This is a genomic window from Novosphingobium resinovorum (assembly GCF_036352595.1).
GTDB classification, from domain to species: domain Bacteria; phylum Pseudomonadota; class Alphaproteobacteria; order Sphingomonadales; family Sphingomonadaceae; genus Novosphingobium; species Novosphingobium resinovorum_B.
On record NZ_JAZFAX010000021.1, the window covers coordinates 1 to 98,149 of the forward strand.

Sequence of the window (98,149 nt, forward strand, 5' to 3'; positions counted from 1 at the left end):
ATCGCTCCGTCACCGGAACCGCCCGTCTCAGCGGCAAATCGGCCCTCGTAGCTATCCGCGAACTCGTCGACGGCAGGTTCGTGGTCGCCTGATCAGAGCCCAATTGCTGACCCCGTGAGCAATTACCTTTCCGGCTGGGTGGATAGAAGAGCACCCTCGCTATTCTTTGCGAAATGGATGTGAGGTACGTCCTGATGCTTTTACGCCATCGCGATACTCGGGTATAAGCCGTGCTTAGTCTGCGCTACAAGGATTAAATTTACTATTGTGCCAGACGCGTTGTTTTAAACTTGCAATGCAGGTGACGCAGGATAGTCGTAGAGTATTGAACCACGAAGGTCTTCGAAGATCGACAACCTTCATGGGGCAGCAAACGCTGACACGGAGATTTGTGCGATTAACACATGAATATTGACAAACTGCCTGAGCGCCAATTCGAAATGTTGCTCCTCAAATATCGAAATTTAATTGGCGTTTTCCACTAATAACGTGCCCTGATTACCACCGCAGAATAGATCAACGAAGGCAGACGGCAATCGCGAAAATCCTTCTCGCCGGTCGACTCTTGCGATCAAACGCCCGGCATCGGACCACTTTCGTAAAGCCTGCCATATTGTGGGGTAGTCCGAGGCATGATCTCCGACGAGGAATCCCTGGATCTTCAGCCGACCATATACGATTTTCATCATATCCGGGCCTCGAGCGAATTCACCCCCGTCGTAAGCCGAAATTTGTCCGGAAACTACGATCCGCCCGAATGGTGCCATGGCATCGACGGCAGCATCAAGTACTGCTCCTCCGACATTATCGAAAAACAGATCCACGCCGCCGGGGCATAGTTCGGCGATCTGCCCGGCAAGATCGCCGGATTTGTAATCGACCGCTTCGATGCCGCATGTTTCTTGCAGCCATCCGCACTTTTCAGATCCGCCCGCAATGCCGATGACCCGGCAATCGAGATTGCGGGCGATCTGGCAAGCCATCGCGCCGACCGATCCCGCAGCGCCGGAAACAAGAACGGTATCGCCAGCCTTGGCCTGCCCCACCTTCACGAGGCCGGCATAGGCCGTCAGGCTGTTCGAGGAAAACAGGCTCATGGCATCAATAAGTCCGATACCCGGCTCCATGCGCGTCACCGGCACGGCCGCGCGGTCGGGGGCGAGCACGGCAAAATCCTGCCACGGCGCGATCGCGGTGACCAGATCGCCGGCTGCGTATGCCGGGTGGCGAGATTCGATAACCTCCGCCCCCACGAGCCCCCGGATCGGTTCGCCGATGTCGATCGAGCCTCGATAGCTTTGCCCCGGAGGGTTGAGCCAGTTGCGGATAGTCGGCGCGCACGAGAATATGCGGTTACGGACGAACACTTCGTTATGCGCAAGCGCGCCGGGTAAACCGATGTCGGCGCGATAGGCGAAATCCTCAACCGCGACTTGCTGCTGCGGACGGCGTCCAAGAACCCATGCGCGGTTTGGGCTGGAAATCAGAATGTGCTGCTCTCCGCTGCTAGCCGGAGCAACAGGCGGGACGGTCGAAATGCCGCGCCGTGAAGGCTTTCCAACCGCTCCAGACCGGCAACGACCCTGTCGAGCCCGATTGTATTGGCCCAAAACATCGGTCCGCCGGTGTATACCGGCCAGTTGTAACCGAGGATGGCTGCGATATCGATGTCGGCGGCGCGGAGAGCGACCTGCTCTTCCAGAATTTTGGCACCTTCATTGACGACCGGGAATAGCAGGGCTTCGAGCAGGGTGTCCGGATCCGTGGTCGGGCTTTGCACAATGCCCTTCGCCGAAGCGACATTGACAACAACGTCAGTCGCGACCTGGGACATGCGAGGCTTGCGCTGCTCGTCGTAGTCGTAGTACCCGCCATTCTGCTTCTGTCCGAGCCGCCCCATGGCAACGAGGTCGCCCATTACCGTGCGTTCCGCAGCATCGCGGCCAATGACGTCCAGGCCGACCAGATCCATCATCTGGAAATGACCCATTGCAAAGCCGTAGTCGCGCAGCACCTTGTCGATGTCCGCTATCGGCGTTCCCTCAAGCGCAAGCAGTTCCGCCTGTTCTCCGCGCGGCGCGAGGAGCCGGTTGGCGATGAAGCCGGGGCATACGCGGCTGAGCACGGGCACCTTGCCGATCCTTTTCGCCAGCTTCATCGCAGTAGCGACCAACGGCTTGGATGTCGCTTCGCCTCGCACCACTTCCAGGAGGCGCATCACGTTCGCGGGCGAAAAGAAGTGCAGCCCGATGACGCGTTCCGGGCGAGTTGTGGCCTGCGCGATTTCATCGAGATCGAGAAACGAGGTGTTCGACGCCAAAATGGCCTCGGGCTTCGTTGCCCCGTCGAGGCGGGCGAAGACGTCCTTCTTCACAGCCATGCTCTCGAACACCGCCTCGATGACGAGGTCGGCGCCGCGAAGCGACTCGTAATCCAGCGACGGCGACAGCAGCGCCATGTGGTCTTCCACCTGCTCGGCAGTCATCCGCCCCTTTCGGACGCTTGCCTTGTAATTGCGACGGATCGCGGCCACGCCCCGGTCGAGTGCTTCCTGCTTCATTTCCACGAGCGTCACGGGAATTCCCGCAGAGAGGAAGTTCATGGCTATGCCGCCGCCCATCGTCCCTGCCCCGACGATACCTACCGATGCGACGTCGATCGTCCCTGTATCGCGAGGGATGTCGGGAACCTGCGCGGTTCCGCGTTCCGCGAAAAAGGCATGGCGCTGGGCTGCGGACTCGGTCGTTGCGACGAGATGTTCGAACAGCGCCTGTTCGCGCGCCAGCCCTTCCTCGAAAGGTAGTGTCACCGCTGCTTCGACCGCTTCCACGATTGCATCGGGCGCTTTGAATCCGTGGAAGCGCCGGGCGTTCGTCTGCCGAAACGCCGCAAACAGACCTTCCTTTGCGCGAGCTTCCGCAATCCTGTCTTCGCGATCGCGGATGCGCGGGCGCTGTGCACCATCGGCGACCACCTGCCGTGCAAACGAAAGTGCCCGGTCCAGCAGTTCCGCATCCGGCACCACCTGATCCACAAGTCCCAGCGCCTGCGCTTCCGCCGAACCGATCAAGCGGCCCGACGCGATAATATCCATCGCAGCCTCGGCGCCCGTTACGCGCGGCAGACGCTGCGTTCCGCCGGCGCCGGGCAGGATGCCGAGGTGGACCTCGGGCAGGCCCACACGCGCTGTCTGGGCCGCAATCCGATAATGGCACACGAGGGCCAGTTCGAAACCGCCTCCCAGCGCCTGCCCGTGGATGGCGGCGACAACCGGTTTCGCTGCGTTTTCGATGGCATCGAAAACTTCCGCGAAGCCCGGACTTTGCGGTGGTTTGCCGAACTCGGTGATGTCGGCCCCGGCAATGAAGGTACGACCAGCGCAGATCAGCACGACTGCCTGAACCGTCTCATCGGCCATGCCGCCTTCCAGCGCTGCCAGCAGATTCCGCCGCAGCGGCGCCGACAAGGCATTGACCGGAGGGTTGTCCAAGGTAATGACGGCCACCCCGCCTTGCACCAGGGTGGTAGTTAGATGGTCCAAGACCTTCTCCATGATTGTGTGCCGATCCGTCAGGCGACGCGCGCGCAGACTTCGGCGATGGCCTTTGCGGCCATGGCTTTCTTGTCGAGCTTGCCGGTGGCGGTGGTTTCCATCGCCTCCACTACTAGCATGTGTTCCGGCCACTTCTTCCGCGACACCCCCTCGGAGGCCATGTGATCCAGCAGGGCGGCAAGATCGACATCTCCTTCACCCGGCCGCAGGCGGCACACCGCGCAGGCTTGCTCACCAAGTTTGCGGTGGGGGATCGCCACGACGGCGACTTCCGCGATGCGTGGATGCCGCAGCAGGGCACTTTCGACTTCTGCCGGGTCGATATTGAATCCACCGCGGATGATCTGGTCCTTGATCCGTCCGACGACGCGAATAAAGCCCTCATCGTCGCGAATGATCTCGTCACCGGTTAGATAATATCCGTCCGGCGTCATGCGTTCCTGTCCGGCGCCAAGTCCCTCGGCATAACCGAGAAACAGCGATGGTCCCTTGACGCCCGCCTGTCCGCGCTCTCCGCGCGGCAACGGCACGAGATCGGCGTCGAAAGCCTCCTCCTGCGTGCCCGTGAAAGGGAGACCGTCAAACATCTGCCGACGCTCGAGCGAATGGTCGGGCCGCGTCGAGGCATGCCCCATGCATTCGGACATCCCGAACATGCGAAGCGCCTTCAGGCCAAGCAGCGATTGAGCGTCCGCAATGAGCTCCGATGTCATCGCGCTGCCCCCGACCGCCATGGCGCGCAGAGGCAGAGTACCGCTCCACTCGCCCTGACGTGCCGCCTCGACCATGGTGAAAAGGTGCGTGGGCACAGCGATCGCCCAGCCACATCCGTACAGTTCCGCCCGGCGCAGTGCCTCGGCCGGCACCCACGGGTCCACGAACACCAGCGGATGGCCCAGGGAAAGCGCGAAGTGCGCGGTGAACGTGAAGCCTGGCGCGCTGTCGAGGGGGACTATGCCCAGGACCGCGTCGCCAGACTGCAGGCCGGCAATCGCAGCGCAGGCGCGGGTGGCGTAATTGAGCGCCCGCGCGCCGTGCATCACCCCCTTGGGAACGCCGGTCGAGCCCGAAGTGAATCCAATCAGCGCCGCTGCGCCGTTGCGCTGATCCTGCGAATGCGCATCGCTGGCGATATGTACGACGACCTCGCCGACATCGGTGCCGCCGATGCGGGCGAAATGCCCGAGGTGGGTTTCGAGCACCTCCAGGTCGGCAACGCCCAGCTTCGGGGAGTAAGGACAGAACACACCTTCCATCGCCGAGACCGCCAGCGCCACTGCAATCGTCCAGGGGGTCTTGTAGGCCGGCACCAAAATCCGGTGCCCACGGATCATGCCCGCGCCGCGAAGCCGCTCTGCCGCATCGAGCGCCATTGCACGCAGTTCTCCCCGGCTCCACAAGCGGTCCTGGCAATCGACCAGGGCGAGCGCCTCGGGATCTTCGGCGGCGAGGGCGTCGAACTGCGGCCAAAGGCGTTGCTCGTCCCATGTAAAGGGCGGATGTTCGAGGGCGTCAGGCAAGCGACTGTCCTCCGTCGACCAGAAAAGTCTGTCCGGTGATGAAGCTGCCCGCTTCCGAGGCCAGCAGCGCCAGAGTGCCTGCGACCTCATCCGGTCTGCCGAAACGACCGAGCAGGATGGACGCACGGGTGCGCTCCTGCGTGGCAGCGTCCAGCGTCTGCGTCATGCCGGTCTCGATCGAGCCGGGCGCTATCGCGTTGACGCGAATACCGTGTTCCGCCCACTGCGCGGCGAGGTCGGAAGTCAAGTGGACGATCGCCGCTTTGCTCGTGGTATAGGGTACGACCTGCCCGGCATCGGGTCGATAGGAGAGGAACGCTCCGACCGAGGCGATGTTGACGATCGCACCTCCCCCAGCGGCAATCATATGGCGAGCGGCATGGCGACAGGCCAGGAACGTGCCGGTGACGTTGACGTCCATCACCTTCTGCCATCCCTTGAGCGGGATCTCCTGCGGGAGCCCCCACCACGAAGCGCCCGCATTGTTGATGAGGATGTCCAGCCCACCCAACCGCTCGACCGTGGCGGCGATCGTGGCTTCCACCGACGCTTCGTCGGAGATGTCGCAACTCAAACCGATGGCCGGAACGCCAAAGCTTCCGGCAAGAACGGCGGCGGCTGCAATACACTCGTCCTCGTGGCGCGAGGCGAGCGCGACGGCGCAGCCGAGGTCCGCCAGCGTCGCCGCCATCGCCTCGGCCAGCGCACCACGCCCGCCCGTTATCAGCGCCCGCTTGCCGTCGAGACGGAACCGGTGGGCCGTAAAGCCCGGCACGAATTCAAGTACGGGTTCAGACATCGGCACCTTCCATCAGGAGATCGACTTCCTCGGTTATAAGGATGATGCGCCGGCCACCCATTCCTTTGGTCTGCCGCGTCGCCGCCGCCCATTCGGGCGAGGCGAACGCGGCATCCAAGCCTGCCTGGTCGGCGAAGGTCAGCACGGCGTGGCCGTCCCAGCCGGGCTCGGCAGGATTGTCGTAGTCCTTCGTCACCACACCATGCCGATAGGCGGCAAGGCCCGGCAATACCCTGGCGGCGGCGGCATGAGGCCCGCGCCACCAGGTGGTGAACTGTTCCTGGGTCCAATCCGCCGGCCGACTGGCCAGCACGACCATGCTGACCGCCATGGCTTAGTTCCCCGTCCAGACCGGCTGGCGCTTTTCGAGGAACGCCGCAACGCCTTCCTTCGCATCCGCCGAGTGATGAACGACGTTGCAGGTCATCGTTTCCAGCGTGATGAGCGAGTTGGTATCGGCATCCATGCCGCGGTTGACGGCCATCTTGGTCATCCACATGCAGAAGGGGCTCTTGTCGATCAGCGGCGCACAGAAATCCTGGATCAGCTGCTCAAGCGCCTCGCCGCTGGGTGCGGAAGCATTGCACAGGCCCCATTCGACGCACTCGGTCCCGGAGAGCAGCTTGCCGGTCAGCATCAGCTCCTTGGACTTGCGCATGCCGATGTAGCGCGGCAGGCGATAGATTGGGCCGGCACCGCCGAAGAGTGCACGGCGGATGTGGAAGTCGCCGATCTTTGCGTCGTCGGCGGCAATACCGAAATCGCACGAGATGAAGAGTTCGAAACCACCGGCGACGGCATACCCTTCGACGCAGGCGATCGTCGGCTTCTTCATGTTGTAGATCTTGTCGTATGTGCGCGCCGAATCGATAGCGAGCTGCAGCGAGGTGCTGGTTTCATGAAGTACCGGCCCGACCAGCTGGCCAAGGTCCGCGCCTGCGCAGAACGTATTGCCACGACCGCGGAACACGACGGCCAGAACCGACTTGTCTTCAGCCGCGCGATCCACGGCCACTTCGAGGTCGCGCAGAAGCTGAGGGCTCACGCAGTTCTTCACGCGCGGGCGATTCAGCCAGATCGTGCAGATGCCGTTTTCGGCGACTTCGTACTGAATGACGTCTTTTTCGAGTTCCACCGGTAATCTCCTTGGTAAAAAGCGTTGTGAGTGTGGTCGGGTCGAGTCAGCGGGCGATGCCGCCTTCTTCAGGGGGCGCCAGCATCGCACCGACGGCCATCCAGGCCGCCACCCCTGCCGCCGGGACGGCGCACAGCACGGCCTCGGCGATTTCTTCGTCGGTTGCGCCCGCATTTCGGGCACCTCGGACATGGGTTGCCGCCATCGGGCTGTAGCTGGCGGCGAGAATGGTCAGAAGCAGCAGCTCGCCGTACTTGGGCGACAGCGGATTGGCATCGATACTGCCGCGCCGCATCAGATAGTAGGCGTCCGCGGCCTTGGGGCTCAGGCGCAGAAGCTGGGCCAACGGAGACGGGATCGTCCCGAAATAGGCAGTGAAATTGGCCTTCGCTTCGCCCTCCCCCGCGACCGGCAGGGCCTGCGCTTCGGGAACTGCGAGATCGTCGAAACATTCCTCCACGATCGAGGCGAAATCCGCTGCCGCAGCTTCGCCGCGAAGGCTGGTGAGGACGATGAGGCCAGCTGTCGCTTCGGTAGGCGTCAGGCCAAGACCCACTCCGCGTGCAAGTTCCCGGCGGGCCAGCACAAGATGTCGACGGTCGATCGCCGCGACGCTGGCAAACAACGCCTTCATGTGCGCCGGCACGGCCCCATCGGCGTCTATGACCGAACGGAAGGCGGCATAGCCGGCTAGGGTGTAGGGCGCGTGACCATTGAGCAGTGCGTTGGCCATCAGCGGGCTCTTCGTCATATCTCTCTCCTGTCGTTTAGATGCTCGACCGACTGGTCGGGCGTCAACTAAAAAATTTTATCCTATCCAGTTTGACAGCCGACCGGTCGGTCGAGTAACGAATTCCCGACCGATCGGACGATCGAGTCCCGCCGACCGAGCAGGGGCTGATTTATCCGGCAATCTAGGAGGGATAGCTTGAACTTTGCGCAGTCTGCCAAATCCGTCGCGTGGATGGAGCGGGTCCGGGCCTTCATCGAAGAGCACGTGGTTCCCGCAGTGCCGGTCTATCACGAGCAGGCAGCACAGATCGACCGCTGGGCCGAAATCCCGCCCATCTTCGACGAGCTCAAGGCCAAGGCCAAAACGGAAGGACTGTGGAACATCTTCATGCCTCCGTCCGATCACGACGACGAATTCTTCACCAGTGTCGGCCTGACGAACGTCGAATACGCCCCGATCGCCGAACTGATGGGTCGGATTTCTTTCGCCAGCGAGATCTTCAATTGCATGGCGCCCGACACCGGAAACTTCGAAGTCCTGCATCGATACGGGACTCCCGAACAGAAGCAGGAATTCATGGTCCCGCTGCGTGATGGCGAGACGCGGTCCGCGTTCCTGATGACCGAACCCGAGGTTGCGTCTTCCGATGCCCGCAACATCCGCACGGAAATCCGGCGCGATGGCGGCGACTATGTCATCAACGGACGCAAATGGTGGTCTTCGGGCGCCGGGCATCCGTGCTGCGCCTTCTTCATCCTCATGGGAAAGACCGATCCCGACGCCGCGCCCTATCGCCAGCAGTCGATGATACTGATCCCTCGCGATACCCCCGGCGTCACCCTGGTGCGTCATTTGCCGGTGTTCGGATACGACCATGCGCCTCATGGACACTTCGAGGTCCTGCTGGAGAACGTGCGCGTCCCCGCCGAATACATGCTCATGGGCGAAGGCTGCGGGTTCGAGATCGCCCAGGGCCGCCTGGGGCCGGGCCGCATCCACCATACGATGCGCAATATCGCAACGATGGAAGTGGCGCTCGAAAAGATGTGCCGGCGCCTCGTGTCGAGAAGCACCTTTGGCAAGACCATCGCCGAACACTCGGTCTGGGAAGAGCGGATCGCCCGTGCGCGCTGCGAGATCGAAATGTCCCGCCTGCTGTGCCTGAAGGCGGCGCACATGATGGACACCGTCGGCAACAAGGAAGCACGCGCGGAAATCGCCATGATCAAGATCGCGGCGCCGCGAATGGCGCAGCGGATCGTCGACGAAGCCATCCAGGCTCACGGCGGCGGCGGTGTCAGCGATGACTTCGGCCTGGCCGAACTTTGGGCCAATACCCGCATCGTGCGATTGACCGATGGTCCGGACGAAGTGCACGAACGCCAGCTTGCGCGGATGGAACTGGGCAAATACCGCGAAACGCCCGCTCGTGGAGCGAGCTCATGAGCGGTTCCCAGCCAGCCGCAATGATCGGCGGCACCGTCGATGTCGCCCGGAACGGTGCCTTCGATGAGACCGTACTGTCGAAGTATCTGGAAGCCCGCGTTTCCGGGTTTCGTGGCCCGATGAAGGTCCAGCAGTTCGAGGGCGGTCAGTCGAACCCGACTTTCCTGCTTGCGACCCCGGACGCAAGCTTTGTCCTGCGCCGCAAACCGCCAGGCGTGCTGCTCAAGTCCGCGCACGCAGTAGACCGCGAATACCGGATCACCCGCGCCCTGTTCGAATCGGGTCTTCCCGTCCCCGAACCGCTGGTGCTGTGTGAGGACGACGAGGTCATCGGCACGATGTTTTACGTCATGCGCCACGTGCCCGGCCGCAGTTTCTGGGATCCGCGTATGCCCGGGCTTACGCCATCGGAGCGCGCCGCGATCTACGATTCGGCAAACGAGACGCTCGCCCGGCTCCACCTCGTCGATTACGAGGCAATCGGCCTGGGCGATTACGGGCGCGTGGGAAATTATTTTTCACGCCAGATATCGCGCTGGTCGCGCCAGTACGACGCCTCGCGCACGCAAGACATACCCGAGATGGACAAGCTGATCGCGTGGCTGCCGGATGCAGTGCCCGACAACGGCGAACGCACGACGATCATCCATGGCGACTATTCGTTCCATAACCTACTGGTTCATCCTACCGAGCCGCGGATTTCAGCCGTCATCGATTGGGAACTGTCCACGCTGGGCGACCCGCTGGGCGATCTGACCTATCACATGATGGAATGGTTCCGGCCTGAAGGCGTGGATGTGCGCGGGACGCTGAACGGCGCTGACCTCGCTGCTCTCGGCATCCCCACCGCCGCCGAATACTCGGCACGCTACTGCGAACGCACCGGGATCGACTGCGATCCCAACCATCCGTTCTACCGCGCCTTCAACCTGTTTCGCATCGCCGCGATCTTGCAGGGCATCGCTGGCCGGGCGCGCGACGGCGTCCAGACGTCCGCCAACGCAGGCGAAATCATCACGCGGATCCAGCCTCTGGCCAAGGCCGCCTGGTTCGCCGCACGGGAGGCAGGCGCCTCGTGAAGCCTCACCGAACATAAGAACGTGTCATGCGGGTAATCAAATAACGGCACCCCGCGAATACTTGGGAGAGAAAAATGACCGACAAGGTTCTTAGAGTGAAACGTGCCGCGCTGCTCGCCGGTACGATTGCCCTCGTCTGGGGCGCACCGGCGCAGGCACAGGACGCCGCCCAGCAGGTGCCGCCCGCGCAGCAATCCGCCGAACCGCCCGTGAGGGCGGACGTGAATGACATCATCGTCACCGCGACCCGCAGGGCCGAGCGTATGCAGGATGTACCCATAGCCGTAAGCGCTCTGGGCGAACAGCAGATCCAGCAGCGTAAGATCGACAGCTTCGCCGAGATCGTCAAGATAGCCCCCGGGCCTACCTTCGTGCCGGTCAAGGGCACCTCGGTCATCACCGTGCAGATTCGGGGTCAGGGCACGATCAACGATTCGCCCGGTCTCGAAAATCCGGTGGGCGTCTATATCGACGATGTCTACTACGGGACGCTCGCCTCGTTCGACGCGAACATGTTCGATGTCGCGCAGGTTTCTGTCCTACGCGGACCTCAAGGCACGACGTTCGGCCGCAACGCCGTGGGCGGTGCGCTGCAGATCACCAACAACACCGCCAAAATCGGGGCCTTCGAAGGGCGCGCGACCTTGACCGGCCTGATCTATGACGGGGGTAGCGCCGGCATCGAGACGGATGGCTTCATCAACGCACCGATCGCCGACAATCTCGCCGGGAGACTGGCGTACAGCGTGAAGGAGGTCGACGGGTACCAGCACAACCTCGTCACCGGGAACGACTTGGCGGACAACAAGGTCGCCTCCGTACGCGGATCGCTGCGGTGGCAGCCGGGCGATGCCTGGGACGTGGTACTAAGCGGCTCCTTCCTCAATCGCCGCGGCTACGGCGATGGGCCGACGATCGTCGGCGACGGTGCGCTCGCGGCCGAGGTCGCGCAGCAAACCGGCGGTGACCTGCATAAGGTCATGCTCGACGACGACGGCTATACGCGCCGCCGAATGTGGGCTGGTGTTCTCAACGTCAGTTACGACACGGGCGTCGGCACGATCAGTTCGATTACCGGTTATCGCTCGCTGCGCGCGCGGCTTGGCGAGGATGCTGATGGCGGACCGAATCCTGTCAACGCCCCCTCGTACAACACCAACGATGAATGGCAGGTAAGCCAGGAATTTCGTTTCTCATCGCAATTCGGGGGCAAGTTCAGCCTCGTGGCTGGCCTCTATTTCGGATACGAGGATCTCAACCACAAGATTGCCTTCGGCTTCAACGGCACCGATCCTTCTCTTTACTTCTCCGTCCTCAATGGCGGCCTCTACACCCCTGGCCAGGTTTTCGAAGGACAGATAGAAAACCGCAGCTTCGGTCCTTACGCAGAAGGCAAATATGCCTTCTCCGATAAGTTGTCGTTCACCGCAGGCATCCGCTATTCCTACGAGCGCAAGACCGGCTTCACGCGGCATACCGGATCGTCCCCGTTCCAGGGCGGCCCTTACTATCAGGAACTGCCCGCCAATGGTGACGCGACCGATTCCTGGCAGGCCTTCACTCCGCGCTTTATCCTTGAGTATCGCCCGGTTCAGAACAGCCTGATCTATGCATCGGCATCCAAAGGATTCCAGGGCGGTGGGTGGAGCTTCAACGTGCGTACGCCGCAAGCAGCCGCGACCCCGTTGAAGGCGCAGACGACCTGGAGCTATGAAATCGGCACCAAGACCGACTTCTTCGACCGGCTGGCCACCCTCAACGTCGCCGCCTTCCTCGCCGATACCAGCAATCTGCAGGTACGCTCGCAGGTGAACGGCGTCTTCCAGGATTCCAACGCCGGCGCCCTGCGCGCCAAGGGCGTGGAAGTCGAGGGCACGATCCGGCCAGCGAACGGCCTCTCGTTCGGTGTCAACTATGCCTATACCGATGCGTACTACAAACGCTTCGTCGGCTGCACGGCCACCGGACTGGACTGCACTGGCAACCAGGCGCCGTTCACGCCCAAACACGACTTCACCGCGCTGGCCGACTACGACGTCGACCTCGCGAACGGCGGGCGACTAACGCTGCATGCCGACACGAAGTTCGCGAGCGCCTTCCAACTGACCCCCCAGGGCGGGGGACAGAAGGCCGTTCCGCTGACCAAGCGAAACAACATCGCGAGCGCATCGATCACCTACACCGCGCCGAACGGGGCATGGGACGTGCGGCTGTGGGGCCGCAACCTCTTCAACAAGGATTACGCGACCAACGGCCTGGCCTATAATTTCTACCACGTCACCAGCGCTGAAGTCGCAGCCGCAGGCGGGCTGGGCAACCTAGACGTCGAGCGTATCACCGTGGCACCGCCGCGCGTGATCGGCCTGACCTTCACAGGCAGGTTTGGCGGCTAAAATGAAGGAGGCAGCCATCAAGGCCGGGAATACACATAGCGGCGCGCTGGCACTCTTCGTGCTGATGCTGGTGTCCATCTTCAACTATCTGGACCGGACGATCATCTCGATCCTGCAGGTTCCGATCAAGCGCGAGCTATTGCTCAGCGATGCACAACTCGGTCTCATGACCGGCCTCGCGTTCGCACTGTTCTATTCGACGCTGGGCGTGCCGGTCGCGCGCCTGGCGGACCGGTTCAGCCGCAAATACGTCATCGCCGCCTCTTTGTTTCTGTGGAGCGCGATGACGGCCCTGAGCGGGTTCAGCACGGGATTCGCAACGCTGGTATTCTTTCGCATCGGCGTGGCGCTGGGCGAGGCCGGAAGCATCCCGGCGAGCCACTCGGTCATAGCCGACTGCTATCCCCCCGATCGCCGCGCGACCGCGATCGGAATCTGGGGGCTGGCGCTGCCGATCGGCGTGATGCTCGGCTACCTTTCGGGTGGCTGGCTGGCGCAGGCGATCGACTGGCGGGCCGCCTTGTGGATCATCGGCGGCATCGGGGTGCTGCTCGTGCCGATCGTTCTTTACTTCCTCCACGAACCGCCCCGTGGCCGCTTCGAAACCACTGCGGTCCCAGAGGCTCCGCCATGGCGCGACGCCCTGGCCGTCATGCTGCGGCAGAAGAGCCTCCTGATGCTGTTCGCAGGCGGCGCCCTTAACAACTTCGTCCTCAGCATGGCGCTTAACTGGAATGCACCCTTCTACGCCCGTGTGCACGCCATGGCGCTGGGCGACGTGGCAACTGCATTGGCACTGATGACGGGAATAGGCGGCGGCGTAGGCATCTTCCTGGGCGGCTGGCTTACCGACAGGATCGGCGTGACTGACGCTCGCCGACGCCCCCAACTGACCGGGTGGGCGATGATCGCCGTTGTACCGGCCGCACTGATTCAGTTCCTCACCGATTCAGCACAGGTATCGCTGGTTGCCGGCGGCGTCGCGGTCATGCTGCTGTTCTTCTACTACTCCCCCATCATCGCAATGACACAGTCTCTCGTCCCCGCCTCGATGCGGGCCTTCACTTCCTCGATCCTGCTGCTGACGGTCAATATCGTGGGCTTGGGACTTGGCCCCTGGCTGACCGGCATCCTGAGCGACATGCTGGGTGGTGACGCGCAGGGACTGCGTTACGCGATGACCTCGTTATCCCTCCTGGGGATTGCTGCGGGAGGCTGCTTCCTCCTGGCGTCAAGGTGGTACCGCGAGGACATCCTCAAGTGACCAAGCACACCCGCGCAGGCCTGATAAGACCTACCCGTGGGACGAGCCTCGAACACGGCACCATAAGCAAAAAGAGCGTGATCCCCGAAGTGGATCACGCTCTTTTTCTTGCCCTCGAACTCGGCCCCCGATGCGGGAGGTCAGGCCGCCAACTTCGCCCGTGCGTCCGCAGCGCCGCCAAAAAGCCTGGTGAGAAGAAGAACCCGCCGAAGGCCGCGCCCGACGGCGAGTTCCTCCGTCACGCCCATGCCCCCATGCAGTTGCACCGCGTCTTCGGCCAGACGCAAAGCCGCATCGGCAACGTAGGCCCGTGCCGCCAGTAGCGCGTCCGCTCGCTGGGCCGGTTCGGCAAGCGAAGCCTTGATCATCATCGAACGGGCCTGCTCGACCAGAATGTACAACCGAGCACAGCGATGCTGGATCGCCTGGAAGCTGCCCAAGATAGCCCCAAACTGCTTGCGCTGCTTAACGTAATCGAGCGTCAGATCGAACAGCGTGCCCATCGCACCGACCGTCTCGGCCACCACGGCCAACTCGGCCAAGCCGGTGCTTTCCGCCAGAGCCCCTGCCGGTATCTCCACGACTTCGCAAGGTGCGCCCTCGAAACTAAGCGCGGCCGCAATGCTGCCGTCGACGAGCCTCACTTGCGTACGGCCGACGCCCTCGGCATCGGCTGCGACCAGCACGGCTCCGCCGCCTTCGGTCGCCACGACGAACCCCGTCGCTGCCATGCCTTCTCGCACCAGCCCGCAATCGCCCGTGAGCCGCTCGCCGTTAGTCGACCCGCCCGAAGCGAAGGCCAGCATGGACAACCCGTTGATTACCGGCTCCACCCATCGATCGATCTGCGCCTGTGTTCCATATTGGCCCAATAACCTTGCGCACAGCAACACGCTCTCGGCCAGCGGCGTGATGGCGAGACTGCGTCCCATCTCTTCGGCAACAAGCATGACGTCTTCGGGGCCCGCATCCATTCCGCCTGCCCGTTCCGGCAACAGGAACGCCAAAAGCCCCAGTTCCCCCAATGCACGCCAGTCCGCAGAGGAAATCGGTCCCTTCGCCATCGTCGTCGCATCATAGCGATCGCCCAGGAAGCGGCGCAGCATTTCGCGCATCATCCCCTGTTCCTCGTTCGGGGCCAGATTCATGTCAGAGCACCTCGAAGATCGAGGCGTTCGAGATGCCGCCGCCCTCGCACATCGTCTGCAGGCCATAGCGGGCGCCGCGTGCCTTCAGGGCGTGGATCAGCGTCGCCGTCAATTTGGTACCCGTCGCCCCAAGCGGATGACCAAGGGCAATGGCCCCGCCATTGACGTTGAGCCGCGTCGGATCGGCATCCAGAGCCTTGGCCCAGGCCATCGGGATCGATGCGAAGGCCTCGTTCACCTCGAACAGGTCGATGTCCGCCATCGAGAGTCCCGCGCGGGCAAGAACGCGCCGGGTAGCGGGGATAGGCTCCTCCAGCATTATCACCGGATCGCCGGCGGTTACCGCAAGATTGACCACCCGCGCGATCGGCGTCAGGCCGTGCGCCTTGACCGCAGCTTCCGAGGCGATCAGCACCCCACTGGCGCCATCGCAGATCTGGCTGGCGGACGCAGCGGTGAGCGTACCGTTCTCGCCCAGCAGCTTGACCGAGCTGATCGATTCCATCGTGGAATTCGGCCGAATGCCCTCGTCTTTGTCGTGCACGCCCGGATTGCCCTCGGCATCGGTATAAGCAAGCGGCACGATTTCGGCGGCGAATGCGCCTGCGCTGGTGGCCTTCGCCGCCTTCTGGTGGCTTTCAAGTGCGAAGCGGTCCATCTGTTCTCGCGTGAAGCCGTAGTTGTCGGCGATCATCTGCGCGCCGATGAACTGGTTGAAGGTCTTCACGCCGTAACGATCCTGGATCGACGCGGGGAACGGGTTGGCACCGATACCGCCAGCGTGCGCCAGGGTGATGGCGGAACCCATCGGCACGCGGGTCATGCTTTCCACGCCGCCGGCGATCACGATGTCCTGCATTCCCGACATCACCGCCTGCGCCGCGAAGTGCAGTGCCTGCTGTGATGAACCGCACTGGCGGTCGATGGTCACGCCGGGCACACTGTCCGGCAAGCTCGATGCGAGAACGACGTTGCGGCCGAATGCGAATGTCTGCTCGCCAACCTGGCTGACGCAGCCGATGATGACATCATCGACAGCGGCGGGGTCCAGCCCGCTTTCCGCAATCAGCGCGTCAAGCACTGCGGCGCCAAGGTCGGCGGGATGCCAACCGGCGAGCCGTCCGTTGCGGCGACCACCGGCGGTGCGCCGGGCGGAAACGATATAGGCTTCAGGCATGGTGCATCCTTCGTTCTGTCAGAGGCCAAGAGCGGCCTTGGCGATTATGGTGAGCTGAATTTCACTTGTGCCGCCGAAGATCGACCAGCTGCGGCTATTGAGATAGCGGGCGGCAGCGATCTGCGCCTGCGGCGAACCGAACGCAGATGGCGCCTGCGTTTCGTAAAAAGGGCGCTCGGTCGGCAATTGGAGACCGGCCATTCCAAACGCATCCACTGCGAGGAGGTCTATGCCCTGCCGGATTTCCGATGCGACCAGCTTGGTTGTCAAACTGCGCAGCGAGGTGGCCCCCCCTGCTTCGATCTCTATCAGCGTGCGCAGTTCGGTCATCTCAAGCGCCTCGGCCTCAAGCCGCAGGCGCTTGCCCCGCTCGGCGATTTCGCCCGTCCAAGGCCCCGAAGCATCGCGCAGGCGCGCAAGATCGGCCATAAGCTGCGGGCCGAACGAAGACCCGCCGCGTTCGTTCTCGAGCAGGAATTTGGCGATCGGCCAGCCCTGGCCTTCTTCTCCCACACGGTTGGCGACCGGCACGCGGACCTCGTCGAAGAAAACCTCGTTGAGTTCATGATCCCCCGACGCACTCAGGATAGGCTGTACGGAAATGCCCGGACTGGCCATGTCGATCAGCAGAAAGCTGATGCCCTTCTGGGGTTTGACCGTCGGATCGGTGCGGACCAGCGCGAAAATTTGATTGGCGAACTGCGCCTGCGTGGTCCAGATCTTGTGACCCGAAACGATGTATTCGTCTCCCTCGCGAGACGCCCGGGTCCGCAGGCTGGCGAGATCGGAGCCAGATCCCGGCTCTGAAAATCCCTGCGCCCAGACATGTTCGGCGCTCCGCAGACGCGGCAGATAGTGCGCCTTCTGATCCTCGCTCGCGAAGGTGTACAATACCGGGCCGACCAGCTTCAGGCCCATCCCCGGCAGCGCAGGCGCACCAGCCAGGGCGCATTCCTTTTCGAATATCCAGCGTTGCAACGGCGACCATCCCGGCCCGCCAGCCGCCTGCGGCCAGTGGTAGACCAGCCAGCCGCGCGCATCGAGAATGGCCTGCCATTCGCGGGCGATGTCGGGCTCGGCGAAAACGCCGGACGTGAGTGCAGCGCCTTGCCGCAGTCGCTCCGTCAGCGACGAGGCCAGAAAGGCGCGGACTTCGTCGCGGAAGGCAAGCTGGGCGTCCGTGAAACCAAGGTCCATGTCAGCGTTCCACGATCGCGACTGCCGAAACGCCGGGGGCGCCATAGACGTGGCTGTAGCCTAGGCGAAGGTCCCCGGGCGCCTGTCGCAGGCCGGCCTGGCCCGTGAGCTGCATGTAATTTTCGTAGACCTGCCGCAGGCCCGACGCGCCGATCGGCTCGCCGCAGGCAAGGCAGCCACCGTCGGTATTGACCGGCAACACACCGCCAATCCGGGTGCGCCCTTCGGCGATCCACTGGCTCTGCTCGCCGTCGGCGCAGAAGCCGTTCTCGGCCATGTGCATGATTTCGGCTCCCGCTTCGGTATCCTGGATCTGGGCGATATCGATGTCTTCGGGCCCCACGCCCGCCATCTCGTAAGCGGCGCGCGATGCGACCATCGTCGGCGATTCTCCGCGCTGTAGGTCGATTGCCGGCGAAAAGACCTCAAACGAGCCGGGCGGGCGTGTCCGGACCGCTGCTGCCCGCAGGCGAACGGCGGGTAGGCCAAGTTCCTTCGCGCGCTTCCCGCTGGCAAGGATCAGGGCAACGGCACCTTCACCTGGCGCACAGAACATGAATTTCGTAAGCGGATCGCTGACCATCGTGGATTCCAGGATAGTCTGTGCATCCACTGCCTCGCGCCGCCACGCATGGTCGGTCAGCACGCCATTGGCGAAGGCCTTTTCCGCCACCGCACCCAGCGTTTGCGGGGTAATTCCGTACATCGCCATGTAGCGCTGGATCTTCATTGCGAAGAACTGCGTCGTCAGCATCAAACCTGTCTCACCGTACCAGTCGGGCAAGCCCCAGTCGGCCGGAAGCGGGGAGAACGCACCGCGCGGATGCTTGTCGAAGCCGACCGCGATGCCAAGATCGAACTCCCCCGACTTGATCGTGTTGTAGCCGCCGAACATGGCCGACCCACCCGTCGCGCAGCCGTTTGAGACGTTGATGAACGGAAGCGCGGACAAGCCAAGCTCGGCAACCATCGTATCGGCGTTCCCGGCGGCATCCGACCCGCCGAAGGCGAAGCGGACGTCGGACCACTCCAGACCGGCACCGGCCAGCGCCTGCCGCACGGCGTATACGCCCTGCTGCAGACCGGTACGCCCCGGCGTGCGACCGAAAGGATGAATGCCCGCGCCCACGATATAAACGTCGCTCATGGCTGTTCTCCATCGATCGGCGAAAACGCGAACGTCGTGCGCAGATCGCCGCTCGCCAGGAGGAACGACTGCGGAACGAGCCGCATGGGCATGCCGATGCGCAGGGCATCGAAGGCGACGCCGCTCAGACGAGCCTCGACGATCAGAGCATCGTCCAGCGCGACATAGCCTACCGCATACGGCTCGAAGGTTTCCGCCCCGGCGTAGGGCGGGCTCTTCGGGCGAAACCTCTGGATGGTCCAGGACCAGAGCCGACCCTGCGCAGGCAGCAGGATACGCTCGAACCTGTCGTCCTGTTCCGAACGGGGTGGGAAAACAACGTGCCCGGTGGTCTTCTCGCGCGAAGCGACAAGCCGGAGCTGTCCGGCGTCCCAGGCGATCAGATCGTCGGCGATCGGGGGCGGCAGGTGATCGGGCCGCGTTTCCGGCTTCATTTCGGGCATCATCGTTCTCCTGCCCGATGATGTAGATTGCCAGCCTTGCCGCTGGCTTCTGACCAAAACGTCAGCGCTTCAGCGGATCATCCCCAGATAGCCGAGCTGCGCCGCCTTGAAGAGGGTTTGGTCGCGATTGACTGCGTCCAGTTTGCGCGAAGCGGCGCGTATATGGAAACGTACCGTGGTGCGTTGAAGGCCCAAGATCAGGCCGATTTCTTCGTTGGTCTTTCCCGCTGCTGCCCAGCGCAGGCATTCCACCTCTCGCTTGGTCAGCGCGGCCCCGGCGATATCGCGGCGGGGCTGCGCGGTAACGGCGAAATAGCTATGCACGAAAACGCGCGCGATGATGGCGAGCGCATCGGAAAAGTTCGCGAAGGCGTGGGAAAGGTCGTCCTGCGCGGGATCGGCGGACAGGAAACTGGCCGCGCCGATCTGGCCGAAGGGCAAGTGAATAGGGACGACCAGCGCTGCCGCCGTGAGAGCGCGGGTGCGGAACTCCGAAAGATCGAGCGAATCGAGCAGCGGGTTGGGAATGCGCGTGTGATAGCCTTGCGCGTTGCACCAGAACGGCTCCACCTCGACCCGGCATGCACCTGTCAGAGGAGAGGAGAGGGCAAGCTGCGGCGACTGCCACCAGCGCGCGTCCTCATCCTCCTGAAACCCGAAAACCTCGCTCGCCAACACCGCACCGGAGGAATCGCGCATCGGATCGCGACTGGAAATATTGTGCGAGACCGCCGTGCGAAGGCCGCTCAATTCCCGCACGAAATTTCTGAATGCTTCAGCCGCAGGGCGGATTCCCTCGGCGTCGAAGAAACGCACCGACGTTATTGTTTCGGCGAGGGAAGGATCAAAATGTTTGCTCATTTCCGATCAGTCGGCGCTTCGGCTGAGCCCTTCGAAAAACGGGCGACACAAGGCATCCGCAACGTCCTCCGGCGACCGTTTCTTCGCAAGCGGTGGATACCATTTGTACGCCCAGTTGCACATGCCCAGGAAACCGTATGTCGTGAGAGTGGGATCGCACTCACGGAACTGGCCGTCGGCTATGCCTTCCTCGATGATGCTCTGGAGCCGGGCGAAATATTCGTTCCGACGCTCCCGGATCTGGCTGCGCAGCTTGCCTTCCAGATCGCCGTAGTGATCCATGAACGCACGCACGTAACCGGGATGTTCCGCGATCTGTCGCAGGATGTCGATGCAGGCGCCGCGCAGAAGTTCGAGCGGATTTGCGTCCGTCTTGCCGCCATCCAGCCCTTCCATCAGTGTGCTCATATGGGCATCATGAATGGCGTACAGAATGTCGTGCTTGCTGGGAAAGTAATGATAAAGGGTCGGTTTCCCGAGACCAACCTCGTCGGCCAACATCTGCATCGATGCCTTGTGATAGCCGACCCGGTCGAAAAGAACGGCGCAATGCCGCAGAATTTCGTTGCGCTTCTCTCCATGGGCCTCGGTCGTTGGCCGCTTTTTTGTCGTCTCTCGTGCCATACTCGGCGTAAACCCTTGTATTTGTGAGGCCGTCCGGCCGCGCCCCACCCTATTGCACCAGCGCGCCGCCGTCCACGGGTAGCCCTGCGCCGGTGATGTACGACGAATCGTCGCTTGCAAGGTACAGGACGGCATTCACCACTTCGAACACCTGCGCCAGCCGTCCGGCCGGCACACGCGAGATACGTTTGTCGAACGCGCTCGGCTGGGCATAGGCAGATCGGGCAAGTTTGCTGTCGACAGGCCCCGGGTGCACCGAATTGCACCGCACACCCTCCGCCGCATGCTGCGCTGCCGTGATGTGGGTGAGCATCGTCAATGCCGCCTTGCTGCAGGCATAAGCGGGATCCATGATCTGCGACTGGCCCAGCCCGGCCACCGATGACACGTTGACGATCGTGCCGCCGCCGTTCGCCCGAAAGACCGGCAGGACAGCGCGCGTGCCCAGGAACGGGCCCTTGGCATTGATCGCCATGCTGCGGTCCCAATCCTGCGGGGTGCGGTCCTCGATCCTTACGAGCCCTGATGCGATCGCGGCATTGTTGACCAGAATGTCGATGCCGCCGCAATTCTTCGACAAGCTCCGCACCAGATCGTCCCAGCCTTGAGGATCCGTCACGTCGAGCCGGTACGCCGTGGCCCTGCCCCCGACCTCGACAATCGCCGCCGCCGTCGCTGCGGCGCCTTTTTCGTCAATATCGGCAATGGCGACGATGCTGCCTTCCGCCGCGAACTGCCGCGCGATAGCCGCGCCCAGTCCATTGGCCGCCCCGGTGACAATGACACGTTTGTCCGAAAAGCGCACGACCTGTCCTTTTGTGAACTCGACCGCCCGGTCGGGTGCATGTAGCTTTGGGGCCAAACTTATTGACGCGCAAGACAATAACGGACCAGAAGGAGAGTATCGATGGGCCTAAACGGGCGTACAGCTTTGGTGACCGGCGCCAGCTCGGGCCTTGGCCGCCACTTTGCGAAAATCCTGGCCGAGCGCGGAGCGACCGTCTTTGCGGCAGGTCGCCGGGCATCCGCATTGGAATCTCTGGTGGAAGAAACAGCGGGGCTGGCAGGTACCTGCCGCAGCGTTGTGATGGACGTGACCGACCCCGTCTCCGTAAGCCAGGGCTTCGCGCAGATGGCCGAGGCCGGAGGTTCTACGCTCTCGATCGTGGTCAACAATGCCGGGGTCGCGCAGACGCGCGCGGCCATCGATGTGCAGCCCGAGGAATGGCAATCCGTGCTGGCTCCCAACCTGACCGGCGCTTTCCTCGTCGCACAGGAGGCCGCACGCGCGATGACGAGCGGCGGCTCGATTGTCAACGTCGCCTCTATCCTGGGCCAACGCGTATCCAAGGGCCTTGCTGCTTACGCTGCAAGCAAGGCAGGCCTGATCCAGCTTACCAAGGCGCTCGCGCTCGAATGGGCTCCGCTCGGAATCCGCGTGAATGCACTGGCACCGGGCTACATCGAAACCGACCTCAATCGCGAGTTCTTTCAGTCGGAAGCGGGCAAGCGCCTTATCGCGCGTATCCCGCAGCGCCGGCTGGGTCGCATGGATGACCTGGACGGCCCCTTGCTAATGCTGTGTTCGGACCAGTCAGCCTACATAACCGGCGCGGTGATCGCGATCGACGGAGGCCACCTGGTCAGCGGGCTCTAGCGCCGATCGCGGGGCGCCTTCAGCGGGACTGTTTTCGCTCAGGCATCCATCGCTCCGGCCCCGATAACCCAGGCGGACAATCCGCCGGTCGGGACCGCGCAGATCACCGCTTCGGCCACCGCCTTCTCGCTGGCACCGGCCTTGCGCGCCCCGTTCATATGCACGGAAGCCCAGGAGCTGTAATCAGCGGCCAGCACGGTCACCAGCAGCAGTTCGGCATTCATCGAGCCCAGCACCGTTCCCGACAGCGTGCCTTCACGCATCAGATAATACGCATCGGCAGCCGTCGGCTCCAGCTCGAGCAGCTTGCCGAGTGAGGGAGGCATCTCTCCGAAGTACTGCAGGAAATTGGCCTCGGCCGCGCCCGGCTCGACGACCATATCCTCATCATGGGCCTGCGGATCGATCGCCTCGGGAAAGACCTGCTCGAAAAAGCCGTGAAACCGCAGGGCTGCGCCTTCTCCTCGCACACTGGACAGGATCGTCACCGCTGCCGCCGCCTCTTCGACGGTCAGCCCTGCGGCGCGCGCGGCTGCCAGTTCGCGCAGCGCCATTTCCCGGTAACCCTTGACCGTCGCCGCGCAGGCCACGAACAAGCGCTTCATCCGAGCCGGGACTGCGCCGTCGGTATCGACGACCGCGCGGAAGCGGCGGTAGCCTGCAACTGTCTTGGGGGCGTTGCTGCGTAGTAACCCAAGCGAAACGAGTTCATTGCGGGGTTCGGCGGAGGTGGTCGGGTCGAGCACAATCTCTCCTGTATTTTCTAGACCGTCCGGTCGGTTTGGCAAATGGCTATACAGCCCTTTGCTGTCGGTCAATGCCTTCAACGGAATTGACGCCCGACCGGACGGTCGGCTAACGTGCCTTCACCGTTCGAGTCCCCACAAGATGGCTCCGGACGAAAAGAGAGGCACTGCAATGAAAGACTTCTCCGGAAGGACGGCCGTCATCACCGGCGCCGGCAGCGGCATCGGCGCAGCCCTGGCGCGGCGAGCAGCTAGCGAGGGAATGAACCTCGTGCTGGCGGACATCAATCTGTCCGATCTGCAGGATGTGGCCACGACGCTGCCCGGTCATCCCGCCGTTCTCCAGCGCACCGACGTGGCGGATCCCGGGGCTGTCCAGGCGCTCGCTGACCTCGCCTGGGACCACTTCGGTTCCGTGGACCTGCTGTGCAACAATGCCGGTGTCGTTCCGGGCGGCCGGCACCGAATGGTCTGGGATTATGCGCCGGAAGACTGGCGCTGGGCTTTCGGAGTCAACGTGGATGGCGTGGTCAACGGCATCCGCAGCTTCGTGCCGCGCATGATCGCGCAGAAACGGTCCGGTCATGTGCTCAACACCGCATCGGTGGCAGGCTTCGTCAGCGGAGCGGGCTCGGCTGTCTACGGTGCATCCAAGCATGCGGTGGTGCGGGTGACCGAAGCGCTTTACGCGGGCCTGCGCGACGTGGGTGCGCCGATCGGCGTAACCATGCTGTGCCCCGGCCTGGTCGCCACGCGCATCTACGATGCCGAGCGTTCACGCCCGGATGCCCTGCGCGCCGTATCGGGACCCGCAGAGGAATCGCAGGAACTTCAGGCAATCGCGGACAATCTTTACCGAAGTGCCCCCTCTCCCGAAACTGTTGCCGATCTCGCGTTCGACGGTATTCGCGAGGACCGGCTTTACGTGTTCACGTCGGAGAGCTTCGACGAGCCGATCGCGGCCCGCACGAAGTCCATCCTGGCGAGGACAAACCCCGAATTCGCCAGTCTGCTGGCCCTCAGTAAAGGCGATTCGGACATGCAGGACCAACCGGCATGACCGTGTTGGCGGGGCGCATCGCGCTGGTCACCGGCGCAGCATCCGGCATCGGCCTGGCAACCGCGATGCGCTTTGCACAGGAAGGCGCGACCGTCCTGCTGGCCGACCGCAATGCGGCAGGGCTGAACGATGCGCTCGCCCGCATTGCGCCCGGAGAACACGAGGCGGCCGTGCTCGATGTTACCGACGAAGCCGCATGGACCGCACTCGCAGCGAAGATCATGGAGCGGTTCGGCCGGCTCGACATCCTTTTCAATAATGCGGGCTTCGGAAAGTTCGCATCGATCGCCGACACTTCGCTGGACCAATGGCGTACGGTGCTCGCGGTCAATCTCGACAGCGTCTTCCTTGGTACTAAATCCATGCTGCCCCTGCTGGCCGGGTCACGCGCAGGTTCGATCATCAACATGTCGTCGATCAGGGGCATTGCCGCCGCGCCGAATGCCGGATCCTACTGCGCGGCCAAGGGCGGCGTTCGGATGTTCACGAAGGCCACCGCACTCGAATGCGCGGCGCTGGGCAACAAGGTGCGCGCCAACTCGATCCACCCCGGCCATATTGACACTCCGCTGACCGCCGGAGCCCATGCCGACCCGCAAGTCGCTCGCCAACTGCTGGCCGACGTGCCGATCGGCCGCATCGGCCACCCGAACGAGATCGCGGATGCCGTCGTGTTCTTGGCGAGCGACGCCTCGCGCTACATGACGGGCTCCGAACTGATCGTCGACGGCGGCTCGACCGCACAATGACCACGCGGTCGCCAAAATACAGGAACCCAGGATGAGTTTGACCACTACCGACCGAGCCATGGCCATAGCCGCCGACGTGGAAGCATTCGTGCGTGGCGTCGTCGTCCCATATGAGCGGGATGACCGCCTCGGCGGGCACGGGCCTTCCGACGATCTCGTGACCGAACTGCGCGACAAGGCCCGCAGCGCAGGCGTCTTGACGCCGCACATACTACCGGACGGTTCGCACCTCACCCAACGCGAAACGGCCGCCGTGCTGCGCCGAAGCGGGCTGTCGCCGCTTGGTCCGCTGGCCTGCAACACCGCCGCGCCGGACGAAGGCAACATGTACTTGCTGGGCAAGGTCGCCACGGCAGAGCAGAAAGCCCGCTTCCTCGCACCGCTCGTAACAGGCGGGGCGCGCTCGGCTTTCTTCATGACGGAACCGGCCGAGGAAGGCGGCGCCGGCTCCGACCCGTCGATGATGCGCACGACCTGCCGACGGGATGGGGAGGAGTGGATCATCTCCGGCCGAAAGCGCTTCATCACCGGAGCGGAAGGAGCGAAGGTCGGCATCGTCATGGCCAAATCCGATGATGGCGCCTGCATGTTCCTCGTCGACTTGCCGGACCCGGCGATCCGCACGACGCGGGTGCTCGACACTATCGACAGTTCCATGCCTGGCGGCCACGCGGAAATCGACATCGTCGACCTGCGAGTGCCGACATCACAGATGCTCGGGGCATCTGGCGAAGGGTTCAAGTACGCCCAGATCCGGCTCTCGCCCGCGCGCCTGTCGCACTGCATGCGCTGGCTCGGTCTCGCCACGCGCGCAAACGAGATCGCCGCCGACTACGCCTGCCGCCGCACCGCCTTCGGCAAGCCGCTGGTCGACCACGAAGGCGTCGGCTTCATGCTGGCCGACAATCTGATCGACCTGAAACAGTGCGAACTGACTATCGACTGGTGCGCGGGAGTGCTTGATTCCGGGTCACTGGGCACGAGCGAGAGTTCGATGGCCAAGGTCGCCGTATCCGACGCCTTGTTCCGCGTCGCCGACCGCTGTGTGCAGATCATGGGCGGGACCGGCGTCTCGGGCGACACCATCGTGGAACAGGCGTTCCGCGAAATCCGCGCCTTCCGCATCTACGACGGGCCGACCGAAGTCCACAAATGGTCGCTGGCCAAGAAGATCAAGCGCGACTGGAAAGCGGCGAACGCATGAGCACCGCTATCAGGGACGCCAACAGCGGAACCACCAACGTTCGCACCGGCTACGAGATCGACGCGCCTGCGCTCGATGCGTGGATGCGCGGGAACGTGGAAGGGTATGCCGGCCCGCTCGTGATCGAGCAATTCAAGGGCGGGCAGTCGAACCCGACCTACAAGCTGGTGACACCTGGCAATTCATACGTGCTGCGCCGCAAGCCCCCCGGGCCGTTGCTTAAAGGCGCTCACGCGGTGGAGCGCGAGGCCAAGGTGCTTACCGCGCTCGGCGGCCAGGGCTTCCCGGTCGCGCGAGTCTACGCCCTGTGCACCGACGATGCGGTGATCGGTTCGTGGTTCTACGTCATGGCGATGGTAGAAGGGAGAATCTTCTGGGACGCGACTTTCCCGGAGGTGTCCCGATCCGAGCGCGCCGCCTACTTCGACGTCATGAACGCGGCCATCGCCCAGTTGCACGAGATCGACCCTTGCGCAGCCGGCCTCGGCGATTACGGCCGTCCGGGGAACTACTTCGAACGCCAGATCACGCGCTGGTCGCGGCAGTATTTCGACGATGCCGATGCTGGCCGCGACCCAAACATGGACCGACTGGCGGAATGGCTGCCCCTGCATATTCCACCCGGGGACAAGACCAGCGTGGTGCACGGCGACTTCCGCTGCGACAACATGATCTTTCACCCGACCGAGCCTCGCATCCTCGCCGTGCTCGACTGGGAATTGTCCACGCTGGGCCATCCCGGCGCGGACTTCGCCTATCACGCGATGATGTATCGCATGCCGCCCCACATCGTGGCAGGCCTCGGCGGTGCGGACATAGCCGAATTGGGCATCCCGGACGAAGCAGCCTACCTGGAAACCTATTGCCGCCGCCGGGGAATGCCCGAAATGCCGGGATACGACTTCTACGTGGCGTTCAACTTCTTCCGGTTGGCCGCGATCTTCCACGGTATCAAGGGCCGGGTGATCCGGGGCAACGCCGCCTCGGCCCAGGCGCGCGAGCGGGTCGCGGTCCTCCCCGAACTGATGGCCCTGGCCTGGCGGCAAACCGAACAGGTCCGGGGATGACCATCGACGATCCCGTCACCTTCGCGGTCGAGAACGGCATTGGCACGCTCACGCTGGCAAGCTCCGCGACCCGCAACGGCATTTCGCCGGCAATCGCCCGCTCGCTCCGTGAAAAAGCGAGCCTGTGCGCCGCCTCGGACGAAGTGCGATGCGTGGTACTGACCGGCAGCGGTCCCTTTTTCTCGGTCGGCGGAGACATCGCTTTGTTCGCCAGCGTGGGCACGGACGCGCAGGCGCAGGTATTGCAACTGGCGAGCGTCTTCCATGAAGCGGTCCACAAGCTCGCGACCATGCCCAAGCCGCTCGTCACCGCGATCAACGGCCCGGCGGCGGGAGCGGGCTTCAGTCTCGCAATTCTGGGCGACATCACCATAGCCGCGGTATCGGCGCACTTCACCGCCGCATACAGTGCCGTAGGCCTGACGCCGGATGGTGGAATGTCCTGGACGCTGCCACGGCTGATCGGCCTGCGGCGCGCGCAGGATCTGATCCTGACAAACCGCCGGGTCACTGCGCAAGAGGCCGTGGAGATCGGCCTGGTGACGCAAGTGGTCCCCGATGGAGACCTGGCGGCCGCCGCGATACGTTATGCCGAACGCCTCGCCGCCGGACCGACCGGAGCGCTGGCGCAATGCCGGGCCCTGTTGTTCGCGGGCCATAATGCGACGCTGGCCGAACAACTGGACGCCGAGGCGAAGTCGATAGCCGACGCCTGCGCGGGGCCCGAGGGCCGCGAGGGCGTAGCCGCCTTCATCGAGAAGCGCGCGGCGGATTTCACGGGGCAGCGGGCGGCGGCGGGGGCCACCATCAACAACCATACCGGATGACCTGAATGACGAATACCACTTCCAACATTTGGAGCATCTCTCAGCGATCCGCACTGTTATGTGCCTGCGCCGCTGTATTATGCGGCTTGCCCGCATTTGCGCAGGAAGATCAAGGCCAATCCGCCGGCGATCCGCCGGTCGAAAAACCGGCGACGACGTCGGCGCTTCCGGACGACGATAGCCCCCCGGCTCCCGCAGTTGCACCTGACGCCGATCGCTTCAAGCGCTTCGACGACCTCAGCCTCAAAGGTTGGGCGATTTCCTATCCGAAGGTGGCTGACACCATCCTGGCCGATCACGGCGGCGTACGCGATGCGTTGGCCGACGTCGGAATTGGCATCTCGCCGATCAATACGGCCAACTTCCAGTACGACTTCCTGCAGAACGACCGCGGCTATGACGGGCCGCAGCTCTATAACGGCCAGGACGTCACGCGCACCAACACCACGATCAGCTTTACCGCGACGTATGATCTGGGCCAGATCGGAATCAAGGGCGGCCAGATCGCGACGACGCTGGCCATCGTCGACAACAGCTTTCCGGAGGTCAATGGGCCCAAGAAAATCCGCATCGGCCGGCTCCACTACTATCAGTCGCTGTTCGACGGAAAAGTGGATTTCAAGCTGGGCTATATCGACAACACGCAGGAGTTTCTCGGTATCAACGTCGGCGGCAATCTCGCCACGGGCAACCTTGGCCCGCAAGCGACGATCCCGTTCCAGTTGGGGCTGAGCTATGGCGGCTTTGCCGCCCCGGGCTTCAACACCCGCGTCAAGTTCGGAGAGCATTTCTACAACAAGATCGGCTTCCAGCGCAGCCTGCCGCCCGGAGGCGCCACTGCCGAAAACCGCGTCAATTCCGGCGGGTTCCGGTTCCGGCCTCCCGGCACCGGCCTGCTCGTTATCGACGAGGTCGGCTTCAACCGTCCGGCCGCACCCGGACAGAAGTCGATGTGGGTGCGGGGCGGCGGCATATACAACACCACCAAGTACCCGGTGTTCGGCGGCGGCCAAGCAGAGAACTGGGCCGCCTTCCTTGCGGTCGACCGCCAGTTGACTCAGCCCGATTCAGAAAAGCCATTCCGAGGAATCTATGCCGGCGCCACGGTAAACTATGCTCCCCCGCGCCAGAACCTTTACACCCAATACTACGAGGCGCGGCTCTATGCCGTCGGGATGCTCAAGGGACGCCCCTTCGACCTCGCTTCGCTGGTCACAACCTACAACAAATACAGCCCCGCTGGCCTGCGCGCACGCACGGCGCCCGACCAGAGGAACTACGCCGGCACCTTGGCGCTGATCGCGAGCTATGCCTACCGCGTGAGGGCCGGCATCTATCTGCAGCCGGGTTTGGGCGTGACAATGCACCCGATCTACAGTTCACGCTTCGGTACGGCGCTCAACGGCTACCTGAGCTTAGTGACTCTGTTCTGATGAGCGGAATAGACGCAACATCACGCGGCCCCGCCCTTGAGCCGAAACCTTTTCCGGTACGTTGCCGAAATGTCATTCATGCGCCCCACTGATCTGCCATTCCCGCGAAACCCAGCCTACGGTTCTGGTAGCTGCCGCCGGCTTATTCGAATTACCGGTCACCCAGGCGCCGTAGATGCCCACCTTTCCGACAACTTCCATGAGTTTCGTTGCCGGATCGAGCACGACGGAGGCACCGTCGTAAAGGTTGAAGGGGCGGCAATCCGGATTCCAACCACCGGCTGCCCTCAGGCCGTGACGATATTACGTGAGCTCGAGGGCCGGCCGATCGATGTCGACGGGCAGACGCTTTACAGCGGCAGGCAGGCGTTTCGCCACTGTACGCATCTTTACGACCTTGCGGTCATCGCGATCCGCCATGCCACCCTGCCCCAGCGCAGCGTCGTCTACGACGCCATTGTACCGGACGAGACTGACGGACCGGTATCTATCTCAATACGCCACGATGATCGTGTGGTTCATCGTTGGCTGGTGCGGGAAGGAATCATCCTGGAACCTTACGCGCTTCTTGGGCGCACGCTCGATAAAGGTTTTGCAGCGTGGGCAAGAGATGCGTTCTGCCAGGGCGATGACCTGGAGACTGCTATGGTACTTGCGCGAACATGGCTGATCGCAATCGGTCGGCGCTACCTTAAGGAAGGCTCTGCAGGCCGCCTGATCACCGGAAATGATGCGCTGCATGGCCGATGCTTTGCCTACCGACTGCCGGAAACCGCAAAGGCAACCTATACGGCCGGGCTTTCGCGTTCGTCGTCCGACCTTGAAATCTAAAGTGTCATAGCGGACAGACCCGCTAGTTTGCGCGACCCGAATGGCGGGTTTCAGCAAAGAGCCGTCGCTCACATCAACGACGCTGAACGCCTTGAGTTGGTCGCAACCCGACGGTTTAAGACGATGTCGTTGATGATACATGCATGATCGAGAGCTTCGCCCGAATCACTGCGTTTCCCTGTCCGTGGCAATCCAACTACATCCAAAGATTCCCGGGCATTGCTTGGGGGCCACGATGGGGAGACTATAAGGTAACCGACTGTTTTTGTGAATTAAAATTCTGAGAGTTAAATTCCCGCTACCTCCAGAATCGATGCGACGGGGTGCAAGTTGCGCCAAGAACCGCGATAGTGCCGTGCCTGCCACGGGATATGGCGGCATCCTGTTTCGACACTGCTGGCAGAACGTTCGCATCGGGGATATCATCGCACCCAGGGAGCCGGGTGATGATGCGTTATTCCGAAAAGCCGTTTCTCCAGTACCTCGATTACTTCGTGCTACGCGCGATAGGCGAACTGACGCCGCAGCAGGAGCGCAGCATCGCGCAGATGGCGCCGACACTGTCGCAAGCCTACGACGACCGCCCCTGGTTCGAGATCGTCGCGGCGCAGATGAACTTCGGCGAGGATTATCCTGCGCAGATCGCCCTGGTCTGGCAGACCAGCCGGGAGTCGGCGATCGCGCAGGGCATCGACATCGATCCCACCGATTTCACACGTTTGTTCGTCGACGCGAACTTTCCGAGCTGATTGGGCCCCGGTCCCGGTCAGTCCTGCGTCTTGTCGTGCTGGTCGCCCGCAGCCAGCGTCCTGAGGGCCGAGACGATCGAGTCCGTCGCGATCGCCACCGGACTGCGAGCGCCCAGATGCATGAGCGCGAGCCATGAAGCGACGGCCTTGCCACCTTTTTCGGTCAGGCGCAGGCGCCGTCCGGTGGTGGCCGCGTTCGGAACTGTCTTGTCGCAATCGACGAAGCCGCCTTTCAGCAGCGCGGTCACTTGCGCGACGGCCTTGCCGGACGGGCATGGCGCCGCCGAGCAGGCCTGCGAAACCGTCATCGCCTGCCCCCTCGACCGGTCGGCGCGGTAGAGGCCCAGCAGGATGAGCCAGCCGGTCTCGTCGATCTCCGGTGCTACCCGGCGGCGCGCGGTGACGCCGTCGAGGTAGGCCTGGACGTTGTCGATCTCGCATTCGATTTCCGCATGGTCACCGAGGATGCGGCCGAGTTCGTCACCCAGCCTGTCGATGTTCAGCATCGGCCGCCTCCCGCGATGCGTGGCGCAAGTCGAGGATCGGCCCCGCGCACAGCACGACCAGTTGCGGAATGCTCCAGAACGCCGAGATCGCCTTGAACAGGCGCGGCGAATTGGGAACGATCTGCCAGGCCAGGAATGCGATGACGCTGAGCGCGTGGAACGCGCATATCCACAAGGGCCAGTAGCGATCCGTCCGCAGGGCGACCTGGGTGAGGCCGCAGAGCAGCGCCAGATCGACCAGGAAAGTGGCGTTCGCCAGGCTTACGTGGTGCTTGAGAACCGTGGTGCCCAGGTATGTCGCCAAGGCGGCGGCAACGAACATCACGCATATCCTGCGTCCTTCCCACCCGCCCCATATCAGCGCCGGAACGCAGGTGACGAGCATCAAGAAGCCAAAGGCAAGGTTCAGGAGCATGGCCTTGATTTCAATCTGTCAGGATCATCGTCAAGGCCATGGCCCTTTCGCCCAGGCGGAATGGGTCAGGCGACGACCGGCCTTGCGGCGGTTTCGGGCGTCTTCAGCAGCCCGCTGGGCGCATCGTCGCCGAAGCAGCCCCAGTCGGTCTCGCGGTGCTGGGATTCGCCTTTGATGAAGGCCAGCTTGCGATGCATCTGCACCATGTCCTTGCGGCCTTCCACCAGCTTGGCGAAGCCCGCCGCGGCCGAATCGAGCGCGCCCTGAAGGTGTGCCGGCGGCACCGAGGAGGCGGCGTTGGTTTCCATGATCGTAGCGGCAAGGCGCGCCGCATCGAACAGCGCCGTATCGACGCTCTTGAACATGCCCGAAATTTCCGTGGCGACTGCCCGTCCGCCCGCTTCCGAAAGACGCATAAGTTTCTCCGCTGCGTGAATCACGCTCAGGTTGGCTTCAAGAGGAATTACCTGCCCAGCAGGTTGAGAATGCCCACCATGACGGTGACGATGGCGCCCAGGCCGGCCACGGAGACGAGGGCGATCTGCCCCATCGCCACCAGCCTTTGTGCGTGCGTCATGTCATGACGGGTACCCCCGACCGGAGGAAGCCTCAGCAGCGATGTGCGTCGTGGGGCCCGCTCCGGTCGATCGGTACTTGCATCGGAAAGAGCGGGGCTGTCGAGCGGTTGCGACGTACTAGGTAGTCGCTCCCTAGTCTTTGAGGAATCGAGGAAAATTCGCGCGGCATCGGCGCGGCTGGTAACCCCGAGCCTGACCATCAGGTCGGCGACGTGATTGTCGATGGTCTTGTAGGACAGGCCCAGCCGGGCACCGATCTCCTTGGACGACAGATGGCGCGCGACGAGCGAGAGCACCTCGTACTGCCGGGCAGACAGCTTTTGCCGAAGCTCCGCTTCAGACCATTCCTGCATTGCGCCGCCCTCGTATCCCTCTTGCCGATCCGGATGCCCTGACGGCTGAAAGACATCCTAGCACTGTTTGCAATGGGTAACGTGGGTTGTTTTGATGCGGTGCCCGCTTGCCGTTCGGGCAAGCGGGCCGATGCCGCTAGGAAAATGGCCCGATGGGGGCCAGACAGCCTCTCAGAAGATGCGCCGCAGCGATACCATGATGGTGCGGCCCATCGGGTCGAGGTAGTCGCCCTGATAGGCATAAGGCGTCGCGCCGGTTTCGTCGGTGACTTTCTGGCGCTGGTTGAACAGGTTCTCGACCGAGAGGCTGACGCGGGTGCCGCGCGCCCATTCGACGCCGCGCAGGCGGTTCTGGAGATTGGCGAACACGCGCAGGTCGAGCGTCGCCAGCGAGCCGAAGTGCAGGTCGCCGGAACTGGCTCCGGTCACCCGCGAGGCGCTTTGCCAGTTGCCTTCCAGCCGGACGCCCAGCCCGTTGTCGATCACGCCCAGGCTGCCCTGGACCTTGTGCCGGGGCGTGGCGCTGCCGGTGATCGTGCCGCCGTCGAGGAGGTCGATCGTGGCACTGTCCTGCGTGAGCTGCACGTCCTGGCGAAGGATCCAGGTGTGGTAGACCGAGGCGAGCAGGCGCATGCCGTTGTCGCTGCCGCCACCGAAGCCGCGTCCACCGGAGCCGCGGGGGCCGCCGGGGCCGCCCGGTCCGCCGGGACCGCCACCCGGAGGCGGCATCCCGTCCGGCGGTCCCATGCCGTCAGGCGGACCCATGCCATCGGGCGGACCCATGCCGTCACGGGGCGGGCCGAAGCCGGGGCCGCCGGTGTCGTGCTCGCGATCGCCGGTGACGGTGATCTCGTCGCCGTTCGCGTCCGGTGCCGGGGCATGCTCCTCGGCGGAATCCTGGCGGTTGTCCTGTCGGTTGTCCGAACCCTGCCGGTTTTCGCCTGTCCGTGCGCCTTCCGCGCCGCGCTGCCATTGTCCGCGCGTGAAGCCGCCGGCCGGCATTGGCGGGCGGGGCGGACGGGTCGGCTTGCGCAGCTGCGCCGAGAGGTTGAAGCCCCAGCGGACCTGCTCGCTGCGCTGGCGGTAGACGTTGACCGGCCGGGCATCGACCGACAGCAGGTTGCCGTCCTCGTCGCGCACGAAGCGCTGGGGGTAGGCATCCTCGACCGCCTCGGTGACGCCGCCGAGCGACATGATGGCGTTGCGCGTGCGGCTGTTGACGTACGTGGCGCTGAAATTGAGCTTGGGCGCGCTGAGCAGCTGGGCGGTCAGCCCCAGCTTGAAGCTGCGGCGATCATCGGCCTTGAGGTTCGGGTTGCCGCCGGTGATCGCGGTCACCAGCACGGTCTGGCCGGTGACGTAGTCGTAGACGCGCTGGTTGCTGGTGGTCACCGTGGGATCGCCCAGGTTCGCGACCGTCGGCGCGCTGCGGTCCTGGTTCATCGCCGCGATCACGGTGACGCCGTCGCGCGGGCGCCAGTTGAGCCCGTAGCCGAAAGTGGCGAGGCTGCCGTAGTCCGACACTTGCGTCACCCCGGCGTTAAGGTTGACGCTGAGATTGCCGATCGCGCCCAGAACGCCCTTGCTGCGGCTGGTCAGCGGGATATCGACGCTGAGCCGCGCGCTGCCGTTGGTACGATCGGCATCGCCGCTGCTCGCGGTGCCGTCGCGCACGCTGGTGGAGGATTGCGCGGTGTAGTCTCCTCCCAGCTTCAGGCTGACGGCAAGGTCGCCGGCGGGCAGTGGCAATACCTTGCCCGAGACCAGCAGGCTGGCGCTGCCGGTGTCGGAACTCGACTTGGCGCGGTTGACGATCATGTCGCCCAGCAGCGAGGGCGAGAGGGGGCCGTAGGGATCGACCCCGGCGGTCCCGGCATCGAGAGCGTCCTGCAGCGCCGTCACGTCATAGCCGTTGTCGGCGCGGGTCTCGCTTTCCGAATGGGCGTAGCTGCCGATGACCGAGAGCTTCCAGCGGGTCGAGAGATCGACGTTGACGGTGCCGCCGGCCGATACGCCGCCGGTATTCACCGCCTTGCGCAGGGGATCGGTGGACAAGTAGCGGGTGAGGGTGCTCTCGGTGCCGTCGGAATAGGGATTGTCGGCAGGGACGGTGAGCGCATCGGTCGCCAGCCCGTCGAGCGAGCGGCTGGTGGTGTAGGTGCCCTTGACGTTGAACGAGGCGGTGGCGCTGGAACTCAGCTGGTGGGCCAGGCTGGCGGCCAGGGCATAGCTGCGCGTCGATGCCTGGACGGTGCGGTAGTCGCTTTCGCCCGGGATCGCATCGACCGGCGTGACGGTGCTGTCGGGATCGGCGTCGATGTCGCGGTCGCTTTCGCGGATTGCCGCCTGGCTGGTCGCCTTGCCGGTGATGTTGACGCGGTCGTTGTCGTGGATGCGGGTGTAGGTGAGCGCCCCGGTGCCTTGGCCGCCGCCGCCCTCGCCCGACATGCCGCCGCCCAGGTTCACCACCTTGGACTGGAAGCGGCGCTTCAGGATGATGTTGACCACTTTCGACTGCGCATCGTAGCCGTACTTGATCGCGACTTCCTCGGGCAGGATGTCCACGCGCAGCACGGACTCTACCGGCAGGTCGCCGACTTCGTTGACGCCCGACACGCGCTTGCCGTTGACCAGAACCACCGGGCCGCTGGAACTGTCGCGGCCGGCGATGCTGGCGGTCTGGTCCGCCAGTTCGTCGAGCAGGTCGGCGATCGAATCGACGCCGTAGGAGGCGATCTCGGCCTGTCCCAGCTTATTCTCGGGCGGAATGTCGCCGATCACCGCGCCCGGCAGCGCTTGCCCGGTGACGATGATCTCGTCCATGTCGCCGGAATTGCTCGAGGTTTGTTGGGCCGTCTGCTGCGTCGTCTGCTCCTGGGCCTGCGCGACGGTGGGCGCGGCGAAGGCGGCGGAGGTCAGCAGCGCGGTGAACGCGCGGCGCCGGAAGGGCGTGTGACGGAAGCGAGTGTGATGGGCTGGCGACATGCCATCCGGCTACAGCCGAGGGGCACGCGCGCACTATCCGCAAATAGTGAGAAATTGTAACGAGCAGTCGCAGTGGGCCGGCCGCTCTGATACCGGCTGTCCGTTCCGGTCTTCATCGACCTGCCAGGGATTTGACTTTGCAGCATTCCATCGCGTTGAAAAACGGCATCCGCTTCGCCAACCATGCGCCCTTCGTCCTGATCGGCGGCATGAACGTGATCGAGAGCCGCGAGACGGTCCTGTCGGTCGCCGCGAGGTTCGCCGAAGTGACCGGCCGGCTGGGCATTCCCTATGTCTTCAAGGCAAGCTTCGACAAGGCCAACCGCTCCTCGATCGCCGCGTTCCGGGGGCCGGGGCTGGAAGAGGGCCTTGCCGTGCTGGCGGAAGTCAAGGCGCGCTTCGGCCTCGCCATCCTGACCGACGTGCATGAGCCGTATCAGGCCGGACCGGCGGCCGAAGTGGCGGACATCATCCAGTTGCCCGCCTTTCTCGCGCGGCAGACCGACCTCGTCACCGCCATGGCCAAAACCGGGGCGGTCATCAACGTCAAGAAGCCGCAGTTCCTGGCCCCGCAGGAGATGGTCCATATCCTGCGCAAGTGCGCGGAAGCGGGCAACGACAGGGTGCTGCTGTGCGAGCGCGGTTCGAGCTTCGGCTACAACAACCTCGTCGTCGACATGCTGGGGATGGACCTGATGAAGGACATGGCGCCGGTGGTGTTCGACGCCACCCATGCTCTGCAGCGTCCCGGTGGCCGGGCCGACAGCGCCGATGGCCGCCGCGCCCAGGCGGCGGCGCTGGCCCGTTCGGGCATGGCGCTGGGGATCGCCGGGCTGTTCCTGGAAGCGCACCCCGATCCCGACGCGGCGCTGTGCGACGGCCCCTGCGCCCTGCCGCTCGACCATCTCGAACCCTATCTCGCGCAGATGCTGGCGATCGACCGTCTGGTGAAGAGCTTCGCGCCGATCGTCTCGGGCTGAGCGGCCGTCTGGAAGTTCGCGAAAAGCGAATTTCGCGGCACTGGCCCCTCCGATACCGACCTGCCGGTTTTTCCGCTCCGGTTTTGTGCGATCCAGCCGCGTCCGGTGACAGGCTACACAGGCTCCGTCGCCTTGGGTGGCGGTGTCTGGAGCGAATAGTCCCATGCGTGTGATCGTGACCGGCGGGGCCGGCTTCATCGGCTCGGCTCTAGTGCGCCATCTGGTGCTCGACAGGGGCCATGACGTCCTCACCATCGATGCGCTGACTTATGCGGGGTGCGAGGCTTCGCTGCGCCCGGTCGCGGGGCGGGATGAGCACAGCCTGCTGCACGCCGACATCTGCGACAAAGCGGCGATGGACGCGGCGTTCGCCCGGTTCCGGCCCGACCGGGTCATGCATCTTGCCGCCGAAAGCCATGTCGACCGCTCCATCACCGGCGCCGGCGCCTTCATCCGCAGCAACCTCGTCGGCACCTTCATCCTGCTGGAGGCGGCGCGCGAATACTGGAGCGGGCTGGACCGCGCCGGGCGGGAGGCGTTCCGCTTCCTGCATGTCTCGACCGACGAGGTCTACGGCTCGCTCGGGCCCGAGGGGCTATTCACCGAGAGCACGCCCTACGATCCCAGTTCGCCCTACTCGGCGTCCAAGGCCGGGTCCGATCACCTCGCCAAGGCTTGGCAGCGCACGTACGGGCTGCCGGTGGTGGTCTCCAACTGCTCGAACAACTACGGGCCTTATCATTTCCCGGAAAAGCTCATCCCGCTTACCATCCTCAACGCGCTCGCCGGGCGGGCGCTGCCGGTCTACGGCAAGGGAGAGAACGTGCGCGACTGGCTCTACGTCGAGGATCACGCCCGCGCGCTCGACCTCATCGCCGAGCGGGGGCGCCCCGGTGAAACCTACAATGTCGGCGGCCGCAACGAGCGGCGCAACATCGACGTAGTGCGGCGGATCTGCAGCGCGCTTGACGCCCGTGTTCCGACTGCGATCCCGCGCGAGAGCCTGATCGAATTCGTCGCCGACCGCCCGGGGCACGATGCGCGCTACGCCATCGACGCGACGCGGCTGGAGCGCGAACTGGGCTGGCGCGCGAGGGAAACCTTCGAGACCGGGATCGACAAGACCGTCGACTGGTATCTCGGCAACGCCTGGTGGTGGGAGCCCTTGCGTGAAAGCTACGCAGGCGGCCGGCTGGGCCTGCCTGCCGCCGGGGTCGCTGACGGAGCCGCTGCCGGGCCTACTGCGGCGATGGTGGCGGCATGAAGGGCATCATCCTGGCCGGCGGCAGCGGCACGCGGCTCTATCCCATGACGCTGCCGACTTCGAAGCAGCTCATGCCGGTCTACGACAAGCCGATGATCTACTACCCGCTCACCACCTTGATGCTGGCAGGAATCCGCGAGGTTCTGGTCATCTCCACCCCGCGCGACCTGCCCGCGTTCCGTGCGCTGCTGGGCGACGGCGCGCAGTGGGGCATGGCGATCACCTATGCCGAGCAGCCGAGCCCCGACGGTCTCGCGCAGGCCTACGTCATCGGCGCGGACTTCGTCGGCACCCAGCCCTCGGCGCTGATCCTGGGCGACAATATCTATCACGGCCACGGCCTGCCCGAACTGCTGGCGAGCGCCGCCACGCGCACCCATGGCGCCAGCGTCTTCGCCTATCACGTCCAGGATCCCGAGCGGTACGGCGTCGTCAGCTTCGACACGGGGATGAAGGCGATCTCGGTCGAGGAGAAGCCGGCGCACCCGCAGTCGAACTGGGCGGTGACCGGGCTCTACTTCTACGACGGGCAAGTGGTGGACATCGCTGCTGACCTTCGGCCTTCGCCGCGCGGCGAACTGGAGATCACCGACGTCAACCGCGTCTATCTGGAGCGCGGCCAGCTGTCGGTCGAGATCATGGGGCGCGGATACGCCTGGCTGGATACTGGCACGCCCGACAGCCTGCTCGACGCGGCCGAATTCGTCCGCGTCCTCGAAAGGCGGCAGGGCTTCAAGATCGCCAGCCCGGAGGAGATCGCCTTCCGCCAGGATTTCATCGGCGCAGCGCAAATGGAGCGGGCGATCGACCGCCTCGGCAAGTCCGACTACGGGCGCTATCTGCGCGGGATTCTCTCGGCGGCCCGTCCACCTTGCGCGCATCCCCGGGAAATGCCCGAGAAGGCATTCTCCTAGCAGCACCGGACGGCCAAAGGGTACGCACGGCCAGCCCGCAGTTGTCCGTCAGCGCGATCGATACAACCGTAAGGGGCCTTTTCGAACCGACGTCGATAGCGGCCCTGCGTCGTTCGGCCGCTTGCGATGCGACTCCCAAAAGCCCTGGAAATGCAGGTGCTTTTCCGGAACCGACGGCCGCTGCAGGTATTTCGGCGACGGAAAGCGGCAGTTCCTCGCATTCGGAGAGGCAGGCGGGTTGACCCAAGCTAGAGGGAATCCGGATCATTTCCGGGGAGCCAGTCCCCGAGATCGGGGTCTTTTGCGGGAGCGGGGTGTTAAATTCCTGAAATCGGCTGGGAAGCTGGCCGGATCAGGCTATCGAATGAGCAATCTCGCAGTGCACATTGCTTGGTGGCCGGTTCATGCACAGGCAATTCGCACAATGCTCAAATATCGGTCACAAACCGATATCTGTTTATAAATATTTGAATGCCAAGGACTCTGTGTTTGTATGAATAGCGCGCTGTTTCCGAAGCGGCATTCCGCATCTGCGCTGAAGACGCTGGAGATCGAGCTGGAAGCCTTGCAGTCGCTCAAGACCGCGATGCAGTCTCCGCAAATGCGCAGCGCCGTGGACCGCGCGATCCAGGCCCTCGCCAATACGCCGGGGCGGGTGATCGTCACCGGCATGGGCAAGAGCGGCCACATTGCGCGCAAGATCGCGGCGACCATGCGCTCCACCGGAACGTCGGCGCTCTATCTCCACCCCGGTGAGGCGAGCCACGGCGATCTCGGCGTGATTACCGAGCAGGACGTGGTGCTTGCGATAACCTGGTCCGGCGAGACGGCCGAACTGGGGGACATCCTCCATTACTGCAAGATCTACGGGGTTACGCTCATCGTCGCCACCTCGCATGAGGACAGCACCGCAGGGCGCGCCGCCGACATCTGCCTTGCCATGCCCCCCGTGCGCGAGGCATGTCCGAACGAGCTGGCGCCTACCTCCTCGACGACGCTGCAACTGGTGCTGGGCGATGCCCTTGCGGTGGCGCTGATCGAGGCGCGCGGGTTCACCTCGTCCGATTTTCGCGTGTTCCATCCCGGCGGCAGCCTCGGCGCGCAGTTGTGCACCGTGGGCGAGATCATGGGGACGGGCGATGCGATCCCGCGCGTGGGCGGCGATGCCTCGCTGACCAGCGCGACGATCGAGATGAGCCGCAAGCGCTATGGCTGCACCGCCGTCGTCGACAGGGAAGACCGGCTGCTCGGCGCCTTCACCGACGGCGACCTGCGGCGCTGTATCGCGGTTCACGACCTCAACGACAACATCGGGCTGCACATGTCGCCCAACCCGCTGTCGGTCTCGCCCGATACGCTGGCTTCCGAGGCCCTGCGCATCCTCAACGAGAACGCCGTCTCGGTGCTGTTCGTGGAGGAGGAGGGCAAGCTGGCCGGGATCGTCCACATGCATGACATCGTCAGGGCGGGCGTGGCCTGACCGGACCGGCCGGATGCAGCCGCAAGGGGTGACCGAGGCCGCTTCGTCGGCGCTGATCGTGGTGCCGGCGCGGCATGGATCGACGCGGCTTCCCGGCAAGCCGTTGCTGCCGATCGCCGGGCGCACGCTGTTGCAGCGCGTGGTCGCGGTGGCCCAGGCCGCCGCGCGTCTCGCCGAGGACTGCGCGGTGGTGGTGGCGACCGATCATGACGGCATCGCCGACCATGCCCGCGCCATCGGCGCCGAAGTGGCGATGACGGCGGCGGACCTCGATTCCGGATCGTCGCGCGCCCGTGCGGCGGCGCACGCGCGGGCGGTGCTGCCGCAGTTCGTCGTCAACCTGCAGGGCGATGCGCCTTTCGTGCCGCCCGAAGTGGTCGCGGGGCTGCTGGCGATGCTGCGACAGGGCGATGCCGACGTCGCCACGCCGGTCTATCGCCTCGACTGGACGCGGCTCGATCGCCTGCGCGCGCACAAGCAGGCGGCGCCCTTCAGCGGCACCACCTGCATTCGCGGGGATGACGGGCGCGCCTTGTGGTTTTCCAAGGCGATCGTCCCCGCCATCCGCGAAGAAAAGGCGCTGCGGGCCGCGCAGGCATGCTCGCCGGTATGGCAGCACCTGGGCCTCTACGGCTATCGCATGGCCGCGCTCGACTGGTTCGCCGGGGCGCCACCGGGCGTCTACGAGCGGCTGGAAGGGCTGGAGCAGCTGCGCTTCCTCGAAGGCGGCCGCACCATCGCCACGGTGGAGGTCGATCCCCCCGCGCATGCGATGTCCGGCATCGACACGCCCGCCGATCTGGCGCTGGCGGAAGAGGCGATCAAGCGGCTGGGCGATCCTTTCCCTGCCTGATAGTACCCCCCGCATGTCGCCACCGCTGTTCGTCATCGTCCGCCACGGCAATACGTTCGAGGCCGGGGAGCCCCCCCGCCGCATCGGCGCGCGTACCGACCTGCCGCTGACCGGGGCGGGCATCGCGCAGGCGCGGGCGCTCGGCGTCCATTTCGCCGCGCTCGGCTGGCATTTCGTGCGGGTGCTGGTCTCGCCGCTGGCCCGCACGCGCGCGACGGCGCAGGCGATCCTGGAGCACCAGGACGATCCGCCCGCGGCCGAGACATGCGAGTGGCTGCGCGAGATCGACCACGGACCCGACGAGGACATGCCGGAACCCGTCGTCCTCGCCCGCATCGGTGCGCAGGCCCTGGCGGCCTGGGACACGCAGGCGCAGCCGCCGCCGGGCTGGACCGTCGATGCCGAGGCGCGCCGCGCCGCCTGGCGTGACCTGTTCGCCGGAGCGGGGGAACCGGCCGGGCCGACGCTGCTGGTCACCAGCAACGGTGCCGCGCGTTTCGCGCTGGCCGCCGATCCTTCCCTGTCCGCGCCGCAGGGCCTGAAGCTGCCGACGGGCGGCTACGGCGTGATCGTGCGGCGCGGCGACGGCGGCCTGCAGGTCGCGGCATGGGGGCAGCGCCCTTGAGCCCCGGTCCCGTACTGCGCGCGCCCCCGTTTCCCTGGGCGGATGCCACGGTCTCGCAGCCTAGCGCCGATGCGGCGGCGCCTGCCGACCCGGCGGCGCTTTTCGCGCTGGTCCGCGAAGCGCGCGTCGGTGGCCGGTTCTGGGCCGCTCCGGCGGCCCTGGAAGGTCCGGCGGGAACCGTGGTGCGGCCTGCCGCTGCCGCGGAGATCGCGGCGCTGGTGGGCGAAGGAGCGGGCGAAGCGCGGTGGATCGCGCCGCCCTTGCGCTGCCACTGGCGCCGCGACGTGGACCCCTGGAGCGTCCTGCCCGGCGCGCGCGAACTGGTGGCGCATGGCGATGACGAGTGGGTGGTGCTGGCACGCGTCGCCGGGGTGCCGGTGCGGGTGCTTTCGCCCGGCCGCTTCGGCGTGCCCGGCGATGACGGCGCGGCGCTCGATCGCCGGGCGGCTCAGGCGCTGGCCGCCGCCAACTGGCGCGATCCGTTTACCGGCGAGCCCTCCACCCTGGAGGCGGTGGTGGAACTGCTCGGCCTGTGGCGCACGACCCTCGATGCCAACCGGCCGATCGCTGCGGCTTGCGGCATGGCCTGGTGGAAACGCAAGGAAATCCGCCGCTTCCTGTGGCATCCGGAGCGCCGGCTGGCGATCGTGCCATGGCCGCAGCGGGCCTTGCGCATCGCCGGCAAGGCGGGCGGCGGCGTGGCCATCTGGCCTTCGCGCGTGTCGCCCGCGCTCATCGCCGGGGCGGCGGCGAAAGGCGTGCCGCTGGTTCGGGTGGAGGACGGATTCGTGCGCTCGGTGGGGCTGGGCGTAGACCTCGTGCCGCCGTCCTCGGTGGTGGTGGACGCCTCGGGCATCCATTTCGACCCCTCCGGCCCGAGCGATCTCGAGACGGCACTCAACGGCACCCAGACGGCACCCAGGCTGCTCGAACGCGCGCGTATCCTGCGCCAGCGGATCGTCGCGGCGGGCATCAGCAAGTATGCGGCCGGTACCGCCCATCCGGCCCCCGAACGCATGCCCGGACGCCGCCTGGTGCTCGTCCCCGGACAAGTCGAGGACGACATGTCGGTGCTGGCCGGAGGCGGCGGCCTGACCTCCAACCTCGAACTGCTGCGCCGGGCGCGCCAGTTGGAACCCGAGGCGGAGATCTGGTTTCGTCCGCACCCCGATGTCGATGCCGGCCACCGCAAGGGCGCGGTGCCCGATGCGCAAGTCCTGGGCCATGCCGACCGTATCGTGCGCGGCGGCGGCATGGCGGCGCTGCTCGATGTGGTGGACGCGGTCCATGTGCTGACTTCGCTGACCGGGTTCGAGGCGCTGATGCGCGGGCGGGAGGTGACCTGCCATGGCACGCCGTTCTACGCCGGCTGGGGGCTGACGCGCGATCTTGGCGCGGTGCCGACGCGGCGAACCCGGCGGCTGACGCTGGATGCGCTGGTGGCCGGGGTGCTGATCCTCTACCCGCGCTATCTCGATCCGGTCACCGGACTGCCGTGCCCGCCCGAAGTGCTGGTCGGGCGGATGGCCGAGGCTGGTTCCGGGGCGACCAACCGCCTGCGGTGGATCGCGCCCTTGCGCCGCTGGCAGGGGCGGCTCATGGCGATGCTGCGATGACCCCAGAAGCCGGCAATGTGATCCTCGACATCTCGCGGCTGATCTCGCGCCTGCGCTATTCCACGCCTTCGGGGGTGGACCGGGTGGAGATGGCCTACGCGCGCGGGCTGCTGGCGCATTACGGCGAGGGCCTGGCCTTCGCCGCCGTCCATCCTTGCGGGCTCTACGGGCGGCTGGAGCGCCGCGCGGCAATGGCCTATCTCGACGAACTGGAGCGCCGCTGGGCGAGCGAGCAGGACAGTCCCCGCCAGCGCTCGCTGGCCTCGGTCATGCCGCAGCTGGCGGCGCTGATGCCGACGCGCAAGGGTGTCGGCTCCGGCCCTGCGGTCTATGTCCAGGCCTCGCCGCATCACCTGACCAACGCGGCCAAGGTGCATCGCATCCTCGCGCGGGAGCGGGCGAAGTTCCTGTGCCTCGTCCACGACCTGATCCCGATCGAGTTTCCCGAATATGCCCGTCCTTCGGGCGCGGCGCTGCATCGCCGGCGGATCGAGACCATCGCCTCGGCCATCGCCGCGACCGGGGGCGCCGCGATCGTCAATTCCGCCGCGACCGGGCGCTCGCTGGAGCCCTGGCTGCGGCCCGGCACGCCGATCCATGTCGCGCTGCTGGGCACCGAGGCGCTGCCGCCGGGACCGCCCCGATCGGCGCCCCTCCCGTCTCTGGGGCCGAACCACGATCGCCCGTACTTCGTGTGCCTGGGCACGATCGAGCCGCGCAAGAACCACCTGCTGCTGCTCCACTTGTGGCGCCACCTGGCCGAGACGCTGCCCGCCGCCGAGGTGCCGCGGCTGGTGATCGTCGGCCGGCGCGGCTGGGAGAACGAGCAGATCGTCGACATGCTGGAACGCTGCCCGGCCCTCGTCGGCCATGTCGAGGAACTCGGCGGCTGCCCCGATGCGCGTCTGTCGGCCCTGCTGCGCGGGGCGCGGGCGCTGCTGATGCCCTCGTTCGCGGAAGGCTACGGCATGCCGGTGGCCGAGGCGCTGTCGGTGGGAACCCCGGTGCTGTGCAGCGACCTTGCGGCCTTGCGCGAGGTGGGGGGTGATGTGCCGGACTACCTCGACCCGCTCGACGGGCCGGGCTGGAAGGCGGCGGTGCTCGACCACGCGCGCCGGGGCGAGGGCCATGCCGCGCAACTGGCGCGCCTGCCGGGCTGGTACGAGCCGACCTGGGCCGAACATATGGCCATCGTGACCGGGGCGATCGCCGCGCTGCAGGAGCGGTGACAGTTCCTCCCCGTATCGGGGAGGAAAGGGCAATATTCGCCGGATCTAGTTCCCCAGCCGCCCGGTCGTATCGTAGCGTAGCGAGGTGTAGGGCACCTGCAGGTAGTCCAGCGCCGAATAGGCCGCCCGGCCGACGCGCGACTGCGAGCGCGCGAACAGCAGTTCGCCCAGGTTCAGGCCGACGCCCACGAACAGGTGGCGCTTGGGCTCGATGCCCTTCTCCCGGTCGCTGTTGAGGAAGTTGGAGGCGTAGTAGCCGACCTGCAGATCGAGATACTTCAGCGGGCTGCGATCCAGCGCCTCGAAGCCCGCGCCCTTGAGCGAGAACATGAAGCGCTGCTGCTCGTAGTGCTTCTTGCCGACATGGCTGTAGATCTGCCCGTTGGGGATGATCTCCAGCTTGAAGGCGAGCTTTTCCTTGAGGCCCGGCACCGTGTTGCGCAGGACCGAGAAGGTCGCGCCGGCGATGTTCATGGTGATGTCCTGCATCGAATAGCCGCTGTCGGGCTCGATCGCGTCGGAGACCTCGTTCAGCGCCATGAGCCCGGCCGCGAGCACGCCCGCGGTCAGCGCGTCGCCTTCCGAGCCGCCGGTGTTGCGGTGCAGGCGATAGTGCAGCAGTTCGGCGATGAGGTAAGTGTTGAAGGCATGCGTCAACTTGTCGACGCCGATATTGTGGGTGTCCTTGCCGAACCAGCCCTCGTTCTGGAAGTGGAACGGGGCGGTTGGCTTGAACAGCTTGGGGATCGATTGCGCGCCGACGTAGGCGGTCATGATCGCCATCTCGGTGCCGATGCTGCCGACCTGCCGGAAGAACCCGCGATGCGAGGCATATTCGCGCGGTACGTGGCCCGAGGGCGTGAGCGGGACGGCAGCATCAGAAGTCTCGGCGTTCGGGATCGCGGAAGACGGGCTTGCGGGAGGCGGGCCGTAGGCACCGGGTGCCGGTTCGATCGATGCGGGGCTGGGCGGCGGGGCCGCAGCTTCGGCGGGCGGCGCGGGAGCGAGACTCCAGCCGGATTCCGGCGTCGATTCGTCCTCCGCAGCGGTGCCGTCCTCCAGCGCGGCGTCCTCGGCCGCCGTCTCTGTCGCCGTCTCCGCCTGAGCCGGGGCGCACGGCAGGCACACCGCCAGCGCCAGTGCGGCCGGGCCGCCAAACCTTGTCCTCATCGAAATCCCCATCGGCGCCGTCGATAGCGGGGCGGCTCCCCTTGTTGTTTCGACTAGGGGATTTTAACCGGGCTGTCTCGGCCGAGTTATGAATTTGTCATTGAAATGCCATGCTTCGTCGTTCGCGCGGGAGCCTTCCCACAGCCTCTCAGCGCCTGAGCGAGGTGATCCGCGAGCGGAACAGGCGGTCGAGGAAGATCGCCGAGATCGCATAGTTCCCGTGCTCGTCGACATGGTGGTGGCGCATGTGATGGCGCTTGAAGGCGGAGCCCAGCCGTCCGCGCATCGGCCACTGGTGGCAGGCGAAGTGGATCGCGTCGTAGAACACGTACCCGCTCATGAAGCCCAGCAGCAGCCAGGTTCCCGGCGCACCCAGCAGCGCGAGGCACAAGGCCCAGACCAGCGCGCCGACGCCCATGCTCACCGGCAGGGGCATCAGGCCGCGCATCGGGTCGTTCGGGCTGGCGTGGTGATTGCCGTGGATCAGGAAGACGAACCACTTCACCAGCGCCAGTTCGGACTGCAGGTGGAACAGGTAGCGGTGCATCGCATATTCGAACAGCACCCATACGACCAGACCGGCGGCGATCAGGCCGAGGGCCTGGTGCGGGGCGGCGAGGGGGCGTGCATTCGTCCACCCGGCGGCGGCGATCGCCGGAAGCATGATGGCCCAGCTCCACGCGAAGGTTCGCGGCGAGATCAACGTAAGCTTTTCCAGCCGTTCATTTTTGAACAGCCTGATGCGTTGCGGACTGGAAACCTGGGAGGGCATTGGCGTCCATGCTGGACAAGACGAGCGCTTGGCTGTCAAGCTGAATTACCTCCAGACGAGATGAACTTATGGCAAGGCGTTCGACAGGCGGTTCTCCGAACGGAGGGCCGGGACGATGACGGAATCGATGCGCCGGACCCGTATTCTTGTGACGGGCGCCTCGGGCGGGCTGGGCGGCGCGCTGGCGCGGCATTATGCCGCACCGGGTGCGCGCCTGAGCCTGTGGGGGCGCGACCCGGCGCGGCTCGCGGCCATCGCGGATGATTGCCGGGCGGCGGGGGCGGAGACGCAGGTGCGCTCGCTCGACCTCGTCGACATCGATGCCGCGCTGGCGGCGCTGGCGGCGGAGGACGCGGCCGATCCCTTCGATCTGGTGCTGCTGGCTTCCGGGCGCGGCGACGTGCGGGGACCGGGGCTGCGGGTCGAGGAGGCGGCCATGGTGGCGCGGCTGGGCACGATCAACTTCACCGCTCCCGCCGCGCTCGCCGCTGCCGTCGCCGGGTACATGGCCGAGCGGGGGCACGGGCGGATCGTGCTGGTGGGATCGGCGGCGGCCTTCCACGCGCTCCCTTTCGCGGCGGCCTATTCGGGGACCAAGGCGGGGCTGGCCCGCTTCGCGCAGGCGCTGCGGCTGTCGGTGCGGGGGCACGGGGTGAGTGTCACGCTGGTCTCGCCCGGGTTCATCGACACGGCGGCGGGGCGCAAGGTTCCGGGGCCCAAGCCGATGCTGATGCGCCCGGAGGCGGTGGCGGCGCGGATCGCCCGTGCGGCGGAACGGCGGCAGGCGCATCTGGTGCTGCCGTGGCCTTTCGCGGTGCTGCGCTGGCTGGACCGCCTGCTGCCAAGCCCGCTGCGGGACCGGGTGTTGCTGGGGCTTACCCCGCCGGAGGGATGACCGGAGCGCCGAGCACGCGGTCCAGGATCGCGTGGTGCAGTCCGGCGGGCGGCAGGTCCACGCGGCGGTTGTCGGCGGACTGGATGCGGCCTTCGCCGTCGATGACGATCATCACGTAAGGCGTGTGGCGGGGGCCGCCGGGAACGCTGGCGCCGGGGATGCTCGGGCGGTGATCGCCGAAGAACACCAGCAGCGCCGGGCGCTTCATCGCGCGCATCTCCTCGACGAGAGCGGCGAGCATGGCGTCGCCCCGGCGCACCAGCCGCAGGTAGCCGGGCACCAGTTCGCCTTGCGCGGTGTCGCCATCCGCCGCCCAGGGGCCGTGGTTCTCGATGGTGACGGCGTAGATCAGGCTCGGTCCCGGGGCCGAGCGGGCGATATCGACGATCCGCCCGGCCACCGCCGCGTCGCCGACGTAGCGTCCCTCGCCGGGGGCGGGCGGCGCGAAGCTCTCCTCGCCCACCAGCGCGGCGAAGCCGGCGGCGGGCATGATCCGGTCGCGGCCGTAGAATCGCATGTCGTGGGGATGGACGAAGACGCTGCGCCAGTCCGCCGCGCCCGCATGATCGCGCAGCCGCGCGGGCAGTGCCCAGGATGCCTCGCCGAGCGCGGTCAGGAACGGGTCGAAGCGGCGGAAGCCCAGCGCATCCTCGTCACGCCCGAACAGCACGCCGTATTCGGTGCGCATGGTATAGGCGCCGAAGCCGCTGACCTCCAGATTGCCCCACTGGCAGGCATGCCGCCGCGCCTCGGCAAGGGCGGGCAGCGCCAGCGCGGGCTCCGCGAACAGCTCGACCGGGTCGGCGAAGCTCTCGCACTGGACGATGACGACCAGTTCCGGGGGCAGTCCAGGAGCGCCCGGCGGGGTCTGCCGCGCGATCGGCGCGGGTGGCGGCGGATCGCGGCTCTCGCGCCAGCGCAGCCAATGGAGCAGGAGCGTGGGCCAGAGGCCGAGCCGCGCGACGTCGTCGTGCGCGCGGGGCAGCGGCGCGAGGTCTCGCCACGGCGGCAGGCGCAGCAAAATCGCCAGCGCCGCCAGCCCGGCCAGCAGCAGCGCGAGGCCGAGGAGATGAGGCGCCGGCGCGGCGACCGAGAGCCAGGCCAGCACCGCCAGCAGCCCGGCGGCGACGATCCCCACCGCGATCCGCTGCCAGAGCCGGACGGCGGAGAGATAAAACTGTGGATGGCGAAATATCGCGCCGACCAGCGCGAGGTCGGAAAACAGCAGCGGCTCGCCGAGCATCGCATGCTTGGCGTTGGAGGCCAGCACCAGCAGTGCCTGCACCGCCAGCACCAGCACCGCCGCCACCGCGCCGTTGCCGCAGACCGCCAGGAACAGCCCGAACAGCGCGCCGCTCATGCAGGCGAGCAGCCACAGCCCCGCCGCACGGCGCATCCGCAGCCCCGTGCCCGCGCGGACGCGCGGCCGCACCAGCGCGTCGAGGATCACGGCGCCGATAGGCAGTCCTACATATGTCAGGCTTTCCAGCGTCACCGTCCTGCCGTGTCGAACGCCCGCAGGACCGGTCCGGCGGGCGTGGGCGGCCTGATAGCGGCCCCGGCGCAGGCTGGAAAGGGGCGGCGGCCCGATCGGACCAAGGTTGCGGGCGATCGGCTCCGTCTTCGTCGCAGTGCGGCGACGGGCGGGCTTGCCCCTTCCCGCCGGGAACACTAACCCCTTGAAGATCGGGGCGGATCGACCGTCCAAGCGAATCCCGACAGGTCTTGGCGGACGTCACTGCGGAGTACGTTATTTTACGATGTCAGTAGTCACGACCAATACAGGGCAAGATACCGGCCAAAGCGGCAAGCGGACGGTCCTGCTGCTGCAGGGCCTGATGGGCCCGCTGTTCCGCCGCCTGGGCCAGGAATTGCTGGCGGCGGGGCACACCGTCCACAAGATCAACTTCAACGGCGGCGACCGGGTCTTCTGGCGCCTGCCGAACGGGCTGGAATATCGCGGCTCGCTGGAAGACTGGCCGCAATGGCTGGCAGCGGTGATCCGGGACAAAGGCGTCACCGACGTCACCCTGTTCGGCGACTGCCGCGACCATCACATGGACGCCACCCGCGTCTGCCGCGAACTGGGCGTGCCGGTCCACGTCTTCGAGGAAGGCTACGTGCGGCCGGACTGGGTCACGCTGGAACTGGGCGGCGTCAACGGCCATTCCTCGCTGCCGCGCGATCCGGTCTGGTATCGCGAGACCGCCGCCGCGCTGCCGCCGGTGCCGCCGCATGCGCAAGTGCCCTCCTCGTTCCGGCGCCGCGCGGCCGAGGGACTGCTCTACAACGTCGCCGACGTCCTGATGCGCTGGTATTACCCGCACTGGACCAACCACCGGCCCTGGCATCCGCTGGTCGAGGGCATGGGCTGGCTGCGCAAGCTGAGCCGCCGCAAGGAGCGCGAGGCGGCGGGGGCGGCGCTGGTGCACCGGTTGGTGCATACCGACGCGCCGTACTTCCTGTTCCCGCTGCAGCTCGATTCCGATGCGCAGATCCGCCTGCATTCGCCGTTCGTGGGCATCGCCGATGCGCTCAAGCTGGTGCTCGGCTCTTTCGCCGCGCATGCGCCGGCGGGCACGCGGCTGGTAGTCAAGGAGCACCCGCTCGACAACGGCGTGCGCGACTGGCAGCAGGAAACCGCCGACATGGCCCGCCGCTTCGGCGTGGAGGAGCGCATCGACTACCTCGCCTGGGGGGACATCGTGCCGGTCACCCGGCGCGCGCAAGGCGTCGTCACCATCAACAGCACCAGCGGCACCCTGGCGCTGGCCGAAGGCGTGCCGGTGGTGGCGCTGGGGCATGCGGTCTACGACATTCCCGAAATCACCTGCCAGGCCGGCCTCGATGCCTTCTGGACCGATCCGGTGGCGCCGGACGCGCCGACCTTCGCCGCCTTCCGCCGGGTGCTGGTGGAGCGCTGCCTGATCCCCGGCGGCTTCTTCTCCGACGAGGCGCTGGACAAGGTGGTGCGCCATGCCGTCGCCCGGTTTGAAGGGCGGCCCATCGCTCCGGAATAAGTCCGGTCCGTCAGATGCACTGGCCGGGGGCGCCCGGGGCATAGCGGGCGCAGTCCCAGCGCGCCTTGTCGCCGGCTGCGCTCCCCGTATCGCGGCGTTCGAAGACGAAGGCGATGGTGTCCACCGAACTGCCGGGCATCGGCAGCGCGCGGGGGGTACGGGCGGGGTCGGTCCAGCCGATCACGCGGCATTCGCGCAGGCCCGCGCAGCGCCGGGCGGCCAGGGCGCGGAAGCTTTCCGGCCCGCCGTCCGCCGGCAGGGTGACGAGGAACACGCCGGTCGCGGCGAGCGCCAGAGCCGGCGGCGACTGCAGGCGCGGGGCGGCAGCCGCGAAAGCGGGGGCAGCCGGGGCCAGGGGCGCGGTCTGGTCCGTCGCCAGGGTCAGGGGCAGGCCATGGGCCTGGGACAGGCGGGCCATCTGGGGAATGGCCGGCTCGTGCCCGGCATGGCGCATCGTGAACGTCTGCAGCCCGCGCCAGCGATAGAACAAGTGCGAGCGCACGGCGGCGATCTTGTCCATCGTGCGGTCCCACGCGGGGCTCACCCAGTCGGTATGGTAATGGGTTGCGAGGCCGACGGCCGGCTCGACCTCTCCCCGCAGCATCTGCGCGGCAAGGGCGCGGGCCTGCTGCCAGGCGAGGGCGGAAGGCGTGCGGCGCAGCATCGCGCCGTCGCAAGTGAAGGTGAACTGGCAGCCGGTGCGCCGCTCCGCCCCTTCGAACACGACCCCGCAGACGGTGGCCGGAAAGGCCCGGTGACGGACCCGGTTGAGCACGACCTGAAGCACCGCCCGCTGGTCTGCCGCGCGGCTTCCGGCCTCGTAGTAGCCCGCCGCCGCCAGGCAGTCGGCAGCGCGGGCGAGATCCGGCGCGGAGGCATCGAGGCGGAACGGTGCGGCGATAGCCAGCGCGCTGCGCGCCAGCGGCACGGCGGCGTTGAAGGCGACCGCAAGCCGGGCCGAGGGTTCGTCGGGAGCGACCGGCACGCCTTCGCCGGGCGGGGCCGGGCGGGATGCGATCGCTGGTGCGGGCGGGGGCGGGGGTGAGGGCAGCGGCAGCGCGCTCGCGGTGGGATGGCGGGCCGGAACGGTCGTCCCCGCCACCAGCGACAGACATGCGCCGAGCCAGAACCGTGCCCGGCGCATGGCCGCCCTCCCGGAGCCGTTATTCGGGCGGCGTCCCCACCATCCGCGATGCAAGTCGGCCAGCGTCGTCAAGACGGGTCTCCCGCTGTGAAGCCTCACTATCCGTCGTCGGCGGGGCAAGGGGCATTCGGGCGATCACGCTCCCCCGTCGCCCCGGCCAGATTGCCTAAGGAGAACCCCCAATGCCGCGCGCGGGCCGCGCGCGCATAATGCGGGGATGTTCGAGATCACCCAGACAATCGCGGGCGCGACCCTCGGCTTCCGGCGCCATGCGGAAGACGAGGCGCCGCGTATCGCCGGGGCGCCGCGGCCCGGCGCCGCTGCGCGGCAGCGGCCGGCGGTCGCCTATCTCAGCAACGTCTATCCCAAGATCAGCCACAGCTTCATCCGCACCGAGATCGCGGCGCTGGAGCGGCAGGGGGTGGAAGTCCACCGCTTCACCGTGCGGCGCGCGCCCGAGGCGCTCGGCGATCGGGACGAGACCGCCCGCACCACCGCGCTGCTGGAGGACCGGGCGGCGCTGGCGGCAGCGGTGCTGGCGCAGTTCGCGATGCGTCCGCTGCAGGCCCTGCGCGCCTTGGCCCTGGCCCTGAGAGGCGCCGGCGGCATCCGCGCGCTGGCCTATTTCGCCGAGGCGGCGCTGCTGGCGCGGCGGCTGGAGCGGGCGGGGGTCGCGCATGTCCATGCCCATTTCGGGACCAATCCGGCGATGGTCGTGCGGCTGGCGGCACGCCTGGCGCCGGTGACCTACAGCTTCACCGCGCACGGCCCCGACGAATTCGACGCGCCGCGCGGGCTCGATCTGCCGGGCAAGATCGCCGAGGCGGCCTTCGTGGTCGGCGTGTCCAGCTTCGGCCGGGGCCAGTTGATGCGCTGGTCGGACCCGGCGCACTGGCCGCGCATCCACGTCGTGCCCTGCGCGCCCGATCCGGTGTTCCTGGCCGATCCGGGCCCGGCAGCCGACGATCCGCCGGAGGATGCGCGGTTCCTGTGCGTCGCCCGGCTGAGCGCGCAGAAGGGGTTGCCGCTGCTGCTGGAGGCCGTCGCCCGGATCGCCGCCGACCGCGCGATCCGCCTCGACATCGTCGGCGACGGGGAGGACCGCGCGATCATCGAGGGGCAGATCGCCCGGCTCGGCCTCGGCGCGGTGGTGACGCTGCGCGGCTGGGCGGGGCCGGAGGCGATCCGCGCGGCGCTGGTCCGTGCCCGCGCGCTGGTCCTGCCGAGCTTCGCCGAGGGGCTGCCGGTCGTGCTGATGGAGGCGATGGCGCTGCGCCGCCCGGTGATCGCCACCGCCATCGCCGGAATTCCCGAGCTGGTCGACGGGCAGGTCGGCTGGCTGGTGCCCTCGGGCTCGGTGGACGCGCTCGCGCAGGCGCTGGAGGCGGCGCTCGGCGCCTGGCCCGAGGAACTCGCCGCGATGGGCGAGCGCGCCAGCCGCCGCGTGCGCGAACGCCACGATCCCGAACGCTGCGCCGCCCGCATGGTCGAACTGCTGCGGCCCTTCGCGGGCAGGTAGAGTGTGCGCGCCGCCTAGAGGCTTGCGCTCGGGATCATCCTGAGCAGCGGCGAAAGCTGGCCGCGCCACAGGGCGGCGCGGCGCTGGCGTTCGGGCAGGCCTTCGGCCAGCGCCAGGGCGTCGGCGCGGCCCAGGCCGGTGCGCTCGCACAGGAAGGGGTGGCGCGGCGGATTGGCGAAGTAGCTGTAGAACAGCGCTGCCCGGTCGCGGGTGGTGGCGGGCTTGCCGCGATGGAAGAAGCGCGCGGTGTCGCAGAACACCACGGTGCCGCGCGGGCCGGTGCAGCTCACCACGTCGCGCGCGAAGTCCTCGCCCAGCCGGCGGGCCAGCGCGTCGTCGTCGGCGAGGTCGTAGTTGTAGCCCTCGCGGTCGCTCTGGACGGTGTCCTGCCGGGCGATGCACTCGAACGGTCCGCCGCCGGTATCGACGTCGTGGAGGTAGACCGCGACCTTGAGCATGCGCCGGTCCTCCCAGTCGCGATGCCACTTGCGGGTCGATATCTCGCGCCCGTCCGCCACGGTGTAGTTGATCGCGACCCCGTCGTAGGCGGCGGGGAGGCCGATGTAGCGCTCGGCGATGTCGAGCAGGCGGTCCTCCAGCCCCCAGTGGAAGATGCGCGGGTTGGCGGCGATGTCGGCCGGCGGGACGATGATGAAGGCCTGCCCGGCGCGCGACAGGGCACGGGCCTCGGGGGCGAAGGCCTGCGCCAGCGCGGCCGCCGTCTCCACCAGCGCCTCCGATCCGGGGATCGCCAGCGCATCCAGCGTGGTGATGCACACGCCGCAGCGTTCCAGTCGATCGACGATTGCCTGCCCGGCCCCGTCGATCGGCGGCAGCCGGGCATCGTGGCGGGCGATCGCGGCGGCATGGCGCCGCCCCAGCCAACCGCGCACGCGCCGCTCGTTCAGTACCTTGAGCGCGCTGCGCGAGGGCAGGTCGCGCAGCCACCGCGCGCGCTCCGGCGAAAGCGGCAGGATCATCGCGGGTCTCGCTCCTGGTAGTAGCCGTAGTCGATCCGGCGCTGCGGGCGGGATATCGAGCGGTTGAGCACGGTGCCGACGATCGGCGTAGGGCCGAGCGCGCGCGCGATCTCCTGCAGCGCGCGCCTGCCGGTGCGGCCTTCCTCCGCCACCACCAGCACCCCGTCGACGTTGCGGGCGATCAGGACGAGGTCGTCGCTCAGGATCGCCGGCGGGGTATCGACGAGGATGATGGTCCGCTCGTCGCCCGCGTGGCGGTGGCGCAGCGCCAGCGACAGCGCGTTGGAGCCGAGCAGCGCCTCCACCTCGGAGCGCGGATGGCGCACCCGGTGGACGGCGAGGTCGAGCCCCTCGACATGTGCGCGGGTGGATATCCACGGGCAGTCGCCCGCCAGGTAGTCGTCCACCCCCGGATAGTCGTCCGGCAGGCCCAGCCGCACGCCGAGCGACGGCCGCCGCAAGTCGAGTTCGACGAGCACGGTGGGATGGACCCGCGCCATGACCATCGCCAGGTTGGCGGCCACATGCGTCTTGCCGTTGCCCGGCTCGGCCGAACTGACCGCGAAGATCCGCTGCCCGCTGGCGCGCGCGTGCTCCATCAGCGCGGAGCGGATCATCGTGAAGGGATGCACCGCCTCGCTCAGCGGTCCGGGGCCGGCGATGCGGTGGCGGGCGAGATGCGCGGCGTCTGGCACCAGGGTGATGCTGGCGATGGCGGGAATCCCGATGCCCGCATGGATCGAGGGGATTTCGGGAATGATGGGGCTCTCTGCATTCATGATCCGGCTCCCGAAAATGAGAGTGAGGCTGGCGGTGAGACGATGCGGCCCGGCAGCCAGCCGCCTGCCAGCCGTTGCAGGATGTTCGGCCCGTCGTCGGCGGGGACGGTGCCCAGCAGCGGCGCGGGCAGGGCCCGGCGCAGGCTCTGGATGCCGTGGACGGTGCCGTTCGCCAGTTCGCGCCCGACCACCAGGCACAGCCCCAGGCCGAGCCCGGCGGCGAGTCCCGTCAGCAGCACCGACCAGGCCGCCGATCCCAGCGGATGAAGCGGCAGGTTCGGCGGATCGACGACGGTGAAGCGCTCGCCCTTGTCCTCCGACTGGAGATTGGCGGCGACTTGCGCGTCGAGCTGCTTCTCGCGCAGCGAATCGTACTGGCGCTTGATGTTGTCGTATTCGCGCTCGATCGTGTTCAGCTCGTAGGCCGACTGCGGCGCCAGGGCGACGCGGCGGTCGAGTTCGCCCATCGTGCCCACCAGTTCGCCGCGCCGCGCCGCCAGCGTCGAGATGCGTTCGCGGCTGGCGGCGATCTCGGCCTGGATCAGGGTCGAGCTGGGCCCCGGCTGCTGGCGCAGCAGCGTGCGCTGGCGCTCCACTTCGGCGCGCGCGGCGATGACGTCGGGGAAGCGCTCGGAATGGGTGGCGAGCAGGCGGGCGAGCCGCTCCTGCGCCGCGTTGAGGCCCTCGATCCCGCGCGGCGGGGCGGCTTCCAGCTCCTGCTGGCGCGCGGCGAGCAGGCCGCTCTGCTGCACCAGTCCCTGCGTCTCGGCATCGGTGCGGGCGATCTCGGCGCGGATCGCCGAACTGGCCTGCGAACTGAGCGCCACGTCAGTGGGCAGTGCCCCGGCATAGCGCGCCTCGACCTCGCGCCGCTTCTCCGACAAATCGCGCAGCTGGCGGCGCAGTTCGTCGGAGCGCCGGGCGAGGAAGGCGGCGGTGCCGGTCGCCTGCTCGGTCCGGAACCGCTTGTCCTGGACCAGGAACATGCGGGTCAGCTGGTCGGTCACGCGCTGCGCCGCGCGGGCGTCGCGGTAGTCGAAGGAAAGCGTGAAGGCGATCGTGCTGCCCTGGCCGCGCGCCTGGTTCGCGGCGACGAGGTTCACGCCGACGTGCGAACGCATCAGCTCGAGCAGCTTGGGATACTCCATCGTCTCGCGCTGGTCGGGGTAGAGGCGGTTGCGCTCGATCAGCCGGGTCAGGCTTTCCCGGCTGACGATCTGCTGGCGGATCTTGGCGATCCGCTCATCCGCCACGTCGGTCAGCGGCGAGGCGACGAGGCTGGTGGGGATCTGCGGGGAATCGATCAGCAGCGTCGCATTGGACCGGTAGACCGGCTCGCGCAGCAGCACCACCGCCCCGGCCGCCAGCGCGCCGAGCATGGTCGGCGCGATCAGCCAGCGCCAGCGGCGGCGCAGCATGGCGAGGAGCTCGGCGGGATGGATGCCCAGCGCCTCGGGCTCGCCGGGATGCATCGGGGGCGACGGGTCTGGAAAGGGCGTCATCGTCATGGGCTGGGTATCCGGAAAGTGACGCCGACCCTGACGGTCCAGGTGTCCTGCGTCTGGCGGGTCACGCCGGAGCGGCGATCGTAGTCCGCGCCGACATGAAGGCGAAAGCGGCTGTCGAGCCGGTGTTCGTAGGCGGAGGAAAGGCGCAGCACCGAGGCGTCGGAACCGAAGCCGGGGCGGGGCACCGAACGGTAGTCGGCCTCGGCGCTGAGCGTGCCGCGCTCGCTGGTCTGGAAATCGAACGCCAGGTGCGCCGAGCGCTCGCGCCGGATGCCGCCGAAGGTGGTCAGGACCGGCGCCACCCTGGCGGTGGCGCAGATGCGCAGGCGGCGCGGATCGTAGCATAGCGATGCGGCGGCGGTCAGCCGGGCCGGCCCGTCTTCGCGCGGGAGGCCGGGGTCGCGGCGGGAGATGCGCGCGGCGCCCGCTTCTCCCTCCAGCGTCCAGTGCGCGGCAAAGCGGGTACCGGCCTTGGCCACCAGAGCCCCGGCATCGGCATCGACCCCGTCGCTGGACTGGCTCACGGTCGCGCGGCCTTCCGCCCCGATCCACGAGGTGGTGGAGATGCGCCGCTCGGCGGCGAGGCCGAGGCTGGTGCCCTCGGTCCGCGCCAGCAGCAGCGAGCCGCGCGGCGCCAGCTTCATCCAGCTGACCGTGCCGCGCAGCGTCAGGAACGGGTCGGGGCGCCAGACCACCTCCTGCCGCGCCTCGTAACGTTCCTGCAGGCTGACCGGATCGATCGCCGCGTCGATGCTGGCGGCGAGTCCTTCGAGCGGCAGGAAGCGCTCGTAGCGGGCCTCGGTGCGCAGCGAGAGATGCTCGTCGAGGCGGTGGTCGATCGCGGCCATGGCATGGCCGGTGACGAACGATCCGTAGCGGCGGTCATAGCGGCGATAGGCGATCCGGCCGTCGAGGTCGATCGTGGTGCGGTGCCCGAGGGCGAGCTTCGCCCCGCCTTGCGCCGAGACTTCGCCCGCGCTCGTCATCGCGTTGTCGTCTCCGGTAAGGAACGGGTTGCGGCCGGAGAACACGGTCGCGTCGAACTCGATGTGCGGCGGCTCCTCCTGCGCCCCGGCGCGGCCGGGGTGGCAGGTGGCGATGGCCAGGAGGAGCAGGGAGCCATGCTGCCGGCCCGTCACGGGATCAGCAGGACGTCGCCGCTCGAAAGCGTCGGCAGCGGCGTGGAGAGCGCGCCGGCTTTGAGCGAGCGGGCGCCCTTGAGCAGGCTGCCGAGGCGGATCCGCTCGACCACCTGGCCGGCCGGGGTCTGGCGCAGGATCACCGCGCCGCCGGTGTCGGCGAACTCGGCGGTGCCCCCGGCCATGCTCAGCGCCTGCAGGATGTTGGGCGCCGAGCCGCTGGTGAAGCTGCCGGGCGTGCGCACTTTGCCGAGCACGTAGAAGCGGGTGCCGTCGGTCTCGCGCACGGTCACCGTGACGTCGGGCGGGGCCGAGGTGTAGTTGAGCGCGATGCGCCCGCGAATGTCGTCGGCGATGTCGGAGACGTTGCGCCCGTCCGCGCGGATGGTCCCTGCGAGCGGGAAGGCGAAAGTCCCGTCGGGCTGGACGAGCACCTGGCGCTGCATGCGCTCCTCGCCCCAGACGAAGACGTCGAGCTGGTCCCCCGCCTTGACGACGTAGCGCGGCATCGCGGGACGGTCCGGCATCGCCGCCGTCGATTGCGCGCCGGTGACGGCCGCCACGCCGGCGCCGGGCTTCGCTTGCGCCGCCGCGTCCTGCGCGAACAGCGCCGCTGCGGCGATCATGCCGGCCGCGAAGGCGACCCGGCGCTTCCGGCGCGCAGGGCGCGGCCGGTCTGCTTCGTTGGAATGGAACACATCAACCCCCTCGGCCGACATCCGATGACGGCCTGTCGAGAAGGCTATGCCCATGCTGCACCTGCGGAAATTCTCCCGATGGAGAGCCGCCTAATCCCTTGGCAGAAATCCGTATCGGTCCGTCGCGCAGGCGTGGGGCGGTGCCATGGCGAAAAGACCCCGACGGGCATCTACCGGACGGGCTCTGCGGAAATGCACGGGGGGCTTTTGCGGGAGGGGAAACGGCGGACGCAGTAAATCGCCCGGATTTGCCGGGGAAGACCGTGCCCCGGGCCGGCGGCATAGTCGCGGGCGGGGAGGCACGCTCATGTCGCTTGAAAACCTGAACCTTACCGGCCGCGAAATTCCGGCGCCGGTCGTTGGCTTGCAATTGGACGGCCTTTCGCTGGACGGCCTGTCCTTCGCGGAACCGGCGCCCGCCCGGCCGGCACTTCGGCACGAGGTGGAGTTCCTCGACCTCGACTTCACGCCGATCGACTTGTCGGTGGCGCTGGCGGCGGTCGTCGGGCGTCCGGCCTCGGCGCCGTTCACGTATGTGGTGACGCCCAATGTCGATCACGTCGTGCGGCTGCTGCGCCGCCGGTCGGACTTGTGGCCGGCCTACCGCGACGCCTGGATGACCTTGTGCGATAGCCGCATCCTCGCCCGCCTGGCGCGCGGCGAGGGGCGCGACCTGCCGGTGGTGACCGGCAGCGACCTGACGCTGCGCCTGTTCGAGCAGGGCATCGCGCCCGACGATGCCGTCGCGATCCTGGGCGGCAGCGAAGCCACCGTGGCGCGCATCAGCGCAATCTACGGGCTGCGCAACGTGCGCCACTACAACCCGCCGATGGGCTTCATCCGCGACCCGCGCGAAGTGGCGCGGGCGGTGCGCTTCCTGGTCGAGGCCGGGGCGCGCTACTCGTTCCTCGCGGTGGGCTCTCCGCAGCAGGAGATCGTCGCCCGGCGCGTCGCCAAGGCGCGCGGCGGGCGCGGCATCGGCTTCTGCATCGGCGCCAGCCTCGAATTCCTCTCGGGCGAGCAGGAGCGCGCGCCGCTGATGGTGCAGCAGATGTCGATGGAGTGGTTCTTCCGGCTCTGCTCCAACCCGCAGCGGCTCTGGCGGCGCTACCTGATCGAGGGGCCGCAGATCTTCCGCATCCACCAGGCCTGGCGCAGCCGCGCGCCCGCCGGTGCGGGCGTACGGCTCGATGCCTGAGGCCGGGGCGTGAAGCGGGCGGCCCTGGTCGTAGTGGCCGCTGCGGCGGCGGCTTCGGCCCTGCTGTCGCAGTTCGGCGAGGGCTGGCGGCAGGCGGGCCGTGTCGAGGCGCGCGCCACCGGGCGCGTTCCCGAAACCACCGTGGGCATCAACCTGTTCGGTCCGCAGACCTACAACCGCCAACAGGTCTTCGCCAACCTGATCGCCCAGAGCGAGTGGTTCCAGTCGCGCGGGAGCGGCTGGACGCCGATGCCGGCGGACCGGCTCGACGCCGCCGGCTGGGTCTTGCGGCTCGATCCGGGGCAGACCGCGCCGCGCCCGCTGGTGCTGCCCGATGCGCCGTTCCGTCCCGCCTTCGTGCGCTGCACCTTCCTGGGCAGCGGCGAGATCACGGCGGGCGGGGTGGCGCGGGTGATCGGGCAGGGGGCGCACAGCATCGACCTGCGCCTCACCCCGCTCGGCGCCGAGGACGAGGGGGCGTGGATCGAACTCGTGCGCACCGATCCGGTCGATCCGGTCCGCGCGATCGACTGCCGCAAGGCTGGCACGCCCGCCGGCGTGCGCTTCGATCCCGATTTCCTGCGCTTCGCCGCCGACTTCGGGGTCATCCGGTTCATGGACTGGCAGCGCGTCAACGACAATCCGCGCATCGCCTGGAACGCCCGCGCCCGCCCGCAGCAGGCCTCGCAGGTGGGCGCGGGCGGGGTCTCGGCGGAGGACATGGTGGACCTTGCCAACGCGGTCCACGCCGATCCCTGGTTCGTCATGCCCTACCATGCCGACGAGGCCTATCTGCGCGGCTTCGCGCGGCTGGTGCACGACCGCCTCGATCCCGATGCGCGGGTCTACGTCGAGTTCGGCAACGAGATCTGGAACGACGGCTTCGCGGCCGCCCGCGATGCCCGCGCCGAAGGGCTGGCACGCGGGCTCGGCGAGGGCGATCCGATCCGCGCCGGGATGGAGCGCTATGCCGAGCGCATGACGGCGGCGATGCGCGTATGGACGCAGGTGTTCGCCGATCGGCCGGGCGCGCTGATCCGGGTCTGCGCGACGCAGCATGCCAATCCCGAACTCGCCCGCGTGGTGCTGGGCTTTCGCGACAGTGCCGAATGGGTCGATGCGCTGGCGACGGCGCCTTACATCTGGCTCGACCTTGCCGGATACCGCAGCACCGACGCCGACCGCGTCTTCGCGGCGCTGCCCGGCGCGGTGGACCGCACCCTGGACATGGCGGCGGAGAACCGCGCCATCGCCATCGCCCATGGCAAGCGCTACATCGCCTACGAAGGCGGGCAGCACCTCGTCACCCCGGACATCGACCTTGCCCGCGCGGTCCAGCGCGATCCGCGCATGGCCCGCGCCTACACCCGCTACCTGACCGGCTGGCGCGACCGTTTCGGCGATACGCTGACGCTCTACGCCTCGACCGCGCCGATCGCCTGGTACGGGTCGTGGGGCCTGCGCGAATATGCCGGACAGCCGCTGGCCGAGGCGCCCAAGTACGATGCCCTGCGCCGCTTCCTGGAGGCCAGACCTTGAACGAAGATACCGCCGCGCGCACGCCGCTTGCCGTGCTGGCCATGGTGGTGGCCGCCGCCTTCGCCTTCGTCCTCGCCAAGCCCGGCTTCCATGCCGCCTGCGTCAGCACGCTGGGGGTCATACTGTTCGTGTCCTCGCTGCGGCTGCCGCTGCGACAGGAGATGGCGCTGCGGGCGGTGCTGATGACGTTCCTGATGCCCGTGGTCGCCTGGCTGCTGCCGAGTGTCTGGCTGCTCTATGCGGTCATGGCGCTGTGGGTGCCGGTGTTCGCGGGACGCATGGAGCGGATCGCCGGGGTCTATCTGTTCAGCCTGCTGCTGCTGCCCGCGCTGGAGATGCCGGTCGAGCTGGGCGGGCTCAAGCTGTTCGACCTCGGCGTCCATGACGCGCTGGCGCTGGGGGCCACGTTCGCGGTGCTCTCGCACCCGGCGCGCGCGCGGATCGCGCCGGCCGACGACATCCGGGTCGGCTGCCTGCTGCTGGCGCTGGTGTTCATCTCGGCGCGCGACACCAGCTTCACGCATGCCCTGCGCAGCACCATCAACGTGACGATCGACTACGGGCTGCCGTATTACATCCTCAGCCGCACGCTGAAGGACGGCGAGACGATGCGCGCCGCCATGCGCTGGCTGGCCTGCGCGGCGAGCGGCCTGGCGATCCTGCTCGCCTACGAGGCGTGGCGCAACTGGCCGATCTACAACGAGCTGTACTGGCATCTGCAGGTGCCGATGGTGCTGATCGTCAAGACGCGCGGAGCGCTGCTGCGCGCGGGCGGGCCTTTCAACGAGCCGACCTCGATCGCGCTGGTCATGGCGCTGTGCCTCGTCGCGCTGTGGCTGCTGCGCGACGATTTCCGCAGCCGCCGGCGCCATGGGCTGCTGTGCCTTGCGGTGTTCGTCGGCGTTTCGGCGCCGCAATCGCGCAATGCCTGGATCGCGCTGGCGCTGGCGGTGCTGCTGGGCGACGTGTTCCTCGGCCGCTGGCGCGCGCTGGTGCGCAAGTTCGCCCCGACCGCCATGGTGCTCGGGATCGTGCTGGCGGCGGCGAGCGTATCGCCCTCGTTCTCCGAATCGCTCGGCCTTTCGGGTCAGGGCAGCGATACCGCCGACTACCGCCGCGACCTGCTGCATCGAGGCAGCGAGGAATTCTGGGGCAGTCCCCTCGTGGGCTTTTCCGGCGCCCAGCTCGAAGTGCGGCTGGAGGACATGCGCCAGGGCGAGGGCATCATCGACTACGTGAACACGTACTTGTGGTTCGGGCTGTTCGGCGGTGCGGCGGGGCTGTGGATCTTCGTGTGGAACCTCTTCGCACCGCTCTCGCGGCTGTGGCGCGGCCGCAGGCTGGCGTTCGCGAGCGGCGGGGCGGCGCCTGCGGCCTTCGTGTTCGGCTGCCTCGCCACGCTCAGCCTGGCGCTGTTCTTCGCCTCGTTCGGCAACCGGCCTTCGGTGCTGATGTTCGGGTTCTTCGGCTTTGCCGCCGCGATCCGGGCTCTCGGGCGGCGGCAGGCGGTCTCCCCTGCCGGGGCGGTGCCGTGGACGGGTGCGGCGCTGCCGGCGTGATCGTCTTTCTGGCTATCGCAGCAGCGGTCCCAGCACCGCATCGGCGCCAAGGCCCAGCAGTATCCCGCCCGCTCCGGCGGCCAGGAACGCCAGTTCCTGCGTCATGTCGAGCAGGCCGGCCTGCCGCATCCGCAGCCACTTGAAGCCCAGCGCCGCCGCTTCCATCAGGCCGACCGCCAGCACCAGTCCGAACTGCCCCCAGATCAGGTATCCGGCGACGCCGGCCAGCCCCAGCCACGCCAGCTTGGCCATGCTCGCCTCGAACGTGGCGCTGATCCGGCCGGTCGCGGTGAGCGTCTCGTTCGCCGCGCACGAGGGCAGCGCCAGCAGCGAGGACACGCACAGGATCTGCAGGTAGAGCGCGGCCTCGGCATAGCGCGGATCGTAGAGCACGCCGACGACCAGCGGGGCGCTGCCGATGATCCCGCCGGTCGCCGCCGCGTAGAGCAGCGAGGGCAGCCGCCGCCTGGCGTAGAAGCGTGCCCGCAAGTCCGTGGCGCCCTCGCGCCAGAGCGCGGCGTAGCTCGGGTAGAGCACCCGGCTGGCATAATTCGCCGCGAACCCCAGCGGCGCGGAGGCGAGATTGCCCGCCAGCACGTAGAAGCCGAATTGGTCGAGCGGCATGACCTTGGCCAGCACCAGCTTGTCGCACTGGGTGACCAGCAGGTAGATCACGCTCGATCCCGTCACGTAGCGGGCGAAGGCCCAGAGCCCGCGCAGCGTCGCGCGATCGAGCGCCAGGCCGCGCGCCGAATCCGGGAATGCGGCGTAGCTCAGCAGCGATTTCAGCGCCGCCCCCGCCAGCATCCCGCCCAGGATCGCCCAGTAGTCGCCGCGCAGCCAGGCCAGCCCGGCGCTCACCGCGATCTGGACGACGAGCGCGGCGATCTCGACCACCGAAAGACGCAGGATACGGCGGTCGCGCAGGGCGCTCAGCAGGCTGGTCGAGGCCAGCCCCTCGATCAGGAATACCAGGCTCGAGGCGGCGATCAGCGGCATCAGGTCAGGCCGCGCGAGCGCCCGCGAGACCGGCAGCGCCAGCGCCGCCAGCGCCGCCGCCAGCAATACCGAGCGAAGCAGCGCCACGGTCCATACGGTATCGAGGAAGCGCTTCCTGCCGCCGTCCTCCTGCCGCACGACGAAGGCCTGGAAGCCCAGGTCGCTGGCCAGCGCCACGGTGAACTGCAGCGAGGCGATCACGCCGGATATGCCGAACACCTCGGGCGCCAGCAGCCGGGTCAGGATCATGCTGCTTACCGCGCGCAGCAGGTTGTTGAGCACCACCGAGGCGACGACGACGTTGGTATCGCGCAGGGCCAGCGCGCCCAGGCGTGCGGCGAGGCCGGGACGGGGCGATCCGGCGGGCCAGGCGGCTCCGGTGGCCTGCACCGTCATTGCAGCGTCGCCACCGGACCGGCGGCGCGTTCCGCCGCGGCGGCTTCGATCGCGGTCTCGTAGCAGTCGATCAGCCGGGCGCCGACGACCTCGATGGCGAAGCACCGCCGGGCGCGCTCGCGCGCTGCCGCGCCCATCGCCGCCGCACGCTGCGGGTCGGCGAGCATCCGTTCCAGGCTCGCCGCGAGAGCCGGAGGATCGGCGATTGGGGTGAGCATCCCGCTCTCGCCATCGACGATGACCTCGCGGCTGGCCGGCCAGGCGGTCGAGATCAGCGGGCAGCCCGCGACCATTCCTTCGAGCAGCACGTAGGAGAAGCTCTCCTCGCGTGAGGCGCAGACGGTCACCATCGCCTTGCGCCGCAGCGGCGCGATCTGTCCGGCTTCGAGCTGGCCGGTGAAGGTGATCCGTTCGCGCGCGCGCAGCGAGAGGTTCTCCGCCACGAACGTCTCGAAGCCGACGCGGCGGCCGTGGCTGTCGATGCCGTCGTCGGGCCCCACCAGCGTCAGCCGTGCGTTCGGACGGGTGTCGAGCAGGCGATCGAACGCCAGCAGCATGGTGTCGGCGCCCTTCCAGTAATCGAACCGGCCGACCATCAGGACGTGGTCCGGCTCGCATGTGTCGAGGCTCCAAGTCGGGGCCTCGGGATCGATGCGGATCGGGTTGGGGATCGCCAGCGAAACGCTCGCCGGGTCGCGCCGGGCCTGGGCGCACAGGACGTCGAGCACCGCGCGGGTCGGGGCGGTGAGCACCGGCGCGGCGCGGATCGCGCGGGCTTCCGCCCGGCAGCGCGCTTCGTCGCTTTGCAGTTCGGCCTCGCTGCGCGGGCTGGGCGGGCGGACCGCGTGGGGGCCGTGGAGCCGGGTCACTACCGGGGCGTCGATCGCCTTGCCCACGAAGGCGGACCAGCCGAAGCTCTCCTCCATCTCGAACACGTCGAAGCGCCGGATGCGGTGGGCCTGCGCGACCTCGCGCGCCAGCATCCGGCCGAGCGGGGCGAGCGCGCCGGAGGACCGGTCGAAGCGCCAGGCGATCCGGCGGCCCAGGGCTCCGATGGCTTTCGCCCCGAACCAGCGGACGCCGAAGGACTGGTCGTCAAATGACTGGGCCGCCCCGCCCGGCGCCTGGAGCGGCGTCACCGTGCCGTCCTGCGCGATCAGCCTGCCCTGCGCGACGATCGAGACGTCATGTCCCCGCGACAGCAGGTATTCGCGTACCTGCGAGACGTAAGTGACGATACCGTTGGCGCCTTGCGAAGGCGGCCAATGGGGTGAGCAGAGCCCGATATGCACGCGGCATCTCTCCTTGGATGTGGGGAGGAACGTTCGCGCCAAGTCTATTTGGCAGGCGTGGTGGGTGTCGATCATGAGAACATCCAAGGGAGTTTCACGTCTGCCCCGTCGGGGATGGGCTCCTTATCCTCGGTCCGTTCCAGCGATGGTGCGGGACGGCGCCCGCGCGGCGCGTGACAGGGGGATCTGATGGCGTTTCTGGGGCTCACCGACCTGGGCGGATACCATTGCTTCGACTACGACGCCTGCCGCGAGGCCGGGGCGGCCATGGCGACGGACTACCGCCAGGGCGATCCGTTCCCGCACGTCGTCGTCGACGATTTCCTCGACCGCGATTTCCTGCGCCGGGTGCTCGGCGAATTTCCCGACAGCGCCGGGCGCGACTACTTCGACCGCGACCAGGAACGGCTGAAGTTCCAGTTCCGCCCCGACCAGTGCGCCGGGCCGCATACCCGCATGCTGTTCGCCGAACTCAATTCGCGCGCGTTCCTCGCCTTCCTGAGCGAGATGACCGGCATTCGCGGGCTGATCGCCGATCCCTACCACGCTGGCGCTGGCCTGCACGAGACGCGGCGGGGCGGGCACCTGGGCATCCACGCCGACTTCCCGCACCACGGCCGCATGAAGGTGGAGCGCCGGCTCAACCTGCTGATCTACCTCAACGAGGACTGGTCGCCCGACTATGGCGGCGCGCTGGAACTGTGGGACCGGGCGATGAAGGCCCGGTGTCGCTCGGTGCTGCCGGAAATCGGCCGCGCGGTGGTGTTCAGCACCGATCGCGACACCTTCCACGGCCATCCCGAGCCGCTCGCCTGTCCGCCGGGCCGCTCGCGCCGCTCGATCGCGACGTACTACTACACCGCCGTCACCGCGCCGCTGCCCGAGATCGAGCGCAGCACCGACTTTCGCGTGCGCCCCGGCAGCGGCGACCGGGCGGACTGGCGCATGCGCCTGCACAACCTCAAGTCCGACTGGATTCCGCCGGTGCTGCAACGCCGCCGCCGAGAGCCGCTGAGCCCGGTTGCCGGTCAGGGCGCCGAAGCGTGATCGCCCCGCTCCTGGCCTGGTGGACCGCCGTTGCGGCGGGCGTTCCCACTGCGATGCTCGCGCTCGAATGCCTCGTCGGTGCCCGCCGCCGGGCCGTACCGCCGGGCACGGTGGCGCCGGCCTTCCTCGTGGTAATGCCCGCGCATGACGAAGCCTCGGGGATCGAGGCCAGCGTCCGGGCGGCGCTGGCGCATCTGCGTCCCGGCGACGAGCTGCTGGTGGTCGCCGACAATTGCGCGGACGATACCGCCGCCCGGGCCCGGCGGCTCGGCGCGACGGTGATCGAGCGGATCGACCCTGCGCGGCGCGGCAAGGGCCATGCCCTGGACCATGCCCGCGCCTTCATTGCCGCCCACCGCCCGCAGGCATCGGCGATCATCGTCCTCGATGCCGACTGCACGGTCCTGCCGGGGGGGCTGGCGGCGCTGGCGGCCAGGGCGGTAGCAGGAGCGGCGGCGGTGCAGGGCGTGTTCCTCCTCGCCGCACCTGCCGGAACGGATGCGATCGTGCGGGTCTCGGGCTTTGCCTTCCTGATCAAAAACTTGGTGCGCCAGCAGGGGCTGGAGCGCTTGTCCGGCGCGGCCCTGCTGCACGGATCGGGCATGGCCTTCCCGCGCACGATGTTCCTCGCCATGCGCTGGCCGGGCGGCTCGCTGGTGGAGGATCTGGAGATGGGGCTCGACCTCCTGCTCGCGGGTGAGCGGGTCGTCGTCGAACCGGCGGCGCGGGTGCTGAGCGCCGCCAGTTCGCTCGCCGGCACCGGCAGCCAGCGTCGCCGCTGGGAACACGGGATGATGCAGACCGCCTGGCGCTACATCCCGCGCCTGCTCGCGCGCGCGCCGCGCCGACCGGCGCTTGCGGTCGTGGCGCTCGACCTCATGGTGCCGCCGACGGTGCTGCTGGCGCTGTGCTCGCTGGGCGCCGGGGTCGCGGTCTTCGCGCTGGCGGGGTGGTCGCCGCCGCTGCTGGCATTGCTGGCGGCGCAGGCGGCCGCCGCAGCCGGGCTGCTGCGTGCATGGTGGCACCATGGCCGCGATCTGATCCCGCTCGCCGGGCTACGCGCGCTGCCGTCCTATTGCGCGTGGAAGCTGCCGCTGATCGCGCAGTTCCTCACCCGGCGGCAGCGTGAATGGACGCGCACCGAGCGCCTGCCATGACGGCGGTGGGCTTCGTCATCATCGGCCGCAACGAAGGTGCGCGCCTCGACCTTGCGATCGCGAGCGTCACACGGACGGGGCACGAGGCGGTCTACGTCGATTCCGGCTCCAGCGACGGCAGCGTGGCGCTGGCCAGGGCGCGCGGGCTCGCCGTCGTCGAACTCGATCCGGCGCGGCCCTTCACCGCCGCGCGCGCGCGCAATGCCGGGCTGCAGTGGCACCGGCGCCGGGATCCACGGCTCGAACTGCTCCATTTCATCGACGGGGACTGCGAACTCGTGCCGGGGTGGCTCGACAAGGCCTGCGCGGCCCTGCTGGCGGACGAGCGGCTTGCCGCCGTCTGCGGCCGCCGTCGCGAGCGGGCGCCCGATGCCAGTCGCTACAACCGCTTGTGCGAGGACGAATGGAACACGCCCGTCGGCCTTGCCGATACGGTCGGCGGCGACGCGCTGTTCCGGGTCGCCGCGCTGGCCCAGGTGCAGGGCTTCGACGAGATGCTGATCGCCGGCGAGGAACCGGAACTGTGCCACCGCATCCGCCGAAGGGGCTGGCTGATCCGCCGCATTGAAGGGGACATGACGATCCACGATGCGGCCATGACCCGCTTCGCGCAGTGGTGGCAGCGCAATCGCCGCAACGGCTACGCCACCGCCGAGGCGCTGGCGATGCGCGGCACCGAGGATCACCACGCCCGCCGCCGCCTGCGCCGCGAGGTGGCGAGCAACGTGCTGTGGTCCTTGCCTCCGTCGTGGCCGTTCTGGCCGCTGCTGTGGCTGCGCGTCAGGCTGCGCAGGGATGCGCTGCAGGCGACCTGGATGACGCTGGGCAAGCTACCGCACCTGCAGGGCCAGCTCGACTACTGGCAGCGGCGCGAGCGTCGCGGCGGTACCGGCAGGCGCATCCAGCTAATCGAGTACAAGTAAACCTCTCCATGAAATTCCCAAATACACATCGGTAGGGAAAACCGGTGCGGTGTTTGGGAAGTGTCGCGCCGAGGGGAATGAAAATAGGGTCGTCGGTGACTTGGGGCGACGATTACGGGGTGAGCGATATCATGACATCTTCTGGTGATTCCTGCGGTGCCTCGCTACCCACGGTGCCGCGCAGCATCCTCATCGGCAACGAGACCCTGCTGGCGGAATGCGGCAAGCTGCTCGTCGAACAGGGGCACGAGATCGTCGCGGTCGTCGCCGCGCCGGGGTCTCCGGCGGCGGACTGGGCGCGGCGGGCCGGGCTGGCGCTGCTCCCCCGCCCGCGTGACCTGCTGGACCGGGCGCCGGGCAGCGCCGACTACCTGTTCAGCATCTCCAACCTCGCGGTGCTCCCTTCCGAGGTGCTGGCCCTTGCCGTGCGCGCGGCGATCAATTTCCACGACGGCCCGCTGCCCGAACTGGCCGGGCTCAACACCCCGGTCTGGGCGCTGCTGGACGGCGCGCCGGAGCACGGGGTGACGTGGCACCTGATGACCGGCGCGGTGGACGAAGGCGCGATCCTCGCGGCCGAGCGCTTCGCCATCGCCGCCGGGGAGACCGCGCTGTCGCTCAACACCCGCTGCTTCGAGGCGGGCCTGCGCTGCTTCGCCGGGATCGTCGCGGACCTCGGCGCTGCCGTTGCCGCCGCCGTGCCGCAGGAGCGGCCCCCCTTGCGCATGCTCGGCCGCGCCGATCGGCCCCGCGCCGCCGCGACGATCGACTGGAGCCGCCCGGCAGGCGAGATCGCACGGCTGGTGCGCGCGCTCGATTTCGGGGGCTATGCCAACCCGCTGGGCGCTCCCAAGGCGCTGCTGGGCGAAGGCCTGCTGCTGGTGCAGGAGGTCACGCCGCTGCCGACCTCGTCGGGACGCGCGCTGGGAACCGTCATCCTGGCCGGCCCGACGCCCGTGATCGCGACCGGCGACCAGGACTTGCGCCTCGACCGCGTGGCCACGCTGGCCGGAGAGGTGCTGAGCGGGGCACGGCTGGGCGAGATGCTGATGGGCGTGCCGGCCTTCCCCGCGCTCGACGCCGGCGCGCGCGACCAGCTCGACGCCCTCGATGCCGCTGCGGGGCGGTACGAGGCCTGGTGGCGGCGGCGGCTGCAGACGCGTGAAAGCCTGCAACTGCCGCAGTTCACCCCCCGCATCGGCGCCGACGCGCCGCAGCGCTTCGTTCTCGACCGGGCGCTGCCTGAAGGGTTCTCCGGATCGGATGCGCTGGCCGCCGTGGTGGCATGGCTGGCCCGCGCCGCCGACCGCGCGAGCGTGGAAGTGGGCTATGCCGACTGCGTCAGCCGCGCCCGCCTCGATGACGTGGCGGCGTGGTTCGCGCCGGAAATGCCGCTACGGGTCGAAGTCGATTTCGACGCGCCGCTGGGCGCCTTGCGCGATGCGCTCGGCCGCGAGGTCGCCGGGCTGCACCGCCGCGTCGCCATCGGTGCCGACCTGATCGCCCGCAGCCCGGAACTGCGCGGGCGCGTCGCTTTCGACCACCCCGTCAGCCTGCAGGTGGTGGACTCCCTGGAGGACGCGCGCCCCGGCGGCGCAGTGCTCGACGTGGCGGTCTGCGCCGCGCAGGGCATGCTGCGCTGGACCTGCGATGCCACCCGCCTCGCACGGGCCGATGCCGAGGATCTGGTGCGCGGCTTCGAGGCGATGTGCGCCGGAGCGGCCGATATGCCGGTCGGGTGTCTGCCGCTGCTGGAGCCGGAGGAACATGCGCGGATCGTCGGCGCCTGGAACGCCACCGGAGGCCCGGTCCCGGCCGGTCCCGCCTGGTATCACCACTTCGTCGAACAGGCCGTCCGAACCCCGGAAAAGCTGGCGGTGACGGCGCTCGGCACCTCGCTGACGTATGCGCAGCTCGATGCGCTTTCGAACCGCATCGCCCGCGATCTTGCCGCGCGCGGCGTAGGGCCGGAAGTGCTCGTCGGCCTCCACCTGTCGCGCTCGGTCGAGATGCTCGCCTGCCTCATCGGCGTGCACAAGGCGGGGGGTGCCTACGTGCCACTCGACCCGTCCTATCCGCGAGATCGCATCGCGCACATGGTGGCGGATTCGGGCCTCGGCCTGATCCTCAGCGAGACCGCGCTGGCGGGCGATTTGCCGCAGACGGACGCGCCGATCCTGCACGTCGATACCATGCGCGATGTCTTCGCCGCGTGCCCGTCCGATCCGTTCGATGGCGGCGCGGAAGGCGCGAATCTCGCCTACATGATCTACACCTCGGGTTCGACCGGGCTGCCCAAGGGGGTCATGGTCGAGCACTGTAACCTATTGAATTTCTACGCGGGAATGGATCGCAAGATCGCGCCGGACGGGACGTGGCTGGCGGTCACCAGCCTCAGTTTCGACATCTCCACGCTGGAGCTGATGTGGCCGTTGATGCACGGCTACCACATCGTCATCGCCAGCGAGCGCGAGGTGCGCGGCGATGTGCCGGAAGTGGTCGCCGTTGATGCCCACCCGGTCGGTTTCAGCCTGTTCTACTTCGCCAGTTCCAGCGCGGGCAGCGCGGCCGAGCAGTACAACCTCCTGCTGGAGGGCGCCCGCTTCGCCGATGCCGAGGGCTTCGAGGCGATCTGGACGCCGGAGCGACATTTCCATGACTTTGGAGGACCTTACCCGAATCCCGCCGTCGCTGCAGCGGCCATCGCGGCGATCACGTCGCGGGTGCAGATCCGTGCCGGGAGCGTGGTCGGGACTTTGCACCATCCGCTGCGTATCGCCGAGGAGTGGGCGCTGGTCGACAACTTGTCCGGCGGACGTGTGGGGATTGCTTTCGCCTCCGGCTGGCAGCCGGACGATTTCGTCCTGAATCCAGAGGCTTATGCCGATCGCGCGGGCGTTCTCAAGCGGTGTGTCGAGGATGTCCGGGGCCTTTGGCGGGGCGAGGCACGGGCTTATCCGGGGCCGTTGGGGCATGACGTTTCGGTGCGCACGTACCCGCGTCCGGTCCAGCCGGAGCTGCCGGTCTGGATAACTTCTGCTGGAAATTCAGAGACTTTCCGCGAGGCAGGGCGGGTCGGCGCGAATGTGCTGACGCACCTGCTGGGGCAGTCGATCGAGGAGGTGGCGACCAAGATCGCTGCCTATCGTAGCGCCTGGCACGAGGCCGGGTATTCGGGAGAAGGGCGCATCACTTTGATGTTGCACACTTTTCTTGGAGAAAGCGAAGATGCGGTGCGCGCGGCCGTCAAGCCTGCGCTCATCGAGTACCTGCGCACCTCGACCAATCTGCTCAAGCAGTACGCCTGGTCGTTCCCGGCTTTCAAGACGCCGCAAGGTGCTGAAAGACTGGAACTTTCCGATATCTCCGAGGAAGAGACCGACGCCCTGCTCGACCATGCCTTCGAGCGCTACTTCGAGACCAGCGGCTTGTTCGGCACGCCTGAGGACAACGTCGCACTGGTCCACCGTCTGTCGGCGATCGGCGTCGACGAGATCGGCTGCCTTGTCGATTTTGGCGTGGATTCCCAGACGGTTATCGAACATCTGCCGCAAATCGCGCAGTTGCGCACACTGGCACTCAACGGCACTCAACAGGACCATAACGCCGCAGAACGCCCGCTTCACGACCTGATGGCGCGCCACGGGGTGACGCACCTGCAGTGTACGCCGTCCCTGCTTCAGGTGCTCGCGAGCGACCCGGCTGCCCGCCCGCGCCTGCAGGCGCTCCAGCACCTCATGGTCGGCGGCGAGGCGTTTCCACCGCAGCTGGCGACCGACATGACCGGCCTCGTTTCCGGCATCGTCATGAACATGTACGGGCCGACCGAGACGACCGTGTGGTCTGCCGTCCACGCGCTCGACGAAGGGGGCGCGCCGCCGCTCGGCAGGCCGCTGCTCAACCAGCAGATCTACATCCTCGACCGGCGGCTGCAGCCGGTGCGGCAAGGCACGCCGGGCGAGCTGGTCATTGGCGGCGCGGGGGTCGTGCGCGGCTACCACGACCGGCCCGAGCTGACCGCCGAACGCTTCGTCGCCGACCCGTTCAATCCGGGCGCGCGCGTCTACCGCACGGGCGATCTCGCCCGCCAGCGCGAGGACGGGACGCTCGAATTCCTCGGCCGCCTCGACCATCAGGTGAAGATCCGCGGCTACCGCATCGAACTGGGCGAGATCGAGGCCGCGCTCACCGCGCACCCGGAAGTCACCGAGGCCGTCGTGATCGCCCGCAAGGAAGGCGCCGCCACCCGCCTCGTCGCCTACCTTGCGCCGCGCACCGGGGCCCCGGCGGTCGAGGACTTGCGCGCGCATCTGCGGGAGCGGCTGCCCGACTTCATGGTCCCCGGCAACTTCGTCCTGCTCGAAGCCCTGCCGCGCACGCCCAACGGCAAGATCGACCGCAATGCCCTGCCCGAGCCCGTCAGCGTGGTCGTCGACAACATGGATGACAGCGCCGCCCCGGCGACCGGCGTGGAGGCCCAGATCCAGGCGATCTGGTGCGACGTGCTCAAGCTGCCGCAAGTGCGCCTGACCGAGAACTTCTTCGACATTGGCGGCCACTCGCTGCTCGCCATCCAGGTCCACCGCCGCTTGTCCGCCGAACTCACGCAGCCGGTCGCGCTGACCGACATCTTCCGCTTCCCGACCATCGCCGCGCTCGGCGCGCACTTGTCGGGCGGGCAGGACGATGCCGCCGCGCTCGCCGGTCAGAACCGCGCCGAAATGCGCAATCAGGCACGTAATCGCCGCGCGACCGCCCGCATCGGCGTGAGGGTCTAGACCATGCACCAGCCCATCGAAGAACCGTTCGACCCCTCGCTCGACACCTCCAGCGCGGTGGCCATCGTCGGCATGGCGTGCCGCTTCGCCGGGGCGCGCGGCCCGGAGGAATTCTGGTCGCTGCTGAGCGAAGGCCGCGACGGGATCGAGACGTATTCCGAGGAGGAACTGCTCGCCGCCGGAGTCTCGCCCGCCCTGCTGCGCAACCCCGACTACGTGCGCCGCGGCGCGCCGCTCGCCGACATGGAGTGCTTCGACGCCGCGCTGTTCGGCCTTTCGAAGCGCGATGCTGCAGTCATGGACCCGCAGCATCGCCACTTCCTCGAATGCTCGTGGGAGGCGCTGGAAGACGCAGGCCATACGCCGCAGGGCTTCGCTGGGGATGGCGGCGTGATCGGCGTCTTCGCGGGATCGGGCCACAACGCCTACATGCCCTACAACCTGCTCACCAACGGCAAGCTGGTGAACGAGGTCGGCCTGTTCCTGCTGCGCCATACCAGCAATGACAAGGACTTCCTGACGACGCGGGTGTCGTACTTGTTCGACCTCAAGGGGCCGAGCATCAACGTCCAGACTGCGTGCTCGACCTCGCTCGTCTCGATCCACATGGCGGCGCAGAGCCTGCTGTCGGGCGAGTGCGACATGGCGCTCGCGGGCGGAACCTCGATCGAACTGCCGCACCGCCGGGGCTACCTCTACGAGCAGGGCGAGATCCTTTCTCCCGACGGCCTGTGCCGTCCCTTCGACGCGGACTCCAAGGGCACCGTGTTCGGCAGCGGCGTCGCCGTGGTGGCGCTGCGCCGACTGGAGGATGCCATGGCCGCCGGCGACCACATCCATGCGGTGATCCGGGGCTCGGCGATCAACAACGACGGCGCGGGCAAGGTCGGCTACCTCGCCCCCAGCGTGGACGGGCAGGCGGCGGTGATCGCCGAGGCCCTCGCGGTGTCCGGCATCGCGCCTTCGGCCATCGACTATGTCGAGGCGCACGGCACCGGCACGCCGATCGGCGACCCGATCGAAGTGGCGGCGCTGCGGCAGGTCTTCGCTCAGTCTGGTACAAGGCCCGAGCCCTGCGCGCTGGGTTCGGTGAAGGCCAACATCGGCCACACCGACACTGCCGCAGGCGCGGCGGGCGTCATCAAGGTGGCGCTGGCGATGCGCCACGCCGAGCTTCCCCCTGTTCCGCATTTCGGGGCCGCAAATCCCGAATGCGCGCTGGATACTGGCCTTTTCCGCGTACAGGCCACCAGCGCGCCCTGGCTCCGGCGCGACGATCGCCCCCGTCGCGCCGGGGTCAGCTCACTCGGCGTGGGGGGGACCAATGCCCACATCGTCATGGAGGAAGCGCCGCCGCGCGCGCCAAGCGGGCCGAGCCGCCGTCGCCAGCTGCTGATGACCTCGGGCGCCACGCAAGGTGCGGCGGATGCCAATGCTGCGGCGCTGTCCGCGTATTTTGGGGCGCAGCATTTCGCGGGGGCCACCTCCGTCATTGCGAGCGAAGCGAAGCAATCCAGGGCCGTTGACGCCGCCTCTGGATTGCCGCGCCCCTTCGGGGCTCGCAATGACGAAGCGGGGGAGGAGGGCTGTTCCCTCGCCGACGCCGCCTTCACCCTCAACACCGGCCGCCGCGCGCTGGCATGGCGTCGGTTCGCGGTGGGTCAGGACGGGGCTGAAGCCGCCGCTGCGCTCGAAACCGCAAGTCGCCAGTCGTCCGCGAAGCAGGTTTGCGTGCCCGGCCGCCCGGTCGCCTTCCAGTTCTGCGGCGGCGGGCTGCAGCATGTCGATATGGCGCGTGATCTCTACCAGACCGAGGCCGCGTTCCGTGCCGACGTGGACAGGGGCCTCGCCGTGCTTGCGCGCATCGGCGTGCCGGACCTCAAGCGCTGGCTGTTCCCGGTCGAGGCCGACCGCGATGCTGCGGCCGCCGAGCTGGAACGTCCCTCCAACGCGCTGCCCGCGCTGTTCATCGTCCAGACCGCGCTCGCCCGTTTCTGGATGGCGCTGGGGATCGCGCCGGCCGCGATGATCGGCCACAGCTGCGGCGAGTATGCTGCGGCGCATGTCGCGGGCGTGGTGGACCTCGAAGCGGGCCTGCGCATCGTCCACGCGCGCGGCCGCCTGTTCGAGACGACCGCGAAAGGCGGCATGATCAGCGTGCCGCTTTCCGAGGCGGAACTTGCGCCGATGCTGCCGCCCGGGGTTTCGATCGCGACGATCAACGCCCCGTCCCTGTGCGTCGTATCGGGCGCGGCGGACGCGGTGGCGGCCTTCCTCGACGACTTGCGCGCGCGTGAGATCGAGGCGCAGCCGATCCCCATCGAGGTCGCCGCGCATTCGGCGATGCTCGACCCGATCCTGCCCGAATTCCGCGCCCTGCTGAAGACGATCACGCTGCGCGCGCCGCAGATCCCCTTCGCCTCGAACCTGACCGGGCGCTGGGTGAGCGCGGCGGAGGCGACCGATCCCGAATACTGGGTGCGGCATCTGCGCGAGCCGGTACGCTATACCGACGGCCTCGAATGCCTGCTGGGCGAGGCGGATCAGGTGCTGCTGGAAGTCGGCCCCGGCCGCGCCATGACCAGCCTTGCCCGTCAGCACCCGGCGCGCAAGGCCAGCCAGCCGGTGGTCGCCTCGATGCGCCATGCGGGTGAGGACGTTGCTGACGACCAGCGGTTGCTCGAAGCGCTCGGCGAACTCTGGGCGCTGGGCGTCGAGATCGACTGGACCGCATGGTGGGGCGAGGAGCGCCGCCTGCGCGTGCCGCTGCCGACCTACCGCTTCGAGCGCGAACGGCACTGGATCGAGCCGGGTGCGAGCCTGCACACGGCGGTCTCCGGGGGCGATGCCGATACCCGCCTCGCGCTGGGCGACTGGGGCTACGAGCCGGTGTGGAGCCGCGAGGATCTGGCGCAGGGCGAGGCCGTGGGCGGGGCTGCAGGCGGTCCGGCTCTGGTGCTTTGCGATGACGACGGGTTCGGCGCCAGCCTTGCCGCGCGGCTGCGCAAGGCGGGGGTGGAGACCGTCACTGTCCACGCCGCGACGCGCTTTGCCGCGAGCGCCGCCGACGCCTTCGCGCTGCGGCCCGATGTGCGCGAGGACTGGGCGCGGCTGTTCGTCCGGCTGGGCCGTGACGGGCGGATGCCGCGTCAGGTCTATCATTGCTGGCTGGCGGGCCGGGTAGCCGCGCCGAAGCGCCGGGATGCGGCGATCCTCGATCGGGGGCTGCATGCGCTGATCGCGATGGTGCCCGAACTCGCCGCTCAGGTGGACGAGGGGCCGGTGGTCGTCGCGCTCGTCACCGACAAGGCGCAGCGCGTGGCGGGCGATGCGGACCTCATGCCGCTCAAGGCCACGGCGATCGGCGCCGCGCGCACCGTCTCGGCCGAGTATCCGGGGCTCGAGGTGCGCGCGATCGACATCGATCTTGCCGCCGTGAACGCCGCCGATCTTGCCGACGCGGTGATCGCCGAGGTTTCCGGCCCCCGCGCTTCCGGCGACGTCGCCTTGCGCGCGGGCGAGCGCTGGACGCTCGCTTACCGCAACGCGCGCGAGCCGCTGGCCGAGGGGCAGGCGACATGGCTGCGCGAGGGCGGTGTCTATCTCGTCACCGGCGGGCTGGGCGGGCTGGGCCTGTCCATCGCCGACCACCTTGCGCGCGGATACAAGGCGCGCCTCGCTCTCGTCGGGCGCAGCGCCTTGCCGCCGCGCGGGGAGTGGGCGCAGCGCCTCGCAAGCGGCGACCTGCCGCTGGGCGTCGAGGACAAGGTGCGCAAGCTGCTCGCGCTCGAAGCGGCGGGGGCGGACGTGGAGCTGATCGTCGCCGACGTCGCCGATGCCAGGGCTCTGGCGAAGGGCGTGCGTAAGGCGGTTTCCCGCTTCGGCCCGATCGACGGCGTGTTCCATGCCGCCGGTGCGCTCGACGACGGGCTGATCGAGACCCGCAGCCGCAAGGCGGTGGACGCCGTGCTGCGGCCCAAGATCGCGGGCACCTTCGCGCTGGAGGAAGCGCTCAAGGGTCAGGCGCCGGGCTTCCTGCTGCTGTTCTCCTCGGTCAGCGCCTTCGCGGGGCTGCCGGGGCAGGTGGACTACGCTGCCGCCAACGCCTTCCTCGACGCCTACGCGCAATCGCGGCGCAGCGATCCGCGCACGCGGGTGCAGTCGGTCGGCTGGAGCCAGTGGGCCGAAGTCGGCATGGCCGCCGCGCTCGGCGGGCGCGAGGGCGGCGTGCCTGAAGGAGGGACGGGCGCGCTGCCCGACGACCTCGGGACCGGGAAGGCGATCGAGCATCCCTTCCTCGAACGGCTCTGCACCATTTCGGACGACGAATTCGTGGTCACCGGCGTCCTAACCCCCGTGCGGCATTGGGTGCTCGACGAGCATCGTGTCGCCGGCGCCGGTGCGCTGCTGCCCGGGACATCTTTTCTGGAGATGTCGCGGGCAGCAGTTGCGCTGGTCCACGAAGGCGCGCTGGAACTGTCCGACGTCACCTTCCTCAAGCCCTTCGCGGTGCCTGACGGGGAGGCGCGCGGCCTGCGCGTCCATGTCCGTCGGCGCGGCGCGAGCGGGTGGAAGGTCACCGTGCTGGGCCGCCCCGAACAAGGCGGCGAATGGACCGAGCACGCGCATGGCGTGGTGCGCCCGCACGCGCTGGCGCCGCTACGCCCGGCGCTCGACCTTGGCGCCGTCGCCGAACGGTGCGGGCCGGCGAGCGGGGGGGCGGCGGACCAGCCGATGATGGACTTCGGCCCGCGCTGGGACACGCTGGTCCAGGCGCTGGCCGGGCCGGGCGAGGCGCTGTTGCAGCTTGAACTGCCCACCCCCTTCGCCGCCGAGACCGGGACGATGGGCCTGCACCCGGCGCTGCTCGATTTCGCGACCGCCGGCGCGCAGGGGCTGATCCCGGGCCGCGACCCCGCGCGCGATTTCTACGCGCCGTTCACCTATCGCCGCTTCATCCTGCACGCGCCGCTGCCCGCATTGGTGTGGAGCCACATCCGCCTGGCGTCCAGCGATGGCCAGACGGCGGTGTTCAACGTCACCATCACCGATGCCGACGGCCTCGTCCTGGCCGAAGTGCGCGAGTTCACGATGATGCGCATGGGCGATGCCGCCAGCCTGGCCGCTCTGCCCGGACCCGCCGTCCGGACGGCCCGGGCAGAGCCCGCCGCGACGCAGGGAATCCTGCCCGAGGAGGGCGTCGAGGTCGTCGCCCGGCTGCTTTCCGGTCGCTGCCGGCCGCATACGGTGATATCGCCCTGCGATCTCGTCCCGGTGCTGACGCGCCTGCGCAGCCCGTCGCAGGCGGTGCGCCGGGGAGAAGGCGGCGGCGATCCGGCCGATGCCCCCGCGACCCCCACCGAACAGGTCATCGCCGACTTGTGGTGCGACCTGCTCGGCATGGAGGCGGTGGGCCGCCACGACAACTTCTTCGACCTTGGCGGCCATTCGCTGCTGGCGGTGCAGTTCACCAACCGCCTGCGCAGGCGGACCGGGCGCACCCTGCCGCTGGCGGCGATGCTGGGCCAGCCGACGGTGGCGGCGCTGGCGGCGGTGATCGATCCCGATGGCCAGTCGGCCGACGGCGCCGCGGCAAGCCCGGAAACGGGGCTGCAGGGACCGGGCGAGGGCGTCGTCACCATCCGCAAGGGCGGGCAGGGCACGCCGCTGTTCCTGGTCCACGACGGGCTGGGCGAGACGCTGCTCTATCGCGGCCTGGCGCTGCGGCTGGACGGCGCCCGCCCGGTGCTGGGGCTGGAGCCGCCGCGCAAGGCGTACGGCAACTTCGCGCATACCCGCATCGACGAGATGGCCGCCTGGTACGTGGCAAGGCTGCGCGCGGTGCAGCCGGAGGGGCCCTATCTGCTTGCGGGCCTGTGCGCCGGGGGCGTGATCGCCTTCGAGATGGCGCAGCAGTTGCAGGGCGCGGGTGCGCAAGTCGCCTTCGTGGGCATCATCGATGCCGCCGACGTCGAGGCGCGCAAGCATCGCTTCGGCGAGACCCGCGTAAGGCTGGGCCGCCTCGCCGCATCGCTGCGGGGCGGCGGCAATCCGCTGGGGCTGCTGTCCGAGATCGGCCGCCGGGGCTGGAACCTGGCGCGGTGGGAGGTCGAATCGCGGCTGCGCAAGGCGCGCGACCGGCGCACGGTGCAGTCGCTGCGCGCGGGTGCGGGCGCAGGTGCAAGTGCGGGCGAGGCGGGCGCCGGGGATATCGGCGCCAGGAATGCGGGATACGGCGCGGCGGCGGGCGAGCCGGCGATCGGCTTCCTCAAGCTCTACGAAGTGGCGCATCGCGAGCATCGGCCGATGGGCATCCTGCAATCCGCCAATGTCGCGCTGTTCAAGGCCGCCGACGATACCGGGCTGGTCGACGACATGCCTTACCGCATGGTCTATCGCGACTACGCGCTGGGCTGGGGCAAGCGCGTGCGCGAGGACATCGCGATCATCGACATTCCCGGCGGACACGGCTCCTGCCTGCAGGAACCGCACGTCGCCACGCTGGCCCCGCTGTTCCAGGGCGCGCTCGACGATGCGCTGGCCGATCGGCTCGCGGGGTCCGCGTTCGGCGGCGGGGCGATGCCGGGCGCGCGCTTCGCGTTTCTGGAGGAGGCGGCCGAATGAGCGCGCGAAACGGTCCCGTCGTGCGGGCATCGGCGCTGGCGTTCCCGATCGGCGTGGTCATCGTCAATTACCGCACCGGGCCGCTGGTGGTCGATTGCCTCGCCAGCCTGGCGGCGGAGCGCGGGGCGGGCGCCAGGCTGCGGGCGATCGTCGTCGACAACGATTCGCGCGACGGTTCGGCGGACCTCGTGGCTGCGGCGATCGCGGCGCGCGGCTGGGCCGACTGGGCCACGCTGGTCCGCGCGCCGGGCAACGGCGGCTTCGGCGCCGGGTGCAACCTGGGCATCGCGCTCGCGCTCGGCGATCCGCGCATGCGGGCGGTGTGGCTGCTCAACCCCGACACCCGGGTCATGCCCGGCGCGGTGAACGCGCTGGCCGCGTTCATGGCCGCCACCCCGCGCGCCGGCATCGCGGGCACCGCGCTGCTGCTGGCCGACGGCACGCCCTGGCCTTTCGCCTTCCGCTTCCCGAGCGTGCTGGGCGAACTGGAGCGGGCCCTGCGCTGGGGCCCGGCGTCGCGGCTGCTGGCGCGCCATGCGGTGGCGCGGGCGATGGACGGGCGCGCGGTGCAGGCGGACTGGGTCTCGGGCGCGAGCATGGCGGTGCGCCGCGAGGTGCTGGACCAGGGGCTGCGCTTCGACGAGGGCTATTTCCTCTATTACGAGGAGACCGACTTCTGCCGCGCCGCGCAGGCGCTGGGCTGGCAGTGCTGGTATGCGCCTCGGCCGGTGGTGCTGCACATCGCCGGGCAGAGCACCGGCGTCACCGGCAGCGATGCGGCGGCGCGGCGGGTGCCGGGATACTGGTTCGCCTCGCGCCGGCGCTATTTCCGCAAGAACCACGGCCGGGCCTATGCGCTGGCGGCGGACCTCGCGTGGATTGCCGGGCATCTCGTGCATCTGGCCAAGCAGGCGCTGCGGCGCGCCCCGCGCGGCGATCCGCCACGGCTGCTCAGCGATTTCGTGTGGCACGGGCTGCGGCCCGCCAGCCGTCGCTGAACATGGCGCCAGATGCGGCGCGGGACGGGCCGGGACAGGACGGGCTGGCACAAGACGGCGCGACCGGCGCGCTCCTGCAGGCCCATGGCATCGCGGCGGAGCGGCTGGAGGCGCCTTTCGCGCTGTGGCTGGTGCGGGCGGGGCAGGAGGGGGACCGGCGCGCGCTGGCGGCTTGCCTCGGCCCGGCCGAGCGGGCGCGGGCGGAGCGGTTCGGGCCGGAGCGCCTCGCCCATCGCTACCGCGCCGCCCACGCCGCGCTGCGGCTGCTGGTGCAGGCGCGCTTCGGGATCGACGCCGGGCGGCAGGACTATGGCGCGAATGCCCACGGCAAGCCCTTCCTGCGCGGCGCGCCGGAGGTGCAGTGCAACATCAGCTACAGCGGCGATTTCGCGCTCGTCGCGGTGGGGACGGGGCGGCAGATCGGCATCGACCTGGAACGGGTGCGGCCGGTCGCGGATGCGGCGCAGCTGGCCTTCGCCCACTATACCGATCGGGAGATCGCCGGGCTGGCGGCGCATGCGGGGGCCGGAGCGGCAGCGGCGCTGGATCGCGCGTTCCTGACGGTTTGGGTCAGGAAGGAGGCCTGCTCCAAGGCGTTGGGAAAGGGCCTGTCGATCCCGCCATCCTCGTTCGAGTGCGGTCTTGGCTGCGGCTTGCGCAATGTCCTGATCGAAGGCGAAATCGTCGAGAGTGTGGTGAGCGACCCGAAGGGTGGCTTGCTGATGTCTTGGGCCCGTAGGGGGCCAGGCGTGAACTAGGCCTGCGACATTCTGTGCATGCGCCTGCGAAGGTTCAGTTGGCGCTCGTCTGGAGCAGGCCCTGGCGGATGACGTAGGCGATCATGTGCGCACGGTTCCGGGTACGGGTCTTGAGCCTGACGTTTTCGACGTGACGTTCGACGGTGCAGGGTGCGATTTTCAATTCGATCGCGGTTTCCTTTGCCGAGCGGCCCATCGCTACATACTGCAGCACGTCCAGTTCGCGAGACGTTAGTTGAACGTTCTCTATTCCCTCTATCCGATACATTATGAACCCCCTCAGACTTAAATGGAGTAAGTTAACCCCATAAACCCAATGTCGCATCGCTCTTAGGAAGAGTCACGGTATATTTTGGGGAATATACCTAAAAGGTGAACCCTTTAGGAGGGGCGGATGGGCTATAATGGGATTCCGAAAAATCAGGAGAGGCAGGCGATCGGCAGGAAGGGGATATAACAAATGTAGGAAATGGCCTTCTGAACGAAGTTCTGTGACAAAGTATTTCTGATGTTTTCAGAATTTATATTTACGTCATCATCATGAAAACTTCCGTTAGGTCGGGGTTTGTCCTGCGGGGGACTGCTCGAATCGCCCTCGAAATCCCTGCCGGAATGCAGGCTGACCAGTTCGCGCGCCATGACGGCGGCCTGCGTGCGATTGTCCACGCTTAACTTGCGCAGTATCGCCTTCACGGCGGCCTTCACCGCCGCCTCGTTGATGCCCATGTGGCGGGAGATCGCCTTGTTGGGCTGGCCGATCGCCAGATGCTCCAGCACGCGCAGTTCGCGCTCGCGGAAATTGTAGGTCTCCAGCGCCGGGACGCTGGCCGACCGGCGCGAGGCGGCGGGCATGGCGACGAGGAAGTCGATCACTTCCGGCGGGGCCACCTTCTGGCCGGCGGAAACCATCTGCAGGATCGCGACCAGCGAGAGATAAGGCACCTGGTCGGGGAAGTAGGCGTAGGCGCCGGCGGCATAGAGCGCCACCATCTCGTCGAAATCGAAGGTCGCGGTCAGGATGACGATGCGCAGGCCGGGGTGCGCCTGCTGCATTTCCGCGATCGCCTCGGCATGGTCTCCGTGCAGCAATTCGCGTTCGAGGACGAGGATATGCGGTTCTTCCCCGGCTTGCGGGACAGGCTCGATCTCGCCGAGATCCGAAACCGATTCCAGGACTGCGAAGGCCGCGTCCGTGAATATGCGGCGAAGACCTTCGCGAACGATGGAGTTCCTCATCGCAATAGAAATCGCTGCCGGCATTTCGATCCGCAGGCCTCCCGCCGCTTCTCCGCCCCTTGCGTACAAACACCATGTAGCATGATTAAAATTTTGACAATGCCGGAAAAAGGGGAGGATGCTGCAACGTATCCTTTCGGGACTTGACAGGCACTGGCGGTTTCATTGCCAGGCCGGTGCCTGGTCTGGGCCTTTATTTCGAAGGGGGCACTGCGGCCTTAGGCGCGCGGCGTGAAGTCCGGCACCAGATGGCCCTTCTCGTCCATGCGCGCCGGCACGATGCCCGGCTTTTCGCGGAACGGCGCTTCGTCGTCGTTGCCGAAGATGGTGCACCACCAGCGGCCTTCCTTGTCCTTGAAGATGTTGCCGCCGCCGCCGCACGGCACGCTCTCGTAGCGGTCGCGGTACGGGCCGAACGGCGTGTCCGAGGTCGCCAGCGCGAAGGAATAGCGGTTGGGGTGGAAGCGGTCGACGGCGCCGAGGTAGTATTTGCCGTCATGCTTGAACATCGTCGCGCCCTCGAAGCCGATGTCCTTGAAGCCGCGGTGGACGCACTTCTTGTTGTGGTGCAGCGGGTCGGGATCGGGCGTTTCCAGCGTGATCGGGGTCCACTCGCCATCGTAGCCGGAGAGGTCGGGCTTCAGGCGCACCATCTCGAAGGCGCCGCCGTAGGTCAGGTAGACCGCGCCGTCGTCGTCGCCGAACAGGGTGGCGTCGATGCCGTTGCGCAGCGGCTTGTCGGGCGAGAAGGCGTGGACGTAAGGGCCGGTCGCCTTGCCGGTGGTGCTGCGCAGCACCGCGATGCCGGAGCGGCTGATCGAATGGCAGATGTAGTAGTTGCCGTTGATGTAGTGGATCTCCGGCGCCCAGATCGCGCGGAAGTAGTCGCCCTTGCGCACGGTCCACTGCTTTTCCCAGCCGCCGTCCTTCTCGATGCTCCAGACGAGGCCGAGGTAGTCCCACTGTTCGAGGTCGGCCGAGCGCCAGAGTTCGACACCGTCGTTGGCCTTCCAGATGTCGTCGCCGGTGGAGCCGGTCATGTAGTAGAAACCGTCACCACCCAGGCACACGATGGTGTCGCGCAAGTGGACGTGGATCAGCGGCTTCACCGTCGGGATCAGGCCCTGCGTGACGACGCGGCCGGAGTCGGAATCGTTCCACGGCAGCGCGTTCTTCGGCGGCGTGCCGGGGCCTTTGAAGCGCACGCCCTTGCGGTCCACCGCCGCTTCGCTGGTGACCCACCCACCGCGCTCGGTTTCGGGAGTTACGGGCAGGCCGGGACCGCTGCGCGTGGCGACGTCGTAGTAGCCGGGTGGGGGAGGCGCGATCGGGCGGCCGTTGTCGTCCTCGACCGGGAAGGGCGGGCGCTTCAGCGGCTCGGCGGCAAGGCCGAGCGAGGGGCGCGTGCCCAGCAGCGCGAGGCTGCCGGCAACTACCGCGCGGCGGCTCAGTTCGAAGCCCTTGGTCATGCTGATCTTCCCTCTTTTTCCGCGTCATCCCGGCGCATGCCGGGACCGTGGGCAAGTCTTGAGGCGATCGCTTGCGTCGGGACGCCCCGGCGAGAGGCTGCTTCTAAAGACAGCCCACGGTCCCGGCATGCGCCGGGATGACGATGATGATGAACGCACGAAAAAATCCCGGCCCTCGCGCAATGCGGGGGCCGGGACAGGTCGTCAGTACTTGAAGCGGACGCCGAAGTAGAACTGGCGGCCGAAGCTGTGGTTGAGGACGACGCGGTCGGCATCGCCGATGTACATGTCCTTGACCTCGTTCGTCAGGTTGTTGCCCTCGATGGTGAGGGTGATCTTGTCGGTCAGGTTGACGCCGATCGAGGCATCGACGTTGATCGCGCTGTTGACGCCTTCCTGCGTGCTCTGATCGCGCGCGCCGCCGCCGAACGCTTCGACGTAGCCCGAACGGTAGGACACCGAGCCGCGCAGGGAGAGCAGCTTGTCCTCGTAGAACAGAGTGCCGTTGGCGGTGTGCTTGGACAAGTTGGTCAGCGGGCCGACCACGGTGCCGATGCCGCCGGGGCCGGGGTACTTGAGGTCCGCCTTGACGTAAGTGTAGTTCGCCAGGATGCCGAGGTTGCTGAGGAAGCCCGGCAGGAAGTCCAGCTGGTGCTGGTAGTTCAGCTCGAAGCCCTTGAGCTTGCCGCCGTCGCCGTTGATCGTGCGGCGCACGGTCACCGGCACGTTTGCGGGCAGGCCCTGGTCGGTCGCGAGGTTGAGCGGGAAGCCCAGCTGGTCGAACGGCACCAGCGTCGAGATCTGCGTGCCCGAAAGCGAGCCGATATCCTTCTGGAACAGGCTGATGCCCAGCAGCGAGCCCGGTGCGAAGTACCACTCGGCCGAGAAGTCGAGGTTGAACGCCTCGGTCGGGTTCAGGTACGGGTTGCCCTGGTTGAAGACCTGGTTCGCCTGCTGCAGGATCAGGTTGCCGCCGGGCGACAGCGCGCCGAGGCCCGGACGGGTGATCACCTGCGCGGCGCCGAAGCGCAGCAGGAAGTCGGGGGTGATCTCGGCCACGAGGTTCATCGAGGGCAGCCAGTTCTCGTAGCTGCGCTTGACGGTGATCGGGGTGGCGACGCCGCTGGAGAGGCCATACCCGAACGAGGTCTGGCCGGTCTTCACGTAGCGCACGCCCGCATCGCCGCGGAACATGATGCCGCCGATTTCGCGCTCGAAATCGATCTGGAACCACGCCGCCTTGTCGACTTCCTTGATCGAGCCGGTGTTACTGGCCGCCGTCGCGTTGGGGTTCGTACCTGCCACGTCACGTCCGTTGACGCGGAAGTCCACGTCGCGGCCGTTGATGTTGGTCACGCAGTTGCAATAGATATTGAGCGTATCGACGAAGCCCTGCAGGTCGGGGATCACGTAGCCCGAATAGTTCGGATCGCCGGTCTTGCCGTTCAACGGCTTGGTCAGCGCCGCGACCTGCGCGGGCGTCAGCGTGCCAGAGGAGGTTTCGGCGACGAAGCGGCGGCTCTCGAAAGTCTCGTAGCGGAAGCGGCGATATTCGCCCCCGAAAGACAGCTTGAAGCCGTCGGCCACGTCCCACTCCGCGCCCAGCTTGGTCGAGAGGTAGTCGTTGGTGACCTCGTTCTTGCGGATGCGGATGTCCGAGGTGCCGTTGGTGAACGCCCAGCTGGCCGGGTCGCTGGGATCGAAGCCCCAGTTGATGGTCGGCGCGCGGCTGTTGTCGCGGTAGTCCCACGAGAACCCGTCCGAGTTGGCGCGGTCGAGCACAACGGTGGTCTGCTCGGGGCTGTCGAACTTGGACTTGGAGTAGCCCGCATAGCCGTTGAGGCGGAAGGTATCGCTCAGTTCCTGCTTCACCACGGTGTTGTACTGGTAGAAGGTGGTGCTGAAGCGGTCGTGGCGCGATTCGATGCGCATGTCGACGTCGTCGAACACGCCGTAGACCAGCGAGTTGTTGTCATCGACCACGCCGTCGCGGATGATGGTCTGCGACTTGCCCGAAGCGCCCGAGCGGCTGAACGAGAGCGCCTCGATGTAGTTTTCCCAGCGCTGCGTCTTGGACTTCGCATAGAGCCCCTCGACGACGATTTCGGTGCGATCCGAGGGCTTCCACTGGACGGCGCCGGTGAGGCCCAGGCGCTTGATGTCGTTCTTCCAGCTGTCGTAGCGGGGAATGCGCGGGTGATAGATCAGGTCGCCCCAGTTGGAACCGTCGGCGGCGGGGGCCTGGTTGATCTGGGCGGCGGTGTAGCCGGGCAGGGTGGAGGCCGCGTTGAAGCCGCCGTTCACGCCCGCCGGGCTCCAGCGCACGGTCGAGTGGCCTTCCTCCTCGATGGTGCGGGTGGAGTACGCGGCCGAGGCGAGGACGCCGAACGTGCCCGAATCGTTCTGCCAGCTGACAAGGCCCGCAAGGCGCGGGTCCCAGGCCTTCGACAGATCGTTGTAGCCTGCGCGGGCGGACCCGGCGACGACGAAATTGTCCTTGAAGTCCAGCGGGCGGGCGGCCTGCAGGTCCACCGTGGCGCCGAGCGAGCCCTCTTCGACCGAGGCCGAGGCGGTCTTGCGCACGGTCAGCGAGTTGAACAGTTCCGAGGCGAAGATGTTGAAGTCGAAACCGCGGCCGCGGTTGACGCCGCCGCCTGCGTCCGAACCGCCGGTGGTCGCCACGGCTTCCATGCCGTTGATGCGCACGCGGGTATATTCGGGGCCAAGGCCGCGCACCGAGATCGCGCGACCCTCACCGCCTTCGCGGCTGATCGCGACGCCGGGAATGCGCTGGAGCGATTCCGCCAGGTTGTTGTCGGGGAACTTGGCGACGTCCTCGGCCTTGATCACGTCCACTGCGGCGGTGGACTGGCGCTTTTCGGCCTGCGCGGTCTGCACCGAGTTACGGAAGCCGGTGACGATGATGTCGGCGGGCGTCGCGCCATCGATCTCGGAAGTCTGCGCGTCCTGCGCATAGACCGGCGAGATGCAGGCGACGGCCAGAACGGTCGCGGACGCACCGCGCACCAGGCGACGACGAAGAATTGCGGAACTGCGCACCCTGATTTCCTCCCCATTTGTAGACCGGCGACGCGGGACTTTCCCGTCCTCGCCTTGACCGGCCCAGCCTCCCTTTTATGGTCGAGCTTGATACCGGTGTCAGAGACTACGAACAACACGCAGATTGATACGCCCGGCGCTTCATTGCTTCGTGCGCGAAAAGGGGCTTGATCGATGCAGTCGGTGCATCGGTTCGGGGAAGAAAGCGGGATTGTCGAATGCCGAACCACCGTCCCGTCATTGCGAGCGTAGCGAAGCAATCCAGGGCAATTCCACCCCGCCCCGGATTGCTTCGCTACGCTCGCTATGACGAAGCGACGGCGCCGATGCACAGCGCACATCGATCAAGCTGCACAGCGGCATGGATGGAGTGGACGCCGCGCGCGTAAGTCTGAAGGCACGGAAAAAGCCGCAAACCAGTGCGGCGGATGTGGGGCGATGGAGAGATGGATTTGTCAGGTTCGATAGAAGCGGCCACCCCGACGGGTACGCGCCCGACGAAGGTGCGTTTTCTCATCATCGCGCTGATCTTCGTCATCACCTCGCTGAACTACGCGGACCGTTCGACCTTCTCGATCGCGGGGGCTGCGGCCTCGGCGGAGCTGGGGCTCGATGCGGTGCAGACCGGGTTCATCCTGTCCGCCTTCGCCTGGGCCTATTCGCTGGCACAGATCCCCGGCGGCGCACTGCTCGACCGGTTCGGGACGCGGCCGATCTACATCGCCGCGATCGGGACATGGTCGTTCTTTACCGTGCTGCAGGGCTTCGCGGGTTTCATCCTCGGCGCGACGGTGGTGACGCAGCTGTTCCTGCTGCGCTTCCTCGTAGGCTTGTGCGAGGCGCCCTCGTTCCCCGGCAATGCGCGCATCGTCGCCGCATGGTTCCCGGCGCGCGAGCGCGGGACGGCTTCGGCGATCTTCAATTCGGCGCAGTATTTCTCGCTGGTCGCCTTCGCGCCGCTGATGGGCTGGGTGGTCCATGAATTCGGCTGGCGCGCGGTGTTCTTCGTGATGGGGGCGCTGGGCCTGATGGCGATGTGCGCCTTCGCCGCCTTCATTCGCGAGCCGACCCGCCACAAGTGGGCCAACGCCGCCGAAGTCGAACTGATCCGCGAAGGCGGCGGCCTCGTCGAACCGGAAGGCCGCAAGGACAAGGCCGCCGAGCCGACCTTCACCTGGAGCAACGTGCGCCAGCTGCTGACCAGCCGCATGATGATCGGCGTCTACCTCGGCCAGTACTGCATCAACGTGCTGACCTATTTCTTCGTGACGTGGTTTCCGATCTATCTGGTCAAGGATCGCGGCTTCAACATCATGGAGGCCGGCTTCGTCGCCGCGCTGCCCGCGCTGTGCGGCTTCGTCGGCGGCGTGGCGGGCGGCGTGATGTCGGACATGCTGCTGGCGCGCACCGGCTCGATCACGATGGCGCGCAAGGCGCCGCTGCTGGCGGGGATGCTGCTGGCCAGCCTCATCATGGTCGCGGCCAAAGTGGAGAGCCAGGTCGGCGTGGTGCTGCTGATGTCGGTCGCGTTCTTCGGCAAGGGCGTCGCCTCGCTCGGCTGGGCGGTGATGTCCGACGTGGCGCCGCGAAAGCTGGCGGGTCTGGCGGGGGGCGTGTTCAACACCTTCGGCAATGCCGCCGGGATCGTCACGCCCATCGTCGTGGGCATTCTCGTCGCGCAGGCGGGGTCGTTCGACACCGCGCTCGTCTTCGTCGGCGCGCATTGCCTCTTGACCATCGTTGCCTATTTCGTCGTCGTGCGGAAGCTCGAGCGACTGGAGCTTGCCGCATGAATCTCGACCGTCGTACCGTACTGCTGGCCACCGGCGCGTTGATGCTGGTTCCGGCCATAGCCCGCGCCGGATCGGCCGAGATCGCCATCGACACGCCGATGGCCGCGCCGCGCTGGGCGGTGCTCCAGCGCCACCTCATCGCCATGCAGGGCGACGCCGCCCGCGCCTTCCACGACCGCTACTTCAACGCGAAGCACGAGATCGAGGCGTTCCTGCGCTGGGGCGCCAACGACGGCCCCGACGACGCCATCGAGGCGATCAACGACTGGCCCTACCTCTACCTTATCGGCGGCGAGGCGGGCCTGCTCGACCTCGCACAAAAGGTGCAGGAAGCCCACTTCGCGCAATACTCCCGCGCCCGCACCAAAGACGTGCTGATGGGCCGGAACGGCATGTACGTGCGCGAATTCCCGCCGCAGATGGACTGGCAGCACATCAGCGAGGGCCTGACCACCTTCAACCAGCTCGGCCTGTGCAGCCCGGACGACCGCAAGCTGATCGAGCGCGCCCGCCGCTTCGCCGATTTCTACACCGGCCGCGATCCGATCGCGCGCAACTACGATCCGAAGCTGAGGCTCATCCGTTCGATGTTCAACGGCAGCATCGGCCCGCTGATGCGCCCGGCGACGATGCTCGACTGGGCGGGCGACCCCTTCGACACCGCGCCGTTCGAGATGGTCCACGGCGAATCGAGCTACAAGGACACGCTGGAGCACTACCGCGAATATACCGAGACGGTCGGCGACAACCCGCTGAACCTGCACTCGACCGCGCTGGGCTTCAACGCCTGGATGCTGACCGGCGAGGCGCGCTTCCGCGACTGGATGCTCGAATATGTCGAGGCCTGGGCGGCGCGGGCAAAGGCCAACGGCGGCATCCTGCCCAGCAATATCGGGCCGGACGGAAAGGTCGGCGGCGGCGCGGGCGGTCACTGGTGGGGCGGCACCTACGGCTGGGGGTTCAGCCCGATCAACCCCGTCACCGGCAAGCGCGAGGACCGCAACCGCATCCCGCGCGCGATCATGGGCTTCATGAACGCCTACATGGCGACCGGCGACGATCGCTACCTGCAAGTCTGGCGCGACCAGAACGCGGCGATTAACGCACAGGCGCGCAAGGTGGACGGCGTGCTTTCGGCCCCGACGATGCACGGCGCGCAGGGGTGGTACAGCTTCAAGCCCGGCCCCTATCGGTTCAACACCGGCGAGATCTGGTACTTGTCGCAAGCCGAGGCCGACCGCGCGGCGATGGAGCCGACGCCGTGGACGCAGTTCCTCGAGGGCAAGCAGGACGTCTGGGCTGAACAGGCACTGCTCGACGACATGGAGCGCGTGCGCACGCAGATGGTCCGCGTCCACGAGGACAGGACGACTGCCGCCACCCGCCTCGCCGACAACCCGATCGAGCGCAACCCGGTCTCGGTGACGGCGCTGCTGCACCAGACCATGGGCGCAATCCACGTCGCGCGGCCGCCGTGGTCGAAGACCTCGCCCAACCAGGGCGGCACGCTGCTCTTCGCGCGGCTGCGGCACTTCGACGCCGACCGCAAGCGTCCGGGCCTGCCCGAGGACGTGGCGGCGCTGGTGGAGAAGATGGATGCCGGGACGACGACGCTCTCGCTGGTGAACCTCAACCCCGCGCTGGCGCGGCGGCTGGTGATCCGCGGCGGCGGCTACGGCGAGCATCGCATCGAGGCGGTGCGGATCGGCGATAGGCGCATGCCGGTGGGCGACCGCGACGTGGCGCTCAGGCTTGAGCCGGGCGCGGGTGCGCGGGTGGTGCTGGAGATGAGCCGGTTCAGCCAGCCGCCGACGCTGGCGTGGCCGCAGATGGGATGAACCGACTTCTGTAACCCCCGTTCGTAAACACCGTTCGTAAACACCGTTCGTCATTGCGAGCGCAGCGAAGCAATCCAGGGCAGTCTTGAGCCGCCCTGGATTGCTTCGCTGCGCTCGCAATGACGAACGGGGGTTTCAGCCTTCCGCCATCGCCTTCAGGCACAATTCCCGGAACGCCGGCAGCGCCGGGTTCTCGCTCTCCCGCCGCCACGCCAGATGCAGTTCGACCGGCGCGGCGGGCTCGCTCTCGAAGGGCCGGAACACCACCCCGCGCGGATGCAGCCCCGCCGCCGCCTCGGGCACGATCCCCGGCGCGAGCCCCGCGCCGACCAGCCCCAGCAGTGAGTGGATCTGCGTCACGTACTGCACGTAGCTGGGCGCTGCCCCGGCCCGCTCGAACAGGCTGGACAGCAACAGGTTGAAGTACCCGGCCCCGCGCTGGGCGTACATGACGAGATCCTGCCCGTCGAAATCCCCCGGCGCGAAACGCTCCTGCCCCGCGCGCGGATCATCCTCGTGCAGCGCCACCAGCAGGCTTTCCAGCAGCAGCGGCGCCGAATCGAACTGCACCTTGTCCACCGGCGGGCGCACCAGCGCGAGGTCGATCATGCCCGTATGCAGCGCCTCGAACTGATCGCCCGAGACCAGTTCGTGCAGCTGCAGTTCCAGCCCCGGCAGTTCCACCGCCGCGCGCTTGACGATGCGCGGCAGCAGGACATAGCCCGAGACCGCCGTGAAGCCGATCGAGATCCGCCCGGTCTCCCCCTTCCACACGCGCCGCGCCGCCAGCGCCGCGCTTTCGGACAGGCGCACGATGCGCCGCGCTTCGTGAAGGAAAGTCTCGCCCGCCAGCGTCAGCGTCACCCGGCGGCTGGTGCGGTTGAACAGTTCGACGCCGAGGATGCGTTCGAGCACCTGGATCTGGCGGCTGAGCGGCGACTGGGTCATGTGCAGCCGCTCGGCGGCGCGGCCGAAGTGCAGTTCCTCGGCGAGCACAACGAAGCAGCGCAAGTGCGTGAGTTCGAACATTCCCGATGCCTACCGCGCATGAGGCCGGAGGAAAAGCGCGCGATGCATCGATGGGCGCTGATCGATGCCGCTGCGACATAAATCGATCCAGTCCCAGCGATGGGCGCGGCCGCCCCGCGCAGGTAGCAAAGGCTCTACAGGATCAATTGGAGCATTAAGCGATGTCGCCTCAGGATTTGGCCGCCCGTATCGGCGGGGGTCTCCTCTCGTTTCCGGTCACGCACTTCGACGCCGACCTGAAGTTCGACGAGGCGGCCTATCGCGACCATCTCGGCTGGCTGTCGGACTACGACGTGGCCGGCCTGTTCGCGGCGGGCGGCACCGGCGAGTTCTTCTCGCTCACCCCGGCCGAAGTCCCGGTGATCGTCAAGGCGGCGGTCGAGGAAGCGGCGGGCAAGGTGCCGGTGCTCTCGGGCTGCGGCTACGGCACCGCGATCGCGGTGGAGATGGCGCAGAACGTCGAGAAGGCCGGCGCCAACGGGTTGCTGTTGCTGCCGCCCTACCTCGTCAATTCGACGCAGGAGGGCCTTGCCGCCCACATCGAGGCGGTCTGCAAGGCGACCTCGCTGGGCGTCATCGTCTACAACCGCGACAACGCGATCGTCACCGAGGACACGCTGGCCGGTCTTGCCGAGCGCAACCCCAACCTCATCGGCTACAAAGACGGCGTCGGCGACGTCGAGCTGATGATGCGCATCTACGCGAAGCTGGGTGATCGCCTGACCTACATCGGCGGCCTGCCCACGGCCGAGACGTTCGCCCCCGCCTATCTGGAAATGGGCGTGACGACGTACTCCTCGGCGATCTTCAACTTCATGCCGGAGTGGGCGCTGGCCTTCTACAAGTCGGTCCGCGCGCGCGACAAGGCGGCGATCCTAGCGGGCCTGACCGATTTCGTGCTGCCCTATATCGCGATCCGCAATCGCGGCACCGGCTATGCGGTGTCGATCGTCAAGGCGGGCATGAACGTGATCGGCCGCCCCGCCGGTCCGGTCCGCTCGCCGCTGACCGACCTCTCGGAAGAAGAGCAGGCGATGCTCGCCGCGCTCGTCGAGAAGGCCCAGGCTTCGCTGCGCGAGACCGCCTGACGGTACTCACCCAAGGCGCGGGTGGCTCCAAACGCCCGCGCCGTGACGCAGGGATGAACTTGCTCCCACCCCTCCGGGAGCCGGTTCATCCCTGTTTTTTTGTGTCCGTCGTCCCGGACTTGATCCGGGACCGCTAGCGGTCTTTAGGCGCTTGCTCACGGGCAGGGCGCCCCGATGAAAGGTGGGCTGGTCACGGCCAGCGGTCCCGGATCAAGTCCGGGACGACGTCAGCCAAGTCTGCACCGGCTCGCCCAGTCGAGCCAGAGGCCGGGCCATACCGCGACCGGTTTGCCCGCGATGTTCCACAAGTTGAACCCGTGGCCGCCCTCGGCGAAAAGGTGCAGGTCCACGCTCACTCCCGCCTTCCTCAGCGCCGCGCGTAGGCGCAGCGAGTTCTCCACGGGCACGGTGGCGTCGTCCTCGGCATGGACGATGAAGTGCGGCGGGCTCTCGGGCGTCACGTTGCGATCGACCGAATGCGCGGCTTCCAGCGCAGGCGTCGGGTTCGCGCCGAGCAGCTTCTCGCGCGATCCGGCATGCGTGATCGCCGGGTCCATGCTCACCACCGGATAGAGCGGCGCGGCGCAGAACGGCCGGGCGGAGAGCGTGTCCGCCGCATCCACCGGGGCATAAGCTGGAAACGCGAAGCGGCTGGCGAGGTCGGCGCACAAATGGCCGCCCGCCGACGATCCCATCACCGCTACCCGCTCGGGCACGACGCCGTAGGCGGCGGCCTTCGCGCGGATCAGGCGCATGGCGCGCTGGGCGTCGGCGAGCGGGGTGTTGGCGCGGTCCTTCCAGCCCTCGCCGGGCAGGCGGTAAGTCAGCACGAAGGCGGTGTAGCCATGCTCGGTCAGCCACTGCGCCACCTGGATGCCGCCCTTGTCGAGCGATTCCTCGCGGTAGCCGCCGCCGGGGATGACCAGCAGCGCCGCGCCGTTGGGGTACTTCGGGCGGAAGGCCGTGATGCGAGGCCGGGCGATGCCCGCGATCACGCGGTCGGGCTGGGCGGGGTTGGCGGAGCGCTCGGTGGCGGTCTCCACCGGCAGCGTGGAGGGCGCTCCCGGCGGGGTGCCGGGCCAAAGGTCGATGACTTCTCCGGTCTCGTGAAACGGACGCGACGGGGGCGTCACTGCCCCCGCCGCCGGTATCGTGCGGATCACCGAAGCCGCGAGGGCTCCGGCGAACAGAGCCCTGCGGTCGATCTCCATGCTCAGGCCGCCTTGACCCGCGCCTGCGCCAGACGCGGGCTGAGGACGTGGACCACCGCCAGCGCGATCAGGTAGGCGCTCGCGCAGATCGCGAAGAGCACCTCGTAGCTGTGCGTGGCGTCGAGGATGTAGCCCGCGAACAGCGCCATGCCCATGCCGCCGAAGGCGCCCACGGTGCCGCCGATGCCGACCACCGAGCCCACCGCGCCGCGCGGGAACACGTCGGAGGGCAGGGTGTAGAGGTTGGCCGAGAACGCCTGGTGCGCCGCCGTGGCAAGGCCGATGACGAGCACCGCGACCCACACGTTGTCCACGCTCTGGACGAACCAGATCGGCAGCACGCACAACGCCGAGAGCAGCATCGTCGCCTTGCGCGCGAAGTTGGGGGTGCGGCCCGCCTTGATCAGCTGCGAGGACATCCAGCCCCCGGCGATGCTGCCGATGTCGGAGATCAGGTAGATCGCGGCGAGCGGCAGGCCGAAGGTCTTGAGGTCGAGGTCGTAGCGCTCGAACAGGTAGCCGGGCAGCCAGAACAGGAAGAACCACCAGATCGGGTCGATCAGGAACTTGCCCAGCGCATAGGCCCAGGTCTCCCTGACCACCAGCAGGCGGCTCCAGCCGATCTTCTCGACCGGGTCGGCGGGGTCCTGCTTGATGTAGGCGAGTTCGGCCGCGGTGACGCGCGGATGCTCGTCCGGGTGGCGGTAGACGGCCCACCACACGGCGAGCCAGATGATGCCGAACAGGCCGGTGACGAAGAACGCCATGCGCCAGTCGAACCACAGTACCAGCAGCGGCACGAGCAGCGGGGTGACGATCGCGCCAACGTTGGCGCCCGCGTTGAACACGCCGATCGCGAAGGCGCGCTCCTTCTGGGGGAACCAGTCGGTCACGGCGCGGATGCCGGCGGGGAAGTTGCCCGATTCGCCGACGCCGAGCCCGAAGCGCGCCATCGCGAACGAGGTGATGCCGGTGGCGAAGCCGTGCGCCATGTGGCTCACCGTCCAGATGACGATGGCGACGGTGTAGCCCAGCCGTGCGCCCAGTGCGTCGACCACCTTGCCGAACGACAGGTAGCCGACCGCGTAAGCGACCTGGAACCAGAAGACGATCCCTGCGAAGTCGGACTCGGACCAGCCGAACTCGGCCGAAAGCGTGGGTTTCAGCACGCCGATCATCTGGCGGTCGACGTAGTTGATGGCCGTTGCCGCGAACAGCAGCGCCACCACCACCCAGCGATAGCGCCCGACTTTTGCCGTCTGGCCTACCGTACCGCTGGTTCCTGCATCCATTTCCCTACTCCCTTGCGACCGTCTTGTGCGTGTGCCGCTATCTTGGTTCTATCAGGCGGGCTGCGCCGCGACGATGCTGCAGGCCACGGTGCCTTGGCCCTCGAAAGTCGCAAGCACCTGTTGCCCGGGCACGACTTCGTGAACCCCGGTGACAGCGCCGGTCGAGACCCAGGTGCCGCCGCTGCAGTCGATCCCGCGCGCGACAAGGTTGCCGAGCAGGAAGCGCACCGCGCCCAGCGGGCCGTCGAGCATCGTCGCCGTGGTGGCCTCGCCCGCCGTCTCGTCGTCGATGTCGAGGCGGACGGTGATCGCGTTGAAGTCGATCGTCTCCCAGCCTTCGAGCACCGGCCCGATGACCATGCCGTAATTGTTGCCGTAGTCGGAGACGGTCACCGGCGGCCCGTCCGCGTTGATGCGCGGGTAAGGCGAACTGGCGACCTCGATGCCGATGTGCACCGCGTCGAGGACCGCGCGGGTGGCCGCGTCGTCCTGCGGCACCGTGCCGTCCCAGCCTGCCGCGACGTGAAGCAGGAACTCCGCCTCGCCCGCCGCGAAACCGTCGGCGAAGACGGGCATCTCGGGCGATTCGCCCGCTGCCACCGTCACCACGCTGTCGGTGAAGATCGGCCCGGCCAGGCGGTTCGCGCCCAGTTGTCCGTCAAGCGGCGGGTTGATCTTGCCGACCTTCCAGCCGGCGACCTCGCGCCCGTCGAAGGCGAGGGCGAAATCCTGGATCGCATAGCCGCCGCCGAGGTCGGTGGGGGCTTGTCCGGGATAGGAATCCAATGCGCGCTTCTCGCGCCGCGCCGTCACGAATGCTTCGGCGACTGCCTTTGCCGTGTCTGTCAAAACAATCCCCACACCCAAGAATACCGTGCTTCGGCCAGTTCGGCGCTGGATTACCGGCGACACCGGTGTCATCCAAACGCCCATCCTGACCCGTCTGTACAGAGTGTCCGCTCTGTCGGATTGGTCACCCGCCGGTACGCCCTGCGAGCGTTCCGGCATCTTTCCATCCTATGCAAATGCACAGGCGATGGAATGGTAACCGGTGTCATCTTGCCTTTCGTCCCGCTTGAAGGCAAGCCGGAAAAATTCGGCCCATCGACCAACGCGCCGACGCAAGACCATAAGGACGCCGCATGGCAGAAGGCCAGAAACCCACGATCAACGACGTTGCGCGCATTTCCGGCGTGTCCAAGAAGACGGTGAGCCGCGTCATCAACAAGTCGCCGCTGCTCAATCAGGCGACGCGCGAGAAGGTCGAATCGGTCATCGCCGACCTTGGCTATGTCCCCAATCCGCAGGCGCGGGCACTGGCGCTGCGGCGCAATTTCCTGATCGGCCTGATTCACGACAACCCGAACGCGCAGATGGTGCTGGGGGTGCAGGAGGGCATTCTCGACACCATTCGCGACACCGAGTTCGCGCTCGTCGTCCATCCGGTGAACCGCCATTCGCCGACGCTGGCCGACGATATCCGCCGGTTCATCGAGCAGCAGCGGCTTTACGGCGTGATGCTCCTGCCACCGCTGTCGGAGCGCGACGATCTCGCCGAATTGTGCCGCGATCTCGGCTGCACGCTCGTGCGCATGGGCTCGGCGAGGCTCGACGACGACGAACATCTCGTCGCCTCGAACGACCGGCAGGCGGTGAGCGAGGCGGTCGGCTGGCTCGTGGAGCTGGGCCACACGCGAATCGGCTTTGTCGCCGGGCCGGAGGGCTTCCGCTCCGCCAATGAGCGTGAACAAGGTTTCCTCGACGGCCTCGAGGCGGCGGGCCTGACGCTCGACCCGGCGATCGCGGCGCGCGGTACTTATCGCTTCGAATCGGGCAAGGCGGCGGGTGAAAAGCTGCTGTCGGCCGCCGAGCCGCCCACCGCCGTGTTCTCCAGCAACGACGAGATGGCGGCGGGCATCCTCCACGCCGCGCGCGAGCGGGGGCTGAACGTGCCCGAGGACCTGTCGATCATCGGCTTCGACGATACCGCCACCGCCGCGCACATCTGGCCGCCGCTGACGACGGTGCGCTGGCCGATCCGCACGATGGCGAGCACGGCGGCGGCCAAGCTGATCCGCCCGGCCTCGGCAGCGTCGGAGCCTTCGTTCTTCCTATCGGACCTGATCCGGCGGGCTTCGGCGGTGCCATACCCGACACCCTGACATCGTCATTGCGAGCGCAGCGAAGCAATCCAGGGCAGCACTATACCGCCCTGGATTGCTTCGCCTCGCTCGCAATGACGGGATGTGGTGAAGGATGATTACAACGCTCGCCAACCCCGTTGACACCGGTTACCTAAAGCGGATACGAATGCCGCCAAGACCTGAACGGGAGAGTTCACAGTGTTCTGCAAGACGTATCACGCCACCCATCCTGACATGATGGAGTGTGTCTCCAACGAGGAACTGCGCGACCGTTATCTGGTCACCGGCATGTTCAAGGCCGGCGAGGTCAACCTCAACTACTCGCACAATGAGCGCTTCATCATCGGCGGCGCGGTTCCGGGCGCTGAGCCGCTTGCCCTGCCGCTGCAGACCGTCCCCAAGAGCGCGGAGGGCAAGTCCTTCTTCGAGCGCCGCGAGGCCGGCATCACCAACATCG

Annotated in this window: 79 protein-coding genes and 1 pseudogene; 40 read left to right on the top strand and 40 right to left on the bottom strand. The window is 67.5% G+C overall.

What is annotated here, in order from left to right; genetic code table 11:
* Positions 1-464 precede the first annotated feature (464 nt).
* The 7 genes from V2S85_RS18085 to V2S85_RS18115 are packed head-to-tail and all read right to left on the bottom strand — an operon-like array spanning position 465 to position 7,758.
* Entirely contained in the window at positions 465-1,538 is a 1,074-nt protein-coding gene (locus V2S85_RS18085) for an NADP-dependent oxidoreductase (protein WP_330704314.1), read from the bottom strand.
* A complete protein-coding gene (locus tag V2S85_RS18090; RefSeq protein ID WP_419198215.1) occupies positions 1,484-3,541 on the bottom strand; it encodes a 3-hydroxyacyl-CoA dehydrogenase NAD-binding domain-containing protein in 2,058 nt (685 codons plus the stop codon). Before V2S85_RS18090 ends, V2S85_RS18085 begins: the two co-directional genes overlap by 55 nt.
* 29 nt (positions 3,542-3,570) lie before the next feature.
* A complete protein-coding gene (locus tag V2S85_RS18095; RefSeq protein WP_330704238.1) occupies positions 3,571-5,073 on the bottom strand; it encodes a fatty acid--CoA ligase family protein in 1,503 nt (500 codons plus the stop codon).
* Complete coding sequence (locus V2S85_RS18100; protein WP_330704239.1) at positions 5,066-5,872, bottom strand: SDR family NAD(P)-dependent oxidoreductase; 807 nt, start codon at positions 5,870-5,872, stop codon at positions 5,066-5,068. The genes V2S85_RS18095 and V2S85_RS18100 overlap by 8 nt, the downstream gene beginning before the upstream one ends.
* Entirely contained in the window at positions 5,865-6,203 is a 339-nt protein-coding gene (locus tag V2S85_RS18105) for an EthD family reductase (protein WP_330704240.1), read from the bottom strand. Before V2S85_RS18105 ends, V2S85_RS18100 begins: the two co-directional genes overlap by 8 nt.
* Before the next feature lie 3 nt (positions 6,204-6,206).
* Positions 6,207-7,097: an enoyl-CoA hydratase/isomerase family protein gene (locus tag V2S85_RS18110; RefSeq protein ID WP_330704241.1), complete on the bottom strand. Its 891-nt coding sequence runs from the start codon at positions 7,095-7,097 to the stop codon at positions 6,207-6,209.
* The gene (locus tag V2S85_RS18115; RefSeq protein WP_330704242.1) at positions 7,054-7,758 is read right to left on the bottom strand and encodes a carboxymuconolactone decarboxylase family protein; all 705 of its coding nucleotides are present in this window, start codon (positions 7,756-7,758) and stop codon (positions 7,054-7,056) included. Before V2S85_RS18115 ends, V2S85_RS18110 begins: the two co-directional genes overlap by 44 nt.
* Positions 7,759-7,935: 177 nt before the next feature.
* Here V2S85_RS18115 and V2S85_RS18120 point away from each other — a divergent pair, with 177 nt between their 5' ends.
* From V2S85_RS18120 to V2S85_RS18135, 4 genes are all read left to right on the top strand, one after another.
* Positions 7,936-9,186, top strand: coding sequence for an acyl-CoA dehydrogenase family protein (locus V2S85_RS18120; protein WP_419198216.1), 1,251 nt, complete (start codon positions 7,936-7,938; stop codon positions 9,184-9,186).
* Positions 9,183-10,265: a phosphotransferase family protein gene (locus V2S85_RS18125; RefSeq protein ID WP_330704243.1), complete on the top strand. Its 1,083-nt coding sequence runs from the start codon at positions 9,183-9,185 to the stop codon at positions 10,263-10,265. Before V2S85_RS18120 ends, V2S85_RS18125 begins: the two co-directional genes overlap by 4 nt.
* Positions 10,266-10,339: 74 nt before the next feature.
* A complete protein-coding gene (locus V2S85_RS18130) occupies positions 10,340-12,658 on the top strand; it encodes a TonB-dependent receptor (protein WP_330704244.1) in 2,319 nt (772 codons plus the stop codon).
* 1 nt (position 12,659) lies between these two features.
* Complete coding sequence (locus V2S85_RS18135) at positions 12,660-13,922, top strand: MFS transporter (protein ID WP_330704245.1); 1,263 nt, start codon at positions 12,660-12,662, stop codon at positions 13,920-13,922.
* A 140-nt stretch (positions 13,923-14,062) separates the two neighbouring features.
* On the opposite strand, the gene V2S85_RS18140 is transcribed toward V2S85_RS18135, so the two are convergent.
* From V2S85_RS18140 to V2S85_RS18175, 8 genes are all read right to left on the bottom strand, one after another.
* Positions 14,063-15,070 carry an acyl-CoA dehydrogenase family protein gene (locus V2S85_RS18140; protein WP_330704246.1) on the bottom strand — a complete coding sequence of 336 codons (1,008 nt, stop codon included), beginning with the start codon at positions 15,068-15,070 and terminating at the stop codon, positions 14,063-14,065.
* Position 15,071: 1 nt separating this feature from the next.
* Positions 15,072-16,247 carry an acetyl-CoA C-acetyltransferase gene (locus tag V2S85_RS18145; protein WP_330704247.1) on the bottom strand — a complete coding sequence of 392 codons (1,176 nt, stop codon included), beginning with the start codon at positions 16,245-16,247 and terminating at the stop codon, positions 15,072-15,074.
* Between the two features lie 18 nt (positions 16,248-16,265).
* Entirely contained in the window at positions 16,266-17,444 is a 1,179-nt protein-coding gene (locus tag V2S85_RS18150) for an acyl-CoA dehydrogenase family protein (protein WP_330704248.1), read from the bottom strand.
* 1 nt (position 17,445) lies between these two features.
* Positions 17,446-18,591: a thiolase family protein gene (locus V2S85_RS18155; protein WP_330704249.1), complete on the bottom strand. Its 1,146-nt coding sequence runs from the start codon at positions 18,589-18,591 to the stop codon at positions 17,446-17,448.
* Positions 18,588-19,025: an OB-fold domain-containing protein gene (locus V2S85_RS18160; protein ID WP_330704250.1), complete on the bottom strand. Its 438-nt coding sequence runs from the start codon at positions 19,023-19,025 to the stop codon at positions 18,588-18,590. Before V2S85_RS18160 ends, V2S85_RS18155 begins: the two co-directional genes overlap by 4 nt.
* Before the next feature lie 78 nt (positions 19,026-19,103).
* Entirely contained in the window at positions 19,104-19,895 is a 792-nt protein-coding gene (locus tag V2S85_RS18165; protein ID WP_330704251.1) for a helix-turn-helix transcriptional regulator, read from the bottom strand.
* A gap of 6 nt (positions 19,896-19,901) precedes the next feature.
* On the bottom strand, positions 19,902-20,519 hold the full coding sequence (locus V2S85_RS18170; protein ID WP_330704252.1) for a TetR/AcrR family transcriptional regulator: 618 nt from the start codon (positions 20,517-20,519) through the stop codon (positions 19,902-19,904).
* A 49-nt stretch (positions 20,520-20,568) separates the two neighbouring features.
* Positions 20,569-21,324, bottom strand: a complete 756-nt coding sequence (locus tag V2S85_RS18175) for a glucose 1-dehydrogenase (RefSeq protein ID WP_330704253.1) — start codon at positions 21,322-21,324, stop codon at positions 20,569-20,571.
* A gap of 102 nt (positions 21,325-21,426) precedes the next feature.
* On the opposite strand from V2S85_RS18175, the gene V2S85_RS18180 reads away from it, so the two are divergent.
* Positions 21,427-22,176: an SDR family NAD(P)-dependent oxidoreductase gene (locus tag V2S85_RS18180; RefSeq protein ID WP_330704254.1), complete on the top strand. Its 750-nt coding sequence runs from the start codon at positions 21,427-21,429 to the stop codon at positions 22,174-22,176.
* Between the two features lie 38 nt (positions 22,177-22,214).
* Here V2S85_RS18180 and V2S85_RS18185 read toward each other — a convergent pair whose 3' ends face one another.
* Complete coding sequence (locus V2S85_RS18185; RefSeq protein ID WP_330704255.1) at positions 22,215-22,922, bottom strand: carboxymuconolactone decarboxylase family protein; 708 nt, start codon at positions 22,920-22,922, stop codon at positions 22,215-22,217.
* A gap of 172 nt (positions 22,923-23,094) precedes the next feature.
* Between V2S85_RS18185 and V2S85_RS18190 the strand changes: the two genes are divergently transcribed.
* The 8 genes from V2S85_RS18190 (at position 23,095) to V2S85_RS18225 (ending at position 30,842) form a co-directional block, all read left to right on the top strand.
* Positions 23,095-23,982, top strand: coding sequence for an SDR family NAD(P)-dependent oxidoreductase (locus V2S85_RS18190; protein ID WP_330704256.1), 888 nt, complete (start codon positions 23,095-23,097; stop codon positions 23,980-23,982).
* On the top strand, positions 23,979-24,731 hold the full coding sequence (locus V2S85_RS18195) for an SDR family NAD(P)-dependent oxidoreductase (protein ID WP_330704257.1): 753 nt from the start codon (positions 23,979-23,981) through the stop codon (positions 24,729-24,731). The genes V2S85_RS18190 and V2S85_RS18195 overlap by 4 nt, the downstream gene beginning before the upstream one ends.
* A gap of 31 nt (positions 24,732-24,762) precedes the next feature.
* Positions 24,763-25,935, top strand: a complete 1,173-nt coding sequence (locus tag V2S85_RS18200; protein WP_330704258.1) for an acyl-CoA dehydrogenase family protein — start codon at positions 24,763-24,765, stop codon at positions 25,933-25,935.
* Positions 25,932-27,002 (top strand): phosphotransferase, encoded by a 1,071-nt coding sequence (locus V2S85_RS18205; protein WP_330704259.1) that lies wholly within the window; start codon positions 25,932-25,934, stop codon positions 27,000-27,002. Before V2S85_RS18200 ends, V2S85_RS18205 begins: the two co-directional genes overlap by 4 nt.
* A complete protein-coding gene (locus V2S85_RS18210; protein ID WP_330704260.1) occupies positions 26,999-27,829 on the top strand; it encodes an enoyl-CoA hydratase/isomerase family protein in 831 nt (276 codons plus the stop codon). The genes V2S85_RS18205 and V2S85_RS18210 overlap by 4 nt, the downstream gene beginning before the upstream one ends.
* Positions 27,830-27,834: 5 nt before the next feature.
* Positions 27,835-29,262, top strand: coding sequence for a carbohydrate porin (locus tag V2S85_RS18215; RefSeq protein ID WP_330704261.1), 1,428 nt, complete (start codon positions 27,835-27,837; stop codon positions 29,260-29,262).
* 78 nt (positions 29,263-29,340) lie between these two features.
* Complete coding sequence (locus V2S85_RS18220) at positions 29,341-30,093, top strand: hypothetical protein (RefSeq protein ID WP_330704262.1); 753 nt, start codon at positions 29,341-29,343, stop codon at positions 30,091-30,093.
* A gap of 446 nt (positions 30,094-30,539) precedes the next feature.
* A complete protein-coding gene (locus V2S85_RS18225) occupies positions 30,540-30,842 on the top strand; it encodes a hypothetical protein (protein WP_330704263.1) in 303 nt (100 codons plus the stop codon).
* A gap of 17 nt (positions 30,843-30,859) precedes the next feature.
* Here V2S85_RS18225 and V2S85_RS18230 read toward each other — a convergent pair whose 3' ends face one another.
* The 5 genes from V2S85_RS18230 to V2S85_RS18250 all read right to left on the bottom strand — a co-directional run bounded on the left by V2S85_RS18230 (position 30,860) and on the right by V2S85_RS18250 (position 35,679).
* The gene (locus tag V2S85_RS18230) at positions 30,860-31,348 is read right to left on the bottom strand and encodes a hypothetical protein (protein ID WP_330704264.1); all 489 of its coding nucleotides are present in this window, start codon (positions 31,346-31,348) and stop codon (positions 30,860-30,862) included.
* Positions 31,323-31,670, bottom strand: coding sequence for a hypothetical protein (locus tag V2S85_RS18235; protein WP_330704265.1), 348 nt, complete (start codon positions 31,668-31,670; stop codon positions 31,323-31,325). Before V2S85_RS18235 ends, V2S85_RS18230 begins: the two co-directional genes overlap by 26 nt.
* A 158-nt stretch (positions 31,671-31,828) precedes the next feature.
* Positions 31,829-32,179 (bottom strand): hypothetical protein, encoded by a 351-nt coding sequence (locus tag V2S85_RS18240; protein WP_330704266.1) that lies wholly within the window; start codon positions 32,177-32,179, stop codon positions 31,829-31,831.
* A gap of 47 nt (positions 32,180-32,226) precedes the next feature.
* The gene (locus V2S85_RS18245; protein ID WP_330704267.1) at positions 32,227-32,694 is read right to left on the bottom strand and encodes a helix-turn-helix transcriptional regulator; all 468 of its coding nucleotides are present in this window, start codon (positions 32,692-32,694) and stop codon (positions 32,227-32,229) included.
* Between the two features lie 171 nt (positions 32,695-32,865).
* Positions 32,866-35,679, bottom strand: coding sequence for a TonB-dependent receptor (locus V2S85_RS18250; protein WP_330704268.1), 2,814 nt, complete (start codon positions 35,677-35,679; stop codon positions 32,866-32,868).
* Positions 35,680-35,816: 137 nt separating this feature from the next.
* Here V2S85_RS18250 and kdsA point away from each other — a divergent pair, with 137 nt between their 5' ends.
* The 8 genes from kdsA to V2S85_RS18290 all read left to right on the top strand — a co-directional run bounded on the left by kdsA (position 35,817) and on the right by V2S85_RS18290 (position 44,640).
* Complete coding sequence (gene kdsA / locus V2S85_RS18255; RefSeq protein WP_330704269.1) at positions 35,817-36,659, top strand: 3-deoxy-8-phosphooctulonate synthase; 843 nt, start codon at positions 35,817-35,819, stop codon at positions 36,657-36,659.
* Positions 36,660-36,822: 163 nt separating this feature from the next.
* A complete protein-coding gene (rfbB, locus tag V2S85_RS18260) occupies positions 36,823-37,923 on the top strand; it encodes a dTDP-glucose 4,6-dehydratase (RefSeq protein ID WP_330704270.1) in 1,101 nt (366 codons plus the stop codon).
* Positions 37,920-38,837 (top strand): glucose-1-phosphate thymidylyltransferase RfbA, encoded by a 918-nt coding sequence (rfbA, locus tag V2S85_RS18265; protein WP_330704271.1) that lies wholly within the window; start codon positions 37,920-37,922, stop codon positions 38,835-38,837. The genes rfbB and rfbA overlap by 4 nt, the downstream gene beginning before the upstream one ends.
* Positions 38,838-39,330: 493 nt before the next feature.
* A complete protein-coding gene (locus V2S85_RS18270) occupies positions 39,331-40,317 on the top strand; it encodes a KpsF/GutQ family sugar-phosphate isomerase (protein ID WP_330704272.1) in 987 nt (328 codons plus the stop codon).
* 13 nt (positions 40,318-40,330) lie between these two features.
* Positions 40,331-41,170: a 3-deoxy-manno-octulosonate cytidylyltransferase gene (locus tag V2S85_RS18275; RefSeq protein WP_330704273.1), complete on the top strand. Its 840-nt coding sequence runs from the start codon at positions 40,331-40,333 to the stop codon at positions 41,168-41,170.
* Between the two features lie 13 nt (positions 41,171-41,183).
* Complete coding sequence (locus tag V2S85_RS18280; protein WP_330704274.1) at positions 41,184-41,795, top strand: histidine phosphatase family protein; 612 nt, start codon at positions 41,184-41,186, stop codon at positions 41,793-41,795.
* Positions 41,777-43,411, top strand: coding sequence for a beta-3-deoxy-D-manno-oct-2-ulosonic acid transferase (locus V2S85_RS18285; protein WP_330704275.1), 1,635 nt, complete (start codon positions 41,777-41,779; stop codon positions 43,409-43,411). The genes V2S85_RS18280 and V2S85_RS18285 overlap by 19 nt, the downstream gene beginning before the upstream one ends.
* On the top strand, positions 43,408-44,640 hold the full coding sequence (locus V2S85_RS18290; protein WP_330704276.1) for a glycosyltransferase family 1 protein: 1,233 nt from the start codon (positions 43,408-43,410) through the stop codon (positions 44,638-44,640). The genes V2S85_RS18285 and V2S85_RS18290 overlap by 4 nt, the downstream gene beginning before the upstream one ends.
* A 45-nt stretch (positions 44,641-44,685) precedes the next feature.
* On the opposite strand, the gene V2S85_RS18295 is transcribed toward V2S85_RS18290, so the two are convergent.
* Complete coding sequence (locus tag V2S85_RS18295) at positions 44,686-45,810, bottom strand: DUF2279 domain-containing protein (protein ID WP_330704277.1); 1,125 nt, start codon at positions 45,808-45,810, stop codon at positions 44,686-44,688.
* A 148-nt stretch (positions 45,811-45,958) separates the two neighbouring features.
* Positions 45,959-46,474 carry a sterol desaturase family protein gene (locus tag V2S85_RS18300; RefSeq protein ID WP_330704278.1) on the bottom strand — a complete coding sequence of 172 codons (516 nt, stop codon included), beginning with the start codon at positions 46,472-46,474 and terminating at the stop codon, positions 45,959-45,961.
* Between the two features lies 1 nt (position 46,475).
* Between V2S85_RS18300 and V2S85_RS18305 the strand changes: the two genes are divergently transcribed.
* Both V2S85_RS18305 and V2S85_RS18310 read left to right on the top strand, forming a co-directional pair.
* A complete protein-coding gene (locus tag V2S85_RS18305; RefSeq protein ID WP_330704279.1) occupies positions 46,476-46,646 on the top strand; it encodes a hypothetical protein in 171 nt (56 codons plus the stop codon).
* 51 nt (positions 46,647-46,697) lie between these two features.
* Positions 46,698-47,477, top strand: a complete 780-nt coding sequence (locus V2S85_RS18310) for an SDR family NAD(P)-dependent oxidoreductase (protein WP_330704280.1) — start codon at positions 46,698-46,700, stop codon at positions 47,475-47,477.
* Here the strand turns inward: V2S85_RS18310 and V2S85_RS18315 are convergent.
* On the bottom strand, positions 47,458-49,185 hold the full coding sequence (locus tag V2S85_RS18315; RefSeq protein WP_330704281.1) for an LTA synthase family protein: 1,728 nt from the start codon (positions 49,183-49,185) through the stop codon (positions 47,458-47,460). The genes V2S85_RS18310 and V2S85_RS18315 overlap by 20 nt on opposite strands.
* A gap of 52 nt (positions 49,186-49,237) precedes the next feature.
* Between V2S85_RS18315 and V2S85_RS18320 the strand changes: the two genes are divergently transcribed.
* Positions 49,238-50,497, top strand: a complete 1,260-nt coding sequence (locus V2S85_RS18320; protein ID WP_330704282.1) for a capsular biosynthesis protein — start codon at positions 49,238-49,240, stop codon at positions 50,495-50,497.
* A 10-nt stretch (positions 50,498-50,507) separates the two neighbouring features.
* Here V2S85_RS18320 and V2S85_RS18325 read toward each other — a convergent pair whose 3' ends face one another.
* On the bottom strand, positions 50,508-51,641 hold the full coding sequence (locus V2S85_RS18325) for a cell wall hydrolase (protein WP_330704283.1): 1,134 nt from the start codon (positions 51,639-51,641) through the stop codon (positions 50,508-50,510).
* A 217-nt stretch (positions 51,642-51,858) separates the two neighbouring features.
* On the opposite strand from V2S85_RS18325, the gene V2S85_RS18330 reads away from it, so the two are divergent.
* Entirely contained in the window at positions 51,859-53,160 is a 1,302-nt protein-coding gene (locus V2S85_RS18330) for a glycosyltransferase (RefSeq protein WP_330704284.1), read from the top strand.
* 14 nt (positions 53,161-53,174) lie between these two features.
* Here the strand turns inward: V2S85_RS18330 and V2S85_RS18335 are convergent, their stop codons facing one another.
* Genes V2S85_RS18335 through V2S85_RS18355 form a run of 5 tightly spaced genes read right to left on the bottom strand, consistent with a single transcriptional unit; the run spans position 53,175 to position 58,264 of the window.
* Entirely contained in the window at positions 53,175-54,140 is a 966-nt protein-coding gene (locus tag V2S85_RS18335) for a hypothetical protein (RefSeq protein ID WP_330704285.1), read from the bottom strand.
* A complete protein-coding gene (locus V2S85_RS18340) occupies positions 54,137-54,919 on the bottom strand; it encodes a CpsD/CapB family tyrosine-protein kinase (RefSeq protein ID WP_330704286.1) in 783 nt (260 codons plus the stop codon). The genes V2S85_RS18335 and V2S85_RS18340 overlap by 4 nt, the downstream gene beginning before the upstream one ends.
* A complete protein-coding gene (locus V2S85_RS18345) occupies positions 54,916-56,427 on the bottom strand; it encodes a GumC family protein (protein ID WP_330704287.1) in 1,512 nt (503 codons plus the stop codon). The genes V2S85_RS18340 and V2S85_RS18345 overlap by 4 nt, the downstream gene beginning before the upstream one ends.
* Positions 56,424-57,566 (bottom strand): hypothetical protein, encoded by a 1,143-nt coding sequence (locus V2S85_RS18350; RefSeq protein WP_330704288.1) that lies wholly within the window; start codon positions 57,564-57,566, stop codon positions 56,424-56,426. The genes V2S85_RS18345 and V2S85_RS18350 overlap by 4 nt, the downstream gene beginning before the upstream one ends.
* Positions 57,563-58,264, bottom strand: a complete 702-nt coding sequence (locus V2S85_RS18355) for a polysaccharide biosynthesis/export family protein (RefSeq protein ID WP_330704289.1) — start codon at positions 58,262-58,264, stop codon at positions 57,563-57,565. The genes V2S85_RS18350 and V2S85_RS18355 overlap by 4 nt, the downstream gene beginning before the upstream one ends.
* 307 nt (positions 58,265-58,571) lie before the next feature.
* On the opposite strand from V2S85_RS18355, the gene V2S85_RS18360 reads away from it, so the two are divergent.
* The 3 genes from V2S85_RS18360 to V2S85_RS18370 are packed head-to-tail and all read left to right on the top strand — an operon-like array spanning position 58,572 to position 62,560.
* Positions 58,572-59,462 carry a WecB/TagA/CpsF family glycosyltransferase gene (locus V2S85_RS18360; RefSeq protein WP_330704290.1) on the top strand — a complete coding sequence of 297 codons (891 nt, stop codon included), beginning with the start codon at positions 58,572-58,574 and terminating at the stop codon, positions 59,460-59,462.
* 9 nt (positions 59,463-59,471) lie between these two features.
* Complete coding sequence (locus V2S85_RS18365) at positions 59,472-61,001, top strand: hypothetical protein (RefSeq protein ID WP_330704291.1); 1,530 nt, start codon at positions 59,472-59,474, stop codon at positions 60,999-61,001.
* Positions 60,998-62,560: an O-antigen ligase family protein gene (locus V2S85_RS18370; protein WP_330704292.1), complete on the top strand. Its 1,563-nt coding sequence runs from the start codon at positions 60,998-61,000 to the stop codon at positions 62,558-62,560. The genes V2S85_RS18365 and V2S85_RS18370 overlap by 4 nt, the downstream gene beginning before the upstream one ends.
* Before the next feature lie 12 nt (positions 62,561-62,572).
* Here V2S85_RS18370 and V2S85_RS18375 read toward each other — a convergent pair whose 3' ends face one another.
* Together V2S85_RS18375 and V2S85_RS18380 are read right to left on the bottom strand one after the other, a co-directional pair.
* On the bottom strand, positions 62,573-63,955 hold the full coding sequence (locus V2S85_RS18375; protein WP_330704293.1) for an oligosaccharide flippase family protein: 1,383 nt from the start codon (positions 63,953-63,955) through the stop codon (positions 62,573-62,575).
* Entirely contained in the window at positions 63,952-65,247 is a 1,296-nt protein-coding gene (locus V2S85_RS18380) for a glycosyltransferase family 4 protein (protein ID WP_330704294.1), read from the bottom strand. Before V2S85_RS18380 ends, V2S85_RS18375 begins: the two co-directional genes overlap by 4 nt.
* A gap of 189 nt (positions 65,248-65,436) precedes the next feature.
* Here V2S85_RS18380 and V2S85_RS18385 point away from each other — a divergent pair, with 189 nt between their 5' ends.
* From V2S85_RS18385 to V2S85_RS18415, 7 genes are all read left to right on the top strand, one after another.
* Positions 65,437-66,294 (top strand): 2OG-Fe(II) oxygenase, encoded by an 858-nt coding sequence (locus V2S85_RS18385; protein WP_330704295.1) that lies wholly within the window; start codon positions 65,437-65,439, stop codon positions 66,292-66,294.
* Positions 66,291-67,451 (top strand): glycosyltransferase family 2 protein, encoded by a 1,161-nt coding sequence (locus tag V2S85_RS18390; RefSeq protein WP_330704296.1) that lies wholly within the window; start codon positions 66,291-66,293, stop codon positions 67,449-67,451. The genes V2S85_RS18385 and V2S85_RS18390 overlap by 4 nt, the downstream gene beginning before the upstream one ends.
* Positions 67,424-68,374, top strand: a complete 951-nt coding sequence (locus V2S85_RS18395) for a glycosyltransferase family A protein (RefSeq protein ID WP_330704297.1) — start codon at positions 67,424-67,426, stop codon at positions 68,372-68,374. The genes V2S85_RS18390 and V2S85_RS18395 overlap by 28 nt, the downstream gene beginning before the upstream one ends.
* 131 nt (positions 68,375-68,505) lie before the next feature.
* Positions 68,506-73,152 (top strand): MupA/Atu3671 family FMN-dependent luciferase-like monooxygenase, encoded by a 4,647-nt coding sequence (locus tag V2S85_RS18400; protein WP_330704298.1) that lies wholly within the window; start codon positions 68,506-68,508, stop codon positions 73,150-73,152.
* A gap of 3 nt (positions 73,153-73,155) precedes the next feature.
* The gene (locus tag V2S85_RS18405) at positions 73,156-79,776 is read left to right on the top strand and encodes an SDR family NAD(P)-dependent oxidoreductase (protein WP_330704299.1); all 6,621 of its coding nucleotides are present in this window, start codon (positions 73,156-73,158) and stop codon (positions 79,774-79,776) included.
* Complete coding sequence (locus V2S85_RS18410) at positions 79,773-80,774, top strand: glycosyltransferase family 2 protein (RefSeq protein WP_330704300.1); 1,002 nt, start codon at positions 79,773-79,775, stop codon at positions 80,772-80,774. Before V2S85_RS18405 ends, V2S85_RS18410 begins: the two co-directional genes overlap by 4 nt.
* A gap of 2 nt (positions 80,775-80,776) precedes the next feature.
* Positions 80,777-81,532: a 4'-phosphopantetheinyl transferase family protein gene (locus V2S85_RS18415; protein WP_330704301.1), complete on the top strand. Its 756-nt coding sequence runs from the start codon at positions 80,777-80,779 to the stop codon at positions 81,530-81,532.
* 34 nt (positions 81,533-81,566) lie between these two features.
* On the opposite strand, the gene V2S85_RS18420 is transcribed toward V2S85_RS18415, so the two are convergent.
* The 4 genes from V2S85_RS18420 to V2S85_RS18435 all read right to left on the bottom strand — a co-directional run bounded on the left by V2S85_RS18420 (position 81,567) and on the right by V2S85_RS18435 (position 87,297).
* Positions 81,567-81,857, bottom strand: coding sequence for a helix-turn-helix transcriptional regulator (locus V2S85_RS18420; RefSeq protein WP_330704302.1), 291 nt, complete (start codon positions 81,855-81,857; stop codon positions 81,567-81,569).
* A 95-nt stretch (positions 81,858-81,952) separates the two neighbouring features.
* Entirely contained in the window at positions 81,953-82,768 is an 816-nt protein-coding gene (locus V2S85_RS18425) for a LuxR C-terminal-related transcriptional regulator (RefSeq protein WP_330704303.1), read from the bottom strand.
* A 218-nt stretch (positions 82,769-82,986) separates the two neighbouring features.
* On the bottom strand, positions 82,987-84,237 hold the full coding sequence (locus tag V2S85_RS18430; protein ID WP_330704304.1) for a family 43 glycosylhydrolase: 1,251 nt from the start codon (positions 84,235-84,237) through the stop codon (positions 82,987-82,989).
* A 204-nt stretch (positions 84,238-84,441) separates the two neighbouring features.
* Positions 84,442-87,297 carry a TonB-dependent receptor gene (locus V2S85_RS18435; RefSeq protein ID WP_330704305.1) on the bottom strand — a complete coding sequence of 952 codons (2,856 nt, stop codon included), beginning with the start codon at positions 87,295-87,297 and terminating at the stop codon, positions 84,442-84,444.
* Positions 87,298-87,743: 446 nt separating this feature from the next.
* Between V2S85_RS18435 and V2S85_RS18440 the strand changes: the two genes are divergently transcribed.
* Entirely contained in the window at positions 87,744-89,090 is a 1,347-nt protein-coding gene (locus tag V2S85_RS18440; RefSeq protein ID WP_330704306.1) for an MFS transporter, read from the top strand.
* Positions 89,087-90,928, top strand: coding sequence for a hypothetical protein (locus V2S85_RS18445; RefSeq protein ID WP_330704307.1), 1,842 nt, complete (start codon positions 89,087-89,089; stop codon positions 90,926-90,928). Before V2S85_RS18440 ends, V2S85_RS18445 begins: the two co-directional genes overlap by 4 nt.
* A gap of 135 nt (positions 90,929-91,063) precedes the next feature.
* On the opposite strand, the gene V2S85_RS18450 is transcribed toward V2S85_RS18445, so the two are convergent.
* The gene (locus V2S85_RS18450) at positions 91,064-91,957 is read right to left on the bottom strand and encodes a LysR family transcriptional regulator (protein ID WP_330704308.1); all 894 of its coding nucleotides are present in this window, start codon (positions 91,955-91,957) and stop codon (positions 91,064-91,066) included.
* A 161-nt stretch (positions 91,958-92,118) separates the two neighbouring features.
* Between V2S85_RS18450 and kdgD the strand changes: the two genes are divergently transcribed.
* Positions 92,119-93,045 (top strand): 5-dehydro-4-deoxyglucarate dehydratase, encoded by a 927-nt coding sequence (gene kdgD / locus V2S85_RS18455; RefSeq protein WP_330704309.1) that lies wholly within the window; start codon positions 92,119-92,121, stop codon positions 93,043-93,045.
* Between the two features lie 227 nt (positions 93,046-93,272).
* Here the strand turns inward: kdgD and V2S85_RS18460 are convergent, their stop codons facing one another.
* From V2S85_RS18460 to V2S85_RS18470, 3 genes are read right to left on the bottom strand one after another with little or no spacing between them, the layout of a single operon-like run.
* Positions 93,273-94,256, bottom strand: coding sequence for an alpha/beta hydrolase (locus V2S85_RS18460; RefSeq protein ID WP_330704310.1), 984 nt, complete (start codon positions 94,254-94,256; stop codon positions 93,273-93,275).
* Positions 94,257-94,258: 2 nt separating this feature from the next.
* Positions 94,259-95,548: an MFS transporter gene (locus tag V2S85_RS18465; protein WP_330704311.1), complete on the bottom strand. Its 1,290-nt coding sequence runs from the start codon at positions 95,546-95,548 to the stop codon at positions 94,259-94,261.
* A 51-nt stretch (positions 95,549-95,599) separates the two neighbouring features.
* Positions 95,600-96,397 (bottom strand): 2-keto-4-pentenoate hydratase, encoded by a 798-nt coding sequence (locus V2S85_RS18470; protein WP_330704312.1) that lies wholly within the window; start codon positions 96,395-96,397, stop codon positions 95,600-95,602.
* A gap of 293 nt (positions 96,398-96,690) precedes the next feature.
* On the opposite strand from V2S85_RS18470, the gene V2S85_RS18475 reads away from it, so the two are divergent.
* A complete protein-coding gene (locus V2S85_RS18475; protein WP_330704313.1) occupies positions 96,691-97,710 on the top strand; it encodes a LacI family DNA-binding transcriptional regulator in 1,020 nt (339 codons plus the stop codon).
* Between the two features lie 180 nt (positions 97,711-97,890).
* Positions 97,891-98,149: pseudogene (locus V2S85_RS18480) on the top strand (5-dehydro-4-deoxy-D-glucuronate isomerase); the annotation flags it as partial.

Coding starts and splice junctions, on each gene's coding strand:
- V2S85_RS18100 (WP_330704239.1), bottom strand. CDS start 5,872: ATGTCTGAACCCGTACTTGAATTCGTGCCGGGCTTTACGGCCCACCGG.
- V2S85_RS18105 (WP_330704240.1), bottom strand. CDS start 6,203: ATGGCGGTCAGCATGGTCGTGCTGGCCAGTCGGCCGGCGGATTGGACC.
- V2S85_RS18115 (WP_330704242.1), bottom strand. CDS start 7,758: ATGACGAAGAGCCCGCTGATGGCCAACGCACTGCTCAATGGTCACGCG.
- V2S85_RS18125 (WP_330704243.1), top strand. CDS start 9,183: ATGAGCGGTTCCCAGCCAGCCGCAATGATCGGCGGCACCGTCGATGTC.
- V2S85_RS18130 (WP_330704244.1), top strand. CDS start 10,340: ATGACCGACAAGGTTCTTAGAGTGAAACGTGCCGCGCTGCTCGCCGGT.
- V2S85_RS18135 (WP_330704245.1), top strand. CDS start 12,660: ATGAAGGAGGCAGCCATCAAGGCCGGGAATACACATAGCGGCGCGCTG.
- V2S85_RS18140 (WP_330704246.1), bottom strand. CDS start 15,070: ATGAATCTGGCCCCGAACGAGGAACAGGGGATGATGCGCGAAATGCTG.
- V2S85_RS18145 (WP_330704247.1), bottom strand. CDS start 16,247: ATGCCTGAAGCCTATATCGTTTCCGCCCGGCGCACCGCCGGTGGTCGC.
- V2S85_RS18150 (WP_330704248.1), bottom strand. CDS start 17,444: ATGGACCTTGGTTTCACGGACGCCCAGCTTGCCTTCCGCGACGAAGTC.
- V2S85_RS18155 (WP_330704249.1), bottom strand. CDS start 18,591: ATGAGCGACGTTTATATCGTGGGCGCGGGCATTCATCCTTTCGGTCGC.
- V2S85_RS18160 (WP_330704250.1), bottom strand. CDS start 19,025: ATGAAGCCGGAAACGCGGCCCGATCACCTGCCGCCCCCGATCGCCGAC.
- V2S85_RS18165 (WP_330704251.1), bottom strand. CDS start 19,895: ATGAGCAAACATTTTGATCCTTCCCTCGCCGAAACAATAACGTCGGTG.
- V2S85_RS18170 (WP_330704252.1), bottom strand. CDS start 20,519: ATGGCACGAGAGACGACAAAAAAGCGGCCAACGACCGAGGCCCATGGA.
- V2S85_RS18180 (WP_330704254.1), top strand. CDS start 21,427: ATGGGCCTAAACGGGCGTACAGCTTTGGTGACCGGCGCCAGCTCGGGC.
- V2S85_RS18190 (WP_330704256.1), top strand. CDS start 23,095: ATGAAAGACTTCTCCGGAAGGACGGCCGTCATCACCGGCGCCGGCAGC.
- V2S85_RS18195 (WP_330704257.1), top strand. CDS start 23,979: ATGACCGTGTTGGCGGGGCGCATCGCGCTGGTCACCGGCGCAGCATCC.
- V2S85_RS18200 (WP_330704258.1), top strand. CDS start 24,763: ATGAGTTTGACCACTACCGACCGAGCCATGGCCATAGCCGCCGACGTG.
- V2S85_RS18205 (WP_330704259.1), top strand. CDS start 25,932: ATGAGCACCGCTATCAGGGACGCCAACAGCGGAACCACCAACGTTCGC.
- V2S85_RS18210 (WP_330704260.1), top strand. CDS start 26,999: ATGACCATCGACGATCCCGTCACCTTCGCGGTCGAGAACGGCATTGGC.
- V2S85_RS18215 (WP_330704261.1), top strand. CDS start 27,835: ATGACGAATACCACTTCCAACATTTGGAGCATCTCTCAGCGATCCGCA.
- V2S85_RS18220 (WP_330704262.1), top strand. CDS start 29,341: ATGCGCCCCACTGATCTGCCATTCCCGCGAAACCCAGCCTACGGTTCT.
- V2S85_RS18225 (WP_330704263.1), top strand. CDS start 30,540: ATGATGCGTTATTCCGAAAAGCCGTTTCTCCAGTACCTCGATTACTTC.
- V2S85_RS18230 (WP_330704264.1), bottom strand. CDS start 31,348: ATGCTGAACATCGACAGGCTGGGTGACGAACTCGGCCGCATCCTCGGT.
- V2S85_RS18235 (WP_330704265.1), bottom strand. CDS start 31,670: ATGTTCGTTGCCGCCGCCTTGGCGACATACCTGGGCACCACGGTTCTC.
- V2S85_RS18240 (WP_330704266.1), bottom strand. CDS start 32,179: ATGCGTCTTTCGGAAGCGGGCGGACGGGCAGTCGCCACGGAAATTTCG.
- V2S85_RS18245 (WP_330704267.1), bottom strand. CDS start 32,694: ATGCAGGAATGGTCTGAAGCGGAGCTTCGGCAAAAGCTGTCTGCCCGG.
- V2S85_RS18250 (WP_330704268.1), bottom strand. CDS start 35,679: ATGTCGCCAGCCCATCACACTCGCTTCCGTCACACGCCCTTCCGGCGC.
- rfbB (WP_330704270.1), top strand. CDS start 36,823: ATGCGTGTGATCGTGACCGGCGGGGCCGGCTTCATCGGCTCGGCTCTA.
- rfbA (WP_330704271.1), top strand. CDS start 37,920: ATGAAGGGCATCATCCTGGCCGGCGGCAGCGGCACGCGGCTCTATCCC.
- V2S85_RS18270 (WP_330704272.1), top strand. CDS start 39,331: ATGAATAGCGCGCTGTTTCCGAAGCGGCATTCCGCATCTGCGCTGAAG.
- V2S85_RS18275 (WP_330704273.1), top strand. CDS start 40,331: ATGCAGCCGCAAGGGGTGACCGAGGCCGCTTCGTCGGCGCTGATCGTG.
- V2S85_RS18280 (WP_330704274.1), top strand. CDS start 41,184: ATGTCGCCACCGCTGTTCGTCATCGTCCGCCACGGCAATACGTTCGAG.
- V2S85_RS18285 (WP_330704275.1), top strand. CDS start 41,777: ATGGGGGCAGCGCCCTTGAGCCCCGGTCCCGTACTGCGCGCGCCCCCG.
- V2S85_RS18290 (WP_330704276.1), top strand. CDS start 43,408: ATGACCCCAGAAGCCGGCAATGTGATCCTCGACATCTCGCGGCTGATC.
- V2S85_RS18295 (WP_330704277.1), bottom strand. CDS start 45,810: ATGAGGACAAGGTTTGGCGGCCCGGCCGCACTGGCGCTGGCGGTGTGC.
- V2S85_RS18300 (WP_330704278.1), bottom strand. CDS start 46,474: ATGCTTCCGGCGATCGCCGCCGCCGGGTGGACGAATGCACGCCCCCTC.
- V2S85_RS18305 (WP_330704279.1), top strand. CDS start 46,476: ATGGCCCAGCTCCACGCGAAGGTTCGCGGCGAGATCAACGTAAGCTTT.
- V2S85_RS18310 (WP_330704280.1), top strand. CDS start 46,698: ATGACGGAATCGATGCGCCGGACCCGTATTCTTGTGACGGGCGCCTCG.
- V2S85_RS18320 (WP_330704282.1), top strand. CDS start 49,238: ATGTCAGTAGTCACGACCAATACAGGGCAAGATACCGGCCAAAGCGGC.
- V2S85_RS18325 (WP_330704283.1), bottom strand. CDS start 51,641: ATGCGCCGGGCACGGTTCTGGCTCGGCGCATGTCTGTCGCTGGTGGCG.
- V2S85_RS18330 (WP_330704284.1), top strand. CDS start 51,859: ATGTTCGAGATCACCCAGACAATCGCGGGCGCGACCCTCGGCTTCCGG.
- V2S85_RS18335 (WP_330704285.1), bottom strand. CDS start 54,140: ATGATCCTGCCGCTTTCGCCGGAGCGCGCGCGGTGGCTGCGCGACCTG.
- V2S85_RS18340 (WP_330704286.1), bottom strand. CDS start 54,919: ATGAATGCAGAGAGCCCCATCATTCCCGAAATCCCCTCGATCCATGCG.
- V2S85_RS18345 (WP_330704287.1), bottom strand. CDS start 56,427: ATGACGATGACGCCCTTTCCAGACCCGTCGCCCCCGATGCATCCCGGC.
- V2S85_RS18360 (WP_330704290.1), top strand. CDS start 58,572: ATGTCGCTTGAAAACCTGAACCTTACCGGCCGCGAAATTCCGGCGCCG.
- V2S85_RS18375 (WP_330704293.1), bottom strand. CDS start 63,955: ATGACGGTGCAGGCCACCGGAGCCGCCTGGCCCGCCGGATCGCCCCGT.
- V2S85_RS18385 (WP_330704295.1), top strand. CDS start 65,437: ATGGCGTTTCTGGGGCTCACCGACCTGGGCGGATACCATTGCTTCGAC.
- V2S85_RS18395 (WP_330704297.1), top strand. CDS start 67,424: ATGGACGCGCACCGAGCGCCTGCCATGACGGCGGTGGGCTTCGTCATC.
- V2S85_RS18400 (WP_330704298.1), top strand. CDS start 68,506: ATGACATCTTCTGGTGATTCCTGCGGTGCCTCGCTACCCACGGTGCCG.
- V2S85_RS18405 (WP_330704299.1), top strand. CDS start 73,156: ATGCACCAGCCCATCGAAGAACCGTTCGACCCCTCGCTCGACACCTCC.
- V2S85_RS18410 (WP_330704300.1), top strand. CDS start 79,773: ATGAGCGCGCGAAACGGTCCCGTCGTGCGGGCATCGGCGCTGGCGTTC.
- V2S85_RS18415 (WP_330704301.1), top strand. CDS start 80,777: ATGGCGCCAGATGCGGCGCGGGACGGGCCGGGACAGGACGGGCTGGCA.
- V2S85_RS18420 (WP_330704302.1), bottom strand. CDS start 81,857: ATGCGACATTGGGTTTATGGGGTTAACTTACTCCATTTAAGTCTGAGG.
- V2S85_RS18425 (WP_330704303.1), bottom strand. CDS start 82,768: ATGAGGAACTCCATCGTTCGCGAAGGTCTTCGCCGCATATTCACGGAC.
- V2S85_RS18430 (WP_330704304.1), bottom strand. CDS start 84,237: ATGACCAAGGGCTTCGAACTGAGCCGCCGCGCGGTAGTTGCCGGCAGC.
- V2S85_RS18440 (WP_330704306.1), top strand. CDS start 87,744: ATGGATTTGTCAGGTTCGATAGAAGCGGCCACCCCGACGGGTACGCGC.
- V2S85_RS18445 (WP_330704307.1), top strand. CDS start 89,087: ATGAATCTCGACCGTCGTACCGTACTGCTGGCCACCGGCGCGTTGATG.
- V2S85_RS18450 (WP_330704308.1), bottom strand. CDS start 91,957: ATGTTCGAACTCACGCACTTGCGCTGCTTCGTTGTGCTCGCCGAGGAA.
- kdgD (WP_330704309.1), top strand. CDS start 92,119: ATGTCGCCTCAGGATTTGGCCGCCCGTATCGGCGGGGGTCTCCTCTCG.
- V2S85_RS18460 (WP_330704310.1), bottom strand. CDS start 94,256: ATGGAGATCGACCGCAGGGCTCTGTTCGCCGGAGCCCTCGCGGCTTCG.
- V2S85_RS18465 (WP_330704311.1), bottom strand. CDS start 95,548: ATGGATGCAGGAACCAGCGGTACGGTAGGCCAGACGGCAAAAGTCGGG.
- V2S85_RS18475 (WP_330704313.1), top strand. CDS start 96,691: ATGGCAGAAGGCCAGAAACCCACGATCAACGACGTTGCGCGCATTTCC.